Source organism: Paraburkholderia translucens (assembly GCF_020881035.1).
Lineage (GTDB): Bacteria > Pseudomonadota > Gammaproteobacteria > Burkholderiales > Burkholderiaceae > Paraburkholderia > Paraburkholderia translucens.
In genome coordinates, this window is sequence record NZ_JAJITC010000003.1 from 288,358 (window position 1) to 401,325 (window position 112,968).

Here is a 112,968-nt window from a genome sequence, read left to right on the forward strand (position 1 = left end):
AGTTCGAGGCGCGCGAAGCGAGCTATTGGCGCGTTTCGCAGGCACGTGGTTAGTACCGGATGACCACCGCCCGTAGAAGATGGCGGATAAGGCATGGATCGCACGGACTGCACCGTGGCTGCCGCGAATGTTTCAGCGGCTTTAAAGGATGCCTTCGATGCCGGTGCAACGACTTCTTGCTGCAATGCCGCATGCATGATCGGCAGCCGGAGCGAGCGCAAGCAGCGGCAGCATCGCATGCACACTACGCTCGGGCAGATGAAACGCTTCGAAGACGATCTGGCTGCAGCCGATGGCGGCATCGTATGACGTTGCAATCGTGACATCGCGCGCACGGCATCGCGCCATCGCAGAGACGAAACGCCGTCGCCGCAACAAGTGGCGCGTGACACGTATCGACATCGTGGGAATCGACGAAACGTAACACCCACGAAACAACCTCGTCGTCGTCCTGAAGCTGCCTGGTCAGATCAATCGTGTCGCATGCATGCGGCGCGCCGCCGGGCAACTCGTTCGGACGCCACGGACCGACGGCCTGGACAATGCCTCAGCGCGCCAGCGCAGCTAGCGGCGACAGCGTCTTTTCATAAGCGCTTTCGAGTACGTCGAAGCAGTCCGCGCACGTATCGCGACGGCCGCACGAGATCGCGCGAGTGAGCCGGAACTGCATCACCATCGACTCCGACGCGATACTTTGCGCGGCGGCCGGTATCGTCGGCGGGATATCGAAGCCCTGCGCGAACAGCCACAGCAGATACTTCGACAGAAACTCGAAGTTCGCCCCGAGCTGCCGCATCAGATTGAACGAATACAGATGGAAGTACGCCTCGTCGCGATCGAACAGTGCGTCGAGGTGCGCGGGAAACGCGGCGCGCCATTGCGAAATTGGATTGACCAACGGACGCCGCTGAAGATGCGCGCAGAGCAGTTCCGCCGACGCATCCGCGAGCGCGTTGCCTTCGAGCGCGGGCCGCGCCTGCTTGGCGAACTGGACGTGGGGAAACAGCAGATCGGCCTGCGCGGCGAAATGCGGCAACTTGCGAAACACGCCGTCGTAGTCTTCGCCGTCGAGCCGGTGGTAGCCCGTGTCGTGGAAGTAGCCGATACGGCGCGCGGCGGCATCGACGAAGTCGATGCCGATGGTGGTCTTGCGATGCTGGCTGCGGTACGAGTTCGCGCGCGTATCGGGCAGATAGTAGCGGTCCGCTTCGACGAGCACGGTGTGTCCGCGCAGCGTCTGCGCGAGCACGTGTGCTTCGAGCGAGTCGTAGATCGCGAGCTCCTGCACCTCGGTGCCATACAGACGGTCGAGATCGTCGAGTGGAAACCTGAGGAACGTGAACTGATCGCCTTCGAAATCCTGCGTGACGGTAAACGCCAGCGCCGCGCAGGGATCGAGTCCGAAGCTATGCAGCAACTCGATCCACAGATCGACATGACAGTTGGTCTCCTGCCACACGCGTTCTCCCTGATGCAGCGCATGCGGCAAGTGCTCACGCCATTGCGTGCCGGAAGGCCCTGAGCTCCGCCACGGATTCATGCGCGCGCCTCGGCGGTGGCTTGATCCAGCAGCGGGGCGCTCACGCCGCCGCCTGGGTCTGCTGCAACTCCGTTATCGCGGCGGCCATCGAGTCGATGCTCGAGAACAGGTGCCGCGTCAGCATACGGTCGGGAATTTCCACTTTGAACTCATCTTCGATCGCCAGCATCAGATGCACGGTCGCGAGCGATGAGAGTCCGGCAGCATAGAGGTCGGCGTCGTCGGTAAGGCTATCCACAGGGACATCGATGCGTGCGGACTCGGAAAGGATGCGTCTCAATGCGGTCTTCATGCAATGCTTCCCCTTGGCTCAAAGGTCTGCCGCTGAGTGCCAACGTCGAACGGGTGTCCGCACGTCATTTTTGTGTCCACGGTCGAGGCGGTGCGGTGACCGTGGCGCGCATGCGGTGGCTGCGCCTGGTTGACTCGTATTTAAGAATTGTCAATCCGGAGCGTCAGTGCGATGGCGCACGGAATCACATCTTCCGCGCACGTACCGTGTCATCCATGTCGAGGGACCGTCATGGATCGAGATGCCATCGCGTACGGCAAGCCTCGCCGGTTCCGCCGGGAATCCTGTCCACCGGGGGCGTGATGAATTGGAGAACGCTGGAATTCGATCAGTTATCAGCACGTGAGTTGTATGTCGTGCTGCGGGCGCGCAGCGCGGTATTCGTCGTCGAGCAGTCGCATGTGTGCCTCGACGCGGACGGTCGCGACGAACGGGCGTTGCATGTGTTCGCGGTCGAGGACATGGCGCGGCCGATGCCGGTGCTCGCCTATGCGCGGGTGCAACCCGGGGATTCCGAGGATCCGGAAGTCACGATCGACAAGGTGCTGACGAGCCCGCTGCGGCGCGGCGACGGTACCGCCGAAATGCTAATTGAACGTGTGCTCGATGCGGTTGCCGAGCGCTGGCCGGGCCGCGCCACGCGGGTGAGCGCACCGCTTGGCTTGCGCGGCTTCTACGAGCAGTTCGGTTTCCGCAAGACGCAGGGGCCGTACCTCGAGCACGGGGTGCCGTTCATTGGTCTCACGCGGCAAGTGCGCGGCGCTCAGGTGCGCTTCGGTCAGCGGCGCCGCGAGCGCGACGGCGCATCGTTCGTCAATACGTTCGAACTGTTGTAACCCGTTTGTGGGCGCCGGCACGCGGACGTCCCACCCCGTGCAGGTCAGACAATTTCATCTCGTAACGTGCGTAGTCGCACAAATGAAAGCCGGCAATGCAGGCACCCTCTGAAAAGCAAGCTCGGACCCCAGGCGAAACAGGCGGCGTTACAGGAACGAAACAATTCTTCAGAGGGATAACCCTGTCAGGAAGTGTCCCAACTGGCGCATCCGTTTCGAAGCTAGCAACGTATCGGAAAACGATCCTTTTCGCATAACAACGATACGTAGGGGCCTTTCAGTCAACAGGCTACGCGGGGACAACACCGCTTCGGGGATATGCCATGGAACACGCAAACAAGGATCGCTCGCTGGTGAGCAAGGTGATGGACGGGCTCGTCACCGGCATCGTCGAAGAAAAGTACGGCGCGATACTGCCGCCGCAGGACGTGCTGTCGAAGGAGTTCGACGTGAGCCGCACCGTCATGCGCGAGGCGCTGTCGATGCTGCTCGCGCGTGACATGCTCGACGTGCGGCCGAAGATCGGCACGCGCATCCGGCCGATGAGCGACTGGCGCATGATCGACGAGGACGTCGTCAACTGGCGTTTTCGCGCGAAGCCGGATCCGATGTTCCTGCGTGACATCATCGAGTTTCGCATCCTGATCGAACCGCGCGCGTCGGCGCAGGCGGCCGCGCGCGGCAGCGCCGCGGACGTCGCGGCGATTCGCGAGGCGTTCGAGGCGTTTCGCGTGGCCCGTCCGGGAGAGGCCGGCTATCGGGAAGCCGACGAACTATTCCATACGCGCATCCTGATCGCGAGCGGCAACCAGTTCTTCAAGCAGATGGCGGCGATCATTCGCGGCGCGCTGTCGACCGTCAATCCGATCGTGGACGACCGGGAAGGACTGTGGGAGGCCGCTGTTGCGTCGCATCAGCGGGTCATCGAGGCAATCGAGCGGCGCGATCCCAGGGAGGCCGAGATCGCGTCGTTCGCGATGATCGACCACAGCGTCGAAGAGGTCGCCGCCCGGTTTTCCGCGGAGCCGCCGGCGCGGGTGTAAGCGCGGGCGCGGCAGATCTGTCAGCGCCCGGCGGTGGGGCAGGCGGCGAAGGGCGGTTCGCGTTTGCCGCGTTCGCCGCATGCGTGTTCGGCATGCGCGACAATAGCGGCTGTTCCGAACCGCATGGACCTTTGCACACGATGACAGACACGACAGCGGCACCGTACGCAGCCAACGCTCACCCGACCCATCGGCACGACACCACTTCGACGCGCGAGATCCGCTGGGGGATCGTCGGAACCGGCCGCATTGCGCGCCGCTTCGCGCAAGGGCTCGCCTGCGTGCCGCAGGCACGGCTCGCCGCGCTGTGGTCGCGTCGTGCGCAACCGGCACGCGCGTTCGCCGGCGAGTTCGGCGGCAGCGTCTGCGAGAGCTTCGACGCGCTGCTCGGGAGCGGCATCGACGCGCTCTATATCGCGACGCTGCAGGACAGTCACGCCGATTATGCGATCGCCGCGATGCAAGCCGGCCTGCACGTGCTGTGCGAGAAGCCCGCATGCATCAACGGCCCGCAGCTCGAGCGCGTGCTCGCGGCCGCGCGCGCTTCGCAACGGCTCTTCATGGAAGCGATGAAGCCGCCGTTCTATCCGCTCTACAGAAAGTTGCGCGAGCACCTCGCGGTCGACCCGATCGGCGAAGTCGGCCTCGTGCGCGCGGGTTGCTCGGTGCCGGGCGTGCCCGCCGATCATCCGTCCCTGTCGTTCGAGCATGCGGGCGGCGCGCTGCTCGATATCGGCATCTACGAGATGTTTCTGGCGGTCGACTGGCTAGGCGCGCCGCGCGACGTGCAGACGTTCGGCCGGCTCGGCCCGACCGGCGTCGATACGTTCGCGAGTCTGAACAGCCAGCACGCGCGCGGCGGCATCGCGCAACTATTCTGCGGGCTGGACCTGCACGGCAAGGGCGATGCGCTGCTGATGGCCAAAGGCGGTCACGTGAGCCTGCACGAACCGTGGTGGAACCCGTCGCGCGCGACGATCCGCTACGCGGACGGCCGCGTCGTCGAACTCGACGAGCCGTTCGAAGGCGGTGGTTTGAACTACGAGACCGCGCACTTCTGCGAGCTGATTCGCGCGGGCCGGCTGGAGAGTCCGCTGATGCCGCACGACATGTCGCGGCAGATGATCGCGATGGCCGACGCGGCGCGCGCGGCGTTGGGGCTCCGGTTCGCTGGAGAGTGAGCGGCGGGTGTGAACGAAGAGGAGCGCGCGGCGCTCAGTGCCGCGTCGGCAGCGACAGACGCCGCTCGTACCAGCGCTGCGCCCATTCGAGCACCTGGCACAGCACCCAGTACACGGCGGCGGCCGCAAGGTAGAGCGGCAGCGGCTGATAAGTCGACGCGATGATTTCCTGCGCGCTGCGCAACAGCTCGGTCACGGTGATCACGGACACGAGCGAAGTGTCCTTGATCAGGCTGATCAGGCTGTTCGACAGACTCGGCACCGCGATGCGCAGCGCCTGTGGCGCGATCACGTAGCGCAGCGTCTGACGCCGCGACAGCCCGAGGCTGTACGAGGCGAGCCACTGGCCCTGGTGGATCCCCAGAATCGCGCCGCGCATGCTTTCCGACAGATAGGCAGCGACGTTCGCCGACAGCGCGATCACGCCGGCCGGCGTCGGCTCGAGCGAAATGCCGAAGCTCGGCAGACCGTAATAAATCACGAAGATCTGCACCAGCAGCGGCGTGCCGCGCATCACGCTCACATAGACGCGCGCGATCCAGTTCAGCGGACGGCTGTGGCTGATGCCCATCAGCGCAAGCACGGCGCCGCCGATCAGGCCGAAGATCATCGAAAGGATCGCGAACTTGATCGTCAGCAAGGCGCCTTGTACGAGCACCGGCAGCGATTGGAGCAGCAGGGAAGTGATGGACATGGGCGGTGTTCTTATTGACGCACAAAGCGCACATCATAAACTTCGGCGCGCGTTAAGGCGCGATTCGCGCGATGCGGCTTGGGGTATCCGTCACGCGGGGGCTGAAGCGTGGGTCGGCTGCATCCCGCAGAAACGCGAAGGGCGGCATCGCATCACGATGCCGCCCTTCGTTTGACTGCAGGCGTATTACTTGATCGGCTTGCTGACGTCGATGCCGAACCATTTCTCCGAGATCTTCGTGAAGGTCCCGTCCGCCTCGAGTTGGGTCATGGCGTCGTCGATCGCCTTCGCGAACTCCGGGTTGCCCTTTTTGAACGGAATGCCCGACGGGTTGCCCGGGCCGACGTTCGCGCCGGTGCGCAGCGGCAGCGGCGAGTTCTTCAGCAGGTAGGCGAGCATCAGACGGTCGTTCAACGCCGCGTCGAGCCGGCCGGCCGCCAGATCGCGTAGATACTCGGGCGCGCCCGGATAGGTCTTCACGTCGATACCGGGGACCGCCTTCGCCATGTCCATGTAGTTCGTGCCGAGACCGACGCCGAGCTTCTTGCCCTTGAGGTCTTCGAGCGAGTGGAACTGGCGCGTGTCGTCCTTGCGCTGGATCAGCTGCGCGGCCGAGTACGTGTACGCCGGCGAGAAGTCGAGCGTCTGCTTGCGTGCGTCGGTGATGCCGACCTGGTTGACGATCACGTCGAACTTGCCCGCCTGCAGACCGGCGATGATGCCGCTCCACTCGGTCGTGACGAACTCCGGCTTCACGCCGAGCTTGGCTGCGACGGCCTTGGCGATGTCGACGTCGTACCCGACCAGCTCGCCCGACGGCGCTTTCGAGTTGAACGGCGGGAAGGTGCCCTCGAGACCGATGCGCAGCGTGCCGCGCTGCTTGACCTGATCGAGCAGGTCTGCCGCGTGCGCGGTGACGGCGGCCAGCGACGCGCCGAGCAGCGCGGTGGCAAGAAGCTTCTTGAGCAGGCCTGATTTCATCGTGTTCCTTTATACGTCCGGTGTTTTGACGGTCGAGAGCATAGCAAACGAGACTATTGCAACCTAAATACCGTCTGTTTATGTCTATATGCGCCGGTGGTGCGCATGCTCAGCGCAGCGCCTGCGCGCATTCGGCGACGAGCGCCGGACCGCGGTAAATGAAACCAGTATAAAGCTGCACCAGCGACGCGCCGGCCGCGAGCTTGGCGCGCGCATCGTCGCCCGAGAAGATCCCGCCGACGCCGATGATCGGCACCGCCTCGCCGACTTCGGCGCGCAGTTTGCGGATCACCGCGTTCGAGGCGTCGAACACCGGCTTGCCCGACAGGCCGCCGGCTTCGTCGCCGTGCGGCATGCCAGTGACGGCGGCGCGCGACAGCGTGGTGTTGGTTGCGATCACGCCTTCGAACTGGTGACGCAGCAAGGTGTCCGCGATGGATTTGATCTGCTCGTCGTCGAGGTCCGGGGCGATCTTCAGCGCGAGCGGCACGAGCTTGCCGTGCATGTCGGCGAGGCGTTGCTGCTTGTCCTTCAGCGCGGCGAGCAGCGCGTCGAGTTCGTCGGCGCCTTGTAGCTGGCGCAGGTTCTTCGTATTCGGCGACGAGATGTTGACCGTGACGTAGCTCGCGAACGGGTACACGCGTTCGAGGCAGTAGAGATAGTCTTCGGCGGCGCGCTCGATCGGCGTGTCGGCATTCTTGCCGATGTTCAGGCCGAGGACGCCGCGATAGCGCGCGGCCTGGACGTTCTTCACGAACTGGTCGACGCCGGCGTTGTTGAAGCCCATCCGGTTGATCACCGCGTTTGCCTGCGGCAACCGGAACATGCGCGGGCGCGGATTGCCCGGCTGCGCGCGCGGCGTCACGGTGCCCACTTCGATGAAGCCGAAGCCGAGTGCCGCCAGACCGTCGATGCACGCGCCGTCCTTGTCGAGGCCCGCCGCGAGTCCGACCGGGTTGCGGAACGTCAGGCCCATCACGGTGCGCGGCGAATCCGGCACGCGCGCCGCGAGCGCGCCGGCGAGGCCGGTGCGGCCGGCGGCGCCGAGCATGCGCAAGGTCAGATGGTGAGCGTCTTCCGCGTCCATGCGAAAGAGTTGGGCGCGAATGAGCGGATAAAGGGAACTGAGCACGGGATGAAGCCGGACGGCCGGAAAATGGGAACCCGCTATTTTACCGGCTTTGGACCTTGATGAGGCTGCCAGGGTGTGGCTCGCGACAGCCACGCCTTGCCTACTTGCCTACGGCCTGAGCGGCCCGCGTCGCCCGTGCATCGCGAAATCGACCGGCGGCAGTTCGATGCTGGCCGGATCGAGCACGCGCCACGCCCCGTCGATCAGGCCTTCGAGCGGTCGGAAATTCGCCTTGTATGCCATCTTCGGGCTTTCGCGAATCCAGTAGCCGAGATACACGTAAGGCAGATTCAGGCTGCGTGCCTGTTCGATCTGCCAGTAAATGTTGTAGGTGCCGAAGCTCGCGTGCGGCAGGTCCGGCTCGAAGAACGTATACACGGACGACAAGCCGTCGCCGAGGATATCGATCATGCTGATCATGCGCAGCGCGCCCGGCGCGTCGGGGCGTCCCGGCGCCGGCTCGCGAAACTCGACGAGCCGCGAGTTGATCCGGCTTTGCAGCAGGAACTGCTCGTACTGGTCCCGGCTGTCGCGATCCATGCCGCCGCCTGCGTGGCGCGCCGACTGGTAGCGCATATACAGCACGTAATGCTCCTCGTCGTAGTGCAGCGGCGATACGGTCGCGATCAGGTCGCCGTGCTTTTTCCAGACACGCCGCTGGGTGCGGTTCGGCTGAAAACGCTCGACCGGCACGCGCACCGGCACGCACGCGCGGCAGCCGTCGCAATACGGGCGGTAGGTGAACACGCCCGAGCGACGGAAGCCCGCCTTGACGAGGTCCGTGTAGACGTCCGAATTGATCAGGTGACTGGGTGTGGCGACTTGCGAGCGCGCGATGCGGCCGTCCAGGTAACTGCAGGGATAGGGCGCCGTTGCATAAAATTGCAGCGCGGAAAGCGGGGAAAGAGGCAGCTCGTTGGGATGAGTCACGTTGGCAGCTCTCGAAGCGTCTCTGGTACTGCAAACCCGGCACGCCTGGCTATTGATGCCGCGATTCGACGGGCAGCGGACCCGGGTTCGGCCTGATTCTTCCTACGCCGCACGCGCGACGATCTCGAGCAGGGCGGTCTTGTCGAACCGCCACGGGATCACCGGTGCGCCGACGGACGCGCGAACATGCGCGACGAACGCTTTGCGCGCAATCTCGCGACCGCCGAGCGACGCCAGATGCGACGTGTTCTGCTGGCAGTCTATCATTTCTACTTCGTGACGTCGCAAGTGGCCGACCAGCGCGGCTAGCGCCATTTTCGAGCCATCGCTGACGTCGGTGTACATCGATTCGCCGAAGAACATCCGGCCGAGCGACACGCCGTACAAACCGGCTACGCGCCTTCCCTCGAACCAGGTTTCGATGCTGTGCGCATCGCCCATGCGGTGCAATGACGAATAAGCGTCGACGACATCGGCGGTGATCCATGTGCCGCGCTGACCGCGGCGCGGCGCCTGCGCGCACGCGCGCATCACGGCGGCAAAATCGTGATCGACGCGGATTTCCCACGCATCGTCTCGCAACATGCGCTTGAGCGTCTTGCGTAGCGACGGCGACAGCTTGAACTCGGCGGGGCGCAGGATCATGCGCGGATCGGGGCTCCACCACAACACCGGCTGGCCGTCCGAATACCACGGGAAAATGCCGCGCCGGTAAGCGTCGATGAGGCGCGACGGCAGCAGGTCGGCGCTTGCCGCGAGCAGACCCGGCGCGCCGCTCGCGGCGCCGAGCGCGCGCTCGACGGGCGGGAACGGATCGTCAGCGCCGAGCCAGGGAACCATGCGCGCCGCTCAACTTTCGCGCAGTGAGCGGAAGATGTCGCCCGTATGCAGGCCGAAGCTGCCGGCCGCGCGGTCGGCGAAAAAAAAGCGCAGCGTCTGGCCGACGGTCGGAAATGCGATCTCGTCCCACGGAATCTCATGCTCCTCGAAGAGCTTCACTTCCAAACTTTCCTCGCCGGCGGCGACGTCGAGATCGAGCAGCCGCGCCATGTAGAACAGATGCACCTGATGGACGTGCGGCACGTTCAGTAACGAAAAGAGGTTCTGCACTTCGACGCGCGCGCCGGCTTCCTCGAGCGTTTCGCGCGACGCGGCCTCGGCTGTCGTCTCTCCCATTTCCATGAAGCCGGCGGGCAGCGTCCAGTAACCGTAGCGCGGCTCGATCGCGCGACGGCACAGCAGCACCTTGTCGTCCCACACGGGAACGGTGCCGACCACGTTACGCGGATTCTGATAATGCACGGTGCCGCAACTGGCGCATACGAAGCGCTCGCGATTGTCGCCCGGCGGAATGCTCAGACTGACGCCGTGGCCGCAGACAGAACAGAATTTCATTGGAAAGGGGACGAGAAAGGGTGATAGGAGTTTATCACCGGGGCGGGGCATTACTGGGACGCTGGCAGAGGCTGCCGCGTCTGACATGGTTCTCGTCCGCGGGCGGTGCGGCGTTGGTGTGGCTGGCCGGGTGGCAGTCTGCGAGGCGACAAAAACAAAAAAGGGTTACACGGCGATGCGTTGTAACCCTTCAATGATTTCGGTTGGTTGCGGGGGTAGGATTTGAACCTACGACCTTCGGGTTATGAGCCCGACGAGCTGCCAGACTGCTCCACCCCGCGTCCGTCGAAGAAAAAATTATAGCCTAACCAGACAGCCAGCGCAATAGCCATGTAAGGATTGGCTTCATTGCGGTTCGCATGCCGTCGCGACGTCGGATACCGGGAAGACCGCGGAAAGCCGCGCATGGACGCTGCGCTAGAATTCAGATACTTCACACGGCTCGCCGGATCCTCATGACGGCGGCGCTTCCACTCTCCGACTCGCTCAGCACCCATGGATATCGCTCACGATCTGCAGGTCATCGCCATTCAGGAAAAGACTCTCGTGTTTCCCCGTTTCGATCCCGACCGCGCATGGCAGGTCGGCGCCTATCTGCATGAGGTCGCGAAAGCGCGCGGCATTGCTGCCGCGATCGATGTGCGCACGTTCGGCCAGCCGCTGTTCTTCAGCCTGCTCGACGGCGCGACGCCGGACAACGTGGACTGGGCGCGCCGCAAGGGCAACACCGTCGCGCACTTTCGCCGCAGCTCGTACGCGATTGGTCTGAAGATGCAACTCGCGGGCGCGACGCTCGCCGACAAACACGGTCTGCCGGCCACCGAGTACGCGTCGCACGGCGGTGCGTTCCCGCTGACGGTAGAAGGCGCGGGCGTGATCGGGTCGATCACGGTGTCCGGTTTGCCGCAGCGCGCCGATCATGAACTCGTAGTCGAAGCGCTGTGCGCGCATCTCGGTCACGACTACGGCAAGCTCGCACTCGCGAAGTCCTGACGCAATGCGCGTACTTCCTCCATATGCGCCGCGCGCCCAAGCCTTCGCGATTGCAGCACGGAACGTGGGTCGGCTTACTTGCAGCGCACGATCATCGAGCGGTTTTTCACGTTCGCCGACACGACGTTCGTGATGCTGCCGCCGGCGGTGCCGCCTTCGTCGTTATCCTTCGACACGATGTCGTAACCCGTCGCGCCGCAGGCCTTGCCCGCCTGCACGTAGCACGAAGCCCAGCTCGAGCCCGCGTCGGCACCGCTGCAGTTCACCGCGAAGCCGGTCTGGCCGTTCGGCAGATTGATCAGCGTGGTCGTGTTCGACGACGCGCAACCGCCCAGTCCCGTGGCGAGCAGCAGGGCGGCAGGCAATGCAGCCGACAGCGACGCGCGACGCACGAGGGCAAGCGCGGCGCTGGGCCGAAGGCGGTGGAATCGGCCGGCGCGCCGCGGTTGCGTCGTGAATTGCATCGTGTTGTGTCCTTTCATTCGAATAGAGGGAGTTGGCGGCCGACACCGGCGAGGGCACCGATGCGTACGTCGACGGCGCGCGCCGCGTATCAGGGCGCTTCGACCGTGATGCCCGCCGCACTGACGAGCCGCCGGGCTTCCGCGCCTTCTTCAGTGGCCGCGTCTTCCCAGATGCTGATCGCTTTCGGGATGTCGATGCCGTGACTTTCGGCGTACGCAAACCAGTGGTTCGCCGCATCCGGCTCGGGCAGCTCGCGATTCTGCAGAAAATATTTTCCCATATTGGGCTCGCTGGACTCGAAATGGCGTCCTAACTGGAACGGATTCGACGGCGCGGAGAATGCCGTCGAGGCTGTTCGACCGGTGCGCGCGGCAGAAGTGCGGTACGACAGCGGCGCGGTGCGCACGCTCGCGTGGCGAGCCGAACTTATCGCGCTGCGGCGCGCCTTATCGTTATGGCGCCGTCGTGACTGGCGCCTGCTTACCAACCAACCGCAAGAGGAGGACGAAGATGGCTGAACGGGTCAGTGGCCCCTATCGCGGCTATTACATCAGCGCTACCGCGCGCCTCGTGCCGGCAGGCAGCGCTTCGGGCACGCCGGACGCCACGGCCGACGACGCGCACACCCGTGCGGGTGGCACTTACGTCGGCTCGGTCAGTCTCGCCGAACTCGGCCCGGACGACCCGCACCGGATCGAAACGCTGCTGGAACTCGGCGACCGGCAACGGTTCGCCAGCGAAGAAGAGGCGCTCGCGTTCGTGGAACAGGCGGCGCGTGAGTATATCGACCGATTGCTGGATGGGCAGTGAGGCTCGCGGCGGGTCCTGTGCAGACGGATGACCGAAGCGCTCGGCTCGTCAAGGCGCCGCGCGATGCCCAGAATCCGGCGAGCGCGTGCGCTGGACCGTGATCTGGCGGCGCGGGTACCATAGCGGGACCCGCGAGGGTCGGCGGCGCGCCGTGAGCTTGCGCGCGTGCTGCCTTCGCGCCGCTACCTTCTACGAGGCGACCATGGAAATCCGCTTTCCCGCAGACGCGCCCGCTTATCGCGACTCCAACTTGACCGTGGTCTTTTCCGCGCTGGTGGACGGTGAGCCGGTGCCGTGCGCGATCTCGGTCGAAGCGCTCGAGGATCATTTCGGTGCGCATACCGAGAACCTCGAAGGCTGGCTGCGTGCGTTCGATGCGGGGCGGCCGCGCATCGAGGCCGTCGCGCGCGAGCATCTGCAGATCAGCAACGGCGCGCCGGTCCTGCTAAGGAGCGGCCACTTTCCGCCGGGGCAGATGGCGGGCTGACCGGATCAGCCGAGAGTTCATCGGTGCGAGCGGCGGGGCGCTCGTCCATCCGTTCGGTTTGTTTTCCGCCCACGCATCGTCGACGCATCACCGCGAACTCACGCGCTCCGACACCTCATCTCGGGCCGCTTCGAAGCACCGCCGGATCCCTTCACGATACGACGTCTTCCTCAGCGGCCCGATCAACGCTGCCAGCGCCGAATCATCGAGCACGAGCGGTTCAGTCATCAGATAGTTCATCTCGACTAGTTCGCGCATCAGCGGATTGAATAGCCCGAGCACGCGCAGCATGCCTTTGCCGGCCACCATCAGCTTCGGCTCGCGGCCCGCGAGCGCGTACGCCTCGCGCGCCACCTCGCGCGGCGTGATCGTGCCAGCGCCGGCGAGATGCCACCAGCGGCCGTAAGCGTCGGGCGTGCGCGTGAGTCGTTCGACCACTGGACCCACATCCGGCAGATAGATGAATTCGTGCGGCATATCGATGGGGCCCAGCACCTGCGCGCGCCTGGCCGCAGCGGCGCCAACGAAGATATCGTGCAGCAGGCTGCGTTCGACGCCCGGCCCGTAGAAATCGGGCAGTCGCAACACCAGCGTTTTGAAGCCGTTCTGGCCATGGGCGGCCAGAACGAGGTTTTCCTGCGCGAGCCGCATGCGGCCCTTGAACGTGTGAGGTTCGCGCGGATGATCTTCGTGGATGGGATTGCTGCCGCGCGCGCGGCCGTACGGATATACGGTGCCGATCAGAATGAAACGTTCGACGCCCGCCGCCATTACGCCGGCGAGCGTTTTCTCCATCAACGGCGGGTGCTGCGCGAACTGATCGTAGGGCACGCCGACGAGGTAGACGACGGTCTGCAGGCCGGCGGCCGCCGCGCGGATCGAGGTGGGGTCGTCGGGGTTCCAGATGACGATTTCCGCGTGAGGGTCATGACCGAAGGTCCGCTGCAGTGCCTCGCGTGAGCGGCCGACCACCCGATAGTCGCGGCCCGCCGCGCCAAGCGCCGCCCCGATGCTTTGACCGGCCGCGCCCGCGGCACCGAATAAACCGACCTTTCCCGTGGCTTGCATGACGACTCCCTGAAGTGGCGGCGCGACGTCGCCGCGTGGCCCTGTCGCTGCGGAAATTAATGGAAGAAAGTTACTGAACATCGTTCAGTGAACGCTGTTCAGTTTAATTTGACTTTTCAGTTTGTCAATCTGAAAATTGCGAATCATGGGAATCGCCGAACGAAAAAACCGTCAGAAGCAGGCGCTGCGCGAACGTATCCTCGATGCCGCGCGGCGCATCGTCGTGCGCGAGGGCTTTGCCGCGCTGTCGATGCGCAAGATCGCCGACGCGATCGAATATTCGCCCGCCACGCTGTATCTGCATTTCGCGAGCCGCGACGACATCGCGCGGGCCTTGTGCGCGGAGGGATACGCGCAGTTGCTCGCGACCTTCGTGCCGCTCATGCAAATCGCCGATCCCGCCGAACGGTTGAAGGCGCTTGGGCGCGCGTACGTCGCGTTCGGCGTCGAGCATCCGGAAACGTACCGGCTGATTTTCATGGAGGATCCGAGCTACACCGGCGCGGCGCTGGGCGGCGCAGTGGGCGTTGGCAAAGACGAGGGTAACGCGGGCGAGCCCAGCGCGAACACCCGGAGAGGTCATTCGACCACCGCCCCGGGCAACGCCGCCGGCGAGGCCAGCGAGGACCTCGGCGACGCCGCGCTGCAGATCATGATCGACGCGCTCGACGAATTGCGCACCGCGGGTCGTCTTCCGGCGCCGGTTGCATCGGTGGAGCCGGCCGTCCGGGCCGAGGCGTTGTGGGCGAGTCTGCACGGCATCGTCGCGCTGTATCTCACTTGCCCGGTGTTTCCGAGCGCGCCACTCGACACGCTCGTCGGCGTGACCCTCGACGCGTGGCTCGGGGCGCCGCAGACCGCGAGGGCGGGCGGATCGGCCAACGCCGCTGTTCGCGGCGAGAAACGGCCCAAGCGGCTCCCAGCTTCCTCCACGGACCCGCCCCCTCGGCCTCCCGCCAGGCGTAAAGCTGCGGGCCCGTGATAACGTTCAGTTCCCACTCATTCCGTGTCGCCGCGCCCGCCATGTCCACGTCCGCCTCGCCCGCCGTCAGCGACGAAATCGCGACCCACGTAGCCAACCGCATCGGCTTCATCGAACTGGAGCGGCCGAAAGCGCTGAATGCGCTGTCGACCGGCATGATCCGCGCGATCCACGCCGCGCTCGACCAGTGGCGGGAGGCCCCCGAGGTGCTGGCCGTCGTCGTGCGCAGCCAGCACCAGCGCGCATTCTGCGCGGGCGCCGACCTCCGCTTCCTGTACGAGACGGCGCAACGCGGCGACCAGCAGGCGCGCGACACCTTCTTCTGCGAGGAATACCGCCTCAATCACGCGATCTTCACGTACCCGAAGCCGTATATCGCCTTGATGAACGGCATCGTGATGGGCGGCGGCATGGGCATTTCGCAAGGCGCGCATCGCACCGGCGGCCTGCGCGTCGTCACGCAATCGACGCAGATGGCGATGCCCGAAACCCGCATCGGCCTGTTTCCCGACGTCGGGGCGAGCTGGTTTCTCGCGCGCACGCCCGGCGCGATCGGCCGTTACCTGGCCGTGACCGGCGAGACGATCGGCGCGGCCGACGCGCTATACGCGGGCCTTGCCGATGCCTATATCGACGGCGAGGCGTTGCCCGCGCTGATCGACACGTTGCGCCGCGAACCTTTCGAGAGCGGCCCGGATGTGGTTGCATGCATCGAGCGCGAGACGCTCGGGTATCAGGTCGTGCCTCGCCCCGAGGAAAGCGCGCTCGCGAAGGCGCGTACGCTGATCGACCGGCATTTCGCGTCAGCCGAGGTCGCGCGGATCCTCGCGTCGCTCGAACAGGAACGCGAGCGCGGCGGTGAGGCGGCGCAGTGGGCCGATCAGACGATCGCGGTGCTGCGCGAACGCTCGCCGCTGTCGATGGCGGTCTCGCTCGAAGTGGTCACGCGTGCCGAAGGGTCGATGGCCGACGTGCTACGCGTCGATCTCGATCTGGCGCGCTCGAGCTTTCTGCTCGGGGATATGGTGGAGGGGATTCGCGCGCGCATCATCGACAAGGACAACGCGCCGCACTGGCGCTTCGCGCGCATCGAGGACGTCAAGCCGGCCGATGTGGAGAAGATGTTCGAGAGCCCATGGCCGGCGAACGAGCATCCGTTGCGCGCGCTGCGCGGCTGAACGCGCCATTCACGATCCTGCCCGTGCGAATCCATGCACCGCGCGCACGCGGGCGCGCCGCGCTTATTCCTCGGCCTCGCTTGCCATGAACGCTCGCATGAATACGAGCGCGCCCCAGCCCCACATCGCATTCGCGGCGAAGCCGACCGCGAGACGCGGCAGCATGTTGCCGCTCGGCCAGATGCCGCGCAGCGGATCGACCACGAACACGCTCGCCGCCGTCAGCACGATGCCGCCGAACACGAACGCGGGGACCCACGGTGCGTGCCGGTGCGGCGCGACTCGCAGCAGCCAGGCCATCAGCACGGCCCAGCACGCGCTCCAGATTGCGTTAGCGATGAACTCAGGCAAGCCGAGCGGCAAAAACGGCGCAGTAGAAAAACCGTTGGGGTCGATCATGCCGGCGGCGTGCATGAGCGCCAGCGTCGATTCGTGAAAGAACAGGGAAGCCAGAAAACCGGCAACGAACGGCAGAATAATTTTTTGCATGCATTGCACCGGCAACGTACAGGTGATGCGAATGCAAGACCTGCACCGGGTGATGGGAAACGAGCGCCATTATATCGACAGGGGTGGGGCCGGCCCGGCGGCGCGTGTATAAAGCGCAACATCCGTATGCGGTAGCGCCGGGCTAATCACGAAAGCGGAAAACCTAAGCTCAAAAAAATCGTTCAAAAGCCGCGGACCGCTCCATAGACTCTTCCCTCATGCAGACGGCGCAGGCGTGGCCGTCATCCGTTGAATCGGGCGCGTTGCGCGCACGTTGGTGGTCTGAGTCCACCGTCCGTTTTGCAATCCTTCAACCCGTCGCAGCGCCTTGCCGGTTGCCGGCTCGATGCGCGCGGCCGGCGCTCGCGCGCACCGTATTCATTCCGTCAAGAACAGGCAGGAGCAACTACATGAATGTGTTCTGGTTCATCCCGACTCACGGCGATAGCCGCTATCTCGGTACGTCCCAAGGCGCACGCGCAGCCGATTACGACTACTTCCGTCAGATCGCCGTCGCCGCCGATACGCTCGGCTACGAGGGCGTGCTGCTGCCGACCGGCCGCTCGTGCGAGGACGCATGGGTCGTCGCGTCTAGCCTGATTCCCGCGACGCAGCGGCTCAAGTTCCTCGTTGCGATTCGACCGGGGCTGTCGTCGCCGGGGCTCGCCGCACGCATGGCGGCGACGTTCGACCGGCTCTCGAACGGTCGCCTGCTGATCAACGTCGTGACCGGTGGCGACGCTGCCGAACTGGCCGGCGACGGCGTGTTCGTCGATCACGACACGCGCTACGAAATCACCGACGAGTTTCTGCATATCTGGCGCAAGCTGCTCGCCGCGTCACACACCAACGAAGCGATCGATTTCGACGGCAGGCATCTGCAGTCGAAGGGCGGCAAGGCGCTGTATCCGCCGGTTCAGAACCCGCATCCGCCGCTGTGGTTCGGCGGCTCGTCAGCGGCTGCGCACGACATCGCGGCCGAGCACATCGACACCTATCTGACGTGGGGCGAGCCGCCCGAAGCGGTCGCGAAGAAGCTCGCCGACATCCGCGCGCGCGCCGCGGCGCGCGGCCGACAGATCCGCTTCGGCATCCGCTTGCACGTGATCGTGCGCGAGACCGAGGAAGAAGCGTGGGCCGCCGCCGACAAGCTCATCAGCAAGCTCGACGACGACACGGTCGCGCGTGCGCAAGCCTCGTTCGCGAAGATGGATTCAGAGGGGCAGCGCCGCATGGCCGCGCTGCACGGCGGCAAGCGCGGCGGGCGCGAGCAGCTCGAGGTGTATCCGAATCTGTGGGCGGGCGTCGGGCTCGTGCGCGGCGGCGCCGGCACCGCGCTGGTCGGCAGCCCGGAGCAGGTGGCCGCGCGCATGAAGGAATACGCGGCGCTCGGCATCGAGACGTTCATCCTGTCGGGCTATCCCCACCTCGAGGAATCGTATCGTTTCGCCGAGCTCGTGTTTCCGCTGCTGCCGCAACGACGCAGCAAGGTGGCCAACGGGCCGTTGTCAGGGCCGTTCGGCGAGATCGTCGGCACCAGCTATCTGCCGAAGGCGGCGAGCGCAAGCTGAGCGGGCGCGAAGCGTCTGTCGCGCGGCTTGCGTGACCGGCTCGCGACGATCGGCAGGCAAGGAGAAAAGCCAACATGAGTGACACGACTTTGAGCGCGACCGCGAGGGCGACCCCGCAGGCCGCGAGCGGCACGCGCGCCGCCGCGCTGCGCCGTTGGCGCGCGCATCTGCTGCCATGGCTCGCACCGCTTGCGATCCTGCTCGCGTGGGAATTCGCCGCGCGTAGCGGCGCGCTGTCGACACGCGTGCTGCCCGAGCCGCTCGCGGTCGTGAAGGCCGCCTGGTCGCTGATCCAGTCCGGCGAAATGTGGGCGGACGTGAAGGTCAGCACGTGGCGGGCGGTGTCGGGCTTCGCGATCGGCGGGGGCATCGGACTCGTGCTCGGACTCGCGACGGGTCTCTTCAAACCCGCGGAAATCGTACTCGATTCGACCGTGCAGATGATCCGCAACATCCCGGCGCTCGCGATGATTCCGCTCGTGATCCTGTGGTTCGGTATCGAGGAAGAAGCGAAGGTGTTCCTCGTCGCGCTCGGGGTGTTTTTCCCGGTCTATGTGAACACGTTCCACGGCATCCGTTCGGTCGATGCAAACCTGATCGAGATGGCGCGCAGCTATGGCGTCAAAGGTTTCGCGCTGTACCGCCACGTGATCCTGCCGGGCGCGCTGCCGTCGATTCTGGTGGGCGTGCGCTTCGCGTTCGGCCTGATGTGGGTCACGCTGATCGTCGCCGAAACCATCTCCGCGCAATCGGGCATCGGCTACATGACGATGAATGCGCGCGAATTCCTGCAAACCGATGTGGTGGTGGTCGGCATTCTGTTGTACGCGGCGCTCGGCAAACTCGCGGACATGCTCGCGAAGGGCCTGGAGCGCGTGTCGCTGCGCTGGCATCCGGCCTATCAGCGAGGAGCAAAAGCATGAGTGCAACGACGCTATCGACGACATTCGGCGGCATCGCGGGCAGCGATCTCGAGGCGGAGCTCGCGCAGGCGCGAGTCGCGGATCACGACGCGAATGAAGCGTTGGAGATCGAGCGGGAGGCGGCGGCTGCGGCGCCCCACGGACTGCAATTTACCGACGCGCTCGCGCGCAATGACGCGCGCCCGGCGAGCGACCCCGCGGTGCGATTGCGCGGCGTCGGCAAGCACTATGGCGACCGCGAGGTGCTGTCGGGCTTCGATCTGTCGATCGAGCGGGGCAGCTTCGTCGCGATCGTCGGCCGCAGCGGCTGCGGCAAGTCGACCTTGCTGCGGCTCATCGCGGGTCTCGAAGAAACCAGCTCGGGCGCGCTCGAAAAGCGCGCCGTCGACGGCGGTCCGCTCGATACCCGCATTATGTTTCAGGATGCGCGTCTATTGCCGTGGAAAACCGTGCTGCAGAACGTGATGCTCGGCATCAGCCGTGGCGCGCGCGACGATGCGCGCGCGGTGCTCGCCGAAGTCGGCCTGCTCGAACGCGCGAACGACTGGCCCGCGCAACTGTCGGGCGGCCAGCGGCAGCGCGTCGCGCTCGCGCGGGCGCTCGTGCATCGTCCGCAATTGCTGCTGCTCGACGAGCCGCTCGGCGCGCTCGATGCGTTGACGCGCATTGAAATGCACGCGCTGATCGAACGGCTGTGGCGCGAGCATCGCTTCACTGCGCTGCTGGTCACGCACGACGTGCACGAAGCGGTCGCGCTCGGCGACCGGATTCTGCTGATCGAGGAAGGGCGCATCGCACTCGATCAGCCGGTGGCGCTCGCGCGGCCGCGCGAGCGGGCGTCGGCGGGTTTCGCTGCGCTCGAAGACCACGTGCTGCAACGCGTGCTGAAAAGCGCGCCGAACGACGACACGCAGGCGCATCGCGCGTATGAGCCCTATGACCCGTACGGCTTGCCCGAACCCGGCCATCTCAGGCGGCCGACCGACGTGCGCTGGGCCGTCTGAGTTTTGAACCGAATCGATCCGTTCCGTTATCAACCGCTACTGTGGAGTTATCTGAAATGAGCATTTCCGCCATCAACGTGCGCAATCAGTTCAAAGGCAAGGTCAGGGAAATCATTCGCGGCTCGGTGGTATCCGAAGTCGATGTGGAGACGCCGTTCGGCATCGTCACGTCGGTGATCACGACGCGCTCGGTCGACGAACTCGAACTGAAAGTCGGCTCGGAGGTGGTCGCGCTCGTGAAATCGACCGAGGTGTCGATCGCGCGCCTCTGATCACGCCTTCCTGATGCGGGCGGCGTGCGCAGCGGCTACTTCGCGTTCGCGCCGCTTGCGGGCGGCTCGTGCGACATATGGTCGTTGGTCGGCTTGGCCGGCCGCTTGATCGGCATGTTGTCGGGATTGCCCGAGCCGGCGGCGCCAGATGCCGCCTCGGGCGGTTTGGCCATTGGCGTATGGCTGTCGGGCGGCGTGCCGGGCGCCGTCTGCGCGACGGCGCTTGCGCCGCTTACACCGATTGCGAGCAGCGCCGCCAGCGCGGTCGCGGTGGCCGTCAGCGTGACCCGTTTATCTCGCTTCATGTCGCTCTCCTTCGATGTCGCGTGCCGCCGGTCGGCGCGCGGCTGTGTGCACAATTCGCGGTAGCAGGCCGTGTTCCGGGGCCGCTGCTCGCGCGCCGAACTGTGTTTTTACCCGTGCTCTGATCGCTCACGCCTGCGCGAGACGCCAATTTGCAGCTTCGGTGCTTCATGCGGCGCGCCCATCGTCCACGTACGCCTGCATCCGCCGATGAAACTTGCTACGATGAATTGAGTATTCCGACGGAGACGGCCATGTCGAAGTCCCTGAGTCCTGAAGCGGTCGAAGCGTTGCGGCGTCTGAACGACGTCGGCGTCGGACAGACGGCGCCCCAAGTCGAGCAGTCCGTCGTGGCGGAGTTACTGGCATGTGACCTCGTTGCCGAAGCAGGCAGTGGTGAGGTCGAAATCAACTGCAAGGGCCGGCAATATCTTTCCGGCGATTGCGACTGATCCGCCGATCGACGGCCGGCCGCAGGGCCGGTCTGGAGAGCGGAGCGGCGCGTCGCGGGTGAGTCGTGATCCGGTCGTCCGGCATCGCGACGCCCGCGACGCGCGCGTGTACGCTTGCCCGCGATTGGCGATCCCACGGAGGCGAGCATGGAGCCGAAGGGCGTCGACATGGGCGACTACCAGGCGCGCTATGGCGACTATGACATCGAGGTGGCGGTCGAGCAGGTGCTGACCGGCGTCAAGGCGCATTTCCGGGTGCTGCGCGACGATTCGACGGTGGTCGACTGGCAGCTCGTGCACATCGACAGCTTATGGTCCACCGAGCATGCGGCCGCAGAGGCGGGATTTCGCGCAGCGCGCGAGTTGATCGATGCGGGACTGGCGAGCTAGAGGCCGGCAGGCGTGTCACGACGGACCGGCCGAGGCCGTCGCTAACGTAACGAGGCGCCGGCATCGATACTGCATGCGCGGCGCCTGGTTTGATCGCTGCCCTCGAGGACAGCGGATCTGACGGTGCGAGTGGTGGCTTAGTGGCCGAAGTACACCGATCGCGAGGTTGAAGCGGGTTCGCTGCGCGAGCCCGACTGCGTGGACACGCTATTCACGCCACCGTATGCATTCGATTGGGCGTTGGCGCGTTCAGCCGCGACGGTCTGCGCATTCTGGCCTTGTTGCGAAGCCGGCGCGCCGACCGCCGGACGATAGTACGGTGCGGGACCGTAGCCGCTTGCGAAAGCAGGAGCGGCGATCGCGGCAGAAGCGGCAACGAGCAGGGCGGCGATGAGCTTGGTCTTCATGGTAAGACTCCAATAACGTTGGGACTGCATTTCGGGAACCTGTTGCAGGAGCCAATGAGCAAGGTGTCTGCAACGTCGATGGAGGGCAGTGTATACCCCTACTATCAAAGATTTATGCCGATAATCTGAATTTACTATTCCCGGTCGGGAAATAATCCCTCAGACGTAAGCGTGGCGGGGCAGAGCGGCGATCGATCCCCGTCGGCAAAGCGGTTTTTGAAAATCGGGGAAGGCGGGAGGGAATAATGTGCGGGCAGAGACAGTCAGCCAACCAATAACGGCGTTGTGGTTGCTTAACCTGCGTTTGGCCGTGAGCGAGAAGGCGGAACGACGATCTCTACCTTGCCGGTCGCAACGTGGTAAACCAGACCCGAAACCGCAACTGCCCTAGCGCAGTTCGCTGACTGCCGCTCGACTGACGTCGCGACGCGCTGACCGCTGTCCGATTGCGGGCGCGACGCGAGCGGGAGTGGTGCAGTTCGCGCATGCGCGATCCCACACCGTGCGCAGGTCTCATGGCGCGCGCCAACGCAGAGCGCCTTCGTCAGCGTGAAGACAGCGACTTCTGCGCATCGAGCGATGCCGGGTCCCAGCCGCCGCCGAGCGCCTTGAACGTGGAGATCGCTGCACGCGCCGATCCGGTTTGCGCTTGCGCGCGCGCGTCGGCGGCCTCGAGCAGGGTCTCGTTGGCGTGCAATACGTCGATGAAACTCGCCGCGCCGCTGCGGTACGCCGTCATCGAGGAATCCTTGGCTCGGGACAGCGACGATTCCGCATGCGACAGCGTGGCCGCCTGTGCTTCTCGATTCACTAATGAGGAGAGCGAGTTTTCGACGTCCTCGGAGGCGCGGAGTACGGCTTGGCGATAGGCCGCGAGCGCTTGCGCGTCGGCGCCTTTCGCCTCGTCGACATCGGCGTTGATGCGCGCGAAGTCGAACAGGCGCCAGCGCAGCCCGACGAGTCCGGCCGCCTGGCTGGCGCCGCCCGAGAACAACGTACCAGCCGCGGCCGAAGTCGCGCTGCCGAGGAAGGCGTTCAGCGAGACCGTTGGATAGTACTCGGCGATCGCCGCGCCAATACGAGCATTGGCGGCGGCGAGGTGACGTTCCGCGGCGATCAGATCGGGGCGTCTTTGCAGCAGATCGGCCGGCGTGCCCATATCAGCGATCGACGGTGCAACTGGGATCGCGGTCGGCGCGCTCAACTCTGCCCGGTGCGTGCCGGCCGGCGTACCAAGCATCACGTCGAGGGAATTCGACGCGGCATCCAGCGCCGCGTCGAGGACGGGCACGGTGGCCTGAACCTGGTCGAGCGCGCCTTGCGCCTGCTGAACCTGATAGTCGGCGGCGGCGCCCTTCGAATACAGGAGTTTCACGTCTGCGAGCAGCGCTTGCTGCGTCTGCACCTGCCGGGTTGCGATATCGAGACGGGCCTGGAGCCCGCGGATCGTGACGTAGATATCCGCAGTCTGGGCCGCGACGGCGAGTCGGGTGGCGACCGCCGCCGCCTGCGTCGCCGCGTAATCGGCAAGCGCGGCTTCGCGCTGACGCCGCAAGCCGCCAAAAATGTCGATCTCCCAACTGGCTTCCAGATTGGTCTCGTACTCGGTGCCCCAGCGCTCGTAACCCGGTGTGGCATTGAGCAACTGCCCCAGCGGTGTGTTGACCGACTGATAGGCGCGCGCCGCCGAGGCGGAAACCGCCGCCGAGGGAAGCAGGGCCGCGTTGGCCGAGCCGAGGCGCGCGCGTGCCTGGGCGATTTGCGCGACGGCCTGGGCCAGGTCCAGGTTCTGGGCCAGCGCCAGAGAAACATAGTGCGTGAGCAGGGGGTCGTTGAAGCCTTCCCACCATGCGGACAGATTGGCCGCCGGAGCCTTTGCCGCGCTGGCGGACGGCGGCTGGGTCGCATAGCGCTGCGCGAGCGGCGCATCCGGGCGGTGGTAGTCGGGACCCACGGCACAGGCCGAAAGGGTGGCGACGCTAATCAGGAGAACCAGTGGAGGACGTAACGACATGATGATCTCGGGAGCGACGACAGGAAGGGTAATGTAGTGACCAATATACAATATGGTCACAAGTTGTCAACTCCCGGGTCAGGGACTAAGCTTGAGGCATGAACAAGCCCATCCCCTCCGCCTCCCCGTCCCGTGGCCCCTCGGACCACGAAGTTCGCGCCCAGATCGTCGAAGCCGCCACGGAATACTTCAGTCGCTACGGCTACGAAAAGACCACGGTCTCCGATCTCGCGAAGGAAATCGGGTTTTCGAAAGCCTATATCTACAAGTTTTTCGACTCGAAACAGGCGATCGGCGAAGTCATCTGCGCCAATCGCCTCGCCGCCATCATCGCGGCAGTCAGAGAAAACGTCCACGACGCGCACAGCGCGACGGAAAAATTTCGCCGTATGTTCAAGACCTTACTTGCCTCGGGAAGCCAGCTTTTCTTCCAGGATCGCAAGCTCTACGATATCGCCGCCGTGGCGGCCACCTCGCCTTGGCCTTCCGTCAAAGGCTATGAAGAACAGATCCGGCGACTCATCGTCGACATTCTGCGGCTCGGACGTGAAACCGGCGAATTCGAACGTAAGACGCCGCTGGACGAGGCGGTCAATGCGGTCTTTCTGGTGATGAAGCCTTACTTCAATCCCTTGCTGCTCCAGTACAACCTCGATTCCGCGGAAGAGGCCACGGTGCAGCTCGCGAGCCTGGTGCTCAGAAGCCTGGCTCCATGAATCTTGTTGTGACTATTGACTGAAACGGTCACTAGGATAAGAATGAGGTCTCCTGTTTTTTGCGAGGGGCGACCTCATGTTCCGGCACCATCATTTTGTCTACGCATTGAGCCTGGCTTCGCTCGCACTCGCGGCGTGCGGCGAGCGGCCCGCCGCTGATCCGCGTACCCAGGCGCCACTCGTGCGTACCAGCGTCGTGCACGGCGCGGCGGGCGCGAGCCGGTCGTTTTCGGGCGTCGTGGCAGCCCGCGTTCAGAGCGATCTCGGTTTCCGGGTTCAGGGCAAAGTCATCGAGCGTCTGGTCGACGCGGGCCAAACGGTCAAGCGCGGCCAACCCCTGATGCGCATCGATCCGGTCGACCTGGGACTGCAGGCCCGTTCGCAGCAGGAACTCGTGGATGCTGCGCAGGCGCGCGCGACGCAGACGGCCGCCGACGAGGCTCGGTATCGAGATCTCGTCGCGGCCGGCGCGGTGTCGGCATCGACGTATGAGCAGATCAGGGCTGCCGCCGATTCCGCCAGGGCACAGCTCGTCGCGGCGAAGGCGCAGGCGGTGCTCGCCAGCAACGCTTCCGGATACGCAGTGCTCGTGGCGGACGCTGACGGCGTGGTGGTCGAGACGCTCGCAGAGCCTGGCCAGGTGGTCGCGCCGGGGCAGATCGTCGTGCGGCTCGCGCATGCCGGACCCCGCGAGGCCGTCGTCCAGCTTCCCGAGACGCTGCGTCCGGCACCCGGCTCGATCGCCGAGGCGACGCTTTACGGCGCCGACACGAAGCCGGTTCCCGCCGCCTTGCGTCAGCTTTCCGATTCGGCCGACCGGCTTACGCGGACCTACGAGGCGAGGTACGTGCTCGAAGGCGCGCTGTCGAACGCGCCGCTCGGCGCGACCGTGACCATCGATCTCGCCGGCGATGCCGGCCAGGCACAGGCCGCGATGGAAGTGCCGATCGGCGCCGTGTTCGATCCGGGCACGGGTACCGGCGTCTGGACCGTCGATCCATCGCAGTCGCGGGCGACCTGGCACAAGGTTCGCGTCACCGCCTTGAGCGACGACAGTGCAACGGTGTCCGGCGATCTTCGCGACGGCGAGGAGGTCGTCGCGCTCGGCGCCCAGCTGATTCACGACGGAGAACGCGTGCGCGTCGCCCACGACGCGGTGGCGACTGCGTCGGTCTCACGGGAAGGAGCGGCGCAATGAGCGGCTTCAATTTATCGGCTCTTGCGGTGCGGGAGCGCTCCGTCACGCTGTTTCTGATCATTCTGATTTCGATCGCTGGCGTCGTCACCTTCTTGAAACTGGGGCGGGCCGAAGACCCGCCATTCACCGTCAAGTCGATGACGGTCATTACCGCGTGGCCCGGCGCCACCGCGCAGGAAATGCAGGATCAGGTGGCCGAGCCGCTCGAGAAGCGCATGCAGGAGTTGCGCTGGTACGACCGCACCGAGACCTATACGCGTCCGGGGCTGGCGTTCACCACGGTGACCTTGCTCGACAGCACGCCGCCTGCGGACGTGCCGGAGGAGTTCTACCAGGCGCGCAAAAAGCTCTCCGATGAAGCGAGCCGCCTGCCGCCCGGCGTGATCGGTCCGCTCGTCAATGACGAGTATTCCGATGTCACGTTCGCGCTGTTCGCACTCAAGGCGAAAGGCGAGCCGCAACGCTTGCTGGTGCGTGACGCCGAGGGACTGCGCCAGCGTCTCCTCCATGTGCCGGGCGTCAAGAAGGTGAACATCATCGGCGAGCAGGCGGAACGGATCTATGTCTCGTTTTCGCACGACCGGCTCGCGACGCTCGGCGTGACGCCGCAGGATATCTTCGCAGCCCTGAATAACCAGAACGTGCTGACACCCGCCGGTTCGATCGACACGGCGGGCGCGCAGGTTTTCATTCGCGTCGAAGGTGCGTTCGACAGACTGCAGACCATCCGCGATACGCCCATCGTTGTTCAAGGCCGAACGTTGAAGCTCTCGGACGTGGCCACCGTCGAGCGCGGTTACGAAGATCCGGCCACCTTCCAGATTCGCAACAAGGGCGAGCCTGCGCTGCTGCTCGGCGTCGTGATGCGGGACGGCTGGAATGGGCTCACCCTCGGGCAGGCGCTCGACACGGAAGTCGCATCGATCAATGCAGGGCTGCCGCTCGGGATGAGTCTCACGAAGGTGACCGATCAGGCCGTCAACATTCATTCGGCGATCGACGAGTTCATGGTCAAGTTCTTCGTTGCGCTGCTCGTGGTGATGGTCGTGAGCTTCGCGAGCATGGGGTGGCGCGTCGGCATCGTGGTGTCGGCTGCGGTGCCGCTGACACTCGCGGGCGTGTTCGTCGTCATGGCCGCGACGGGCAAGAGCTTCGACCGCATCACGCTGGGTTCGCTGATTCTCGCGCTGGGCCTGCTCGTCGACGACGCGATCATCGCCATCGAGATGATGGTCGTGAAAATGGAGGAGGGCTATAGCCGCGTTCAGGCGTCGGCGTATGCGTGGAGCCACACGGCGGCGCCGATGCTCTCGGGCACGCTGGTCACGGCCGTCGGCTTCATGCCGAATGGCTTTGCGCGCTCGACGGCGGGCGAATACACGAGCAACATGTTCTGGATCGTCGGCATCGCCTTGATTACTTCATGGATCGTTGCCGTTGTGTTCACGCCGTATCTCGGCGTCAAGCTGTTGCCCGACATTCCCGTGATCGTAGGCGGCCACGGCGCGATCTACAACACGCGGAACTACCAGCGTTTTCGCGAGTTTCTGGGACGCGTGATCCGACGAAAGTGGCTGGTCGCGGGAATCGTGGTGGCCTCGTTCGTGATCGCCGTGATGGGCATGGCGCTCGTGAAAAAGCAGTTCTTCCCGACCTCCGATCGCCCGGAAGTACTCGTGGAAGTGCAGATGCCCTACGGTACGTCGATCGAACAGACCTCCGCGGCAACGGAAAAGGTCGAGGCCTGGCTCGCGAAGCAGCCGGAAGCGAAGATCGTGACGTCGTACATCGGACAGGGGGCGCCGCGCTTCTATCTGGCGATGTCGCCGGAGTTGCCCGATTCGTCCTTCGCGAAGATGGTGATTCGCACGAGTGACGAGAAGCAGCGCGAGGCGCTCAAATTCCGTCTGCGCAAAGTTATTGCGGAAGGCCTGGTGCCAGGGGCTCAGGTTCGCGTCACCCAACTGGTGTTCGGCCCATACTCGCCTTACCCCGTTGCGTTCAGGGTCATGGGCCCGGACGCGCAGACCTTGCGCACCATTGCCGCGCAGGTGGAACGGACCATGAACGCGAACCCGATGATGCGCACGGTGAACGCCGACTGGGGGCCGCGCGTTGCCACCGTGCATTTCACGCTCGATCAAAATCGGCTCGGGGCATTCGGCTTGACGTCGAATTCCGTCGCGCAGCAACTGCAATTCCTGCTGACCGGCATTCCCGTCACGCACGTGCGCGAGGACATTCGTTCGGTGGAACTCGTCGCGAGATCGGCGGGCGAGATCCGGCTCGATCCGCAGCGTATCGACGGATTTACGCTGATCGGCGCGGCGGGTCAGCGCGTGCCGCTCTCGCAGATCGGCAAGGTCGATATCCGCATGGAAGATCCGATTCTTCGCCGCCGCGATCGGACGCCGACGATCACCGTGCGCGGAGATATTGCGGAGGGACTGCAGCCGCCCGATGTGTCGACGGCGACGCTGGCGCAACTTCAGCCGATTATCGCGAAGCTGCCCGATGGCTACCGGATCGAGGAAGCCGGGTCCATCGAGGAATCCAACAAGGCGACGAAGGCGCTCGCGCCGCTGTTCCCGATCATGATTGCGCTGACGCTGCTCATCATCATTTTTCAGACGCGCTCGATCGCCGCGACCATGATGGTGTTCGCGACCAGTCCGCTGGGTTTGATCGGCGTTGTGCCGACACTGCTGCTGTTCAACCAGCCCTTCGGGATCAACGCGCTGGTGGGGCTCATTGCACTCTCCGGCATCCTGATGCGCAATACGTTGATCCTGATCGGCCAGATCGAGCACAACGCGCGCGAAGGCATGGCGCCGTTCGACGCGGTGGTGGAGGCCACCATCCAGCGCTCGAGGCCGGTGATTCTGACCGCACTTGCCGCGATGCTTGCGTTCATTCCGCTGACCCATTCCGTGTTCTGGGGCACGTTGGCTTATACGCTGATCGGCGGGACATTCGCCGGAACGATTCTGACGCTGGTGTTTCTGCCGGCCATGTACTCGATCTGGTTCAGGATACGGCCCGAGGCAGGGGAACACCGCTCCGCGCTCGAACCCCGCGCCAGTGCGATTGCGTAGACAGGTCCGCACCCGGGCGATGATGGTTGCGCCCGGCGCCTGTCCAGGCCGGTCGACGACGAGGCGTTCGGGCGAAAAGCAAGTCGCCGTTGTGTCATGCGCAACGAGCCGCCGCGTTGCTGCCGCCGTGCGCACGCGAGGTTTGATGCCACGCCGGGACGTCAATGCCATCGAGAAATCAAACGTGGCTCGCGGGACATTGACTTCTACACATGTTGCTTAAAGGAGAATTGACGATGAGTACACGTGAGATTGTGTTGTGCCAGCCGGTGCGTACGGCGATTGGCGGCTTCAATGGCGCATTCAAGGATGTCCCTGCTACCGAGCTTGGCGCAGTCGTGGTGCGCGAAACATTGGCGCGCGCAACCCTCGATCCCGCGCTGCTCGGCTCCGTGGTGCTCGGCAATGTGATCCAGGCGGGTAACAAGATGAACCCGGCTCGCCAGGCGGAGCTTGGCGGCGGCGTGCCGGTGACGGTGCCGGCGCTGACGCTCAACCGCGTATGCGGCTCGGGTGCGCAGGCTATTGCCAGCGCGGCCCAGGAAGTGATGCTAGGCCTCACCGACGTCGCGCTCGCGGGCGGCATGGAGAACATGGACCGGGCGCCTTATCTGCTGGACGGCGGACGCTGGGGCTATCGCATGGGAAACGCCGAAATCCACGACAGCATGCTGCGCGATGGTCTCGTTGATGCGTTTTCCGCCCAGCATTCTGGCTGGCATACCGAAGACCTGGTGACGCAGGCCGCGCTCACGCGAGCCGAGCAGGATGACTGGGCGGTGCGTTCCCAGCAGCGCTTCGCCGCCGCGCAGGCGGCGGGGCGTTTCAAGGAGGAGATCGTGGCGGTCGAGGTGAAGGGCAAGAAGGGCGTGGAGCGCGTCGTCGCCGATGAGGCTCCGAGGCCGGACACGACGCTGGAAGGGCTTGCCAGGCTGCGCCCAGCGTTTCGCCCCGATGGCACCATCACGGCGGGCAATGCGCCAGGCCTGAACAGCGCGGCGAGCGCCATGCTGGTGGCCGAGCGCGGCTTCGCCGAAGCCCGCGGGCTCGCGCCCATGGTGAAGCTCGTGTCGTGGGGCGTGGCGGCGGTCGAGCCGGGCCTCTTCGGTCTCGGTCCTGTGCCAGCCGTTCAGCTTGCGTTGCAGCGGGCGGGCTTGTCGCTTGGCGATGTGGACCGCTTCGAGATCAATGAAGCGTTTGCGGCGGTGCCGCTCGCGGTGATGAAGGAACTGGGCATCCCCGAGGACATCGTGAACGTCGAGGGCGGCGCGATCGCGCACGGCCATCCGATCGGCGCGACCGGTGCGATTCTTACCACGCGCCTTGCGTGGTCGATGCAGCGCGATGGGCTGCGCCGCGGCGTCGTGACTCTTTGCATCGGCGGCGGCCAGGGAATCGCGCTGGTGCTCGAGAAAGTGTGAGGACGTCGCGCCGCCTGATACAACGCCGGCGCGCCTGGGGCGGTGACTCAGGCAGGCCGGCCGGAGTATGGCTGAACTTCCCGTGATAAGCGGCGTTAGACGTGGGGCAGCGCCGAGTCGACTGCTCATCCCGCCCCTGATCTGAGCAGGGACGGATCAGGAAATTGGGAAATCGATTCCGAAAACACAAAAAGCCGTTCCGAATGTCACATTCGGGAACGGCTTTTGGTGCGTAAGTGCTTGAGACTTAGAGAATTCCTTGGGGGGGACGCTTGCTGCTACGGCTACCTGCGGGATTGCGGGGCGTCGTTCCGAATTTGATCCATGCGTTAGCCTGCTGGGATTGTATGCTTTGAGGCGCGCGCGAAGATCCTAATCCGGTCCCCAGCGGTCAACGTGGCGGCGCGCGGGACGAAGCACGTCTCGGATGCCGGATTGGCTCCAACCGATTCCCTTTTCGCTCCCGGGACTGAGTCGCCTTGTAGGCGCCGTCGCGCATGCTGGAGCGCCCATCGTCGCGTACCACTGGCTCGGCTCACTGGCCCCCCAAGGACGTGCCGTGCATTGCCTTTAGGGAGGCAAGTCAGGCGCTCTGTGACTCGAACGGCGACTCGGCCAACTTAGACCCTCCAAATCTGCACCGCCCGCTCGGCGAATTCCTTAGATCGGTCGTCCACCTGCTTGAACTTGAATTGGCTGAGCCTCGAGAGATCGCGAGTCAGCCGGATATTGGACTTGGCGTACTCCTTGCGTTTGGCTAGGAACGGGTTGTTCGACGCCACCACGTTCAGTTCGTCGGCCAGCAAGGTCATATTGCCGATGCGGTGATATTGCCGCAGAACATCTGGCACTGCCCGCCAGCGATGCGGGACGCGTCGCCACCGATCTCGTCCGTGAGTACCGCGAACGCATGCATGACTATGCCGCGATGCGTGCGCTCGATGTCTGGTATGACAGAATCGACTTGCGCAAGTATCAAGATCGTTCGGGCGATCCTGCTGTCGTTGCCGCAATACGCAGGCGCGTTGCGGAGCGGATGGAGGTGGAGCGGCAAAAACAGGTGCCTGACCATCTCTATCCCAAGCTGGTCACCGAGGAAGGAGGTCGACCCCACATTAAGGAGGAGCCACCGTTGATTTTCCATCCGACTGAGGAGATCGCACCCGGCCTTGAGTCAGGATATGTGGAAGCCGTCACCCTATACCGCGAGAGCTTGGCCGAGCATGTTCGGGTACTGTTCGACAGGTTCCATCTCGTCGATCTGGCGTTGAAGGTGGTCGGCGTGGGGAGCGTAGGCACGATGTGCGCGGTGGGCCTCTTCCTTGCGGCAGACAATGACCCGCTGTTCCTGCAGGTAAAGGAGGCGCGGGCCTCCGTGCTGGAACCCTATGCAGGCAAGAGTCTGCATCCCAATCACGGCCAGCGGGTGATCGCCGGTCAGCGCCTCATGCAGAGTGCAAGTGATGTCTTCCTGGGATGGACCAGCGGAAAAAATGGCCGCCACTTCTACCTTCGGCAGCTTCGTGACATGAAGATATCTGCCCTCATCGAGGACTGGGACACGGGTATGCTGCGGCAATACGCGCGCATTTGCGCGCACGCACTCGCACGTGCCCATGCTCGTTCGGGCGATGCAGCAATGATCGATATGTTTCTCGTCAACCATCCAGCCAAGCAGCGCCGCTGTGCCGTATGCAGTGTCACCTACCAGTCGGCGAGGCTTCAGGTCCCGTTGGTGTTCAACACGATCGATCATTGTCCTGGTTGATTCGACCTCTTGGGACTGGTTCGCCGGCGTCGCTTCAACGTCAACAATGATCCCTGCCTGCAGGTCAATCAGGTAATTCGTCGAATAGGCAAAGAACGCGGGACCACCCGGCGCAGCCGTCCATCGTGCAGCAGGATCAGTCAGGGATATCTTCTTTGGCGGTGTCGAAGACATTGCTGGCTCTGACGTGTCCGCTTCCACCGGATTGGTTTGCGCCAGTGCCTCAAGATATTCCCGCACAGCCCGGCTCTGGCCGTTGGCACATCCCCAGTCGATAGGTTCTGTCCCCGGCACTCCGTTCGCACGACTCGCGTCGGCCTTGATGATGCTTGCGTCAATCGCGAATCCCTCAGATCTCGCAGATCAAGGAAGCGATCAATGCCTCTCAACAGGTGTGATTGCGGGACGTGATTGTCGAGGTTGAACGAGTAGAAGAGCTTGTCCTGTCCGCTTTCCAATCGACCCATCATGACGATTCACTCCCGTCGTTCGGTGTCTCCCAGGATACCCAACATTCCGCATCTATGGCGACTTTTTCAACAGAATCGGCCATCTGCGGCCATTCGCCCACGCATCAGCGCGGACATTCCGACGTCGGCTCCGCAACCGACAATTGACATTCGCGGAGCCGATAAAGCAGGTCGAATCATTGGCATCCGCTGTCGCTCTGCTCCGACGAGAACAAGGAGCCGTCGAGCTGGGGTCGGTCGTCGAGCAATAGGAACTGCAGGCACCGTGTAGAACTGGCGCCAGGAGTTCCGCCAACCTGTTGCGTGCGTTCTTGCTCGTATAGACACCAATTTCTAGGCCCCCTCCCCAAGCACGTGGAACAGTTCATCCTCCTGCGCGCAGTGCAAGCGCACAATCGCGTCGAGTCCATACAGCAGCCGCTGGAACTCCCGAATGCTGTCCGCATCCGGCCCGTCGATCGGTACATCCGCTGTCATCTGTCTGAGCAGACGGGCGATGCGAAATATCTCGTGGTGCATGCCACTCATCGCGGCCATCGGATCTTCGCCGCCAAGCAGGCGCGCAAGATCCGGATACACCTCCGTATCATCGCGTTGTTCGTGCGGAACAAGCTCTCGGGTCAGCGACTCGTTCACGTTGTCAAGCGCGCCCGCTATCGCCGTTCGCGGTAATCGCGGCAACTCGTCGGCCAGTTTCCGGATCTGTTCAGTCACGGGACCGAGCTCGACGTGACCGGCTTTCAGCCGGTCTGCATCGCCGCGCGCGAGAGTGCCGGTCGTCGCGGTCGAGCGTACCCTTAGCGCGCGGAGTGCATTCACGATGACTGCCACGTCGATGAGTTCCTGAAGCATCGCACCTAACAAGGGTGGCAAGTAGCCGAAGGCCGCCACCGCCATGGCCGCGAACGAAAGCGCCACGCCGGCCACCACGCTCTGGACCGCGATCCGTCGCGTGCGGCGAGCCACTCGTAATGCCTCTACGAGGCGGTCCAGCCGGTCTACGAGCAGTACGATGTCTGCCGCCTCCGATGACGCCGCGGCCCCGCGCGCGCCCATCGCGATCCCGACGTCGGCGGCGGCGAGTGCAGGGGCGTCGTTGATGCCATCGCCCACCATGATGACGGTGCCTTCCGCTCGAGCGGCGTGGATCGCGGCGAGCTTGTCTGCAGGCGTCTGTTCCGCGCGCACTTCGGTTACCCCGAGCGTCGCACCGATGGTCTCGGCCACGTCGCGTCTGTCGCCAGTGAGCATGACGAGCCGCCGGATACCTTCCTGTCGCAGCAACCTTAGCGCCCGTGGCGTCTCCAGACGGATCTGGTCGGCCATCTGGATGGCGCCCGCCATTACACCGTCGATGCCCACGAACACGGCCGAGGCGCCTTCGTTGGCAACGCGCTGGAGGAATGCCTTGCTCCATTGCGCTGGCGCCGCGACCGTCGAGACATAGGCAAACGAACCGATCGCGACGACGCGACCGTCGACCTCACCCGTCAGTCCCGCACCCGGCTGCTCGACAACGCGGGCAGGCACGGCAAGAGCGAGATTGCGTTCGCGTGCCGCAGTGGTCACCGCCTCGGAAATCACATGGCCCGAAGCTTGAGCAAGCGAGGCGGCGAACCGCAACACGCGGTCCGGCGTCGTGCCAGGATCACTTTCGACCGCCACCAGACGGGCATGGCCGCCAGTAAGCGTACCGGTTTTGTCGAAAAACATGATCTTCGCCTGCGCGAGCCGTTCCAGAGCGCCGCCGCCTTTAACGAGCACGCCACGTTTCGCGCAACGCGACATTCCGGAGACGATTGCCACGGGCACCGCCAGGATCAATGGGCATGGGGTGGCAACGACGAGCACTGCCAGCGCTCGTACGGCGTTGCCTGTGACAAGCCAGCTGCCGCCGGCAAGAAGCATGGCGACGGGTATGAAAAGCAGTGCATAGCGGTCGGCGAGACGCGCCGCGGGACTGCGCTCCTGCTGCGCGGACTGCACCATGCGGACGATCCCGGCAAACGTGCTATCGCGCGCTGCCGCCGCAGCCACCATCTCGAACGCCGCTCCCGCGTTGACTACGCCGCTGAGCACGGCCTCGCCGGGCGGGCGCGACTGGAGCACGGACTCGCCGGTGAGTGCCGATTCGTCCAACTGTGCGTGACTGGCGAGCGTGCCATCGACTGGTACGAACTCGCCGCTGCGGACCAGCAGGCAATCTCCCGGACGGACAGCGTCCAGTTCCACCCGGCACCACTCGCCTGCCTCGAAGCGATTGGCGTAGCGCGGCGCGTGAGCAAGGAGCGCCGTCATTTCGCGTCGTGCCCGTTCCTGCGCGTAGGTTTCCAGTGCGCGCCCACTCGCCAGCATTAGCGAGATCACCGCGGCGGTGAGATATTCGCCGAGTGCCAGCGCGAAACCAATGGCGAGCAGAGCGAGAACATCGATGCCTGCTTCGTGCCGCCGCAGCGCCTGGACGATGGAAACCGACAACGCCAGCACGACCGGCACTGCGCCGGCGGTCCACAACGCGTGTGCAATGGCGGTTCGGCCCAATGCGGCAAACATGAGCCCGGCTATCAGGCTCAGGGCCGTGATAAGCAGCAGGACGAAGTCGATAGAACGCAATAGGCGTCGCATGGCGAAAGCATTGAGTCCGAGTGAGGCACGAGGCGGATTGCAGTACGGCTTTTCGGAACGACTCAAACGGTGAGCCATGTCAGAGTGTATGAGCCGATCTTTAGCGCCTTTTGACTGACGTCAAACCAGTCGGACGGCGACGGCCCCGACCCGGATCTGGTCTCGTATGCAAACAGGCGTGCCTGTAATAAAACCATACAAAATCCGCGCAGATGGAACGGTTTCTTAAGCTTGCGGTAAGGCTTTTTGGGCAAGATACACGCGTTTCAGACTCTTCGAGGGGTGACAATGTCCGCCATCGAGCAACGCGGCGACGAGACCTATGGGCTCGTCGCGCGTCTTCTTCACTGGTCAATCGTTGTCCTGGTCGCAGCACAATTCGTTGTTGGCTGGACGATGCCCGACGTGCACCGCGACACGCAACCGGTCGGCCTCATTGCGTGGCACCTTGCGATCGGCACGGCACTGATTGCGGCCATGGCTGTACGGGTCGTCTGGCGGCTCACGCACCAGCCGCCTCCGGGCAACCTGCCGCCGCTGCTGGATACCATTTCGCGCTCCACGCACTTCCTGCTTTATGCCGCGCTGATCGCAGTTCCGGTGCTAGGCTGGGCCAATGCGTCGTCGCGGGGCTGGGCGGAGACGCTCTTCGGTGCGCTGCCATTGCCGGCGCTCGTGCCCACGGGGTCAACCGTGGGACATGCAATGGGAGACATTCATAGCGCGCTCGCTTGGGTGCTGCTGGTGCTGATCGGCATGCACGTCGGCGCAGCGCTGTTCCACCGCTTCGTGCGCAAGGATAAGGTGCTACAACGGATAACGTGGTGATCGGCCATCCGGCTATCGCGTTAGCGTGATTCCAGCGGCTCATTCCTACCGAGAGGAATGAGCCGCTTCGGCTTGCGGGCTCTTCCCGATCAACTTTATTGCGAATCCGCTAGAGACGTCGGGAAAGCAAGGCAAGGGTGACCATCGTCCACATGGGCCGGCGACCGCCGCTTGACCGCTTGCACGGCGCAGCGCCGCCCTCCCTGGCTTGACATGCATCAAGCGCGACGGCACTGCCAAACAGCAAAATGAAAAGCTGGAGGCCCAGCCGTTAAGAGGTTCGTCGTGGCGACACTGGCAATCCTGTTCGTCGTCGTGCTGCTGATCAATCTAATGCCGGCGTTTGCGCCGCCCACGTGGATGGCCATGTCGTGGGTCGGCTTCAATGTTCCGGAGGGCAACCCGGTTGTCTTCGCATTCGTCGCCGCCGGCGCGGCGACGTTCGGCCGGCTGATTCTGGCCACTTTTGCGCGGTCGCTCGTTCACGGACGGCTGATGCGCGAATCCGACCGGCAAAACATCGACGTGGTCAAAGCCTGGCTAGAGACGCACAAGATGACCCTCAGCGCGTTCTTCCTTTATGCATTGAGCCCGTTTCCTTCGAACTATCTCTTCATCGCGTATGGGCTTTCAGGGCTGCCGCTCAGAGTCATTGGAGCGGCATTCTTCGTCGGCCGTACGGTGAGCTACACGGTCTGGGCGCATCTTGGCCGGTTCGTATCCGCGCACATGGATCCAGAAGTGCAGTTTGAAGGTGGCTACCTCAGCGGCTACTTCGTCGTCACGCAACTGATCTTGCTCGGGCTCGTGTACATACTCATGAAACTCGACTGGAAGATGCTCCTCGAACAACGGAAGCTGGCGTGGCGGCGGTCGCTGAAGCGGCACAGCCGCGTAGATCACGGCCATACCACCGAGCGTTGAACCAAACGACGCGGCATGCGTAACGGAGCCCTGCAACGCCCGCCGCGTGGAAATTTCCATCGGAGGGAAGCATCACGTGAAAACTGAGGAACTCTTCGACGACACCGAGAACACGGAACATTCTCCTGCCGAGCGTGCTGCGGCGGCGTCACGCAGCACATGGGTGAGCGTGGCCGTTAATCTAGCCCTGACCTTCGGCCAGGTGCTTACGGGCATTCTTTCTGGCTCTCAGGGTCTTGTCGCGGACGGCATACACTCGCTCTCCGATCTCGTCTCTGACTTTGTGGTGCTTTTTGCCAGCCATCACAGCAGGAAAGACGCTGACGAAGAGCATCCATACGGTCATCAGCGGTTCGAAACCGCCGCGTCGCTGGCGCTTGGTTTCCTTCTTGGCGCGGTGGGCGTTGGTATGCTTTGGTCCGCGCAGCGCAAACTCGAAGATCCAGCATCCGTGCAGCGCGTTCACATCGTCGCGTTATGGGTGGCGATGGGGGCACTGATCGCGAAGGAGCTGCTGTTCCGTTACATGCTCGCGATTGCGAAGCGCGTGAAGTCGAGCATGCTCGTCGCCAACGCGTGGCATGCCAGGTCCGATGCTGCATCTTCGCTGGTGGTTGGCGTGGGTATCGTTGGCAATCTGGCAGGCTATCCCATACTCGATCCGGTAGCGGCGCTGATTGTCGGCATGTTGGTGCTCAAGATGGGATGGGAGTTCGGCTCAGAGGCTCTTCACGACCTGATGGACCGCTCGGCAGACGAGAGTGAGGTGGACGCCATCCGGCAGACGCTGCTCGGGACGTCCGGCGTCATCGGCGTTCACGACCTGCGCACGCGCAAGATGGGTGACATGATCGTGGCCGATGTTCACATCGAGGTCGACGCCACGATTTCCATCGAAGCGGGACACGATATCGCAGTCGCTGCGCGCCAGCGCGTCTTGACGCGCCATCGCGTGCTCAATGTCATGACCCATGTCGACCCGCGTAAGCGGGGCGGTGTGGATACGCCTCCAGGGCAAACCGGCGCGTGATCGATGCGCCCCGTTATTTACAGGTGGTGGTCGCAGGTCAGGCGGATGTTGGTCGCTTGGCGCTGTTTTTTCGCGTGATCGAAAGATCGAAGCGATAGCGGCCCCGCCACGGCATATCGAAATAGTTGCCGTAGGTCATGATGTCATTGAATTTCACTTCCTGCAGTGGCTTGACCTCTGTACGTGAGCGCGATTTTGGCGCCGGACTCGTCACCGTGGCAGTGATAGCCGCGTCGCTGATGCGCTCGCCGGTTGCCTTGTCGAACAGGGCGACGTGATAGCTCGAGAGTCCCGGCATCGATGCGGGCGCGACCGGCTCGCTTGCTTCAGGCGCTGGCTCCGCGGTTCAACCAGCGCATCACGTTCGCGTTGACCGGCGGAGAATACCTGTCGGATGTCACGGTTACGCTGAACCCGGAGCGAGGCGTCGAACTCCTGAAGGCGAGAACGCACGGTCCGTTCATCTACTTCCGGATGCCACCCGGACGCTACCGGATCGCAGCGCAGGCCGGTCATGTCATCGAACACCGATGGGTGAACGTGCCGGTGAAAGGTGGAATCGATACCCGGTTCTACTGGCCGGAACCGAATCGGCATGGTGTTGTAAGCAGCCTATAGCTCCAGCCTCGGACGGAATGCCGTGAGGAGATATTTCATGACGCATTGCTCTCGGATTACCGGAATTGTGGTGACTGCGGTCGCCGTGGTTGCGACGCCCGTTGTGCATGGCGAAGAACTGGCCCGCATCGCTACACATTCGCAGCGTTACGGCGCGCACATCGGAATCTCCGCCTACGATGATCCGCTCCTTAAGGGTGTGACGTGCTACGTTTCCGGTATGCACCGCGACGGCGATCTCGGTAGTGTTCAACCGGGCCGCACATCAGACGCCGTCGTTGCCTGCCAGCAGGTTGACAAGCTGAGTACGCCTATCCAGATCCCCGCAAAGGCGCAGGTATTCGATGAATCGGTAGACCCAGTCTTCAAGGCCGTTCACGTCATCCGGATTCTGGATGCGAAACGGCTGACAGTGCTGTATGTCAGCTATACGGAAAGCGAACTGGCCGGCAATCTCCCCGGCCATGTCGACGTGATCCGGCTACAGATGCGCGGAAAGCGGACCGGGCAATAGCGCCGCGTGAACGATATGCGAACCATTGCCCCAGGTCTTGCACCACTTGAACCCGCATTCGAATATCGGTTGCTTCCGTCTGGCTTCTTATGCAAGCGCCTCAAGACGCAATCCTTGTCACAGCACTGGAATCGGCCTCAGGTTCCTTTTGACTGACATCAATCCACGAAATCTCCACCCGTAAGCCGCCGAGCGCACGGGATCTGCCGACGTGGATCGCGGCGCCATGCGCGCCTGCGATGCGCCGCACGATCGACCATCCGAGCCCGCTGCCGCTTTGCCCGCTACCAGACCCACGGAAGAATCGCTCTCCCAGTCGTCGCAGGTCGTCTTCCGGGAGACCCGGTCCGCTATCTTCCACAGCCAGCGTAACGTGGCTATCGCGATGGCGAACCGACACCGAAATTCGAGCCCGAGTAGGGCTATAGCGGACGGCGTTGTCGACCAGATTGCGAATGAGCGACGCAAGTAGCACCTCGTTGCCTATGACGACGCAGTGTCCTGGCGCTTCGAACTCGAGTTGCTGCAACCGGCCGATCGACTGCGGGGCGATGTCGGCGACAACCTGCTTCGCTACCGCACCAAGGTCGATAGCAGCGCTGTCAGCGTTATCGTCCGTCGGCGTCCCGGCTTCGAGCCGCGACAGCAGCAAGAGCTGATCGACGAGATGCACCATACGGTCGCAGCCCTCAAGCACACCAGAGAGCGCGTGCCTGCGAAGCCCGGCATCGTCTTCCGCCATAGCCACCTGTGCCTGTGCTTTGATTGCGGCGATTGGCGTGCGCAGTTCATGCGCGGCATCTGCGGTGAACCGCCGCTCCGCGTCGAGCACGGCCCGAATGCGATCGAACAGACGGTTGAGCGCATCGAGCATCGGCTGCATTTCTTGCGGTGCGCGATTCATCTGGACCGCGTCCAGTGCACGCGGATCGCGCCGCGCCAGCAAGCGCCCCAGGTCCCGTAGCGGCGCCGCGCCTCGTCGGACGGCCCACCAGGTCACGAGCGCGAGCACCGGCAGCGCGCCGGCCATGGGCCAGAAGGCGCTGCGCATCACCGCCATCAGTATCGAAGTGCGCGAGTCAATCCGCTCCCCCACGTAGACTTCGACATCGTGCTGCGCGCTGGGAGTTGCAAATACCCGCCATGCCTTGCCATCTATCTCGACGGTCCAAAATCCCGATACCCGCCTCTCCTGGGGAGGCACCATGGGTTGCGCGGGCGCATTGGCTGAATGCATTCCGAGCCGCCCTTCGTGGAAAACCTGAAATACCACCTTCGGCGCGTAGGGATGCAGAATCGGAGCATCCAGGGTTTCGTCGTCGTCCGCCGCCTGGGCCTGCTGCATCACCAGCAGCGCCGCAGCCTGCGCGAGATGGCTGTCGAGTAGCTGATCGATTTCACGCCGCGCGTCCCGCCAGGTGAGTGCGCTCGCGATCAGCCACACGGTCGCTACCACTCCGGTCACGAGCACCAGCAAACGTCCCTGCAGCGAGCGCGGCGGCTTCATGGCTCGTCCGTAGTTTCGCGCAGCAGCACGTAGCCTACGCCGCGCACGGTCCGAATCAGGTCGCTGCCGAGCTTGCTTCTGAGGCGATGCACATGCACTTCGACCGCGTTGCTTTCCACTTCCTGGCCCCAGCTATACAGATGCTGCTCGATCTGTTCGCGCGAAAGAACGTGGCCCGCATTCAGCATCAACACATGCAGCAGATCGAACTCGCGCGCAGACAGCGTCACGGGGGCGCCATCGCGGTACACCATACGCGATGCCGGTTCCAGCACGACATCCTGAGCCTCAAGCCGCTCGCGCGGCCGGCCATGCGAGCGGCGCACCAGTGCGCGCAGCCGGGCGCCGAGTTCGTGGAGATCGATCGGTTTGACCACGTAGTCGTCGGCGCCGATGTCGAGCCCGCGGATGCGATCGGGCACAGCATCGCGGGCTGTGAGCACCAGAATGGGAAGCTCCACACCGGCGCGGCGCACGTTTAGCAGCACATCGATCCCGTCCATGCGCGGCAGGCCGAGATCGAGGACCGCGGCCGCGTAGGGATGGGCGCGCAGCTCGCGCTGCGCCGCCTCGCCGTCGCGAACCCAGTCGACCTGAAAGCCCTGCTGTCGCAAACCGGCACGCATGCCGTCGCCGAGCAGGGGGTCGTCTTCGACAAGCAGAATGCGCACGCGTGAAATGTCCTGTCGATTGGGATCAGTCGCCGTCGCCATCTCCGTCGGTCCGCAGATGTGCAGCGGAAGCCGCGGATGGATTGGGCGCCGACGCTTGCGGCGCCGCCTGCCATTGTGTCCACCACCAGGCGATTGCGGCTGCCATCACCAACGCAGCGAACCCCCAGCGCGCGGTTCGAATGCTCTCGTTGGCGCGGCCCGATTTGTATCCCGTTACCATCGCACCAATCAGGTTTTCGCGATGGAGCAGGCTGCTCGCCAGCACCGCTACGACGTGAATGACGATGAGCGCGAGCATGGCGTTTGCAAGGCCCCCATGCAGCTCGCCAAGCCATTCGCCACCGGTGCTGTTATAGGCGGCCCAGCCGGTCACGCCGACGGCCCAGGTCATGAGCAGCATGGCAATAATCGCGATGGCACCTGCCGGATTGTGGCCGACATGTCGCTCCGGACGCCCCTTGAGGAGGCTCGCCATGTAGCGGAGGACCGCTCTTGGCGAGCGCACGAAGGCGGAGAACCGGGCGTATCGAGTTCCCATCACTCCCCAGACGATGCGAAACGCTACGAGGCCGACCATCGTGTACCCCAGCGTCGCGTGCAGCAGGCGCCATCGCTCGCTTTCCGCCGTCAGCCATGCGCCGGCGAACGAGGCAACCATCAGCCAGTGGAATACGCGCACGGGCGCGTCCCATACCAGAATCCGGACCGTGCCGGGCGCGTGCGCGTCGTTGTCAGCGCGGGATACCCATGTATCGTTCATCGAAATTTCCTTGATCTGCCCGCGTATGACAGGCGGCGCAGTTCGATGCGCTCCTGATTGCCGGACGCCGCCACGTCGACGCAGGAACTTCGTCGTGCGCGCCCATGAACCACGTTGAGCGGGTAATGCGATCCTCGGGCGGCGCGTTCGTCGTCCGCCCCGCGTTTGCGGCATGGCCCGTAAGCCAGCTTTCGAGCTGCTTCACCGAGGCGGGGTCCAGAGACGCGTTAGTGCCGAAGTGGTGATCGAGATTGTTGAGGATGCGTCGCCACGAATCCGCGGGCAACATACCTGGCGGATAGGCCAGGTGGCAGGCGGCGCACTCCTGCTGGTATTTGGGCAGTGGCGTCACGGATCTTGCATGCTGCTCGTCCTCTGCGAAAGCAACGCCTGCAAGCACGGTCGCGGCAAGTGTCGTGAACGCGTATGCGATAACAGTAGCGAATCGGATTCCCATGTGTCAGTCACCCGCGAAGTCATCGATGTCGATCCCGCTCGTGCGTGCTATGGCTTGAGCGTCAATAGCCAACTCAAGATGTCGGCTTTCTCCGACGCCGTGCACTCGCGCCCAACCACATCCCCGCAATTGCGGCGGAACCACTTTTCCGTTTTTGCCGCATCCGTAAAGCGCTCCGGATTGAAGGCCGGTGCAAGCGGAGCAATCGTCTTGCCAGTGGCTGCATGCAGTCCGCTTCCGGTCGGCGCGGCGCCGTGGCACGTCGCACAGGCCCACTCACGGCCATGTCGCGTGGTGAAGAACTGTTGACCTCGCGAGGGAACAGGCGCAGTTCCCGACTGCGCGGCGTAGTCGTTCAGGATTTGCGCAGGAGATTCCGCGTACGCGGCTGAAACACCGGTGGCAGTGACAACGCCGAAGACGTACAGCAAGCGAAGCGCGCGCGGGCGCCCAGACTTGAGCATCGTGAATTCTCCCAGTGGATGCTCTACATGTTCGGGCGGCTTTCTTACCGGATTCTTAACGCCGCCATCGACCCCATTCTCAACAGTAGCGCTCTGCCTGGGTTGACCTGAATCAACCCTGTCGGATCAAGCGGTGGTTAGTACGCACGGGGCCAGAGAAAAGACCTGCTGACCGTGCAGCATCATGCGGGCGATGAATTGACGTAAGTCAATGGTTATAGCGGCAACATTCGTCAATTGAAGCAAGCCTTTCTCTGCGGCGCATGTGAACGCTCCGTGTGCATGAAGAAGGCGACGATGTACGTTGTTTAGCGTTTGAGACGAGTTCTCGTTTTGTCTGGCTGGCATTGCTCTGGACGGAACGGCTCTGGCCGAATCCCCCCGGTAGAACGTTGCGCTTCAGGTCGACCGCTGGAGATGGGGGCATGGACCGGGTCCGGGCATGACGGGCGGCGCGAGGTCAGTACGAGATCGGACACGTTTACCCTCTGTGATCGTTTCCATATTCGTCAGGCGCACTCGTACCAGCCCTTTGAGCGGTTGACGATGCGCACCACGAGCAGCATGACGGGCACTTCGATCAGCACGCCCACGACGGTCGCGAGCGCAGCCCCTGAATTGAAGCCGAACAGACCGATTGCGGTGGCGACAGCCAGTTCGAAGAAGTTCGACGCGCCAATCAGCGCCGACGGACAGGCAATGTTGTGCTTCTCGCCGACCGCGCGATTGAGCCCGTAGGCAAGCGCCGAATTGAACAACACCTGGATCAGGATCGGCACCGCGAGCAGCACGATAACGAGCGGCTGCTTCAGGATGGCTTCGCCCTGGAACGCGAAGAGCAGCACCAGCGTCGCCAGCAGCGCGGTGATGGACCATGGGCCGATCCTTGCCATGGCAGCATCGAATGCCGCCTGCCCCCGGACAAGGAGCACCTGGCGCAGGATCTGCGCGAGGATGACCGGAATCACGATGTAGAGCACGACGGACGTGAGAAGCGTCGCCCACGGCACCGTGATCGAGGAAATGCCAAGCAGCAGGCCGACGAGCGGCGCAAAGGCGACCACCATGATGCTGTCGTTCAGCGCGACCTGAGAGAGCGTGAACAGAGGATCACCGCCGGTCAGGCGGCTCCAGACGAACACCATCGCCGTACAGGGCGCCGCTGCGAGCAGGATCAGACCCGCGACGTAGCTGTCGAGTTGCTCTGCAGGCAGCATCGGCGCGAACAGGTGCTTGACGAAGAGCCATGCGAGCAGCGCCATTGAGAACGGTTTGACCAGCCAGTTCACGACGAGCGTTACGCCGATGCCCTTGACGTGCTGGCGCACCTCGTGCAGCGCGCCGAAGTCGACCTTGACGAGCATCGGGATGATCATCACCCAGATCAGCAAGCCGACCGGCAGGTTGACATGCGCATATTCCAGCCGGCCAATCGTCTGGAAGACACCAGGCAGCACCTGTCCAAGCAGGATGCCGGCGACAATGCACAGCGCGACCCAGACGGTCAGGTAGCGCTCAAAGAAGCTGATGGCCGGCTTCGCGGCCGGCTTCCCCGAAGCGGCAACATTGGGGGTGTTCATGAAGTGACTCGATCAAAAGGGTTCAGCTCTGAACGATGTCGTTTAGAGCCTGCTGCAGTTGGGCGTTGTCAAGTCTTTCGAGTGGGAGCGCAAGCAGTTGCAGCATGCGGTAGCCGATCGCTTCGCGCGTGAGTTCGAATGCTTGCCGCTTACCTTCATCACCACCGGGCGCGTTCGACGGATCGGCGTAGCCCCAGTGAACCTTGACAGGGCGGCCCGGCCAGAACGGACACGCCTCGGCCGCGGCGCTGTCGCAGACCGTGATGACGATGCGCATCTCGGGTGCGCCGTCCTGCGCGAATTCATCCCAGCTTTTGCTGCGATAGCCTTGCGTATCGATGCCGGCGTTCGTCAGCGCTTCGAGCGCGAACGGATTGATGCGACCGCTCGGCGCACTGCCTGCGCTGTACGCGCGGACGTCCTTGCCGAGCTTCTTCGCCCAATGGTTCAGCATGCCTTCGGAAAGCACACTGCGCGCGGAATTGTGCGTGCAGAGGATGAGTACGTTCGTGGTCATGGTGTTGTCTGTGGGCAGCGTGATCAGCAGCAGGCCGAACCGGCAGGTTTAACAGGGATGCCAACAGGTTTGCCGCTCGGAGCACAGCAGGACGTTGCCCCTGCCGACGACGATGTTTGCCTGCTCTCGCCATATACCGGCGCGCCGTCCAGCGTATGGAAGTGCTCCCAGGCAATCCCCTGCGGATCGAGAAGCCAGTGCTTGTCGCTGCGCGCATAGCAGCAGGTTGTCTCGCCCTGGTCGAGCAGTGCCATGTCCGCGGCCTCCGCCCGCGTTGCCAGTTCGGCAAGCTCTGCCGCGTCGTCCACCTGGAAGCCGAGGTGGTCGACGCCGGCATTTGTGCCGCGCGTTGAAATCGCAAAGTTCACGCGGGGATCGTCCAGCATCCATTTGGCGTAGTCCGCCTCGACGCGCGCCGGTTCTGCGGCGAACAGCTTCGAATAGAACGCGACACTGGCTGCGAGGTCGTCAACGTGGACGTGGATGTGAAACCGCTTCATGTTGGTTCTCCGTCAAGATTTGCATGAGTCCGCGCCAGGTTCAAGGCAAGGCTGCCCCTGACAGCAGTTTTCGGTCAGAAAGCCAAGCACCGCGCTCATATGGTGATAAGCGGCGCGATAGATCAGGCTGCGCCCGTCGCGCTCCTGCGTGACCAGCCCCGCGTTCATCAGCTCCTTCAGGTGAAAGGAGAGCGTCGCGTTGGGAACCTCGAGCTGTTCCGCCATGGCGCCCGGTGTCAAGCCGCTCGGGCCAGCGACCACCAGCATGCGGAACACACGCAGTCGCAGTTCGTGGGCAAGCGCCGCAAGCGCGCGGATAACGTCTTTATCTTCCATAGTTCCAATTTATTCGAAATGTTGAATGAAAGCAAGCCAGCGCTGCGGTTCACCGGGGACATACGCTCTCTGACGTCCATGCGCGCGGCCAAACCGCCGCGCTAGCTAGAAACAACGTGTGGCAACGCCGACGCAGTGAGATCAAAGGCGGCTATCGTTTTGAGAGCGGACGGCATCGCGACGATGGTCCAAGGACCGTCCGGCGGCACGGGCCAGGAAGCCCCTTTGCCGAAGTTGGGAGGATGATCTCGCTCCCCATAGCAGGTGACGAATTGGAATAACAGATTTCCGCCGTTCAGCCCGAGAGAAAGATGTCCAATCTCCTCGATTGATGTTGCCCGCAACCTTGATCTACGACTTTGCGCTGAAACCCCTTCGGCTCGATGAAGACATTCACGATCGGGCCGCCGCCAGGCGAAAGCGCGCGGAGTTCGTCCCGACCATGGGCTGCCTGGCCCTTTACGTTCGGTGATTTGCCCGTACGATTCGACCGCATCCAGCGCCGCATGCTGATTGGGCTATCGACGCGGATCGGACTTTCGGCTTATCCGCAAGGGCTGTCCAGCCGTGAAGGGCACTTACGGATGGGCAAGTTGCCATCGGAGGATGGGGTGGCTTGCGCCGGCTGGCATTGCCCACGTGCCGTTTGGACCGAAGTCGTATGACGCGAACGATGAAGCCATACTCATTTGTGCGGTGGTGAGCCCGTTGGAGGCCGGTAGTCCTGGTCCGGAGAGAACAGCCACCGGCGCGAGCGTCGTCTCTGTATTCCAGAAAACGTCAGTTGAGATCGGGACGGAGTTGAAGGCCACTATCCCCGCCGGCCTCTGCAGCACAGGTCCGACCGCGAACGACTCGCTGATAGTCCCCGAATTGCTCTGGACCAGGCCGGCGCTGCCGCAGCTGTTTCCTCCCGGGCAGGATCCGATGTACCGGACGCTACCGGTTGCGTACGATTGAGCGACTGAGCCTCCGTTAATACCGGCAAGGCCGCCACCGCCGCCGCTGTAAGGCCCGGCGGTGACGTTACCGCTGGCATAAGACTGCACGATACGGCCCATCGCAAGATTGTCGCCCACCAGTCCACCGACGGTGTATTGCGCGGCAACACTGACGCTGCTCGACGACCGCTGGATCAGGCCATAGTTGTATCCGACCAGACCACCGGAATACGTGACATAGTTGAAACCAGTCATCAAGTTAATCGACCCGGCGGTGCTGTCAAACAGTACCGTTCCATAATTGACGCCGGCCAGGACGCCATAGGAGGCGAACTGGATAAGAGAAGTACTCTCCGTCGTGCTTCCGGCAAGGTTCAGGTTACGAACAATTCCTGCTGAGCCGATAACCCCGAACATGCCATGCGCACCCATCACGGAACCGCGTTCTCCGTGGTCCCCGGGAACTGCCCCAAGGGTAAAATTGCGGATCGTGTGACCCGCGCCATCGAACTGGCCAGTGAACGGCAAGTTGATCGACCCGATCGGCGGCAATCGGGTCGCGCCGGCATCGATGTTGCGGCCCAGCGCATAGTTGCTGGCGAGGTCGCTGGCGACGTTCGTCAGGTCGACGAGGGAATTGACGAGTTTGTAGCTGGTGATCTGCGTCACCAATCCGCTGAATTCGGCTGCCGCCCATTCGGGGTTGGTCCGTTGCGTGCCGGCAAGGTATGAGCCGTTCATGTCGTACAAGGCGCTGACTGCGCCAGTGCTCGCCGACCAGTCCAGCGTGCCATGGTTGGTCACATTGCCGCCGTTGCCGATGCCTGATGCGTCGGCGCGCAAGATCAGATTGCCCGCACCATGGTTGGCGATAGTCGCATCCGTCGTCACGGAGACCTCGTGGTACGCGGCGAGCGTAAGCGAAGCCGGACCGGACCAGCGCAGGCTCGACGCGACGGCGAGGTCACCCGTTGCCTCGTTGGCTCCCGTCGTAGTCAGGTCGACCGACGTGCCGGCGTTAAGACTGCGCTGCAATGCATGCGCGGCAGCATCGTCTATCGTGAAAGCGGGTGTCGAGAGGTTCCATTGGCCTGCATCGACCATCGCGTCTTTGCCGAACGCCAGGTGCGCCGCTTGGGTATCGACGGTTCCGCCGCTGCCGTCTGCGTTGGTCGCGGCAATCTTGGCGGACTGCTTGATACGGCCGCTGTCGGCAACGAGCCAGACGTGCCCTTCGCGGCTCGCCGTGCCGGTTGCACGGATGCGCGTACCGCCGCCCGCGAGCGCATACACGTTGCCGTCGGCGGCCTGCAGGCTGATCTGCGCGGCGGTTATCCGTCCCCTGTTGACGACCGCACCCTGACTACCCGTCTGCACGAACACCTGCCGGCTGCTCGCCGAATTCTGCAACAGCACCTGCCCGCCTGCCGCCAGCTCCGCCGTGCCGTTGGGCGCGGACACGGCGCCCGCATTGATCACGGCGCTGCGCGCGATCAGGAACACATCGCCGCCGCTGGAACTGATCCTGCCCAGGTTGATCACGCTTGCATCCGCGTTGCCCGACAGCTTGAGCGCACCGCTGCCTTTTATGAAGGCGTCGTCGCAGATATCCAGGGTGGACGCGACGAAGCGGTCCCCCGTGCTGATTACGCCCGACGGCCCGACGACGATGCCCTGCGGATTGATCACATACAGGCTGCCCGTGGCACTGAGCCGGCCGAGGATCGCGGACGGCGAGCCCCCCGTCACCCGGTTCAGCGTCGCGCCCGAGCCGTTGTCGAACGTCACGCTATTGTTCCTGCCCACGGAGAAGCTGTTCCACTCGATCACACCGCGCGTCGAACCCGGTTGGGTGATCAAGAGCCCGTTGCCCTGGCCCGCTATCGCGCCCGCGCCGGCCACGTAAGTGCCCCCTTGTGGAAGGACGCCCGCTGTGAGCGGCACATGGGCAAAGGACATCCCGATGAGCGAAATTCCGACGGCGAGCCACAGGCCTCCGTTTGTTTGCCCACGATGGAGCGGGCGTCGCGCGGGCCGAGGTAGTTCTGGATCTGACATACATCCCCCTTTCCGCGGGAGGCGCGCAATGGTGCCGATGACCCCGCAGAGCCGACCGGAAACCCGTAAGTCCCAGCGTCTGAAGAATAGTCACGCGCCGAACCGTCTGGTTGACGTACGTCAAACGAATCAACGCCGAAGAAGAAGGCTGGAACTGACGACGCTAAGCGAGGGTGCCATCCAGGCCGCAAGATTCCGGGCGCGGTAGGGGTCTCCCGCCTTTGGCGCAAGCGCCTTCTTGCGCCAGAACAGCGCCGGAGGTGTGTGATGAAATGTCCCATTCGTGCGCGGCTTGTGCAGGCTGCCTGATTCCATCATTCTGGCGTTGCCTGTACAGCATGGCCGAAATTGCAAACCGATTGTCACGATCGCCGGCACTAGGGTAGGCCTCCGCAGATGTTCGCCCTCCTAAGCGGCCATTCCGAGCGCGCGGTGATGACTGATCGCTCCGGGTCGTAAGTACGCGTTCGCGGATGTGAGAGTCGCCGAGCCGGACCCGGCTCGGGCTAACGGCCGGTTAGCCGCGTGCAGCCGCCCGATGAGGGTCGGTAGCTGAGCGTCGGCTTTGGCCGATTATTCGACGACTGCATTTGACTTGCGAGCACTCTCAACTTAAGAGCGAAGCCAGCGACTGGGTGTTTCGCAGAACTGGCTGCTGGTACCAAAAACCGGCCGCGCTCTAGCCGACACGATCAATAGTTGCAGCTTCGCTCGATCGTTTTGCGGATCGTTTCGCCTCGTGCTCGCGGGATGCGATAGTTCTGCGCGGCCTGGATTGCGATGTCGACGCTGACAAGAGAGATGACAGGCAAGTGCTCAGTCATCAACTGATTGGCCTCACCGAAGTCGCGTTCGATGCCGAACCCGTGTAGCACCTCTACGAAGATGGGACCCTCGTCACAACCGGTTCGTCACCCTGAAGGAGGGCAGTGAGCCGGCTCGCTTCCGGAGTGACGATGCCTCTGAAGCAAGTCGATCCATATGCAGAAATCGACAGGTGTCATCAATCTTAGCCAGTTCTCATTTTCTCGTCGCCCTGCCAGTTGAGCTTGCCCAAATACTGAACAGCCTCTTTCTGACGCTGGAGTTGGTGAATCGTCCTTAAGCCCAGTTTCACTACTTCCCGCGTGGTTTTCAAGCCAGTTGCAGCAAGTGCGTCGGCCATGAGGCGATCATCGATTTCGATGTTGATACGCATGAGGAGGATCCCTATACCTTCTATACACATATACCCTCTGCGATCGGAGAATCAATCCGACCACCTTGGGCAGCCCGGTCATCCCGCACGCCGGTGACTTGTTGAGTCATTAGGCCTGAACCACACGATGACGGCGGGTCGTGCATGATCCCGGACGGCGCCGTATGTCTGATTACGCTCACGCGCCGGCCGTCTCGCTTGCCAACACAGTCCGGGCGGCGGCCGAAACGTCCAGTGGCCTGATCTCGGCAATATTGTCGCGGATCGCCCGGGTGGCGGCGCGGTTCACCGCTTCAGCGATGACGGCATCAGCATCTGCGATAGCGCGTCCGGCGAGCACGTCCATGCATCTGCCGATTGTGCCTTGTTTCAACACGTAGCGTCCCCTGGCGAACTTAAACAACGTCTCGGTGACGTAACGCTCGAGGTCTGCGCGCTCAGGGACGTCAAACCGGACTTTCTCGCTGAATCGTCCGCCGCGCACGGCTGCCGCATCGGGCCGGCCGTAGTGATTTGTTGCCGCGACAAAGATAACGTCCCGGACGCGTCCGCCAGCGCCATCGAGAGTGGTGAGGATCCTGTTTGTCAATGGTGCGACGTTCGAATACTGGCGGTCGGCGAGGATGTCATCCGCCTCGTCAATGAAAATGATTGCAGGCCGGATGTCACTGGCTTCACGCACGATCCGCTCCCATGAATCAGGCCGCGCGAGGATATCAGCGCCTGAGGTCTTGAGGAATGCGTATCCGGATGCCTTTGCGAGCGCCATCGCGGCCTGTGTCTTGCCCGTGCCCGGCGGCTCGTAAAAGAGCAGCCCCCTTGGCAGGCTTCCACCGATCTGCTCCAGCCGGTGAACCTCCCGCATCCGCGCAGTATGTTGCCAGACTCCGCCGGCATGATGATGTCCTCGATGGCCTTCACGTTCTCGGGCAATTTTCCGCGCCGACCCTGCAGCAGACGCATGGCCCGCATCGCGATGTCGAAGGTGACCATGCCACTGAACTGGCCATCCCGTTGCATCTCGTGCAACTGGCCTCCGAGCGCGGTTAACCGCGATGCGCTGAATCCCTCCCAGCGGCCGGCGAGTGCCTCGACAGTACTTTTGGCAACTGTTTGCGGCCCCAGCTTTCTGCAGATCGCATGGCCCATGAGACTGATTCGAGCAGGCAGATCGGGCGGGGGAATTTCGATCCTGAAGTCCAGGCGACCATCGCGAATGCCGGCAGTATCGAGCTGCTCGATGTAGTTCGTGGCTGCCACCAGGATGACACGTGATCCGCGCAGGTTAACGATTTCCGTGAGCATGGTGTTAACCACATCGCGATCCATCGAGTGCACCTGGGTGCTGCCATCCCGCGGCTTGAGGAACGAGTCGATTTCATCGATCAGGAGCACACAGGGGGCGGTTCGGTGTGCCGTCCTGAAGACTGCCCTGATTTTTTCCGGAGTGTCATTGACCCACTTCGAGGCGGTGTCGCCAAAGGCGATTGGCAGGAACGGCACCCCGAGCTCGCCAGCGAGGGCCTCGGCGAAGAGCGTCTTGCCATTGCCTGGTTCTCCGAAGAGAAGGATACCGTTGCGCTCGTCGCTGCCATCGTCACCCGCCAGGATGTCGTGCGCAGCACGCAGCAGTCGCCGTTTCGTGTCGGCCATTCCCACCACATGCCTGAACGTCCGCCGGGGCTGTCGGACGCAGCCGCTGAAGTCGTGCTCGGGTTGCGTCCGGGACGCTGGCGAGGGCGGCCGTGCGGTGGTCGCAGGCTGTTTCGGGAGACTTTTCCGCATCGCTGGATTGTGCGAGTCTTCCGGACTGGCAGGGGCTGCAGGAGCTGGCGGGACAACTGGCGTTGTGGGCGTCGTCGTAGCGACGGGAACTGGGCGCGGCACCGGGATCGGTCCGGAAGGTACGGTACGTTCAGTGACAACGGGTGTACCGCGCGCAATCTTCGCGTCGAGCGGTACCCAGACCCGAGCCCCATCGACGATGAGCTGATCCGATGCGCGGCGCGCGCGGTACAGGTTCTGGAAGACGGAGAAATTCATGTGTTCCTCGAAAGAAAAGTGTTGACGGTGAGCGACGCAGGCCGCGCGTGACTTCTGGTGACCAGTCTCTCGCGCGACACTGCCAATGCAAATCCGGGTCTTGCAGTCAGCTCATGTGGGTGTCCATACCGGGAGACCCCAGCGGGGGCGGAAAGAGCCGCGCATCCCGCGACGCCGGTGCCGCAGCGGGCGGACGGGCAGGCGACGCTCCATGCGCTTTCGTCCATGAATCTGTTTGACACGATCGCGTAGTTGCTTGCGGGCGTCGCGGCGCTTCCATGCGACAGGGCGTGCTAACTGGTCTTCGAGCCGACGGCGAAGAAGTTCGATCACCTGAAGCGGGACCTCAGTCGGGATGGCAAATACGGCGCGTCCACTACTGACGATGTCGACTTTGCGATCGTTTACTGCCGAGACGGAGACTATTTTCACGTTCAGTCCTCCTGTGTATCCGGCGAATGGCCGCGGTTCTTCGCGGCCATCAGGTTCATTTGCAGTGTTGCCTGATCCAGCGGGCGAAAAGAATCAACGGCTGGACGTAGTCAAGGAGGAGTCCGTAGCACTCGTCCACGAACACCTTCCATAGCGGGGAGCGGTCCATGTCTGCTTCTCCTTCGGAAAATGACGGACTGTCCGGGCTTACCCGCGACACCACAGAAAGTCAGCGAAGGAGCGATGCGGCGAGCGCAGCATCAGTAGGGACGCCAAGTCCGAAGGTCCATCCACCGGCAGATCTTCAGGGGCATTTGCGCAGGTGCTCGCGTAGTCAAAGGAAGTCGCGGGAGTGAGGACGACTGGAATGGTCATGGATTGATCGAGCGAAAACACGTTCATAAGTGACTCCGATGAGGTAAGGCGCCCGAAAGCGAGCATGTGGGCGATGCGCGCAAGGGCGCGACGGTTCCAGTGGGGAAGGCGAGGCCACAAGGATGGCAACTCGTTCCCCGCTCCGTTGTGTCGCTGCGAACTGCGTTGAGGCGACAGGACCAGCGTGTCACGGGTTTTAACGAATGCACGTCGACACGCAGGGCGGCGGATTCGCGGAGCAGTGTCAGGACGGCGACAAACGTCAGTGCTTTCAGCCGCAGGCAGGTGGATCGTTTGGCGGGAACGCGAGCATCGGATCCGGCGGTTCAGGAAGGAACAAGTGCTTCTACCGCTCGAAACCTGCTGACAGCGATACCACGTGTCGCCTAAAGCGGCCGCCGTTGAACCAACGGACCGCGCGTGTGGCGGCGCGATCGTCGGTAGCGCTGGTGCCGAGCTGTTCGCTTGCTCGCACGGCGTGATGATCATGTCTGCGTTCCATGAGAACGTCAGCCGCGCAACAATGGAAGGGCGTCAGTGGAAGGAGCGCGAGGAAGATGAGAACGTCGTCCTCGAGTTGGCCCGCTCGCCGGCGGAGAAATGCTAGTGGTGTGTCTATGGTCGCGCTGGACAGCGCCCGGCGAGTCGGACCTTTTGTCGTTTACTGCCATCACAGACGAGCCGCCGCCCGAGGTGGCCACTGCGGGGCATGACCGCTGGTTCGTGCCGATCAAAGCCGCGAGTGTAGAAGCGTAGCTGAATCCCAATCCGGCCAATGTAGCCGCGCTCCATGCGATTCTGGACGACAGGGAGCGGCCGTACTACGAACACCGACTCGCCGCATGTGGGCGAATGCGGCGAGGCCTCAGCCAGATGGTGAAAAAGAAGGGCGACCGTGGCCGGCCCTGAGACGCCGCAACTGACCAGAGTCCAGCGTTTCGGTGCCCACGACACGACTCGAACTCAGGGGCGAAGTTCAGCATAACGGCAATCTGCTGCGCGACAACCTGCCTAATTTCTTCGGGGGGAAATACCTTACATTTTCCTTGAGGCGGCAAATAGTTGAAGTAGTTGGAGCAGCCGCCGAGGACGTCTCCAACCATCAGAATACGTGTGCGGGATGCGTCTCGCCCGCGGGCGTCGCGCCATCGCTAGCGCGCATATAGCGGCCCCATGCCGTCCACTGGCTGTGGCGCCCTGCGAGACGTGTCCTCCTGATGTCCTGATCAGGGACATCGAAAGTGTCTTGCATGAAACGCGCCCGTGCGCAATATCCGGCGCGTTGTTCTTCTGAACTTGAGACTCCACGCCGCGGCTCGTCTAGCCGCTCGAAATCAACAGCGCGCTTACATGTCCATGCAGCGCCCGCCAGCAATCATGTCGTCGAGATCCGGGAACGGCGCGCTCCCATAATCATTGATACGAATGGCTGAGGCACCTTTGGTGCGCTGCTCCGCGGTCGGTATAGGCGCGATCCTCGGGAATCCGGGCCACAGAAACGGCAGGGCGGCCGATGCGAGCAGCTGGAAAACAGATGTGGGGGTATCGGAACGGGGGGGCGCATACTGTATATGCGAACAGTATATAAACTCTGGCTTATGAGGAAGCGGTGCAGATCGATTCCCAAAATGGGAATTTTGCGGAAATCCAAAACAAAAACGGCACTGTATTTTTACACAGTGCCGTTTTCTAAGCGATTGAATCGCTTGGGAATTCTTTGGGGTGGCTGATGGGACTCGAACCCACGACGACAGGAATCACAATCCTGGACTCTACCAACTGAGCTACAGCCACCACTAACGTCTGCTTGACTCGCTTTAAAAAACATGTCTCGCCAACGAAGAAACGAGATTATAGGGACTTGATTTGCGTTTGCCTAGTCCTTTATTCAAAAATATCGAGGGGCTCGCGCAGATGCTGTCTTGCTTCGTCAAAGATAGTCAGGTCGCGGGCCGCTAGCCGCTTGCTGTCCGACAGAACGCGACGCCAGCCGCGCGCACCCGCTTCGCCGCGATACAGGCCGAGCGCATGGCGCGTGATCGCGCCGAGATAGGTCCCACGAGCCATTTCAGTCGCGCAATACTCAATCAGTTTCGCTTCGACCTGCTCGCGCGTAAGCGGGGCCTGAGCCGACCCATAGAAGCGCGAGTCGACCTCGGCGAGGACGTAGGGGTTGTGATAGGCCTCGCGCCCGAGCATTACGCCGTCGAGGTGCTGAAGATGCGTGTCGACTTCGTCGAGCGTCTTGATGCCGCCGTTGATGATGATCTCCAGCTTCGGAAAGTCGCGCTTCAGCTGATACGCGTAGTCGTACTTGAGCGGCGGAATCTCGCGGTTTTCCTTCGGGCTCAAGCCCTTCAGGATCGCGTTGCGCGCATGAACGATAAAGACCTCGCAGCCGGCCTCCGCAACGGTGCCGACGAAATCCCGCACGAAGCCGTATTCCTCGACCGTATCGACGCCGATCCGGTGCTTGACCGTAACCGGCACCGAGACGACATCGCGCATCGCCTTCACGCAATCGGCGACGAGTTGCGGCTCGTTCATCAGGCACGCGCCGAATGCGCCGCGTTGCACGCGCTCGGACGGGCAGCCGCAATTCAGGTTGATTTCGTCGTAGCCCCATTGCTCCCCGAGCTTCGCCGAACGCGCGAGATCGTCGGGCTCGCTGCCGCCAAGTTGCAGCGCAACCGGCGCTTCGTCGGGCGTAAACGAGAGATGACGCGGAACATCGCCGTGCAGCAGCGCGCCGGTCGTCACCATTTCCGTATAAAGCCACGTACGGCGCGAAATCATTCGATGCAGCGAGCGGCAATGACGATCTGTCCAATCCATCATCGGCGCGACGGACACGCGGCGGGGACTGGGAGTGTGAGGTAACGACATGGGACGGCCAGACGGCTTGAATCAAAGGAGCAATTTTACCGCAAGGTCAGAAACCGCCGAGCGCGTGAAAGTCACGTCGTTTTGTGATGGATGCAGATACAGGTTCGTCGATCTTCAATGCCCGTGTCCGCCCATCCCGCCCCCGGTCCACGCACTCCCGCCGCCGTGCATGCCACCCCCGCCGCCGTGCCATCCACCATTGCCGCCGTGCCAGCCACTACCATGCCATCCGCCGCCATGCCATCCGCCGCCATGCCATCCACCACGTCCGTGCCAGTTCCCATGTCCGTAATAGCAGCAAGGACCGCCAAAACCGCCGTAGATACCAACCGAGCCATACACCGGTCCGTAGTAAGGTGGTCCATACGCATAAGGATAGTAGGGCTGCGCATACGGATAGCCGTATTCCGCGGGGGGCGCGGCGACGCATCCGGTAAAGCTAGCGGCCGCGGCCGCTAGCAACGTCATCGACGCAATGAGCCTGCTCACGGTTCTCTCCTGCACATACTCATCAGAAACACCGCACGCAATGGAGTTCAGCGGTATTTGTGTCCAGGCGTTACCGCCTGGGCGGGGCGCCGCGCGCTGGGGGGGCGCAACCACAGGAGCCCTTGCCGCGACGCTCAATCCTTCCACCAATCTTCCCGCACGCTACCGATCAGTGCTGGAGTAACACTTCGTTAACGATCTGAAACGCTCCTGAAGGGCACGGCTGCTATGTTCCTCGGACGATTCGTCGTCGAGTCCGCAGCGATGCGCGTGCCTGCGCGGCAATCCACGCTCCAGTTCGACGCAAACAACCCGTTCGCCTGCGAAGCCGCCGGCGGCCGACCGTCGCGCCAGCCTTTCTCCCGCCATCACCAGCGATCCACCGCCGTCAATGACGCCCGATTCCCTCCCGGACACCGCCGCGCCATGGCTCGCCGAAGGCGACGCCTGCATCGCGCGCGGCGACCTCGAAGCCGCACTGCGAGGTTTCGAATCCGCGTGCGCGCTAGAGCCCGTCGAAGCGATCCCTCACGAGCGCCGCGCCGCGACGCTTGCCGCGCTGCGCCGCTATGCCGAGGCGGAGGCCGGTTACCGCGAGGCGATTTCGCTCGATCCGCACAACGCCGATCTGCATCACGGACTCGGCTGGGCGCTCGAGCAGTTGGATCGGCTCGACGCAGCCGTCGACGCCTATCGCGAAGCGGTGCGTTTGAATCCGCGCGCCGCCCGTTCGAGCAACAACGCGGGCAACTGTCTGCAGGCGCTCGGCCGTTTCGACGAAGCGCACGAGGCATACCTGCGCGCGATCCACGTCGAGCCGCGCGTGCCGCTCTACTACCGCAACTTCGTGCAGACCGGGCGCCTCGCCGCCGACGATCCCGTCTTCGCGCAATTGGCGCAGCTTGCAGGGGACGCCGCGTCGTTCGACCGCGCCGACCAGGCCGAGTTGCACTTCGCGTATGGCACGGCGCTGTCCGGCGTGGGCCGCGACGATGCCTCGTTCCATCATCTGCTCAAAGGCAACGCGCTCTATCGCGAGGGCGTGCGCTACAACGAGGCGGAATCGCTCGGACTGTTCGGGCGCTTGCCCGAACTGTTCGGCGCGCACGCGCTGGCGGCGGCACGCGGTATCGGCGATCCTCCGGTGGCGCCGATTTTCATCGTCGGTATGCCGCGTTCCGGCTCGACCTTGATCGAGCAGATTCTCGCGAGCCATCCGCGCGTGTTCGGCGCGGGCGAACGCACCGAATTCGGCGAGGCGCTGGTCCAATGCATTCGCCGTGATGCGGGCGATCCGTTGCGGATCGATGTCGAGGCGTTGGAGAAGGCGGGCGCGGCGCAATGGAGCGCGCTCGGCGCGGACTATCTGCGACGCATGCAGGGCCCGCTCGCGCAATCCGGCGGTCAGGCTGCCCGCTTTACCGACAAGTATCCGTTCAACTTCATCAACGTCGGCTTCATTCATCTCGCGCTGCCGAACGCGCGCATCATCCACAGCCGTCGTTCGCCATTGCAGACCTGTCTGTCGATTTTCTCGCGCATTTTTCACGACGTTCCGTTCGGCTACGATCTCGGCGAACTGGGCCGTTATTACCGCGCATACGATGCGTTGATGGCGCACTGGCGGCGCGTGCTGCCCGCGGATGTCATGCTCGAGATCGACTACGAAGAACTGGTCGACGCTTTCGAAGCGACCGTGCGTCGCCTGCTCGCGCATTGCGGGCTCGAGTGGGACGAACGCTGCCTCGCGTTTCACGAGACGACGCGGCGTGTGAGCACCGCGAGTTCGGCGCAGGTGCGCCAGCCGCTGTATCGAACCTCGATGCGGCGCTGGCAGCCGCGTCGCGAATTGCTCGAACCGCTATGGGAAGGTCTTGGAGCGGAACTGGCGGCGGCCGACGCTCAACGGGCGAGAGCCGACGCGTGATGCAGCCAGGGATATACGCCAACAATGAACATCGCGTAGAGCGCGGCCATCGTCACGCCGGCGGCCGTGCCCCAGATGTCGCGCGAGGCCGCGCCCTGGCGAAAGTGCACAGGTAGTCCAACCACCACGTAACCGATCACGAAGAACAGGATGACCGCGCGCACCGGCGACAGATCGTGGCCGATGAATTCGACGAGTGCGGAAAGGGTGAATTGGGACATGGACAGACATGCGATCACGAAGGCGGGGGATCGCACGGCGCTGGAACGCAGCGGAACACGATTCAACGAACGACGACTGAACCGCTTCACTATCGACGTTTCACAGCGCGACGACCTATGCGGATTAAAGGCCACGCAAAGGCGATGCGCAAGACAAAACCTCGATAAATTTGCATTGGCATGCGTTGCTTGCAGCTCGCCTGCGCTGCGACTTTCAGCCGGCTTGATAAGGCTTCACGCGGCTTTCACGATGCCGGTCTCAACGCTGCTCGCGCTTCGACTTGCGCAGCGGTTCGAGCAGCGGCTTCAAGCCGTTGTGATCAATCTCGTGCATCAACGCGAGGAGACGGCCGATCTCACCGGGCGGAAAGCCCTGGCTCGCGAACCAGTTCAGATAATGGCCGGGCAGATCGGCAAGCAAGCGGCCTTGATATTTCCCGTAGGGCATCACGCGCGTGACCAGCAATTCGAGGTGTTCGTGATTCATGGGAGCGAAGTCGTGAAGAAGCGCGCATGCGGATCGCAATGCGACGCAGGAGCCCCGCATTCTAGCGTCGCTGCAGGTATTGCGGCGGCGTGGTAACGTCAGCGCTTTCCGTTCACCTCTTCAACAGGACAAGCTAGATGGAACACCGCAGACTCGGCGACTCGGACGTGCAGGTCAGCCTGATTGGTCTCGGCACGATGACGTGGGGCGAGCAGAACACCGAGCAGGAAGCGCATGCCCAGATCGACTACGCGCTCGATCACGGCGTGAACCTGATTGACACCGCCGAAATGTATCCGGTGCCGCCGCGCGCCGAAACGCAAGGCTCGACGGAGCGCTACATCGGCACGTGGCTCGCTCAGCACAAGAGCGCGCGCGAGAAAATCGTGCTCGCCACCAAGATCGCGGGCCCGGCGCGTCAGCCGCACAATCCGCGTCACATTCGCGGCGAGGGCAACCAGTTCGATCGCAAGAACCTGACCGAGGCGCTCAACGACAGCCTCAAGCGTCTGCAAACGGACTACGTCGATCTATATCAATTGCACTGGCCGGATCGCAGCACGATGACGTTCGGCCGTCCGTCGTATCCGTGGGTCGACGACCCGTACACGGTGCCGATCGAGGAAACGCTCACGGTGCTCGCCGAATTCGTGAAGGCTGGCAAGGTGCGCCATATCGGCGTGTCGAACGAGACGCCGTGGGGCGTCGCGCAATTTCTCCGCGCGGCCGAAAAGCTCGGCCTGCCGCGCATCGTCAGCATCCAGAATCCGTACAGCCTGTTGAACCGCACGTACGAAGCGGGGCTCTCCGAGTACGCGCATCGTGACAACATCGGTTTGCTCGCGTATTCGCCGCTCGCGTTCGGCTGGCTGTCGGGCAAGTACGAAGGCGGCGCGCGTCCGGCCGGCGCGCGCATCACGCTGTTCGAGCGCTTCCAGCGCTACAGCAAGCCGCAAGCAGTGCAAGCGACTACGCGTTACGTCGAACTCGCAAAGCAGCACGGCTTGTCGCCCGCGCAATTCGCGCTCGCGTTCGTCAATAGCCGGCCGTTCGTGACCAGCAACCTGATTGGCGCGACTTCGCTCGAGCAGTTGAAGGAGAACATCGACAGCGCGAGCGTGAAACTGTCGCCGGAAGTGCTCGCGGAAATCGACCAGCTGCACGAACTGCAGCCGAATCCGGCACCTTGATGGTCAGGTAATCGCGTCGTGCTTGCTGTGGTTGCCCCGGTTGGTCGCCGGGGCGGCCGTGGCAAGCAGATCGGCGCTTCAGGCCGGCCGCCCGAATCCTGCGCGCTCGAAGGCATCCTGCTCGAGCCGGACCTGATCTGCAACCACAGCGGTTCGATCCATCGCCATGCGCAGAAGTCCGGCGCGATCATGTTCACTGGGCTGCTGTCGGTTGCGCGACCGCTACGCCGAGGACGGCTTCGTCGCGATTCCATTGACCGATCCGCAGATGGGCCAGCGAAGTATCGAGGCGCGGAGGATGGGCGGGCGCGAGTTGCCGTCCTCGGATGCGGGCGTTTCGCGACCATCTGGTCACGCGGATCGTCTGTGTCGAGCCGGCTGAGGCGCTCGCGCGGCAAACGGACCAAGGTCGCGGCAAGCGCGCGCCGCGGCCCCCGCAAACCGATGCATGAAATGCGACACATCCCACGCACCAAACGGCAAATGTTCTCCCGGAATCCGATTCACGACCTAAACTGTGGTGGACGGTAACGACGGCCTTTTGAAAACGACTCTGATGGTGCGCTCAACGATCAGGAAAGCGGCGGAACAATGACAGTCGAACCGCGGACATGCCGCGCAGCCCTCGATGCTGCAACGCACACCAGCGTCGGCATGCGGACCCCAAAATAAACGCGGCGCGTCGTCCCGACGGCGTGTTGCCCACAACAATAGAGCGATAGGACCCACACATCCATGGCGCAACAGAAAACCAATCCAAAGCTCGAGCAGGCGCTTACGCGCGGCGATCTCGCGATCCGTCAGGCGAACTCGGCGAGAGCGACCGCGTTGTTGCGCGCGCTCGCCAAGATGATCGTCGATGCATCGGCGACCATCGGCGTGGAAGCCTTTACGCTGATTCATGACGGCGACCGGATCTACGATCCCGCCGACGGCCTGTGGCCGCAGGCGCTGCTGATCTCGCTCGACGGACCGGTGGAGGACGCCGATCCTGACGAATTGCGCACGGTGCGGCTGATCGCGGACGATCCGGGTACCGTGTTCCGGGTCGAATGGCAGCGCGCCGATGGCAAGATCGGGCGCCACGAGGGCGGGCCGTTCGCGACGGTCGCGTTCATCTCCGACGTCGACATTCCGTGGAACGACGACGAGAACTGACGCGGCGCGGTTCGGCGCGGGGGCATGCACGATGCGCCCGCGCGCTGGGGACTTACTTCATCATGCGGCGCCGCAGCAGGATCGCCGAGACGATGAAGCCACCGATGGCATAGGCGGCCAGCACGCTCACATGCAGCGCGGCGTGATCAATCGGCCGGCCGAGCATCGCCGGGCGCATCAGATCGACCGCATTGGCGAGCGGCAGCGCGGCGGTCACGGCCTGGGCGGCCGCGGGCAGTTGCGAGGTCGGAAAGAACACGCCGGAGAGCAGCAGCATCGGCGTGAGCACGAGCGTCTGATAGAACATGAAGAAGTCGTACGACGGTGCGAGCGCCGTCACGATCATCGCGAGGCTCGCGAACGCGAGACCGGCGAGCACGACGATCGGCAGCGCGAGCAGCATCGACGGAAAATTCGCATAGCCGAGCGCGCCTGCCACCAGCATGATCGCGACGCCGGACAACACGGATTTACTCGCGGCCCACATCACCTCGCCGAGCACGATATCGCCGAGCGTGAGCGGCGTATGCATGATCGCCTCCCACGTGCGCTGCACGTGCATGCGTGAAAAGCCCGAATACATCGACTCGAAGCTCGCCGACATCATCACGCTCGAGGCCACCGTGCCCGCCGCCAGAAACGAGATATACGACACGCCGTCGACGTGCCCGACCATCAGCCCGAGCCCGAGGCCAAGACCGAACAGATAGATCATCGGATCGGCGAGGTTGCCGAACATCGACGCGATCGCGAGCTTCTTCCAGACAAGATAGTTGCGGCGCCACACCGCGATCCAGTTCATGGCGTTGGCGGGGAAGGCACCGAACGGTTCCTGTGCCGATGGCGTGTGGTCGTGAGTTTCGTATGTGCGTGCGTCCATGAAGTGCCTCGCTGCCTGGTCAGTCCTGCATCTCGCGTCCGGTGAGCCGCAGAAATACATCCTCGAGATTCGCCGGCCGATGCAGATAGCGTAGATCGGCCCGCTGCTTGAGCCGCGCATGGATGGGCTGCGCGTCGTTCACGTAGCAGAACAGCGTCTCGCCGCTGATCTCGGTGCGCTCGGCGAGCGGCGCGAGTTCGTCGCGCAACGCAAGCGGATCGGGGCCGTAGATTTCGATCACGTCGCAGCCGATCTCGGACTCGATCAGCTCGCGTGGCGCACCTTCAGCGATCTTGCGTCCTTCCTCGATCACGCACAGCCGATGACAAAGCCGCTCGGCTTCTTCCATGAAGTGCGTGGTCAGCAGGATGGTTTTGCCGCGCGCGAGCAGCGAGCGCAGCCGCTCCCAGATGAGATGGCGCGCCTGCGGGTCGAGACCGGTGGTCGGCTCGTCCATGATCAGCACGTCGGGATCGTTGATCAGCGCGCGAGCGAGCGTGAGGCGCCGCTTCATGCCGCCCGACAGTTCGCTCACACGGGCGTGCGCCTTGTTCTCGAGGCGGGCGAATTCGAGCAGCCCCGGCACCGCTGCGCGACACTGTGCAGCGCTCAGGCCGAAGTAGCGGCCGAACACGAGCAGATTTTCACGCACCGAGAAATCGGGATCGAGGTTGTCGAACTGCGGCACCACCCCCACGCGCGAGCGCGCGATGCGCGCGCGGCCCGGGATCGGCTCGCCGCACAGGCGGATCGCGCCGGCGTCGGGCGCCGCGATGCCGAGCAGCATGCGCAACGTGGTGGTCTTGCCGGCGCCGTTGGGGCCGAGCAGCCCGAAGCATTCGCCGGCGTTCACATGAAACGACAATCCATCGACGACCGTTTTTTCGCCGTAGTTTTTCCTGACCTGATGGAATTCGATGGGGGCAGCGGGCATAGATCTAGCGAGACTCCGTAAGACGACACAAGGTAAGGGCAAGACCCACAACATACCTGCGCCACGCGCTTTGCGCACGTGCGGCCGCGAGCGTTGCGAAGCCGCTCATTCCAGAGTATCGGCCGTCGCTGCGAACGGGCGTACGGGAACGCGTTATGCATCAGGGGCCCGGTGCTGCCCGGTAGAGCCGGTTGCAGTCGGCGCGACCGGGCCGCCGCACGGCCCGTGGAGCGCCGACGCAACGTTCGGACACGACGTTTTGCGCCGCGGCATTCCTGCGCAAACGTTGTCGCCAGTCGCCCAACGGTTGTGCACGCTGGGTCAGCATGCACCGGCGATGGACTTAGCGTTTTCCATCCCTTGCAAGCCGGATTGCGGCGCACCATGATTGATTCAGATCGCGCCTTCGCGCGAAGGGGGAAAATGATGGCGAGCTACCAGAAAATCCTGTTGTGCTACGACGGCTCGCGCGAAGGCCGCAAAGCCCTGCGGTGCGGTGCCGATCTGGCTTTGGAGTTGAAGGCGGAAACGCATCTGCTGTCGGTCGTCGACATGCGTTCGAGCATCGCGCAAAGCGCGGGCCTGTTGACCGACGTCGCCTGCGGCAGCTTCGAAAAAACGGCCCGTGAGATCTTGCAGGAAGGGGTGAACTGGCTGACCGAGCGCGGCGTGAATGCCCAAGGGCATTTCGCGTTCGGTCATCCGATCGACGAGATCGCCAATCTTGCCAACGAGTTGCAGGTGGACCTCGTGGTGGTCGGTCATCGCTGCCGGACCGGTTTGTCGCGTTGGTGGATGGGGGCGGGTAACACGCCGCTGCTCGACCGCGTCTCGTGCAGCATCCTGGTGGCATGCTCGTCCGGCCAGGAGCAGCAGCAGGCGGCTGCGGCGTGAGCTTAGCCGCCCGGCATGCCCACCCCGCCAACATCACTCGTTCAGATTGATCGCCGCGAGCTTCCACGTAATCAGACCTTCGCGATGGAAGATGGCCGAGTAATTCGCGTTGCCTTCGCCGCGCCGGAACGTGATGACAAATTCATTGAGACTGCGATAGCCGGCCGTGCTCTGACGCGCGGGGGGCGGCGCGCTCGCCTGATTGGCGCCCGCGGCCGGCGCTTCGCCGCCTGCGGCTGGCGGCGGCGCGGCCGGTTGCTCGCCCGGCGTGCCGCGAGGCGGCATGCCGTTCAGGAGCGCCGCGACACCGTCGGGTGTCGCATAGGCATCGACGAGCGGGCCGATCAGCGTCACCCCGATCACCGCTCCGATCGTGGCCATCTTGTTGCCGGCGTCCGCCTCGAGCCGGCGTGTCAGCATATCGGCCACCTGCTGTTTGAGGCTGGCGCGTAGCGCGGGAAAGTCCACGTACTGATTGACCGTTTGCACGTCGCGCGCATCTGCTGCGCGTTTGAGATTGTTCACCGCGATGTACGGCGACGCATAAACAAACCCCAGCGCGGCAATCACGATCACCACGATCAGCGTGATCAGCAGCGGCCGGGTGGCGCTGCCTTGTGAGCGTTTCGGAACTGTCATCGAATGGGACTCCACGTCAGTGATGATCTAACGTCGACCACGGCGAGGTCGAAACGATCCCATAACACGCGAACATCTGAACATCCGAAATGCGCCTTGGATGCGTGCTCAGAATTCGCTCACGCTTCGAACGCCGCGCCGTGGACGTTGGCTTCTTCGGCTATGCAACGGTCGATCATACGGCATACGGCGTCGACCGTGCCGACCATGATCAAGCGCGATGGTCCATGATAGACCCGCACCGGCGCTCGACGCGCAGGCTCCGCCATGTTCAGCGCCGCATTCAGGGATACGCGTGCGAATGCCGGCAACGACGACGGCAGTCCTGACGCTTCGGCAGGCGCGTCGAACAGCGACGGCGTGCGCGCCGCGGACGCCTCGACCAACCCGCAAGGCGTGAGCTTGCGCAGATGGCGCAGACGACCGAACTGGCGAAAAGGCAGCAGGCGGGCAAGGCGTTCCATGAGTCTCTCCAGGCGATACGGCGTTGATGCGGGCGTAAATGCGGCTTGGGTTGAACAAACTGGCGCGAACGTTCCGGCGACAGCTAAAGATCAGAACTCGCTGGGGCGGATCAGCCCGACCGCGATTCCTTCGAGGGCGAAATCCGCGCTGCCGGTTTCCACGAAGATGTTGTCGTAGTCGGGATTTTCGGCGATCAGCTCGATGCCGTTCGGCCGGCGCTTCAGACGCTTGACCGTCACGTCGTCGCCAAGCCGCGCAATGATGATCTGGCCGTCCTTCGCTTCGCTCCGCTTTTGCACCGCGAGCAGGTCGCCGTCGAGAATGCCCGCGTCGCGCATGGACAGGCCGCGCACCTTCAGCAGGTAGTCGGGTTTGCTCGAGAACAGCGCCGGGTCGCACGCGTAGTGCTGCGAGATATGTTCCTGCGCGAGGATCGGGCTACCCGCCGCGACCCGGCCAATCAGCGGCAGCGACAACTGCATCAGGCCCGCGTGCGGCAGCGTGAACTGGTGCGGTGCATCCTCCTGCCCGGACAGCAGGCGGATGCCGCGCGACGCGCCGGCTGCGAGCTCGATCACGCCCTTGCGCGCCAGCGCGCGCAGGTGCTCTTCCGCGGAATTGGCCGAGCTGAAACCGAGTTCAGCGGCAATTTCCGCGCGGGTGGGCGGAAAACCGGTGCGTTCGATGGCGCGGCGGATCAGATCGAAAACCTGCTGCTGTCGTGCGGTGAGTTTTGTCATGGCCACTGTATGTATGAACAGGTGACTGTATTTTTATACAGTATTCGGCGTATTTCAAGCTTTACTTTAAGTTCGGCGCGAGGGGCGTGCTGCGGCGTCGCCCATCGGCGATATCGCGGCACTTTCGGCGCCTGAGCAGCCGGTACGTCTGTCGTTACCACTTTTGAGCATTAAAAAATGAATAAACATTATTTTTAATGATGAAAGCCCTTCGATAGACTGGCTCCCGGCTTGGCGCTCATGTGCACGTGACCGCGACGCAGAACAACACCAGACACTCATCAGCGGACCATCACGCGGAGAAAAACTGAGATGAACCATCGGCATACGGGGCTTGCGGCTCGAACCGGCAAACTGATCGCGGCGCTCGCCGTCGGCGCGGCGGGCGCGCTCGGCATGTTGGGCGCAAGCGGTGTCGCGCACGCCGACACCACGCTTCTGAACGTTTCCTACGATCCGACGCGCGAACTGTATCAGGACGTCAATCAGGCATTCGGCAAGCAATGGCAGGCGAAGACGGGCGAGACTGTCACCTTCAAACAGTCGCACGGCGGCTCGGGCGCGCAGGCGCGCTCGGTGCTCGACGGCCTGCAGGCCGACGTCGTGACGCTCGCGCTCGCCTATGACATCGACGCGATCGCGAACAAGGGCCTCATCGACAAGGACTGGCAGAAGCGTCTGCCGGACAACGCCTCGCCGTACACCTCGACGATCGTATTTCTCGTGCGCAAGGGCAACCCGAAGCACATCAAGGATTGGGACGATCTGGTGAAGCCGGGCGTGTCGATCGTGACTCCGAATCCAAAGACCTCGGGCGGCGCGCGCTGGAATTATCTGGCCGCCTGGGCCTACGCCGAGCATCAGCCGGGCGGCAACGACCAGAAGGCAAAGGAGTTCGTCGGCAAGCTGTACAAGAACGCCGGCGTGCTCGATTCGGGCGCGCGCGGCGCGACCACGAGCTTCGTGCAGCGCGGTATCGGCGACGTGCTGATCGCGTGGGAGAACGAGGCGTTCCTGTCGGTGAAGGAGTTTGGTCCGGACAAGTTCGAGATCGTCGTGCCCTCGGTGAGCATCCTCGCCGAGCCGCCGGTCGCGGTGGTCGACAAGGTCGTCGACAAACACGGCACGCGCAAGCTCGCCGAGGCGTATCTGAACTTCCTGTATAGCGAGGAAGGCCAGGAGATTGCGGCGCGCAATTTCTATCGTCCGCGTTCTAACAAGGTTCCGGCCGAGCTGACCGCGAAGTTCCCGAAGCTCAAGCTCTACACGATCGACGATTCGTTCGGCGGCTGGGCCAACGCACAGAAGACCCACTTCGCGGATGGCGGCGTGTTCGATTCGATCTATCAGCCGCAGTAAGAATCGCCGTCTGAAGTTCAGGCAGAGGAAAGAGGGCGCGCCCAATCGGCGCGCTTTCGGCCAACCGGACGCCGGTGGCCGGCAGTACCGCAGTACCACATCACGACAACACGGCAACACGGCAACACGAACAACCGCGCGAGCATCAACCATGAACGAGTATCCAGCATGACCACGTTGACCTTCCGCAAGCCGAGCGCATTGCCCGGTTTTGGCCTGACACTCGGCATCACGGTGGCTTATCTGAGCCTCGTGGTGCTGATTCCGTTGGCGGCGACCTTTCTGAAAACCGCGACGCTCGACTGGGACCAGTTCGTGCGGGCAGTCAGCTCGCCGCGCGTGCTCGCTTCATACCGGCTGACGTTTTTCTCGGCGCTCGGCGGCGCGCTGATCAACGCCGTGTTCGGCTTTCTCGTCGCGTGGGTGCTGGTGCGCTACACGTTTCCCTTCAAGCGCATCGTCGATGCGGTCGTCGATCTGCCGTTCGCGCTGCCCACCTCGGTCGCGGGCATTTCGCTCGCGGCCGTGTATGCAGGCAACGGCTGGATCGGCCAGTTCCTCGCGCCGCTCGGCATCAAGATCGCGTTCACGCCGGCCGGGGTGCTGGTCGCGCTGACGTTCATCGGCCTGCCTTTCGTCGTGCGCACGGTGCAGCCGGTGCTCGAGGAGTTCGAGCGTGAGCAGGAGGAGGCGGCCGCGTGCCTCGGCGCGTCGCGCTGGCTGACGTTTCGCCGCGTGGTGCTGCCGGCTGTGTTCCCGGCGCTCCTGACCGGCTTCGCGCTCGCCTTCGCGCGCGCACTCGGCGAATACGGCTCGGTGATCTTCATCGCGGGCAATGTGCCGATGAAGTCCGAGATCACGTCGCTCCTGATCATCACCAAGCTCGAGCAATACGACTATGCGGGTGCGACGGCGCTCGCGGTCGTGATGCTGGTCGTGTCGTTCCTGATGCTGCTGTTGATCAACACGTTGCAGTGGTATCTGCAGCGGCGCACGAGCCGCGGCAACACAGGGCCGGCGCCGGCGGCCACGAACGTCGCCGCCATCGGTGGAGGCGTGCAATGAGCCGCGTTCCGACGAATCCGGCGCGCGCCGTGCGTCGCCCCGATCCGGTCAGCGAGCCGCCCGTCGTGCGCTGGCTGCTGATCGGCCTCGCGCTGCTGTTTCTCGCGCTGTTTCTGGTCGTGCCGCTCGCCGCGGTGTTCTATCAGGCGCTGAACAAAGGGCTGCGCTTTTACTTCGAAGCGCTCGTCGATGCCGATGCGCTGTCGGCCATCAAACTGACGCTGCTCACCGCGGCGATCGCGGTGCCGCTGAATCTCGTGTTCGGCCTCGCGGCGTCGTGGTGTATCGCGAAGTTCGACTTCCGCGGCAAGGCGCTCCTGACCACGCTGATCGATTTGCCGTTCTCGGTGTCGCCGGTGATCTCCGGTCTGATCTACGTGCTGATGTTCGGCGCGCAGGGCTGGTTCGGCCCGTGGCTCCAGGATCACAACGTGCAGATCATTTTCGCGGTGCCGGGCATCGTGCTCGCGACAATCTTCGTCACGTTCCCGTTCGTCGCGCGCGAACTGATTCCGCTCATGCAGGCGCAGGGCAACGACGAGGAAGAAGCCGCGCGCGTGCTCGGCGCCTCGGGCTGGCAGACGTTCCGGCGCGTCACGCTGCCGAACGTCAAATGGGGTCTGCTGTACGGCGTGATTCTGTGCAATGCGCGCGCGATGGGCGAGTTCGGCGCGGTCTCGGTCGTGTCGGGCCATATTCGCGGGCAGACCGACACGATGCCGCTGCACGTCGAAATTCTCTACAACGAATACAACTTCTCGGCCGCGTTCGCCGTGGCGTCGCTGCTCGCGCTGCTCGCGCTCGTGACGCTTGGGCTGAAGCTGCTGGCCGAGCGTCATATGTCGGCGGACCTGTCGGCCGCGCGCGAGGTGCCCGCGTATGCGGGGCCGGTGCCATCCGCCGCCTCACAGGCCGGCAGTGCGCAGTCCGGTTCTCATTCGTTTTTCGTCAACGCCACGCCTGCGTCGCAGCGACATCCGCTCAAGCAAGGAGAGCTGTAAATGGGTATCACCGTTCGTAACCTGCAAAAGCGCTTCGGCGATTTCGTCGCGCTCGACGACGTGTCGCTCGACTTTCCGCCGGGCGAACTCGTCGCGCTGCTCGGGCCGTCGGGTTGCGGCAAGACGACGCTGCTGCGGGTGATCGCCGGCCTCGAATACGCGGACGGCGGCCAGGTCGAGCTGCAAGGCCAGGACGTCGCGGCGGTCGGCGCGCGTGAGCGCGAAGTGGGCTTCGTTTTCCAGCATTACGCGCTGTTCCGTCATATGACGGTTTTCGAAAACGTCGCGTTCGGGCTGCGCGTGAAGCCGCGCAAGGAGCGTCCGTCGGAAAGGACGATTCGCGAGAAGGTGCACGAACTGTTGAAGCTCGTGCAGCTCGACTGGCTCGCGCAGCGCTATCCGTCGGAGCTTTCGGGTGGTCAGCGGCAGCGCATCGCGCTCGCGCGCGCATTGGCTGTGGAGCCGAAGGTACTGCTGCTTGACGAGCCGTTCGGCGCGCTCGACGCGAAGGTGCGCAAGGAACTGCGCAGCTGGCTGCGTCGCCTGCATGACGATCTGCATATTTCGACGATCTTCGTCACGCACGACCAGGAGGAAGCGCTCGAAGTGGCCGACCGCATCGTCGTGCTCAATCGCGGGCATGTCGAGCAGACAGGCAGCCCGCAGGATGTGTACGACCACCCGCAGACGCCATTCGTCTACGAGTTCCTCGGCGCGGCGAACCGTCTGCGCGGCAACGTCGATGCGCGAGGCTTCGTCGTCGACGGCGCCGCGCTGCCGGTTGCGATCACGGCTGATTTCAGTGGTCCTGCGTGCGCTTATGTGAGGCCGCACGATTTGCAGCTTTATCCGCAGACGGCCGGACATCGCGAGGGCATCGTCGTCGACGTGCGGCGCGTGGTGACGCTCGGCGGCTCGGTGCGCGTCGAGCTCGCGGGCCGCGAGGGCAATCTGCTCGAAGCGGAACTCGATCGCGAAACGTGGCGCGATCTGCAACTAACAATAGGCGACGGCGTGACGGCAGTGCCGCGCGCGTTGCGCGTGTTTCCGGAGACAAATCGATGAATTTCCAGCAGTTGCGCTTCGTGCGCGAGGCCGTGCGTCAGAACATGAACCTGACCGAAGTGGCGAATGTGCTGTACACGTCGCAATCGGGCGTGTCCAAGCAGATCAAGGATCTCGAGGACGAGCTCGGCGTGGACATCTTCATTCGCCGCGGCAAGCGTCTGACGGGCCTCACCGAGCCGGGCAAGGCCGTGCATCAGCTGATCGAGCGGATGCTGCTCGATGCGGAGAATCTGCGCCGCGTTGCGCGTCAGTTCGCCGATCAGGACAGCGGCCACCTCGTCGTCGCGACCACCCATACGCAGGCCCGCTACGCGTTGCCGAAGGTGGTCCGGCAGTTCACGTCGGTGTTCCCCAAAGTGCACCTGGCGCTGCGCCAGGGCAGCCCGCAGCAGATCGCGCAAATGATCATCAACGGCGAGGCGGATATCGGCATCTCGACCGAAGCGCTCGACCGCTTCCCCGACATCGTCACGTTCCCGTGCTATTCGTGGCATCACGTGGTGGTGGTGCCGAAGGATCATCCGCTCGTCGGCCGCTCGAATTTGACGCTCGAGGAGATTGCCGAATTCCCAATCGTCACCTATGACCAGGACTTCACGGGCCGCTCGCATATCGATCAGGCGTTCGCCAAAGCGGGTGCGCTGCCCGACGTCGTGTTGACCGCGATCGACGCCGACGTGATCAAGACCTACGTCGAGCTCGGCATGGGTATCGGCGTGGTGGCGGCGATGGCCTACGACCCGAAGCGCGACACTGAGCTCGTCGCGCTCGACACGCAGCATCTCTTCGAGGCGAGCACGACTCGCGTCGGCTTGCGCAAGGGGGCGTTCCTGCGCGCGTACGCGTACCGGTTGATCGAAATGTTCGCGCCGCAACTGAACGAGGTCGATATCGCGGCGCAACTGCGTGAGGCGGCTTAAAGCCGCGAACAGCTGACGGTGGGGCTTGCACCCGCGGGGGGGGGGGGCGCACAAAAGAAAAAGAGTCTTGCCAGTCCCGGCAAGACTCTTTCCAAACGCCCGCTACACGAATGCTGAACTAACGGACCTCCCCTCTTTTACGTGAAATGGCTGTTAGAACTCGTAGCCAATCTGAGCACGTACGCCAGCGTCGCCAGTCGACGTAACCGATACCGCGGCGTTGACGAGCCACTTATTGTTGCGTGAACGGTACGTCGCGCCTACTGCTGCGGCGCTGCCGCCCTTATACGTCGCGCCACCCGCTGCGACGATCGTCTTGCCCGGACCCGACGGCGTCATGTTCGGCATTGCCATCGCTGCCGCGATACCCGCGTACGCATTTTTCGCAACGTTGTTAATCGCGTTATTCATCTCGCCGAAACGCTGATCGGTGTAGCTGTTGGCCTGCTGCACGCCCCGTGCGACCGAACTGTTCATCTGACCGACATTGACTGCATCCGTGTCTGCCGTACCCGCTGCAACGTTGGTGATCTGGCGTTCGTTGCCCGCCGAGCCCACCGACACCGAGTTGTCGCGATCCGTCACCGAACCTTGACCCAACGCCACCGAGTTCGCATTGCCAGCCTGCGAGCCCGTGCCGATCGCCGTCGAGTTGACGCCGGTCGCCGCCGCGTTGTTGCCCACTGCCACCGTGTTGTCCGCCGCTGCATTGGCGTTTGCCCCGACCACCGTGCTGGCTGCACCGGTACCCGGCGCCGCTGCATTGACTACTGGGTCCTTGCCGTTGTCCGACGACGTAGCATCCGGGACAGTGAGGTCCGGGCTGCCCGCCTGGATGTTCGACATTTGCGAACCTAGATCCTGCACCTGGCCGTTCAGATCCGTCACCTGGTCCTGCAAAGCCGACAGCTGACCGTAGTTCACCGCGTCGTACTGGCTCGTGCCATTTGCCACATTGGTCAGGATCACCGGACCTGCGTTCAAGCCAGCACCCAGCGTCACGGAACCGAAGTTCACCGAACCGTCGATGTGACGGTCATACTGCACCGCGCCCGACAGTTGCGTCCCGACATCGCCCACCTGGGTCTGCAGCTTCGTGATGTCCGTCGTGTTCTGCGTCACCCGGTCATCGAGGTTGGTGACGGCGTCGCCCACGGTATGCACCGTCGTACCGCCGACGCGGTAGCTCGGGGCCGAGATCGTGCCGTCCGCATTCACCGTCGCACCACCGCCCAGGCCCGCGGCCACGCTCGCCGAGTTCGCATACAGCTGGCTGCCGTTGATGGCCTCCTTGCTGCCCGCAGCAACCGCACCGTCGGCCACGCCGGCGAGCGTGCGCACGCCGTCGATACCGGTGAAGTCCACCGTCGAGCCGTCCAGGCCCCTGGCCACCGTGATGACCTTGCTGGTCGCATCCTGCTGCACCAGGCCGACGACGCCGCCGTCCAGTTGCTGCGTCAGGTTCGTGACCGAGCTTTCGACGCTGGTGACGCGGCCGTCGATGCTGGTGACGCGGTTGTCCACCGTGCTCACGCGGGTGTCCAGGCCGGTGATGTTCGTCGTGTTGGCCGTCACGTTCTGGTTGGTCGCGTACAGCTGCGAACCGTTCACCGCTTCGGTGCTGGTGTTGCTCAGCGCACCGGCGTTCACGCCGGCGAGCGTGCGCACGCCGTCGGTACCGGTGAAGTCCACCGTCGAGCCGTCCAGGCCCCTGGCCACCGTGATGACCTTGCTGGTCGTATCCTGCTGCACCAGGCCGACGCTGCCGCCGTCCAGTTGCTGCGTCAGGTTCGTGACCGAGCCTTCGACGCTGGTGACGCGGCCGTCGATGCTGGTGACGCGGCCGTCGATGCTCGTGACGCGGTTGTCCACCGTGCTCACGCGGCTGTCCAGGCCGGTGATGTTCGTCGTGTTGGCCGCGATGTCGGTCGTGTTGGCCGTCACGTTCTGGTTGGTCGCGTACAGCTGCGAACCGTTCACCGCTTCGGTGCTGGTGGCGCTCAGCGCACCGGCGTTCACGCCGGCGAGCGTGCGCACGCCGTCGATACCGGTGAAGTCCACCGTCGAGCCGTCCAGGCCCCTGGCCACCGTGATGACCTTGCTGGTCGCATCCTGCTGCACCAGGCCGACGACGCCGCCGTCCAGTTGCTGCGTCAGGTTCGTGACCGAGCTTTCGACGCTGGTGACGCGGCCGTCGATGCTGGTGACGCGGTTGTCCACCGTGCTCACGCGGCTGTCCAGGCCGGTGATGTTCGTCGTGTTGGCCGTCACGTTCTGGTTGGTCGCGTACAGCTGCGAGCCGTTCACCGCTTCGGTGCTGGTGGCGCTCAGCGCACCGGCGTTCACGCCGGCGAGCGTGCGCACGCCGTCGGTACCGGTGAAGTCCACCGTCGAGCCGTCCAGGCCCTTGGCCACCGTGATGACCTTGCTGGTCGTATCCTGCTGCACCAGGCCGACGCTGCCGCCGTCCAGTTGCTGCGTCAGGTTCGTGACCGAGTCTTCCACGGTGCTCACGCGGCTGTCCAGGCCGGTAATGTTGGTCGTGTTCCCAGTCACGCGACCGTCCAGGTTGTCGATCGCATCGCCCATGTTGTTGACCGTCGTGCCGCCCACCGTGTAGGCAGGCGCATTGATGGAACCGTCGGCATTGACCGCAGCACCGCCACCAAGCGCGGCGGTGACACCCTTGAGTTGCGACACAACAACCGCGTCCGAGTCCTGCGTGCCGGCCGCCACATTGATGATCTGACGCTGGAGCGTCGTGCTGCCAACCGACACCGCGTTGCCGCGGTCGGCGATCGACTTCGAACCCAGGGCCACCGAGTCATCCTCCGATGCAGACGCACCTGAACCCAGTGCGATCGAGCGGACCCCTGCCGATTGAGCGAGAAAACCAACTGCCGTGGAGGAGTCTCCCGCCGCAATAGCACGGGCACCGACCGCAGCAGAGTTGACCCCCGACGACTCAGCGGTTGAACCAAGTGCCGTAGACCAAGCTCCTGTCGCTTTGGTATTGTCACCAATTGCAGTCGAACCCTGGCCTGTCGCGCCGGCTCGATTACCGACCGCCGTGGCCTGTTTCGCAGCCACGGCTGCTCCGCCGGCAGCCACAGCCCCGCCATCGCTGGCACTTGCATCAACATCGGTGCCCGTAAGGCCCGCGGTGGCCTTGAAGAAGCGATTCGCGCCAGCCACTGCAGCCACGTCATTGGCGAGATTCGTCACGTTCTGGTTGGTCGCGTACAGCTGCGAGCCGTTCACCGCTTCGGTGCTGGTGGCGCTCAGCGCACCGGCCTTCACGCCGCTCAGCGTGCGCACGCCTTCGGTACCGCTGAAGTCCACCATCGTGCCGTCCAGACCACTGGCCACCGTGATGACCTTGCTGGTCGCATCCTGCTGCACCAGGCCGACGCTGCCGCCATCCAGTTGCTGCGTCAGGTTCGTGACCGAGCCTTCCACGTTGCTCACGCGGCCGTCGATGCTGGTGACGCGGTTGTCCACCGTGCTCACGCGGCTGTCCAGGCCGGTAATGTTGGTCGTGTTCCCAGTCACGCGACCGTCCAGGTTGTCGATCGCATCGCCCATGTTGTTGACCGTCGTGCCGCCCACCGTGTAGGCAGGCGCATTGATGGAACCGTCGGCATTGACCGCAGCACCGCCACCAAGCGCGGCGGTGACACCCTTGAGTTGCGACACAACAACCGCGTCCGAGTCCTGCGTGCCGGCCGCCACATTGATGATCTGACGCTGGAGCGTCGTGCTGCCAACCGACACCGCGTTGCCGCGGTCGGCGATCGACTTCGAACCCAAGGCCACCGAGTCATCCTCCGATGCAGACGCATTTTGACCCAGTGCGATTGAGCCGCGTCCTGCCGATTGAGCGTTGGAACCAACTGCCGCGGAGAAGTCCCCTGCCGATTTCGCAAGCGCACCAACCGCAGCAGAGTTGACCCCCGCCGACTCGGAGGTTGAACCAACCGCCGTGGACCAGTCACCTGTCGCCTTAGTCCGGTCACCAAGTGCAGCAGAGCCCTTGCCTTCCGCGTAGGACTGGTTGCCGAGCGCTGTGGACCTCAATCCTGCCGAGTACGCTTGGTAACCGACCGCCGTGGAGTAATCCCCTTCCGAGCGTGCCTCGTAACCTAAAGCGGCTGAGAGATCAGCTGACGCCGTCGAATTGGCGCCCAGCGCGATCGAGTTCTGCGCCGATGCAGAGGCGTTGTTACCGAGCGCGGTCGAATTCGCATCCAACGCCTTGGCGTTTACACCAATAGCCGTAGACCCGCTTTCGCTTGCCGTGGAACTGGCACCAATGGCAGTCGAACTGGCGCCAGATGCCGTGGAACTGGCGCCAACTGCCGTCGACTGGCCGCCGGTCGACTGGGCAGCATCTCCCAGCGCTGTACTATATCCGCCGTTCGCGATTGCGGCAGGTCCAACCGCAACGTTACCGTTCGTACCATCCTGTCCCGCGACTGTAGTGCCGCCGTTAGGGGCCGTCTGGGATGCGGCACCCGTTGCGACGTTCGTCACATCAGTACCAACGGCCATATTATTCGCGAATGCCGTTCCGGATGAGGCAAGACACGCGACACCGGCTACGACAGCCACCGCATTCGCGACTGCCGTCCCAATCGTCCGGGAAGATCTATTTGGCTTTCGGCGTGCAGCCGCCTGCTCGGACACAGCCACCCACGACCCACTTGCTTCATTCCAGACGCTGACATATGACTTGTTCATGACATCATTCCTTTTAAGATCTAAGAAACATAGGTATGCGAACTATTTGAAGATCAACGCTGACCGCTTTCGTTGTTCAATATCAGTCGCAAAAACAGGGACGATAAAGTTTCCGCAAGCTAACGACCGCAGTAAGAACCGGCGAGATTCTACTGGGTCAATCGGGAGCGGTGTGTTAATTCTCTTTAACTGTGTTCATTTTAATTTTTTGAGACGCAGCGAATATAGGTCGCGTCCGAATATGTTTTTCGAGGCGGAGCGAAAATAGGCCAAGTCCCAGTCCTCCCAGCGATTGTCTGGGCGCCGCGGCGCTGAAAAATCCGGATAGGATGACGAATAAAAAATGGCATCCTATGGGTTTCATCAGGCATCAAAGGTTCGGTGATATTCGTCGTCAATAGGTGTGCTGACGAGTGCAGCGAGGCGCCACATTGGATTCAAGTCCGCTCGCATGTTGCGCAGGCTCAAGCGAGGCGCGCCCGCGTCCGGTCGTCCACGCGTGGCGGCGCCTGGCGCATCGCTTACAATCGCCGCCATGAATACCTCGACCACCTCTCTCCCGATTCCGCCCGGTCATCGCGTCACGCCAACGCTGCCGCGCATCGCGGTGCTCGCGACCGGCGGCACGATCGCCGGTTCGGCTCCGGATGCCGCCAATACATCTGGCTATCAGGCGGGCGTCGTCGGCGTCGATCAGCTGCTCGCGGCGGTGCCGGCGTTGTCCACGGTCGCGCGGATCGCGCCCGAGCAGATCGCCAACGTCGACAGCAAGGACATGGCGATACCGCTATGGACCACGCTCGCGCAGCGCATCAACGCGCTGCTCGCGACGGACGATGTCGACGGCGTGGTCGTCACGCACGGCACCGACACGCTCGAAGAAACTGCTTATCTGCTGCATCTGACCGTCAAGTCGGACAAGCCGGTCGTGCTCACCGCGGCGATGCGCCCAGCGTCGGCGCTTTCCGCCGACGGTCCGCTGAATCTGCTGAATGCGGTGACGGTCGCCGCGCACGCGGCGGCGCGCGGGCAGGGCGTGCTGGTAGCGTTCAACAACCGGATTCATAGCGCGCGCGACGTCGTGAAAACGAGCACCTATGCAGTCGATGCATTCCAGTCGCCCGAGATCGGCGCGCTAGGCTGGGTGCAGGATGGCCGCGTCGAATTCCAGCGCGGCGTGGTGCGCGCGCATACGGTCGCAAGCGAGTTCGCGATCGATGCGGCGTGGCCGCAGGTGGAGATCGTCACGAGCTATGCGGGGGTATCGCGAATCGCTGTCGATGCGCTGGTCGCTGCGGGCGTAGCGGGCATCGTCGTGGCGGGTACGGGCAACGGCTCGATCCATCAGGCGTTGCAGCAGGCGCTGGCCGATGGCGTGTCGCGCGGGGTGGCGGTGGTGCGCGCGTCGCGCGTGGGTTCGGGACATGTGATGCGCAACGGCGCGGCCGCCGACGATGCGCTCGGATTCGTCAGCGCGGGTTCGCTGAATCCATATAAGGCGAGGGTGCTGTTGATGCTGGCGCTGGCCGCGGGCCATACGGCGCCGCCTGCGCTGCAGAAGGTGTTCGATACGTATTGATTGACGAATCCCGCAGCCGGACACCCAACGACGACGTCTGACCGACCAAGGCTTCCCCGTCGTCGCCGGGTGCCGCTGCGGACTTCACTGGCGGCTCTCAGCCCAGAGCGGCGCGATTTGCCCGTCGCGCCGCGGCGGCAACCGGGGTTGCCGTGCGGCCAACGGATGCCCCACCTGTACTCACCGTGACCTCGCCGATGCCGGAGCGGCAAGCGGCGCCGTCGACGGCGAGCTAAACCAAAGACAACGACTTCAGGCCGCCTTCGCTTCCTCGCTATCAGGTGTCTGCGCGATTTCATGATTCGCCATGATCTCGAGCGCGCGCACCATCGCCGAGTGATCCCACGCCTTGCCGCCATTCGCCGCGCACACGCTGAACAGCTGCTGCGCGCTCGCGGTATGCGGCAGCGCGATGCCGAGCTTGCGCGCGCCATCGAGCGCGAGGTTCAGGTCCTTCTGATGCAGCTCGATACGAAAGCCCGGGTTGAACGCGCGCTTCGTCATGCGCTCGCCATGCACTTCGAGAATCCGGGAGGACGCGAAGCCGCCCATCAACGCGCGGCGCACCCGTTCCGGATCGGCGCCCGAACGCGACGCGAACAGCAGCGCCTCGGCAACCGCTTCGATATTCAGCGCGACGATGATCTGGTTCGCGACCTTGCAGGTCTGACCCGCGCCGTTCGCGCCGATCAGCGAGACGTTCTTGCCCATCAGTTCGAACAGCGGCCTGGCCAGCGCAAAGGCTTTTTCCGGACCGCCGACCATGATCGTCAGCGACGCTTCGCGCGCGCCGATTTCGCCGCCCGACACAGGCGCATCTAGATAGTCGACTCCGAGCGCGTTGATCTTCTTCGCGAACGCTTGCGTGTCGAGCGGCGAGATCGAGCTCATGTCGATCACGAGCTTGCCTTTGGTGAGGCCAGCGGCGACACCGTCGTCGGCGAACAGCACGTTGGCGACGTCGGGCGTGTCCGGCACCATGATCATGACGATGTCGGCGGCCTGCGCGACGGCCGTCGAACTGGCGACCACGCTCGTTGTCTTCGCGATGTCGTCCGGCACCGGATACGCGCCGTTGACGAACAGGGAGTGGCCGCCCTTGATGAGGTTGCGCGCCATGTGCGCGCCCATGATGCCGAGTCCGATGAAGCCGATCTTTGCCATGTGTGTGTGTCTCCAGGGTTATAGGGGGCGTACGTCAAGGAGTTTCCGGGGGGCGTCGGGAGCCCTGAGGAACCTCACGCCGCCGCGTGCGCCGCGCCTCGCACCTGGCCGGCCACGCTTTGCACCCAGCCAAGGCCAGCCGCGGTCGTCGTGCGCGGCTTGTACTCGCAACCGACATAGCCGTCGTAGCCGAGCGAGTCGAGCAGCGCGAACAGATACGGATAGTTGATTTCGCCGGTGCCTGGTTCGTGGCGCCCCGGGTTATCCGCGAGCTGGATATGCGCGATCCGCGCGAGGTTCTTTTCGATGGTTGCCGCGAGTTCGCCTTCCATCCGCTGCATGTGATAGATGTCGTATTGCAGGAACAGATTGTCCGATCCGACTTCGTGAATCACGTCGAGTCCATCGCGTGACCGGTTCAGCGCGAAACCCGGAATGTCGTACGAGTTGCACGGTTCGACGAGCAGCCGGATGCCGGCCTTTTGCAGCTCGCCCGCGGCAAAACGCAGGTTGTCGACGATCGTTGCGCGGGCGGTGTCCGCGTCGACGTTCGCAGTTGGAATGCCGACGAGGCAGTTCAGTTGCGCGACCTTCAATGCGCTTGCATATTCGATCGCGCGTCCGACGCCTTCCTGAAACTCGGCTATCCGATCGGGCAAACACGCGATGCCGCGTTCGCCCGCTTCCCAGTTGCCCGCCGGCAGGTTGTGCAGCACCAGCTTCAGGCGGTTCTGTTGCAAGCGTTCGCTCAATTCGGCGATCGAATACGGATACGGGAACAGGAACTCCACGGCATGAAAGCCCGCGCTGGCCGCGGCCGCGAAACGGTGGAGGAACGGCACTTCGTTGAACAGCATCGTCAGGTTCGCTGCGAATTTCGGCATGGTGCGTGTGTCTCCTGGATCGGTCAGGGAAGGGCGCGTCTGTTGTCATGCATGCTGCCCATGTCGCGAATGCGCAGCGCTCAGTCGAGCAGGCTGATCGCCGTCGGCGCATCGGCGCGCTTTTCGGCAAGTTCCTCGAACTCGTTGATCGCGTCGATCTCGGCGCCCATCGACATATTCGTCATGCGTTCGAGAATCACTTCGACGATCACCGGCACGTTGAACTCGGTGAGCATCGACTGCGCTTTTTGTAGCGCCGGTTTCAGGTCCTCCGGCTTGAACACGCGAATCGCCTTGCAGCCAAGACCTTCGGCAACCGCTACGTGATCGACGCCATAGCCGTTCGTCTGCGGCGAATTGATGTTCTCGAATCCGAGTTGCACGCAGTAGTCCATCTCGAACGCGCGCTGCGCCTGGCGGATCAGGCCGAGATAGGCGTTGTTCACGACGACATGCACATAGGGCAGCTTGAACTGCGCGCCGGCCGCGAGCTCTTCGATCATGAACTGGAAATCGTAGTCTCCTGACAGCGCGACGATCGGCCGTTGCGGATCGGCCGCGCGCACGCCGAGCGCCGCCGGAATCGTCCAGCCCAGCGGGCCGGCCTGGCCGCAGTTGATCCAGTTGCGCGCCTTGTAGACGTGCAGGAATTGCGCGGCGGCGATCTGCGACAAACCGATCGTGCTCACGTAGCAGGTATCGCGGCCGAACACCTGGTTCATCTCTTCGTAGACGCGCTGCGGCTTCATCGGCACGTTGTCGAAGTGCGTCTTGCGCAACATCGTGCGCTTGCGTTGCTGGCAATCGGCGGCCCACGCGCTGCGATCCTTGAGCTTGCCCGCGGCCTTCCATTCGCTAGCCACTTCGACGAACAGTTCGAGCGCGGCCTTCGCATCGGACACGATGCCGAGATCCGGTCCGAACACGCGCCCGATCTGCGTCGGTTCGATGTCGACGTGCACGAACTTGCGGCCTTTCGTGTAGACGTCGATGCTGCCGGTGTGACGGTTCGCCCAGCGGTTGCCGATGCCGAGCACGAAGTCGGAGGCGAGCATCGTCGCGTTGCCGTAGCGGTGCGAGGTCTGCAGACCGACCATGCCCGCCATCAGCGGATGGTCGTCGGCAATCGCGCCCCACGACATCAGCGTCGGGATAACCGGCACGCCGAGCGTTTCGGCGAACTTCACGAGCAGGTCTTCGGCCGCGGCGTTCAGCACGCCGCCGCCCGATACGATCAGCGGCCTGTCGGCATCATTGAGCAGCGTGAGCGCTGCTTCGATCTGCTTGCGCGTCGCCTTCGGCTTGTAGACCGGCAGCGGCTCGTACGTGTCGATATCGAACTCGATTTCGGCGAGCTGCACGTCGATCGGCAGATCGACCAGCACGGGGCCCGGACGGCCCGAGCGCATCAGATGGAACGCCTGCTGGAACACGCGCGGCACGAGCGCCGGTTCGCGTACGGTCACGGCCCATTTGGTGACGGGCTTCGCGATCGATTCGATGTCGACGGCCTGGAAGTCTTCCTTGTACAGACGCGCGCGCGGCGCCTGGCCTGTGATAGCCAGAATGGGAATCGAGTCGGCCTGAGCGGAGTACAAACCGGTGATCATGTCGGTGCCGGCGGGGCCCGACGTACCGATGCACACGCCGATGTTGCCCGGCTGTGCGCGGGTGTAGCCCTCGGCCATGTGCGACGCACCCTCCACATGGCGCGCGAGCACGTGGCTGATGCCGCCGGCTTTGCGCATCGCCGAGTAGAACGGGTTGATTGCTGCGCCCGGCACGCCGAACGCAGTATCGATGCCTTCCTTTTCGAGCACCAGAACGGCGGCGTCGACGGCTCTCATTTTGGCCATGAATGTCTCCTCAATGTCGGGAACTACGTCGGTTGGAGGACACTGTAGGGCTGCACCAAAGGTTTGATAAGATCAGTCCGGGTCGCTTATTCCAAAACAAAAAGTATTGAATGGCGTGAAGTACCGCACGCGGCTGGCGGCAGTCCGGCCTGTGACCTGAGACCGGTGGGAGACGAGCATGGACCGCTTCAAGCAGATCGAAACCTTCGTGCGGGTCGCCGACGCGGGCAGTCTCGCGGCGGCGGCGCTGGAGGAGGGCGTGTCGCCGGTGATCCTCGGACGGCGCATCGACGCGCTCGAAAAACGCCTTGGCGTGAAGCTGATGTACCGCTCGACGCGGCGGCTCGTCGTCAGCGAGGACGGTGCCGCGTTTCTCGAACGCTGCCGGGTGCTCCTCAGCGAATGGGATCAGGCGGAAAACGAGCTGAGCGCGGGACGCCGCACGGTGAGCGGCCATCTGATCGTGTCGGCGCCGGCTGCGTTCGGCCGCAAACACGTCGCGCCGCTCGCGCCCGCATTTCTGCGTGACAAGCCCGGGTTACAGATGTCGTTCAATCTGACCGACCGGGTCGTCGATCTGGTGCGTGAGGGCTACGACCTGTCGATTCGCATCGGCGGCGCGGTCGATCCGAACTTCGTCGCGGTGAAGCTGGCGTCGAATCGGCGCGTCGTGTGCGGCACGCCCGACTATTTCCGCCGCCACGGGAAGCCGAAGACGCTCGAGGATCTGCCGGCCCACAACTGCCTCGCGTTCAATCTGCAAGGCGGGCAGAACCGCGGCTGGTACTTTCGCCGCAACGGCAAACTCGCGACGGTGCGGGTGGGCGGCTCGCTCGATTGCAACGACGGCGAACTGCTGCACCGCTGGGTCTCGGAAGGGCTCGGACTCGGCTGGCGCTCGACTTGGGAAATCCAGCAGCAGCTCGCGCGCGGCGAGCTTGAAACCGTGCTCGACGAATATGCGCTGCCCGATTACGACATCCTCGCGGTCTATCCGCAACAGCGCTACGTGCCGGCACGGGTGCGCTATTTCATCGACTATCTGAGGGATGTGTACGCGAGCGACGACTACTGGAACCGGGGGTCGTAGTAGCTGGGGGGCGGTTCGCAGTCGAGCGCGATCTTTTTGCGAATATCGGCGCGAGGCGGGAATAAACTGAGCCTATGGCCAGTTCCGCAATGAAAGACACGTCAGGAACGACACGACGCGGGGCGCGCGACAGCGACCCGCACGATGCAGCCGCCATGCCCTTGGAGGGGCCCACGTGGTCCAGATCGATTCAGACGCCGCCCGCGCGCGGGGCGAGCCCAACGCCGACGCCGATGCCGATGCAGCGAAAAGCCGCCGCTTCCAGCAGCTGGCGCTGCCGCATCTCGACGCCGCGTATAACCTCGCGCGCTGGCTGTGCGGCAACTCGAACGATGCCGAGGACGTCGTGCAGGAAGCGTTCATGCGCGCGTTCCGCTTCTTCGATACGTTTCGCGGCGACTCCGCGCGGCCGTGGCTGCTCGCGATCGTGCGCCGCACGTGGTACACGGAATGGCGGCGGCGCGCGCCGTCGCACGACATGCTCGAATTCGACGAAACGATGGACGACGCCACCCTCGACGGTTGGAGCGCCGGGGGGGACGATCCACAGACCCTGCTGATCCGCGACGAGGATGTCCGGCAGGTGCACGACGCATTGGCGCTTTTGCCGGTGGAGTATCGCGAGGTGCTGATTTTGCGTGAGCTCGAGGAAATGGGATACCGGGAGATCGCGGTGGTGGCCGATGTGCCGATCGGTACGGTGATGTCGCGACTCGCGCGCGGACGGCGCAAGCTGGCGGAGGTGCTGATGGCGCGGCAAGGCAGGGGAGAACCGGCAGGCGCGGGACGCGAAGGCGGACAGGGTGGCGGGCACGGCCCGACCCATGCGCCGCCGGATCGGGCCGTGCAGCCCGGGCGAGTTGCGCAGCCCGCGGCCTCCGCGCCCTCCGCCCGGCCGACACGAAGTTCCGGCGACTGCCCGGCCGCAACCTCGGCGGGTGGGCCCGCCAGCGCAACAGTCACACAGCTCCGGGCGTTTGCCGACGGCCGGCCCCTCAACATTCCCGGCGCTGCCGCCGACCCCGCTCAGGAGACGCCGGATGAACTGTAACGAAGCTCGGCCGCTCCTCGATGCGAATGCCGATCACGAACTGCCGGCGCCCGATGCGCGCCGGGTCCAGCAGCATATCGACAGCTGCGACGGCTGCCGGCGCGCGAGCGACAACCTGCGCGCGCTGAGCGGCGCGCTGCGCGCGGCACCGTATCATCGTGCGCCGCAGTCGTTGCGGGCGCGGATCGTGGCGGGCTTGCCTCGCGCGGTCGAAGAGGGAACTTCGGTGTCGGTCACGACGGGGGCGCCTGAAGATGCAGAGGAGGGGGCTGTCGGCAGCGCTAGCGCCGGGATGACGGACGTGGCGACGTACGAACCTCGGCCTCAGCGTCGCGGGGCGCGGCGGCCCGCGTGGCTAGACAGGTGGCTCAGAGGCTTCAGCGGTTCGGGCGGCTCGGGCGATTCACGCGGCCTGCAAACCGCCTTCGGCGGGCCGCTCGCCACGGGCGGCGCCAATCGCGCGGTCGCGCGCGGTAGTCTCGCGGCGCTCGTGATAGCGTTGTGCGCGGCCGCGGCGGTCCTCACGCTGACGCTGCGGCGGCCGGCCGAATTCATGCCATTTGCCGACGAACTCATCGAGAGCCACGTGCGCGCGCAGGTCTCCGGCCGCGACATTGACGTGATTTCGACCGACCGTCACACGGTCAAGCCGTGGTTTAACGGCCGGATCGACTATTCGCCGCCGGTCGAGGATCTCGCGGCGAGCGGCTTCGCGCTGCAAGGCGGCCGGCTCGATTACATCGCGCATCAGCGGGTTGCGGTGCTCGTGTACCGCTACGGCAAGCACGTGATCGACGTGTACGTGTTCCCGCAGTCCGCGAGCGGGGGCGCGGCCCGTGGCATCGAGGGCGCGGCGCCGGCATTGCTCGGTCACGACGGCTATTCGATCGCTCACTGGGACGCGGCGGGCATGACCTGGTGGGCGATTTCGGACGCCGCGCCCGATGCGTTGCGCGGCCTCGAAGCGGCGCTCAGAGCGCGTTTGCAAAGCGGAAGCCAGAGCACGGAAGCGGGATGAGTGGCAAAATCGGCCCGATTTCCGTGACTTGCCACACCTAAGCTCTTGAAAACACATCCGATTCCGGCGCTGGATCGACGCAATACCTTGCAATCCGTCCCCGTTCGGGTTATACTCTTTGGCTTCTCACTTGCCGCACCGGTTCCGACGCCCGGGCGGCTTCAATCCACAAGGAGTGTGTAATGCGTCATTACGAAATCGTCTTTATCGTGCATCCCGATCAGAGCGAGCAGGTGCCCGCCATGATCGAGCGTTACAAGAGCACGATCACGTCGCACGGTGGTCAGATTCACCGCGTCGAAGACTGGGGCCGTCGCCAACTGGCCTACATGATCGAGAAACTCGCGAAGGCTCACTACGTCTGCATGAACATCGAATGCGACCAGACCGCGCTCGAGGAGCTGGAACACGCGTTCAAGTTCAACGACGCCGTTCTGCGTCACCTCATCGTCAAGATGAAGAAGGCCGAAACCGGCCCGTCGCCGATGATGAAGGAAGTGCAGCGCGAAGAAGCCAAGAAATCGGCAGCCGCTCAGCCGACCGAAGCGCAGGCTTAAGACACACTATTTAAGCTACCAGACACGCAGCGTCGCTCCGCTCACGTACACGAAGGCATACACAGGTACATGAACCGGCTGCAACTGACGGCGAGCGTCGTGGAGCGCGAACCGGTGCGGTATACCCCCGCCGGCGTTCCGATTGCAAGCTGCACGTTGCACCACCGCACGGAAGTCGTCGAGGCGGGCATTGCCCGCCAGGTCGAGCTGACCATGCAGGCGGTCGCCGCGGGCGAAGCGAGCGGTAAGCTCGAGAACTGTCAGATGGGTGTCGAAACGCTCTTCACAGGTTTTCTGGCGAAAAAGCATCGTAACGCGCGAACTCTGGTATTTCACATCACAGCATTGCAGGACATTGGAAAGGACTAATCATGCCCCGCCCGACTGGTAAGAAATTCGACAAGCGTCGTCAGCAACAGAACCCGCTCTTCAAGCGCAAGAAGTTCTGCCGTTTCACGGCTGCTGGCGTCGAGTACATCGACTACAAAGACATCGAAACGCTGAAGGACTTCATCGGCGAGAACGGCAAGATCACGCCGGCACGTCTCACGGGTACGAAGGCGCATTATCAACGCCAGCTGGACACGGCTATCAAGCGCGCACGTTTCCTCGCGCTGATGCCGTACACCGACCAGCACAAGGCCTAACCCGACGACGCGATAAGGAGCATCCGAATGCAAATCATTCTTCTGGAAAAGGTCGTCAATCTGGGTAACCTGGGCGACATCGTGAAGGTCAAGGACGGTTACGCACGTAACTTCCTGATTCCGAACAAGAAAGCTCGCCGAGCAACGAAGGAAGCCCTGGCTGAATTCGAAGTGCGCCGTGCAGAACTGGAAAAGGTCGCGGCTGAAAAGCTGGCGGCCGCTCAAGCTCAAGGCGAAAAGCTGGCAGGCCAGTCGGTTCAGATCAATCAGAAGGCCGGCGTCGACGGCCGTCTGTTTGGCTCGGTGACGAACGCCGACATCGCCGAAGCACTGGGCAAGCAAGGCTTCGCAGTGGAAAAGTCGCAAGTGCGTCTGCCGGAAGGCCCGCTGAAGATGGTTGGCGATCACCCGGTTCAGGTTTCGCTGCACACCGACGTTCTCGTCGATGTGACGGTGGTCGTGATCGGCGAACACGTCTAAGCATCAGGCAGGATCAGCCAGCTTATTGCTGGTGAAGAGCAGGGGCCGGGTAACCGGCCCCTGCTTTTTTTATGCCCGACTATCTCCCGTCTATCTGCTCTTTTGCGTTTTTTCCGCTCGCAGCCGTCGCCGGATTGCCCGATAATTCCTCCCCATGAACGCACCGTCCAAAGATCCTCAACTCGAGTCGCTGAAAGTCCCGCCGCATTCGATCGAAGCCGAGCAATCGGTGCTGGGCGGCCTGCTGCTCGACAACGCGGCCTGGGACCGCATCGCCGACTTCCTCGCGCAGAGCGACTTCTACCGCTACGACCACCGCATCATCTTCGAGCACATCGGCAAGCTCATCGCGGCCACGCGTCCGGCCGACGTGGTGACGGTCTATGAAGCGCTAGGGACCTCGGGCAAGGCGGAAGAGGTCGGTGGACTCGCTTACCTGAACGCGCTTGCGCAGAACACACCAAGCGCGGCCAATATTCGCCGCTATGCGGAAATCGTGCGCGACCGCGCGGTGCTGCGCCGGCTCGTGTCGGTCGCCGATGAAATCTCCGCTGACGCGTTCAACCCGCAAGGCAAGGAAGTCCGGCAATTGCTGGACGAAGCCGAATCGAAGGTGTTTTCGATCGCCGAAGACGGCGCGCGCGGCACCCAGGGCTTTCTCGAGATCGGGCCGCTGCTGACCCAGGTGGTCGAGCGGATCGACACGCTCTATCACACCGCCAATCCGAGCGACGTGACCGGCACGCCGACCGGCTTCGTCGATCTGGATCGTATGACCTCGGGCATGCACGGCGGCGAGCTGATCATCGTCGCGGGCCGTCCGTCGATGGGTAAGACGGCGTTTTCGATGAACATCGGCGAATACGTCGCGGTCGAGTACGGACTCCCGGTTGCGGTGTTTTCGATGGAAATGCCGGGCACGCAGCTCACGATGCGTATGCTCGGCTCGGTCGGCCGGCTCGACCAGCATCGCATGCGCACCGGGCGGCTCACCGACGAGGATTGGCCGAAGCTCACACACGCGGTGCAGAAGATGAGCGAGGCACAGATCTTCATCGACGAAACCGGCGGTCTGAACCCGATGGAGCTGCGCTCGCGCGCGCGCCGGCTCTCACGCCAGTGCGGCAAGCTCGGGCTCATCATCATCGACTACCTGCAGCTGATGAGCGGTTCGTCGGCGGGAGAAAACCGTGCGACCGAAATCTCGGAAATTTCGCGTTCGCTCAAGGGCCTCGCGAAGGAGCTCGACGTACCGGTGATCGCGTTGTCGCAGCTGAACCGCGGTCTCGAGCAGCGGCCGAACAAGCGGCCGATCATGTCGGATCTGCGCGAATCGGGCGCGATCGAACAGGACGCCGACGTGATCCTGTTCATCTACCGCGATGAAGTGTACAACCCGGACAGTCCCGACAAGGGCACCGCGGAGATCATCATCGGCAAACAACGGAATGGTCCGATCGGCCCCGTTCGGCTCACGTTCCATGGTCAATACACGAAGTTTGACAACTTTGCCGGCGCGCAGAACTTCTACGGCGGCGAGTGACGCAAAAGGTCGCGGGCTGTTGTAACGGCGCTGTCACAAGTGCGGCGTTGGTTACACAACGGTACAATATGGCGGTTTTATGTCAGCCTTTATGTGACCCATTTTCAGGATCCCAATGTTCGGTCGATTCATGCCCACCGAGGGCAAGTTTTTTGAAATATTCAATTCGCACGCAACGTGCATCATCTCGGCGAGCCGCGAACTCGAGCTCCTGATCGACAATCTGCAGGACGCCGAAACCCACAAACAGAACGTGCAAAAGGCCGAGAAAGCGGCCGACAAGCTCACGCACGAAGCGATCGACCTGCTGCACAAGACCTTCATCACGCCGCTCGACCGCGACGAGATCCACAAGCTGATCACGACGATGGACGACATCCTCGACCTGATGGAGGACGTCGCCACCGCGATCTCGCTGTACGACGTGCAAGCGGTCACGTCGGAGGCGAGCCAGCTCGCGCATATCTGCACGGCGACCTGCGAACGTGTGCAGTTCGCGGTGAGCCTGCTGTCGGACTTGAAGCAGGCGAGCCAGATTCTGAAGGCTTGCGAGGACATCGACCGGCTCGAATCGGAAGCCGACCGCGTGCTGCGCGCGGCGATGTCGAAGCTGTTCCGCGAGGAAGACGACGTCAAGGTCCTGATCAAGCTGAAGGCGATCTACGAGCTGCTCGAAACGATCACGGACAAATGTGAGGATGTGGCGAACATCATCGAAGGCATCGTGCTGGAAAACGCATAATGCAATCGATACAACTCGCTATCTGGGTCGTCGCCGGCCTGGTCGCCATTGCGCTGGTGTTCGACTTCATGAACGGCTTTCACGACGCGGCCAATTCGATCGCCACGGTCGTGTCGACCGGGGTGCTGAAGCCGCAGCAGGCGGTGGCGTTCGCGGCGGCGTTCAACGTCATCGCGTACTTCGTGTTCCACCTGAAGGTGGCCGCCACCGTGGGCAAGGGCACGATCGACCCGGACATCGTCGATCACTACGTGATCTTCGGCGCGCTGGTCGGTGCGATCGTGTGGAACGTCATCACCTGGGTGTACGGCATTCCGTCCAGCTCGTCGCACGCGCTGATCGGCGGCCTCGTGGGCGCGGCGCTCGCGAAGTCGGGCTGGGGGGCGCTGAACTGGGACGGGCTGATGAAGACCGTGGCGTTCATTTTCATTTCGCCGCTGCTCGGCTTCGTGCTCGGCTCGTTTTTCATGCTGCTGGTGTCGTGGCTGTACTTCCGCACGCCGCCCAGCAAGGTCGACCGGCGCTTTCGCCGGATGCAGCTGATCTCCGCTGGCCTGTATAGCCTCGGTCATGGTGGCAACGATGCTCAGAAGACCATCGGCATCATCTGGATGCTGCTGATCGCAACGGGCTTTGCGTCGCTGAAAGCGGACGCGCCGCCGCTGTGGGTGATCGGCGGCTGTTATCTGTCGATGGGTCTCGGTACGCTGTTCGGCGGCTGGCGCATCGTGCGCACGATGGGGCAGAAAATCACCAAGCTCAAGCCAGTCGGCGGCTTCTGCGCGGAGGCAGGCGGGGCGATCACGCTATTTACCGCCTCAGCGCTCGGCATTCCCGTATCCACCACGCATACGATTACCGGCGCGATCGTCGGGGTCGGCGCGACGCAGAAGCTCAGCGCGGTGCGTTGGGGCGTCGCCGGCAACATCGTTTGGGCGTGGATTCTGACGATTCCGGCTTCCGCGATCCTGTCGGGCGGGGCCTGGTGGGTGGGGCACCACTTCCTGTAATCACCGTGCGATGCGGGCCTGCGCTGCCGGAGCTGGCTTACCGGCACGCGCGGGCTTCGGCTTCAAGCCGCCCGTTGCATCGCATCGTTTGCCTCGGCAGTTCAACTTACAGAGCGCGATTCCGTCGTCCTGACGGCCGTCGCGGTGCTCGACGCGTTCAGATCAGCGGCGCGTTCGCACCGTCCATCGGGATGATCGCGCCGGTCACATAGCTCGCTCGGCGACTCGCGAGGAACAGCGCCACGTCGGCGATTTCCTCCGGCCTGGCATAGCGGCCGAGCGGCATCCTGGCCTGGCCGCGTGCGAGGGCTTCGTCGTTACCGATGCCTTGCTGCGCCGCCTCCAGCCGGACCGCTTCCTCGACGCGCTCGGTCAGCGTCGGGCCCGGGTTGATCGCGTTGATGCGGATGCCGTAGCGCGCGTAGTAATGCGCGAGGCCGACGGTCGCGAGCATCAGCGCCGCATTGGCCGCGCCGCCCGCGATATGAATGTCGGTGGCGATTTTGCCGCCCATGCCGATGATATTGACGATCGTGCCCGGCTCGGCACCGCCGTCGGCCTTGGCGCGCTCGGCCATCCGGCGCAGCACTTCCTGCTGCGGATAGATGTAAGGGAAATACTTCGCTTCCATCGTCGCGCGGAATGCATCGGCATCCAGCGTTTCCGGGTCGTAGCGGCGCGCGGCACCGGCGCTGTTGATCAGCACGTCGATCGGACCCACCGCGGTGCTGACTTCTTCGACGATATCGGCGGCGCTGTGCGGCTCGTGCAGATCGGCGCGCGTGCGGTGCACGTGAAATCCTTCCTCCTTCAGCTGTTCGAAGGCGCGCGCCAGATTGGCGGGATCGCGCGACACGATCGCGACCTTCGCGCCTTCCTGGGCGAAGGCGCGCGCGCAGGCAAAGCCGATGCCTTTGCTGCCGCCGGTAATCAGCACCACTTTGCTTTTGAGCCCGAGTTCCATTGTCGTCACCCGCCGTCGAAAGAATATCGATGACGATAGCAGATCAGGGCCTCAGTAGTTGCCGTTCGCGAAACGGGCAATCGGGTCGTCGCCGCTTTGCGTGGGCGCGGGCATGCCGTGGGAAGCCGTCGATGCGCGCATGAGCCGTACGCCGCCGACGGTGTCGTCGATCTGTTGCGCCTGCCGGGCTTGGCGTTGCGCGACGGACGCGGGCGGCGGCGGTTCGAACGCATCGGCGGCGGCGTTGATTGCGTCGGGTGCAGCTGGCGGTAGGGCGCGAGCAGTAGTCGCCGGCTGCATCGATTGGATGGGGGAAGAAGCGCCGTTTTCATGCGTACTGCCTCGAGCCACCGGGACCACCGCGGGTGCCGCGGCGCCCGCCGGGCGCGCTTGCCACTGCGCAGTGCCGAGGCCCGGCGGCGGCTCGAACTGATCGGCTTGCGCGACAGGCGCATCGCCGCTTGCATCGGCCGCCGTGGTCGCGTCCGTGACCCGCTGGGCCGTTGCCGTCGGCGGCGCTCCCGCATAGGCCGACGTTGCCGGAACCGCCACGATGGTTCCCGTGCCCGCGGCGGTTGCCGCCACACCGCGCTCCGTCTGCGGGGCTGCTGCCTGATAGCTCGGCGTATCGAACGGCGCCGGCGTCGCGGTCGGTCCCGCCATCCGGCGGATGCCGTCGAAGCGCTTGGCCCAGTAGGGGTTGGTCAGATAGTCGAGCCGCACCGTGCCGCCCGTCGACGGCGCGTTGACGAAGCGCAGCTTACCGACATAGATGCCGACGTGCGAATGCGCGCGCCCCGTCGTATTGAAAAAGATCAGATCGCCGGGCGCGATTTCGTCGGGTTCGATCGATTCGCCGCGCCCGCTCATCTCGGCGGTCGTGCGCGGCAGGTTCACCGACGCGGCGCGCAGCACCACGTAGCGCACGAGTCCGCTGCAATCGAAACCGCTATCGGGCGTATTGCCGCCCCAGCGGTACGGAACACCGACGAGGCTCATCGCCTGAATCGAGATTTCCTCGCGGCCGATGCTGTGATCGACGAAGTGGGGGAAGCCGGGCGGGGGCGTGTGAGAGGCGCCATTCGCGGCCACGATGCCGCCCGAGCCACGCGACGTCTTTTGCGGCGCGCCGGCGCAGGCGGCGAGCAGCAGGACGGGCAGCAGCGAAATGGCGAGTCGGCGCATGAAGACGGCAGGGGCGGTAAGCGCCCATTTACTCACTGACGATGTCGCGATGTTAGTCGCCCCACAAGGCTGCCGCAAGAAATGTTGATAAATTACTTGAAGTTTGCGCGCTAAGTGTTGCCCGCGCGGAACGCCGGGGCAATAAAAAGCCGCGTCCGGAACGAACCGGACGCGGCTTGCGATGAAGAGCCGGAAAAATCCCAGCGAAAGCCTAGAGAATCTCCGACGCGTAGTCGGCGAGGCGCGAGCGCTCGCCGCGCGCGAGCGTCACGTGTCCGCTGTGCGCCCAGCCCTTGAAACGGTCGACCACGTAGGTCAGGCCCGAGCTGCCCTCAGTCAGATAAGGCGTATCGATCTGCGCGATGTTGCCGAGGCAGATGATCTTGGTGCCCGGACCCGCGCGTGTGACGAGCGTCTTCATCTGTTTCGGCGTCAGGTTTTGCGCCTCGTCGATGATCAGATACTTGTCGACGAACGTGCGGCCGCGCATGAAGTTCATGCTCTTGATCTTCAGGCGCGAGCGGATCAACTCCTGGGTCGCGGCGCGGCCCCATTCGCCGGCGGCGTCGTCGGTTTTCTGCAGGACTTCGAGGTTATCGTCGAATGCACCCATCCACGGCTGCATTTTTTCCTCTTCGGTGCCCGGCAGGAAGCCGATGTCTTCACCGACCGGCACCGTCGCGCGCGTCACGATGATCTCGTTGTAGCGTTTGTCGTCGAGCACCTGCGCAAGGCCCGCCGCGAGCGCGACCAGCGTCTTGCCGGTGCCGGCCTGGCCGAGCAGCGTGACGAAGTCGATTTCCGGGTTCATCAGCAGGTTCAGCGCGAAGTTCTGCTCGCGGTTGCGCGCCGTGATGCCCCACACGTTGTTCTTGTGGTGGCCGTAGTCGCGCAGCGTTTGCAGCAGCGCCGTCTTGCCGTTCAGCTCGCGCACCAGCGCATGAAACGCGGGTTCGCCGTTCTGCGGCTCCAGATAAACGAACTCGTTGACCAGCATCGATGCGCACAGCGGACCCGTCACGCGGTAGTACGTGGTGCCGGTCTTCGTGTCCTGCCAGCTTTCCATGCCCTTCGCGTGCCGGGTCCAGAAATCCTGCGGCAGCGCGCGAATGCCCGTGTACAGCAGATCGCTGTCCTCGAGCACCTGGTCGTTGAAGTAGTCTTCGGCGGGCAGACCGAGCGCATGCGCCTTGATGCGCATGTTGATGTCTTTCGACACCAGCACGACCTGGCGATCGGCGCGGTCGCGCTGCAACGCGCGCACGACGCCGAGGATCTGGTTGTCGGCCTTGCCTTCGGGCAGACCTTCAACGGGCTCGATCGCGGTCAGCCGGGTCTGGAAGTACAGCCGCCCGGACGCCTCACGGCTGCCCAGACGCGCGAGCGAAATGCCGTCGGCCATGTCGCCTGCGTTCGCGACGAGCGAGTCGAGCGTGCGGCTCACCTGACGCGCGTTACGCGCGACTTCCGACATCCCCTTCTTGTGGTTGTCGAGCTCTTCCAACGTCATCATCGGCAGATAGACGTCGTGCTCCTCGAAGCGGAACAGACAGCTCGGGTCGTGCATCAGCACGTTCGTGTCGAGCACGAACAGCTTCTGCACCTCGACGGGCGTCGCGCTCGTGCCGCGCTTCTTGCGCGTGGTGGCCACTGTCGCCGCGGCAGGTGCGGTGGCTGTTTCGGACGCCGGCTGCTTCGCGGCGGGCGCGCGCGCGACGGCCGGCTGCGCGTCATCCTCAGCGGCTTCGAGCTGTGGACGCGTGGCCGGCACCGGCTGCAACAGCGCAGCGGTCTGTTTGGTCCTGCGGCCGCGCGCCGGCGCGGGTTGCACGGCGGCAGGCGGCTCGACGGCGGGCACGGGCCGCAACGTGGTGGCGGCATTGGCGGCGTGCGCCATCGGTGTGGCGACATTGGCGCGGCCGTAATCGGCCGACTCTGCGGATTCCCCTTCACGCGCCTGTTTTTTCGCGGTGGAGCGCGCGGGCGTGACGGCTTTGGCCTTGTATTCGTCAGGCGACAAAAGATTGCCGAGCTTGCTGGGGGGAGTAGGCAAAGGCATGGTTTCCCTCGAAATGATCGGGTCACATATCGTGCGCCGCCCGTCGCATTCTGCCGATGCCCTCACGGAGCACCCAGTTTGCGCGAGGAGGCGCGCATTCGGTCTAGAGATGCCGGTTCGCCTGGTCTTCGATAGGCTCCTTGACGGAAGCGCGCGGCCCGATGAACGGACGGTCGCGCGCAATTAAAAAAGCCGCCGCCCGGGTATTCGGGGCAAGCGGCTCGACGATGATGTTCTCGTTGCGCCTCACGTTCCGAACGGCACCGGTGGATCCGGACGAGCGGCCGTCAGAGCTGGCGCAGCGGAGAGAAATGTGGGGTGGACTGGCACTCATTGCGGCCCAATATAACGCGCCTCAAAGCGCTTGTACAGCCTCCAGAATATCGTCGACGTGGCCCGGTACTTTCACGCCGCGCCACTCCTGGCGCAGCACGCCATCGGCGTCGATGAGGAACGTGGAGCGCTCGATTCCCCGTACCTCTTTGCCATACATTTTCTTCATTTTGATGACGGCGAACAGCGCGCAAAGCGCTTCTTCCGGATCCGAAATCAGCGGGAAGGGCAGTTCGAGCTTGGCCTTGAAGTTCTCATGCGAGCGCAGGCTGTCGCGCGACACGCCGATCACTTCAGCGCCGGCCTTCCTGAACTTCGGATACAGATCGCGGAACTGCAGCCCTTCGGTCGTGCATCCCGGCGTATTGTCCTTCGGATAAAAATACAGCACCACCTTCTTGCCCCGCAGCTTGGACAGCGTGATCTCGCCGCCCGTCGCGGCGGCGGTGAAGTCGGGGACGGGTTGGTCGACTGCAATGGACACGAGGTTCTCCGGTTGTTGGGGCCGGCGTCGCCAGGTGTCGCGACGTCGGCCGGAATGTCGTCGAGGTGGCTGTCGTGCGGGACACGGACGGAGCGCGGTGACTGACTGGTTTTCGCGCCATTGCCCGAGCGTCCGACCCAGTAGCAAGCGGCGTGCTTTCTGACGATGCCCGCGCCGCCGCCCTTCAGGGCTGGACGATCAGCTCGCCGGAACGCCCCGGAATTTCACCCCACGTAACAGGGTACGATGGCAGCGTGTCGCGGTCTAGCGTGGCGTAGTAATCGCCCATCGTCGCGAAAGTGTGGCCCTGCGCGCGCCAGCCTTCGAGCAGTTGTTCGAACACCGGCGCGAGCTTCTGTCCTTCGAGTTCCGCGTGCAGCGTGAACACCTGGTCATGCGGGTTTTTTTCCGTCTGCCGGAGCATCCACGCGGCGACATTGTGCGTGCCGACACCGTCGACGCCGAGCACTTCGTCGAGCGTGGGCAGCGTGGTCGGCATTTGCACGTGCCTGAGCGTTTTGCCGTTCACCACCGGCAGATACGGCGAGTGGCCGCGGCCGTCGGACGCATAGCGCATGCCCCACGCGTCGATCTGCTCGAAGGCGTGGCCGTTCATCTGCCAGCCCGCTGCGCCGTGCGTGATGGGCGGCGCGCCGAAGATTTCGATGAAGCGCGCGTGACTCTGCTGCATCTGCTCGACGGTCCACGCGCGATCTTTGGCGCGCACATTGTCCTGCCAGTACACGTGATCCCACGTGTGGATGCCGCACTCGAAGCCGGCTTCGTGGATCGCGCGCATCTCGGCTGCGGCCTTCGCGCCGATGTCCGGGCCGGGCAGCAGCACGCCGTACATCAGTTGCCTGACGCCGTAATGCTCGACCACCGACGTGCGCGACACCTTCTTCAGAAAGCCCGGCCGGAACACGCGGCGGATCGCCCAGCCGGTGTGGTCGGGGCCGAGGCTGAAGAGGAAGGTGGCGCGTGCCTTGAAGCGGTCGAAGATACGCGCGAGATTCGGCACGCCTTCGCGGGTGCCGCGCAGCGTGTCGACGTCGATCTTCAGGACGATACGAGCCAAGGCTCCGCCCTTATTGCTGTTCGACGAGTGCGCGGGCTTCCGCGACGTGGCCGCGATACGCTTCGAAAATCTTGCGCAGCGCTTCGTCGAAGGTCGACGTGGGTGCCCAGCCGAGTTCCTGCTTCGTGTTGTCGATCTTCGGCACGCGGTTCTGCACGTCCTGATAGCCGTTGCCGTAGTACGCGCCCGACGACGTTTCGACCAGTTGCACCTTCTTCGCCGATTCCGCGTATTCGGGGAATTCGGCCGCGAGCGCCAGCATCTTGTGCGCGAGTTCCCGCACCGAGAAGTTGTTGGTCGGGTTGCCGATGTTGTAGATCTTGCCGGTGGCGACGCCGTTCCTGTTCTCGATGATCTTCATCAGCGCGCTGATGCCGTCGTCGATGTCGGTGAACGCGCGCTTCTGCGCGCCGCCGTCGACGAGGCTGATGTTCTCGCCGCGCACGATATGGCCAAGGAACTGCGTGACTACGCGCGAGCTACCTTCCTTCGGCGTGTAGATCGAGTCGAGGCCCGGGCCGATCCAGTTGAACGGACGGAACAGCGTGAAGTTCAGGCCTTCCATGCCATAGCCCCAGATCACGCGGTCCATCAACTGCTTCGAGCACGCGTAGATCCAGCGCGGCTTGTTGATCGGGCCGTATGACAGTTGCGACTCTTCCGGATCGAACTGCTCGTCCGTGCACATGCCGTAGACCTCGGAGGTCGACGGAAACACGAGGTGCTTGCCGTACTTGACGGCCGAACGCACGATCGGCAGGTTCGCCTCGAAGTCGAGTTCGAACACGCGCAGCGGCTGCTTCACGTAGGTGGCGGGCGTGGCGATCGCAACGAGCGGCAGGATCACATCGCATTTGCGGATGTGATATTCGACCCACTCCTTGTTGATCGTGATGTCGCCTTCGAAAAAGTGCATCCGCTCATGATTGACGAGGTCACCGAGACGTTCGGTCTGCATGTCCATCCCGAACACTTCCCAGTCGGTCGTTTCGAGAATGCGTTTGGACAGGTGATGGCCGATGAAGCCATTCACACCCAGAATCAGGACTTTTTTCATGAATGAGATTGGATGAGCTGGGCGAATTCCGCCGGACTGACGGCAGTCTCGCCGCCGTCGTGCTGGTGCCGCAATTCGTGGATGGTGATGGTGCGGCCGTCGCCGCAAATCGCGAAAACGGCATTATCGCTTACGTGCAGGCCCGGGGGCAAATCCGAGCGGAGCGCGCCGGGCGCCGCGAGCCGCGCGCGCGCGACGATGAAGCGCCGGCCGTCAACATCCGTGAACGCGCCCGGATACGGCGGCGCGACCGCGCGGATCAGGTTGTAGACCTGCTGCGCGGGCTGGTTCCAGTCGATGCGGCCGTCTTCCGGCTTGCGCCCGCCGTAGTAGCTGCCGTGAGCGAGATCGTTCGGCAGATGCGGCGCCTCGCCTGCGAGCAGCGCCGGCAGCACGCGCCAGAGCGTCTGCTCGGCGGCGACGGTAACCTTGTCGAAGACCTGCGCGGCGGTGTCGTCGGGCAGGATCGGCACCGGGGTTTGCGCGATGATTGCCCCCGCGTCGGGCTTCGCGGCCATTTCGTGCAGCGTCGCGCCGGTTTCGCTCTCGCCGTTGAGCACCGCCCAGTTGGTCGGCACGCGGCCGCGATACTTCGGCAGCAGCGAACCGTGCATGTTGTAAGCGCCCCGTGCGGCAATCGCGAGCAGGTCGAGCGGCAACATGTGGCGGTAGTAGAACGAGAAGATGAAGTCCGGCCGCGCGGCGCTCACCGCGGCGCGCAGTTCCGGGCTCTTCGGATCGGCCGGCGTGACCACGGCGATACCATGCTCGGCCGCCACCGATGCGACGCTGCCGAACCAGATGTTCTCGCTCGGGTTGTCTTCGTGCGTGACGACGAGCGCCACGTCGACGCCGCGCGCGAGCAGCACCTGCAGGCAGCGCACCCCGACGTTGTGATACGCGAATACGACGGCGCGCGGCTTCATGGATTGCGGCCCTGATCGGCGACCGGCACCGGCTGCACACGAGGCGTGACGCTCTCACGCGGCGCTTCGGCGATGGCCGCGCTGTCCTGCTCTTCGAGAATGGTCTGCACGAGGTAACGCGGCCGCGCGCGCACCTGCTGATAGATCCGGCCGATGTACTCACCGAGCAGGCCGAGCGCGAAGATGATCACGCCGAGCAGGAAGAACGTGATGGCGAACAGCGTGAACACACCTTGCACTTCCGCGCCGATGATGAAGCGGCGAATCAGCAGCAGGACGAACAGCGCCGCGGACCCCAGCGACAGGATCACGCCGATGAACGACAGCCATTGCAGCGGCACGACCGAGAAGCCGGTGACGAGGTCGAAGTTCAGACGGATCAGCGAGTACAGCGAGTACTTCGATTCGCCGGCGAAGCGTTCTTCGTGCGCGACCTCGATTTCCACGGGGTTCTGCGCGAACGTGTACGCGAGCGCCGGAATGAACGTGTTGATTTCGCCGCAGCGGTTGATCGTATCGATGATGTGGCGGCTGTACGCGCGCAGCATGCAGCCCTGGTCGGTCATCTTGATGCGCGTGATGCGCTCGCGCAGCTGATTCATCGCGCGCGACGCCTTGCGGCGCCACAAGCTGTCCTGGCGCTGCCGACGGATCGTGCCGACGTAGTCGAAGCCGTCGCGCATCTTGGCGACGAGCTTGCCGATTTCCTCGGGCGGATTCTGCAGGTCGGCGTCGAGCGTGATCACGATGTCGCCGCGCGATTGCTCGAAGCCCGCGAGGATCGCCATGTGCTGGCCGTAGTTGCCGTTCAGCAGGATCACGCGCGTCGTGTCGGGGCGCAGCCGGAACTGCCCGGCGAGCAGCGCGGCGGATTTGTCACGGCTGCCGTCGTTGATGAAGATCACTTCATAACCGGTGCCGAGCGCGTCGAGCGCCGGATAAAGGCGCGCGAACAGCGCGGCCAGCCCGGCTTCCTCGTTGTACACCGGAATGATGATCGACACTTCCGGCGCGACGGCGCGATGTTGCGAATAAGTCATGTCCGCTTACTTTCCGTAGTGTTCGCAAATTTCGTTGACCGCACGGCACACCCGCTCGACGTCGCCTTCGTTCATCAGCGTGAAGAGCGGCAGCGTGACGGTGGAGGCGCCGAAGCGCTCCGCGTGCGGGAACATGCCTTCCTTGAAGCCGCGCGCGCGGTACAAGGAAAACAGGTGCAGCGCAGGGTAGTGCACGCCCGAGCCGATGCCGCGTTCTTTCAGCTCGCCCATGAAGCCGGCGCGATCGATCGACAGCTTTTCGAGCGGCAGCGTGATCTGGAACATGTGCCAGTTGCTGTTTTCGAAGTCGGCGAACGGCAGGCCGACGCCGAGCTTGACGGCCGCGCCGCCTTCGAACTGCGAGAAATACGCGCGTGCGAGCTTTTTGCGCTGCGCGATGAAGCGCGCGAGATGCGGCAGCTGGCCGAGGCCGACGCGCGCGGCGACGTCGGTCAGATTGTATTTGCCGCCGAGCACGTCGCAGTCCATGCCGTCGAAGCCGGTGCGCGTGATGCCCTGCAGGCGGTACTTCTGCGCGAGCACCGCTTCCTCTTCGTTGTTCAGCACGAGCGCGCCGCCTTCGATCGAGGTCAGGTTCTTGTTCGCGTGGAAGCTGAACGACACGATGTCGCCGAGCTTGCCGATGCGCTCGCCCCTCCAGGTGGAGCCGAACGCCTGCGCGGCGTCTTCGATCACGCGCAGCTTGTGCGCGCGGGCGATCGCGTACAGACGGTCCATGTCGACCGGCAGGCCGGACAGGAACACCGGCATCAATGCCTTGGTGCGCGGCGTGATCGCTTTTTCGAGCAGGTCGAGATCGATGTTGCGCGTGACCGGGTCGATGTCCGCGAACACCGGCGTCGCGCCCGTTTCGAGGATCACGTTGCTGGTCGCAACCCAGGTGGACGGCGTCGTGATGACTTCGTCGCCGGGACCGACGCCGGCGATGCGCAGGCCGATTTCGAGCGTCGCGGTGCCGGAATTGAAGGTGCGCACCGGACGGCCGCCGCAGAACTCGGAGAGCGCGGCTTCGAACTTCTGGTTCTGCGGGCCGGTGGTGATCCAGCCGGAACGCAGCACGTCGGCGACGCCCTGGATCGTTTCCTCATCGATCTCGGGTTTGACAAACGGCAAAAACGGGTCTTTTGACTGGCTCATGAATCCATCGCTCGATTGAAAGGGGTGCGGCCCGACGGGCGCGAAGTAAACCACAAACTACGCGCAAACCCAAGGCCGCGGCCGAAAAAACGCAACCGGTCAGGTTACCGCGGCTAACCTTACGTCAGGCTTAGGCGGCTCGTGCTCCGCCCGGGTTCCTGCGCGGTGCGGCGCCTAGCTGCGCGCGAGCACGACCACGCCGACGAGGATGATGCCGATGCCGACCAGCTTCTGCACCGACATCACTTCGCCGAACAGATACCACGCGGCGATCGCGTTGACGACGTAGCCGAGCGACAGCATCGGATAGGCGATCGACACATCCACGCGCGACAGACCGATGATCCACACCGCCACGCTGATCACGTAGCAGGCGAGCCCGCCGATGATCGGCGGCTGGGTTGCCAGCTTGAAGCCGATGGGCAGGATGTTCGCACGGGAGAATTCGAAGTGTCCAACGGCATTCGTGCCGGCTTTGAGCAACAGTTGCGCGCCGGCATTCAGCGTGACGCCGGCGAGGATACAGAAGAGGGAAATCGGGTTCATCGAACGGTATGGTTCTCGAAAGGGTTATGGCTTGGTCGCGGGCGTGGAGGCGTCGGCCGGAGCCGCATCGGCGAGCGGCTTCATGACCACCACGCGACGCGGGTCGCGCGCGATCACCTGCATCGGCACGCCTTGTTTCACCAGACGGTCGTAGGTCGGCGGCGGGATCAACGCGAGCGCATAGCGTTCGGTGTTCCAGCGCTCGATCCATGCGTCCATCGTCGGTACCCATTTTTGCGGCTCGACGGAGACGCCGAACGCAAGCTCGTCCGGGTGCGCGACCATGATCATCGTGTGGCCGATGTAGAACGGCAGCGTATGGTCGAGCACGCCGACCGAGTAGAACGGCGTGTCGGGCGGCAGTTTCGCGAGCTCGGCCTTGATCGCGGGCGCGAGAGGGGCGCCGGAGCTCACGCGCCCGAACACGTCGTGGCCGGTGCCCGCAATCGTGCCGAGCAGCAGCCAGCCCGCGCCGAACGCGGCGAGGCTGCCCAGACCGATCCGGGCATGGGGGCTCGAGCCGCCCTTGCCGTGGCGGTTCAGCCACAGCGCGAACAGCGTGAGCACGAGAGCGACGGCCAGCGCGGCGAGCACCCACCCCCGGAACGCGGCGTACAGCTCGGCCGGATTACGCTCGGAGCCGAAACGCGGCAGGAAAAGCGCCACGAACGCGGCGGCCACGAAAAACAGCGCATATCCCGCCAGATGCCGGCGCCACTGCTCGCGCGTGACGAGCGGCAGGTACAGGCCGATCAGCATCGCGATCGGCGGCGCGATCGGCAGCGTGTAGGACAGCAGTTTCGAGTGCGAGGCGCTGAAGAAGAGGAAGATGAAGACGATCCACGTAAGCATCAGCGTGACCGGCGCGAAGCCGTTCGGCTGGCGCGGCTGGCGCCACGCGTGGCGCATGCTTTGCACGGTCACCGACAGCCACGGCAGGAAGCCCAACAGCAACACCGGCACGAAGTAGTAGAACGCGCCGGGGCGATTCTGCTCGGGCGTCAGATAGCGCTTGAACTGCTGGACGATGAAGAAGAAGTTCAGGAATTCCGGGTTGCGTTGCTGCACGAGCACGAACCACGGGGTCACGATCGCGAAAAAGATGATCAGACCGCTCACCAGATGCAGGCGTTTCCAGAGCGCCCAGTCGCGCGCGATCAGCGTGTAGAGCACGAGCACCGCGCCCGGCAGGATCAGCCCGACGAGGCCCTTGGACAGGACGGCCAGCGCCATCGACGCCCAGCACACCCACATCCAGCCGCGCACGCACGGAGGCCGCAGGCTGGGGCGCTGCGCGAGCAGCAGCGAGCACAGCGTGAGCGCCATCCAGAACGACAGGCCCATGTCGAGCGTGTTGAAGTGGCCCATCAGGTTCCAGTACGGCGAGCAGGCGAGCACGAGCGCCGCGAACACCCCGGTTGCCGCATTGAATACGCGCGCGCCGGTGAAGCCGATCAGCAGCACGCCGGCGAAGCCCGTCAGCGCGGTGTAAAGGCGTGCCTGCCATTCGCCGATGCCGAACCATGCGAACGTCAGGGCATTCGCCCAGGTTTGCAGCGGCGGCTTCTCGAAATACTTGTAGGCGTTGTAGCGCGGCGTGATCCAGTCGCCGGTCAGGAACATTTCGCGCGCCATTTCAGCGTAGCGGCCTTCGTCGCTCGGCAGCAGATGGCGCCAGCCGAGCGGCACGAACCAGATCACGGCGAGAACCAGCACCAGCAACAGGATCGCGGTGCGATTGAGCGGTAGCCTCGAGGGCGTATCGTTCATGAATTTCAACCTTTTTTTATCGGCTGCGCGCGCACGGGCGCGGCGCTGGGTTCCGGCACGGCGGGGCGCCCGACGCGCTCAGGCTTCGATCAGCAACGCGGCCGCGACCTTGCGGCCCTCGGCCATCAGAATGTTGTAAGTACGGCAGGCGGCCTTGAAGTCCATCGTTTCGACGCCGATGCGTTTCGCGGTGAGCGCGGCGGTCAGGCGCGGATGCGGAAAGCGCAGCCGCTCGCCACTGCCGAACACGACCACTTCGGGCGCGGCGTCGACCAGCATCGCGAAATGCTCGGCGCTCAGCTGCTCGAACGACGAGACGGGCCAGGGAATGACCGGCGCGTCCGGCAGCACGAGAAGGCTGCCCGCGTGACGCACCAGATTGATTTCGACGTAGTCGGCGCCGTAGCCGGTGACGGTATTCAGCGCGCCGCTGGAATCCTGATGTAATTTCAAATTGGTTTTCCGAAGTCGTCGTGAGACGTCATGCGTGTTGCTGGCCTGGCGGCACGTCGCACAGGCCGTGCGGTCCGACGCGTGTGACACACGAGAAGGCCGAAAAGGCTTGCCGTTGCGGGTGGTGCATTGCGGAAGTCGGCCAAAATCCGCTAAATTATAACTTTTTAGCCGCCTTGCGGCGCCCCCCGCTCAAGTGCCGCCACAAGCCGCGCTGGGCGCATCGGCGTGGCCCATCAGCTACCTGTGTTGGCATCGCCCGCTTTTACTGCGATTTTTCCCGCGCCCGAGCCCGGAAAGCCGCGGCGGTTCGACAGTTCGACCCATTCGCGGCTGGCCGCCGTCGCCGGCGCCGCCGCATGCGAATTCCCCGTAGCGGTGAATCTGAGCGGCCCGGCGTCGTCAGCCGGGCTCCCGTTTGCCCAAGGTTTGCCCCAGCCATCAACCAGGATGAAGTGCCCGCCGTGAAACCGATTCTCAAATCCAACAAATTGTTGAATGTCTGCTACGACATTCGCGGGCCTGTCCTCGAACATGCGAAGCGGCTCGAAGAAGAGGGCCACCGCATCATCAAGCTGAACATCGGCAATCTGGCGCCGTTCGGCTTCGAGGCGCCGGACGAGATCATTCAGGACATGATCCTGAACCTGCCGGGCTCGTCAGGCTACTCCGATTCGAAGGGCGTGTTCGCCGCGCGCAAGGCGATCATGCATTACACGCAGCAAAAGGGCGTGCACGGCGTCGAACTCGACGACATCTACATCGGCAACGGCGCCTCCGAGCTGATCGTGATGGCGCTGCAGGGCCTCGTCAACGACGGCGACGAGGTGCTGCTGCCGGCGCCCGATTACCCGCTGTGGACCGCCGGCGTGAGCCTCGCGGGCGGCACGCCAGTGCACTACATCTGCGACGAATCGAATAGCTGGATGCCCGATCTCGACGACATCCGCGCGAAAATCACGCCGAACACGCGCGCGCTCGTGGTCATCAACCCCAACAACCCGACCGGCGCGCTGTATTCGGACGAACTGCTGCTTGGCCTGATCGAGATCGCGCGCCAGCACGGCCTCGTGATTTTCGCCGACGAGGTCTACGACAAGATCGTCTACGACGGCAAGACGCACACCTCGATGGCGTCGCTGTCCGAAGACGTGCTGACCGTCACGTTCAACAGCCTGTCGAAGAGCTACCGCTCGTGCGGCTATCGCGCCGGCTGGATGGCGATCTCGGGTCTGACCGGCGAGAACCGCCGGCTCGCGAAAGACTATCTGGAAGGGCTTGGCATCCTCGCGTCGATGCGGCTGTGCCCGAACGTGCCCGGCCAGTACGCGATCCAGACCGCGCTCGGCGGCTATCAGAGCATCAACGACCTGATCGTGCCGGGCGGCCGCCTCTACAAGCAGCGCGAGCTCGCCTATGAGATGCTGACGGCGATCCCCGGCGTGAGCTGCGTGAAGCCCGAAGCGGCCCTGTACATGTTCCCGCGCCTCGATCCGAAGGTGTATCCGATCCAGAACGACCAGCAGTTCATCCTCGACCTGCTGCTCGAAGAGCGCGTGCTGCTCGTGCAGGGCACCGGCTTCAACTGGAAGACGCCGGATCACTTCCGCGTCGTGTTCCTGCCGAACGTCGACGACCTCGCGGATTCGATCCACCGGATCGCGCGTTTCCTCGAAGGCTACCGCAAACGTCATACGGGCTGAGCCAGGCTCGCGTACGATGTGGCGCGCGAAGCTCGCACATGAGGCGCGCCACGCCCGACACCCTTTTCAAACCTCTACTAGAAACACACGCTGCATGGAACCGATCAAAGTTGGACTGCTGGGCTTCGGCACGGTAGGCAGCGGCACCTTCACGGTACTGCGCCGCAATCAGGAAGAAATCAAACGTCGCGCGGGTCGCGGCATCGAGATTGCGCGCATTGCCGTGCGCAACCCGGCCAAGGCCACCACGGCGCTGGGCGGCGAAGCGGGCAGCGTGGCGCTGACCGACGACTTCAACGCGGTCGTCGACGATCCGTCGATCGCGATCGTCGCGGAAATGATCGGCGGCACCGGCATCGCGCGCGACCTCGTGCTGCGCGCGATCAAAAACGGCAAGCACGTGGTCACGGCCAACAAGGCGCTGCTGGCGGTGCACGGCACGGAGATCTTCGAAGCGGCGCGCGCGAACGGCGTGATGGTCGCGTTCGAGGCGGCGGTGGCGGGCGGCATTCCGATCATCAAGGCGCTGCGCGAGGGCCTGACCGCGAACCGCATCCAGTACATCGCGGGCATCATCAACGGCACGACCAATTACATCCTGTCGGAGATGCGCGACCGCGGGCTCGATTTCGCGACTGCGCTGAAAGCCGCACAGGAGCTCGGCTACGCGGAAGCGGACCCGACCTTCGACATCGAGGGCGTCGACGCCGCGCACAAGGCGACGATCATGAGCGCGATCGCGTTCGGCGTGCCGGTGCAGTTCGACCGCGCGTACGTCGAGGGCATCAGCAAGCTCGCCGCGATCGACATCAAATACGCCGAGGAACTCGGCTACCGTATCAAGCTGCTCGGCATCACGCGCCGCACCGACCAGGGCATCGAGCTGCGCGTGCACCCGACGCTGATTCCCGAAAAGCGCCTGCTTGCCAATGTGGAAGGCGCGATGAATGCGGTCGTCGTGCATGGCGACGCGGTCGGTGCGACGCTGTATTACGGCAAGGGCGCGGGCGCGGAGCCGACGGCGTCCGCCGTGGTGGCCGATCTGGTCGACGTGACGCGCCTGCACACGGCCGACCCCGAACACCGCGTGCCGCATCTGGCGTTCCAGCCGGACAGCCTGTCGAACACGCCGATCCTGCCGATCGACGAAGTGACGAGCGGCTACTACCTGCGCCTGCGCGTCGCGGACGTGACCGGCGTGCTTGCCGATATCACGCGCATCCTCGCCGACAGCGGCATCTCGATCGATGCGCTGCTGCAGAAGGAATCGGAGCAGGTCGACTCCAACGGCAAGGGCGAAACCGACATCATCCTGATCACGCACGTCACGGTCGAAAAGCAGGTCAACGCCGCGATCAGGTCGATCGAGGCGCTGAAGACCGTCGTCTCGCAAGTCACGAAGCTGCGCATGGAAGCGCTGAACTAGGCCGAACTATGAACTACCTCTCCACGCGCGGCGCCGGAGCCGGCGAGCGCCATACCTTCTCCGACATCCTGCTCGGCGGTCTCGCGAAAGACGGCGGCCTGTACCTGCCGGCGGAATATCCGCGCGTCACGGCGGACGAACTCACGCGCTGGCGCGCGCTGCCGTACGCGGATCTCGCGTTCGAGATCCTGTCTAAGTTCTGCGACGACATCCCCGCGGACGACCTCCGCGCGCTGACGCGCAAAACCTACACGGCCGCGACCTACTGCAACGTGCGCGACGACGAAAGCGCCGCGCAGATCACGCCGCTGAAGACGCTCGGCGTCGAAGACGGCGCGCCGCTCGCGCTGCTGGAGCTGTCGAACGGGCCGACGCTCGCGTTCAAGGACATGGCGATGCAACTGATCGGCAACCTGTTCGAGTACGCGCTCGCCAAGCACGGTGAAACGCTGAACATTCTCGGCGCGACGTCGGGCGACACCGGCAGCGCCGCTGAATACGCGATGCGCGGCAAGCAGGGCATCCGCGTATTCATGCTGTCGCCGCACAAAAAGATGAGCGCGTTCCAGACCGCGCAGATGTACAGCCTGCAAGATCCGAACATCTTCAATCTCGCGGTGCAAGGCGTGTTCGACGACGCGCAGGACATCGTGAAGGCGGTGTCGAACGATCACGCGTTCAAGGCGAAGTACAAGATCGGCACGGTCAATTCGATCAACTGGGCGCGCGTCGTCGCGCAGGTCGTCTACTACTTCAAGGGCTACTTTGCCGCGACGAAGTCGAACGACGAGCGTGTGTCGTTCACGGTGCCGTCGGGCAACTTCGGCAACGTGTGCGCGGGACATATCGCGCGCATGATGGGGCTGCCGATCGAGAAGCTCGTCGTCGCGACCAACGAAAACGACGTGCTCGACGAGTTCTTCCGCACCGGCATCTACCGCGTGCGCAAGGCGGCCGAGACATATCACACCAGCAGCCCGAGCATGGACATCTCGAAGGCATCGAACTTCGAGCGCTTCGTGTACGACCTGCTCGGCCGCGATCCGGCGCGCGTGCTGCAACTGTTCCGCGACGTCGAGGAAAAGGGCGGTTTCGACCTCGCGGCAAGCGGCGACTTCGCGCGTGTGAGGGAGTTCGGTTTCGTGTCGGGCAGCAGCAGTCACGACACCCGCGTCGAGACGATCCGCGACGTGTTCCAGCGTTACGACACGATGATCGACACCCACACGGCCGACGGTGTGAAGGTCGCGCGCGAGCATCTGCAGCCGGGCGTTCCGATGATCGTTCTGGAGACCGCGCAGCCGATCAAGTTCGGCGAGACGATCCGCGAGGCGCTGCTGCGCGAACCGGAGCGGCCGGCGGCGTTCTCGGGGCTCGAGTCGCTGCCCCAGCGCTTCGAGGTCGTACCCGCGGATGCGCAGCGGGTGAAGGATTTCATCGTCGCGAATACCGGCGAATAAGGGCGGCCCGGCCGCGTGAGCCGCTCGACGGCCCACGCGGCATCGCGTGCTGCGGCATCGTTTCACGTTGATCGGCGCCCGTACCCGCGGCGCGAAAATCGCTGGCCGCACCCCTGCGGCCAGGCATCAAGAAACACAAAATGCTCCCCCTCACGCCCAGCCGCCCAGGCTGACGGCATCGGCCGCTACAATAGTCCTTTAACCTGCGGCTTCGATACTTCCGATGTCCACCCCCACGCCCCGTGCTCCGATGCTCGCCACTGCCGATGCACTAGCGATCCTGCTCGACGCCGCGCGCCCGATCGACGGTATCGAAACGCTGCCGACGCTCGCCGCGCTCAATCGCGTGCTCGCCGCCGAGGTCACGTCGCCGCTCGACGTGCCGCCGATGAACACGAGCGCGATGGACGGCTATGCAGTCCGCATTGCCGACCTCTCGCACGGCAGCCGCCTGCCGGTCTCGCAACGCATTCCGGCCGGTCATGCGCCTCGCCCGCTCGCGCCCGGCAGCGCGGCGCGCATCTTCACCGGCGCGACGGTGCCCGCCGGCGCCGACGCGGTCGTGATGCAGGAGCAAACCGAGGCAGCCGGCGACGAAGTCACGATCGTGCATCGTCCGCAGGCCGGCGAGTGGATTACCGCGCAGGGCGCCGATATTCACGCGGGCTCGGTGATCCTGCCGGCTGGCACGCGGCTGACGCCGCAGGCGTTGGGACTTGCCGCGTCGGTCGGGTGTGCGCAACTCGAGGTGCGCCGGCGCGTCAAGGTCGCCGTGTTTTTCACCGGCGACGAACTGACGATGCCCGGCGAGCCGCTGAAACCCGGCGCGATCTACAACTCGAATCGCTTCACGCTGCGCGGACTGCTCGAGAAGCTCGGTTGCGAAGTCACCGACTACGGCATCGTCGCCGATCAACTCGACGCGACCCGCGCGACGTTGCGCGAAGCCGCCCAGGCACATGATCTGATCCTGACTTGCGGCGGCGTGTCGGTCGGCGAGGAGGATCACGTGAAGCCGGCGGTCGAGGCCGAAGGGCGCCTGTCGATGTGGCAGATCGCGATGAAGCCGGGCAAGCCGCTTGCGTTCGGCGCGGTGCGCCGCGGTGCGCGCGAAGATCAGGCGGCCGAAACGTTCTTCATTGGCCTGCCGGGCAATCCGGTGTCGAGTTTCGTGACGTTCCTGCTGTTCGTGCGGCCGTTCGTGCTGCGTCTGGCCGGGATGCAGGCGGTCGCGCCGCGCGCGCTGTCGCTGCGCGCGGACTTCACTCAGGGCAAGGCCGATCGCCGCAACGAGTTCCTGCGCGCGCGTGTCAACGCGGCGGGTGGGCTCGACCTGTTTGCGAACCAGAGCTCGGCCGTGTTGACTTCGACCGTCTGGAGCGACGGCCTGATCGACAATCCGCCGAACCACGCGATCAGCGCCGGCGAAACCGTGCGCTTCATTCCGTTTTCCGAACTGTTGAACTGAGGCCGGCTTTGCAGCGCAGACCGGCGGTATCCCGATGAAGATCGAACTCCGATACTTTGCGAGCGTGCGTGAAGCGCTCGGCAGGTCCGACGAAACCGTCGAGGTGCCCGACGGTATTGCGACTGTCGGCGACGTGCGTGCATGGCTGCGCATGCGCGGCGGCATCTGGGCCGAGACGCTCTCCGAAGGCCGCGCGCTGCGCATGGCCTGCAACCACGTGATGACCGACGCGGGCACCCGCATCACCGAAGGCTGCGAAGTCGCGTTCTTTCCGCCCGTCACCGGCGGCTGAGCCGCGCTTACGCACTTCACGCCAGCGATAGAAGCCAACAGGAGTCGCTCATGCCCGTTCGCGTCCAGACCGAAGACTTCGATCTCAATACCGAGGTGGCCGCGCTGCGCGCGCGCAATCCGCGGATTGGCGCGGTGGCGTGCTTCGTCGGCACCGTGCGCGACCTGAACGAGGGCAGCACGGTCGAGACGATGGAGCTCGAGCACTATCCCGGCATGACCGAGAAGTCGCTCGAGGCGATCGTCGAGCGTGCGCGTGCGCGCTGGCCCGGCATCGAGGTGCTGATCGTGCATCGCGTCGGCAAGCTGTATCCGCTCGATCAGATCGTGCTCGTCGCCACGACGGCCGCGCATCGTGGCGACGCGTTTGCGTCGTGCGAATTCGTGATGGACTACCTGAAGACCGAAGCGCCGTTCTGGAAGAAGGAAAAAACCGACGCGGGCGAGCGCTGGGTCGACGCTCGTGTGACCGACGATGCCGCGCTCGCGCGTTGGGGTATCGAGTCGGGAAACCGGAAGGCGGACTAGGCAATTAGCGGCGGGCAGCGGGGCGGCAACGGCTCACGCGGCGTCTGTGCGTCAGGCCGCTGGCGCCGGGCGAGGTTCACTCGTCCCGTGAGCGCCCGATGATCGGCACCGGAAACGGCTCCCCAGCCGGCCGCGAGGCGTGCTCGGCATCGTCGTCGTCGCGCGGCCGACGCTTCGGCGCGACCCGCTCGAGCAGCGCCTGCTGCTCCGGCGGAATCTTGTAATCCCACCCGAAACGGCTCAACTGCAGACTCTGGGCGATTCGCAGCGCCGGCTCCATGAAGCGGACCGCCGCGGCTGGCTGGTAGCGCGATTCGACCGTATCGAGGAACAGGTACAGCCAGCGGCTGAAATGCTGCGGCTCGATGCCCTCGAGCGGCTGATGCGCCTGCTGCACGTTACCGCGATATTGCTTCGCGCCGAGCACGAGGCTGCTCCAGAACGTGCACATCTTCGGCAGATGGTCGTCCCAGCGGCCTTCGAGCTTCGCGTCGAAGACCGGGCCGAGCAGCGGATCGGCGCGCACACGATCGTAAAAACCGTAGACGAGGTCGCGGATATTCGCGTCGGTGGGTTCGGCCGCGCGCTCGACCGGCGGCGCGGCGGGGAAAGACGGATTCATGCGGATTCCAGAAAAAATCGGTTGCCGGTGGTGGCGGGGCGGCGGCGGCTCCGGCGCTTCGGCGTGTGTCGCGGGATAAGCGGCCACGCCCGACGCGAGTGACCCCGGGGCCTCTTCGCTGGGCGCGCGCGAACGGAACGAGGCACCCAACCCCCCGTTTTGGGAGCCAACAAGCGATGCGTAAGAAGTTACTATTGCTATCCGAACCAGCCTGGCAAAGCAACCAGAACACCGACGCCGCCAGCCAGTCATGTTAGGGCGCGGCGCTGGTTCACGGCAACCCTGGCGTCGATGCGGTTATCGGCGGGTTCAAGGCACTTGCCGCCGGCCTTTCATGCCATACCAGAGCCTATGAGACTGACCGACTACACGGACTACGCGCTGCGCGTGCTGCTGTACCTCGCGGTGCGGGGCGACGGATTATCGACGATTCACGACATTTCGCAAGCCTACGGCATCTCGAAGAACCATCTTATGAAGGTCGTGCAGCAACTCGGCGAGCGTGGCTGGGTCGAAACCGTGCGCGGCCGCAATGGCGGTCTGCGGCTTGGCGCGCAATCGCTCGCGTTGACCGTCGGCGACGTGGTGCGTGCGACGGAAAGCGACTTTGCCCTGGTCGGCTGTCTGCCGGACCGGCAGGGTGTGCAGCGGCCTTGCGTGATCACATCGCAGTGCCGGCTGCGTGGTGCGTTGCAGGCGGCGAGCCTCGCTTTTCTCGCCGAGCTCGATCGCCACACGATAGGCGAGGTCGCGCAGCCGCAAGGTCCGCTGGCGTCATTGCTTGGGCTCGACGCCACGATTGCGGTGCCGCCGTTGCCGATTTCAGCGCCGTCGGGCGGCACGCGGGACGGCACTCCTGCGGCGCTCGGCCAGAAGGACTAGAAGATCCGTCCTGCTCCGAGGGTGAAAACGCGGCCAGCGCCGCACTGGGGAAGGATCGCGGCAGTTCTTGCGCGCAAATGTTAAATAGTTGCGACTGAGGCCAAAAAAGCGCTTGAAACCCCAATAGATCGCCTCATTTTGGTGGTAATCGAAATTGGAGGTCTCTTGATGAGAATCGACAAACTCACCACTAAATTCCAGGAAGCGCTGGCGGACGCCCAAAGTCTGGCGGTTGGCCACGACAACCAGTACATCGAACCGGTCCACCTGCTGGCGGCGCTCGTCGCGCAGCAGGACGGCTCCGCCCGCTCGTTGCTCTCGCGCGCTGGCGTGCATGTGCAACCGCTGCAAACCGCACTGAACGACGCGATCACGCGGCTGCCGCAGGTGCGGGGCACCGACGGCAACGTGCAGATCGGCCGCGACCTGACCGGTTTGCTGAACCAGGCCGACAAGGAAGCGCAGAAGCTCAACGACACGTTCATCGCGAGCGAGATGTTCCTGCTCGCGGTCGCTGATGACAAGGGCGACGCCGGCCGTCTCGCGCGCGAGCACGGGCTGTCGCGCAAGTCGCTCGAAACCGCGATTGCCGCAGTGCGCGGCGGCTCGCAGGTGCATAGTCAGGACGCCGAAAGCCAGCGCGAAGCGCTGAAGAAATACACGATCGATCTGACCGAGCGCGCCCGCGCCGGCAAGCTCGACCCCGTGATCGGCCGTGACGACGAAATCCGCCGCTCCATTCAGATCCTGCAGCGACGCACCAAGAACAATCCGGTGCTGATCGGCGAGCCGGGCGTGGGCAAGACCGCGATCGTCGAAGGACTCGCGCAACGCATCGTCAATGGCGAAGTGCCGGAGACGCTGAAGAACAAGCGCGTGCTGTCGCTCGACATGGCCGCGCTGCTCGCGGGCGCCAAATATCGCGGCGAGTTCGAGGAGCGCCTGAAGGCCGTGCTCAACGACATCGCCAAGGACGAAGGGCAGACCATCGTCTTCATCGACGAAATTCACACGATGGTCGGCGCCGGCAAGGCCGAAGGCGCGATGGATGCGGGCAACATGCTGAAGCCTGCGCTCTCGCGTGGCGAGCTGCACTGCGTCGGCGCGACCACGCTCGACGAATACCGCAAGTACATCGAGAAAGATGCTGCGCTCGAGCGCCGCTTCCAGAAGGTACTGGTGGACGAACCGTCGGTCGAGGCGACCATCGCGATTCTGCGCGGTTTGCAGGAGCGTTACGAGCTGCACCACGGCGTCGACATCACCGACCCGGCGATCGTCGCGGCGGCGGAGCTGTCGCATCGCTACATCACGGACCGCTTCCTGCCGGACAAGGCGATCGATCTGATCGACGAAGCCGCTTCGAAGATCAAGATGGAAATCGACTCGAAGCCGGAGGAGATGGACCGGCTCGACCGTCGTCTGATCCAGTTGAAGATCGAACGCGAAGCGGTGAAGAAGGAGAAGGACGAAGCGTCGCAGAAGCGCCTGCAACTGATCGAAGAGGAAATCGAGCGGCTCAACCGCGAATATTCCGACCTCGAGGAAATCTGGACCGCGGAAAAGGCGGCGGTGCAGGGTAGCGCTCAGTTGAAGGAAGAGATCGAGAAGACGCGCGCGGAAATCACGCGTCTGCAGCGCGAGGGCAAGCTCGAGAAGGTGGCCGAATTGCAGTACGGCAAGCTGCCGGGCCTCGAAGCGCAACTGAAGGAGGTCACGCGCGCCGAAGCCGAGGAGCAGAACAGCCCGAAGCGTCCGCGTCTCTTGCGCACGCAGGTCGGCGCGGAAGAAATCGCCGAGGTCGTGTCGCGTGCCACCGGTATTCCGGTGTCGCGGATGATGCAGGGCGAGCGCGAAAAGCTGCTGCAGATCGAGTCGAAGTTGCATGAGCGCGTGGTCGGGCAAGACGAGGCGATCAACGCGGTGGCCGATGCGATCCGGCGCTCGCGCGCGGGTCTGTCGGACCCGAA

General features: G+C 64.0%; 108 protein-coding genes, 2 tRNA genes and 4 pseudogenes (1 of these 114 only partly in view). 54 read left to right on the forward strand and 60 right to left on the reverse strand.

The window, feature by feature from the left end; genetic code table 11:
* The first annotated feature begins 93 nt into the window (after positions 1-93).
* Positions 94-309 (forward strand): hypothetical protein, encoded by a 216-nt coding sequence (locus tag LJ655_RS06830; protein WP_230560500.1) that lies wholly within the window; start codon positions 94-96, stop codon positions 307-309.
* A 238-nt stretch (positions 310-547) separates the two neighbouring features.
* Here the strand turns inward: LJ655_RS06830 and LJ655_RS06835 are convergent, their stop codons facing one another.
* Positions 548-1,540, reverse strand: coding sequence for a DUF1839 family protein (locus LJ655_RS06835; protein WP_230560501.1), 993 nt, complete (start codon positions 1,538-1,540; stop codon positions 548-550).
* Between the two features lie 40 nt (positions 1,541-1,580).
* On the reverse strand, positions 1,581-1,832 hold the full coding sequence (locus LJ655_RS06840; RefSeq protein WP_230560502.1) for an acyl carrier protein: 252 nt from the start codon (positions 1,830-1,832) through the stop codon (positions 1,581-1,583).
* 302 nt (positions 1,833-2,134) lie between these two features.
* Between LJ655_RS06840 and LJ655_RS06845 the strand changes: the two genes are divergently transcribed.
* The 3 genes from LJ655_RS06845 to LJ655_RS06855 all read left to right on the forward strand — a co-directional run bounded on the left by LJ655_RS06845 (position 2,135) and on the right by LJ655_RS06855 (position 4,892).
* Positions 2,135-2,668: a GNAT family N-acetyltransferase gene (locus LJ655_RS06845; RefSeq protein WP_230560503.1), complete on the forward strand. Its 534-nt coding sequence runs from the start codon at positions 2,135-2,137 to the stop codon at positions 2,666-2,668.
* Between the two features lie 323 nt (positions 2,669-2,991).
* A complete protein-coding gene (locus tag LJ655_RS06850) occupies positions 2,992-3,711 on the forward strand; it encodes a FadR/GntR family transcriptional regulator (protein ID WP_230560504.1) in 720 nt (239 codons plus the stop codon).
* A 140-nt stretch (positions 3,712-3,851) separates the two neighbouring features.
* Positions 3,852-4,892 carry a Gfo/Idh/MocA family protein gene (locus LJ655_RS06855; RefSeq protein WP_230560505.1) on the forward strand — a complete coding sequence of 347 codons (1,041 nt, stop codon included), beginning with the start codon at positions 3,852-3,854 and terminating at the stop codon, positions 4,890-4,892.
* 34 nt (positions 4,893-4,926) lie between these two features.
* Here the strand turns inward: LJ655_RS06855 and LJ655_RS06860 are convergent, their stop codons facing one another.
* From LJ655_RS06860 to LJ655_RS06890, 7 genes are all read right to left on the reverse strand, one after another.
* Complete coding sequence (locus LJ655_RS06860; protein WP_230560506.1) at positions 4,927-5,586, reverse strand: amino acid ABC transporter permease; 660 nt, start codon at positions 5,584-5,586, stop codon at positions 4,927-4,929.
* Between the two features lie 186 nt (positions 5,587-5,772).
* A complete protein-coding gene (locus LJ655_RS06865) occupies positions 5,773-6,567 on the reverse strand; it encodes a cystine ABC transporter substrate-binding protein (RefSeq protein ID WP_230560507.1) in 795 nt (264 codons plus the stop codon).
* Positions 6,568-6,676: 109 nt separating this feature from the next.
* The gene (locus LJ655_RS06870) at positions 6,677-7,699 is read right to left on the reverse strand and encodes a quinone-dependent dihydroorotate dehydrogenase (protein ID WP_329959682.1); all 1,023 of its coding nucleotides are present in this window, start codon (positions 7,697-7,699) and stop codon (positions 6,677-6,679) included.
* 108 nt (positions 7,700-7,807) lie between these two features.
* Entirely contained in the window at positions 7,808-8,629 is an 822-nt protein-coding gene (locus LJ655_RS06875) for an arginyltransferase (protein WP_230560508.1), read from the reverse strand.
* A 102-nt stretch (positions 8,630-8,731) separates the two neighbouring features.
* Positions 8,732-9,469 carry a leucyl/phenylalanyl-tRNA--protein transferase gene (aat, locus tag LJ655_RS06880; RefSeq protein ID WP_230560509.1) on the reverse strand — a complete coding sequence of 246 codons (738 nt, stop codon included), beginning with the start codon at positions 9,467-9,469 and terminating at the stop codon, positions 8,732-8,734.
* Between the two features lie 9 nt (positions 9,470-9,478).
* On the reverse strand, positions 9,479-10,024 hold the full coding sequence (locus LJ655_RS06885; RefSeq protein ID WP_230560510.1) for an NUDIX hydrolase: 546 nt from the start codon (positions 10,022-10,024) through the stop codon (positions 9,479-9,481).
* A gap of 204 nt (positions 10,025-10,228) precedes the next feature.
* Positions 10,229-10,305, reverse strand: a tRNA-Met gene (locus tag LJ655_RS06890).
* 214 nt (positions 10,306-10,519) lie between these two features.
* Here LJ655_RS06890 and LJ655_RS06895 point away from each other — a divergent pair.
* The gene (locus LJ655_RS06895; protein WP_230560511.1) at positions 10,520-11,017 is read left to right on the forward strand and encodes a heme-degrading domain-containing protein; all 498 of its coding nucleotides are present in this window, start codon (positions 10,520-10,522) and stop codon (positions 11,015-11,017) included.
* 74 nt (positions 11,018-11,091) lie between these two features.
* Here LJ655_RS06895 and LJ655_RS06900 read toward each other — a convergent pair whose 3' ends face one another.
* Positions 11,092-11,481: a hypothetical protein gene (locus tag LJ655_RS06900; RefSeq protein WP_230560512.1), complete on the reverse strand. Its 390-nt coding sequence runs from the start codon at positions 11,479-11,481 to the stop codon at positions 11,092-11,094.
* Between the two features lie 89 nt (positions 11,482-11,570).
* The gene (locus LJ655_RS06905) at positions 11,571-11,762 is read right to left on the reverse strand and encodes a hypothetical protein (RefSeq protein WP_230560513.1); all 192 of its coding nucleotides are present in this window, start codon (positions 11,760-11,762) and stop codon (positions 11,571-11,573) included.
* Positions 11,763-11,992: 230 nt separating this feature from the next.
* Between LJ655_RS06905 and LJ655_RS06910 the strand changes: the two genes are divergently transcribed.
* Positions 11,993-12,292, forward strand: coding sequence for a hypothetical protein (locus tag LJ655_RS06910; RefSeq protein ID WP_230560514.1), 300 nt, complete (start codon positions 11,993-11,995; stop codon positions 12,290-12,292).
* 202 nt (positions 12,293-12,494) lie between these two features.
* Positions 12,495-12,779: a DUF1488 family protein gene (locus LJ655_RS06915; protein WP_230560515.1), complete on the forward strand. Its 285-nt coding sequence runs from the start codon at positions 12,495-12,497 to the stop codon at positions 12,777-12,779.
* An 87-nt stretch (positions 12,780-12,866) separates the two neighbouring features.
* On the opposite strand, the gene LJ655_RS06920 is transcribed toward LJ655_RS06915, so the two are convergent.
* Complete coding sequence (locus LJ655_RS06920; RefSeq protein ID WP_230560516.1) at positions 12,867-13,847, reverse strand: NAD-dependent epimerase/dehydratase family protein; 981 nt, start codon at positions 13,845-13,847, stop codon at positions 12,867-12,869.
* Between the two features lie 145 nt (positions 13,848-13,992).
* On the opposite strand from LJ655_RS06920, the gene LJ655_RS06925 reads away from it, so the two are divergent.
* A complete protein-coding gene (locus LJ655_RS06925) occupies positions 13,993-14,829 on the forward strand; it encodes a TetR/AcrR family transcriptional regulator (protein ID WP_230560517.1) in 837 nt (278 codons plus the stop codon).
* A 41-nt stretch (positions 14,830-14,870) separates the two neighbouring features.
* The gene (locus tag LJ655_RS06930; protein WP_230560518.1) at positions 14,871-16,007 is read left to right on the forward strand and encodes an enoyl-CoA hydratase/isomerase family protein; all 1,137 of its coding nucleotides are present in this window, start codon (positions 14,871-14,873) and stop codon (positions 16,005-16,007) included.
* A gap of 63 nt (positions 16,008-16,070) precedes the next feature.
* Here LJ655_RS06930 and LJ655_RS06935 read toward each other — a convergent pair whose 3' ends face one another.
* Positions 16,071-16,496 (reverse strand): hypothetical protein, encoded by a 426-nt coding sequence (locus LJ655_RS06935; protein ID WP_230560519.1) that lies wholly within the window; start codon positions 16,494-16,496, stop codon positions 16,071-16,073.
* Positions 16,497-16,906: 410 nt separating this feature from the next.
* Between LJ655_RS06935 and ssuD the strand changes: the two genes are divergently transcribed.
* The 4 genes from ssuD (at position 16,907) to LJ655_RS06955 (ending at position 20,266) form a co-directional block, all read left to right on the forward strand.
* Positions 16,907-18,067 (forward strand): FMNH2-dependent alkanesulfonate monooxygenase, encoded by a 1,161-nt coding sequence (ssuD, locus tag LJ655_RS06940; RefSeq protein ID WP_230560520.1) that lies wholly within the window; start codon positions 16,907-16,909, stop codon positions 18,065-18,067.
* Between the two features lie 74 nt (positions 18,068-18,141).
* Positions 18,142-18,990, forward strand: coding sequence for an aliphatic sulfonate ABC transporter permease SsuC (gene ssuC, locus LJ655_RS06945; protein WP_230560521.1), 849 nt, complete (start codon positions 18,142-18,144; stop codon positions 18,988-18,990).
* Positions 18,987-19,994, forward strand: coding sequence for an ATP-binding cassette domain-containing protein (locus tag LJ655_RS06950; RefSeq protein WP_230560522.1), 1,008 nt, complete (start codon positions 18,987-18,989; stop codon positions 19,992-19,994). Before ssuC ends, LJ655_RS06950 begins: the two co-directional genes overlap by 4 nt.
* Before the next feature lie 56 nt (positions 19,995-20,050).
* Positions 20,051-20,266 (forward strand): TOBE domain-containing protein, encoded by a 216-nt coding sequence (locus LJ655_RS06955; protein ID WP_230560523.1) that lies wholly within the window; start codon positions 20,051-20,053, stop codon positions 20,264-20,266.
* Positions 20,267-20,301: 35 nt separating this feature from the next.
* Here LJ655_RS06955 and LJ655_RS06960 read toward each other — a convergent pair whose 3' ends face one another.
* A complete protein-coding gene (locus LJ655_RS06960; protein ID WP_230560524.1) occupies positions 20,302-20,571 on the reverse strand; it encodes a hypothetical protein in 270 nt (89 codons plus the stop codon).
* A gap of 252 nt (positions 20,572-20,823) precedes the next feature.
* Here LJ655_RS06960 and LJ655_RS06965 point away from each other — a divergent pair, with 252 nt between their 5' ends.
* Both LJ655_RS06965 and LJ655_RS06970 read left to right on the forward strand, forming a co-directional pair.
* Positions 20,824-21,021 carry a hypothetical protein gene (locus LJ655_RS06965; RefSeq protein ID WP_230560525.1) on the forward strand — a complete coding sequence of 66 codons (198 nt, stop codon included), beginning with the start codon at positions 20,824-20,826 and terminating at the stop codon, positions 21,019-21,021.
* Positions 21,022-21,168: 147 nt separating this feature from the next.
* Positions 21,169-21,411, forward strand: coding sequence for a DUF6566 family protein (locus tag LJ655_RS06970; protein WP_230560526.1), 243 nt, complete (start codon positions 21,169-21,171; stop codon positions 21,409-21,411).
* A gap of 137 nt (positions 21,412-21,548) precedes the next feature.
* Here LJ655_RS06970 and LJ655_RS06975 read toward each other — a convergent pair whose 3' ends face one another.
* Together LJ655_RS06975 and LJ655_RS06980 are read right to left on the reverse strand one after the other, a co-directional pair.
* On the reverse strand, positions 21,549-21,818 hold the full coding sequence (locus LJ655_RS06975; protein WP_230560527.1) for a hypothetical protein: 270 nt from the start codon (positions 21,816-21,818) through the stop codon (positions 21,549-21,551).
* A 544-nt stretch (positions 21,819-22,362) separates the two neighbouring features.
* Complete coding sequence (locus LJ655_RS06980) at positions 22,363-23,832, reverse strand: efflux transporter outer membrane subunit (protein WP_230560528.1); 1,470 nt, start codon at positions 23,830-23,832, stop codon at positions 22,363-22,365.
* Between the two features lie 98 nt (positions 23,833-23,930).
* On the opposite strand from LJ655_RS06980, the gene LJ655_RS06985 reads away from it, so the two are divergent.
* The 4 genes from LJ655_RS06985 to LJ655_RS07000 all read left to right on the forward strand — a co-directional run bounded on the left by LJ655_RS06985 (position 23,931) and on the right by LJ655_RS07000 (position 30,262).
* Positions 23,931-24,548, forward strand: coding sequence for a TetR/AcrR family transcriptional regulator (locus LJ655_RS06985; protein ID WP_230560529.1), 618 nt, complete (start codon positions 23,931-23,933; stop codon positions 24,546-24,548).
* 76 nt (positions 24,549-24,624) lie between these two features.
* Complete coding sequence (locus LJ655_RS06990; protein ID WP_230560530.1) at positions 24,625-25,746, forward strand: efflux RND transporter periplasmic adaptor subunit; 1,122 nt, start codon at positions 24,625-24,627, stop codon at positions 25,744-25,746.
* Positions 25,743-28,841, forward strand: a complete 3,099-nt coding sequence (locus tag LJ655_RS06995; protein WP_230560531.1) for an efflux RND transporter permease subunit — start codon at positions 25,743-25,745, stop codon at positions 28,839-28,841. Before LJ655_RS06990 ends, LJ655_RS06995 begins: the two co-directional genes overlap by 4 nt.
* Positions 28,842-29,077: 236 nt before the next feature.
* Complete coding sequence (locus LJ655_RS07000) at positions 29,078-30,262, forward strand: thiolase family protein (protein ID WP_230560532.1); 1,185 nt, start codon at positions 29,078-29,080, stop codon at positions 30,260-30,262.
* A 620-nt stretch (positions 30,263-30,882) separates the two neighbouring features.
* Here the strand turns inward: LJ655_RS07000 and LJ655_RS07005 are convergent.
* Entirely contained in the window at positions 30,883-31,113 is a 231-nt protein-coding gene (locus LJ655_RS07005) for an HNH endonuclease family protein (protein ID WP_425605778.1), read from the reverse strand.
* Between LJ655_RS07005 and LJ655_RS07010 the strand changes: the two are divergent.
* Positions 31,092-31,907, forward strand: a pseudogene (locus LJ655_RS07010) (DUF2252 family protein); the annotation flags it as partial. The gene LJ655_RS07005 and the pseudogene LJ655_RS07010 sit on opposite strands and share 22 nt — an antisense overlap.
* On the opposite strand, the pseudogene LJ655_RS07015 reads toward LJ655_RS07010, so the two are convergent.
* Both LJ655_RS07015 and LJ655_RS07020 read right to left on the reverse strand, forming a co-directional pair.
* Positions 31,905-32,500, reverse strand: a pseudogene (locus LJ655_RS07015) (transposase); the annotation flags it as partial. The pseudogenes LJ655_RS07010 and LJ655_RS07015 overlap by 3 nt on opposite strands.
* A 333-nt stretch (positions 32,501-32,833) precedes the next feature.
* Positions 32,834-35,125, reverse strand: coding sequence for a heavy metal translocating P-type ATPase (locus LJ655_RS07020; RefSeq protein WP_230560686.1), 2,292 nt, complete (start codon positions 35,123-35,125; stop codon positions 32,834-32,836).
* A 288-nt stretch (positions 35,126-35,413) separates the two neighbouring features.
* Here LJ655_RS07020 and LJ655_RS07025 point away from each other — a divergent pair, with 288 nt between their 5' ends.
* The 3 genes from LJ655_RS07025 to LJ655_RS07035 all read left to right on the forward strand — a co-directional run bounded on the left by LJ655_RS07025 (position 35,414) and on the right by LJ655_RS07035 (position 37,907).
* Positions 35,414-35,953 (forward strand): cytochrome b, encoded by a 540-nt coding sequence (locus tag LJ655_RS07025; RefSeq protein WP_230560533.1) that lies wholly within the window; start codon positions 35,414-35,416, stop codon positions 35,951-35,953.
* 285 nt (positions 35,954-36,238) lie between these two features.
* Positions 36,239-36,877 carry a hypothetical protein gene (locus LJ655_RS07030; RefSeq protein ID WP_230560534.1) on the forward strand — a complete coding sequence of 213 codons (639 nt, stop codon included), beginning with the start codon at positions 36,239-36,241 and terminating at the stop codon, positions 36,875-36,877.
* A gap of 76 nt (positions 36,878-36,953) precedes the next feature.
* Positions 36,954-37,907: a cation diffusion facilitator family transporter gene (locus tag LJ655_RS07035; protein ID WP_230560687.1), complete on the forward strand. Its 954-nt coding sequence runs from the start codon at positions 36,954-36,956 to the stop codon at positions 37,905-37,907.
* Positions 37,908-37,944: 37 nt separating this feature from the next.
* On the opposite strand, the gene LJ655_RS07040 is transcribed toward LJ655_RS07035, so the two are convergent.
* Complete coding sequence (locus tag LJ655_RS07040; protein WP_230560535.1) at positions 37,945-38,205, reverse strand: hypothetical protein; 261 nt, start codon at positions 38,203-38,205, stop codon at positions 37,945-37,947.
* Between the two features lie 23 nt (positions 38,206-38,228).
* Here LJ655_RS07040 and LJ655_RS07045 point away from each other — a divergent pair, with 23 nt between their 5' ends.
* Both LJ655_RS07045 and LJ655_RS07050 read left to right on the forward strand, forming a co-directional pair.
* Positions 38,229-38,525, forward strand: coding sequence for a hypothetical protein (locus LJ655_RS07045; RefSeq protein ID WP_230560536.1), 297 nt, complete (start codon positions 38,229-38,231; stop codon positions 38,523-38,525).
* A 37-nt stretch (positions 38,526-38,562) separates the two neighbouring features.
* Entirely contained in the window at positions 38,563-39,039 is a 477-nt protein-coding gene (locus LJ655_RS07050) for a CreA family protein (protein WP_230560537.1), read from the forward strand.
* Positions 39,040-39,139: 100 nt separating this feature from the next.
* Here LJ655_RS07050 and LJ655_RS07055 read toward each other — a convergent pair whose 3' ends face one another.
* The 13 genes and pseudogenes from LJ655_RS07055 to LJ655_RS30175 form a co-directional block, all read right to left on the reverse strand.
* Positions 39,140-40,546 carry an ATP-binding protein gene (locus LJ655_RS07055; protein WP_230560538.1) on the reverse strand — a complete coding sequence of 469 codons (1,407 nt, stop codon included), beginning with the start codon at positions 40,544-40,546 and terminating at the stop codon, positions 39,140-39,142.
* Positions 40,543-41,217 (reverse strand): response regulator, encoded by a 675-nt coding sequence (locus LJ655_RS07060; protein ID WP_230560539.1) that lies wholly within the window; start codon positions 41,215-41,217, stop codon positions 40,543-40,545. The genes LJ655_RS07055 and LJ655_RS07060 overlap by 4 nt, the downstream gene beginning before the upstream one ends.
* A 25-nt stretch (positions 41,218-41,242) precedes the next feature.
* Positions 41,243-41,980 carry a cytochrome b/b6 domain-containing protein gene (locus tag LJ655_RS07065; protein WP_230560540.1) on the reverse strand — a complete coding sequence of 246 codons (738 nt, stop codon included), beginning with the start codon at positions 41,978-41,980 and terminating at the stop codon, positions 41,243-41,245.
* Entirely contained in the window at positions 41,952-42,437 is a 486-nt protein-coding gene (locus tag LJ655_RS07070) for a diheme cytochrome c (RefSeq protein WP_230560541.1), read from the reverse strand. The genes LJ655_RS07065 and LJ655_RS07070 overlap by 29 nt, the downstream gene beginning before the upstream one ends.
* A gap of 47 nt (positions 42,438-42,484) precedes the next feature.
* A complete protein-coding gene (locus tag LJ655_RS07075; protein ID WP_230560542.1) occupies positions 42,485-42,901 on the reverse strand; it encodes a DUF1924 domain-containing protein in 417 nt (138 codons plus the stop codon).
* Positions 42,902-43,410: 509 nt separating this feature from the next.
* Positions 43,411-44,481, reverse strand: coding sequence for an ACR3 family arsenite efflux transporter (arsB, locus tag LJ655_RS07080; protein ID WP_230560543.1), 1,071 nt, complete (start codon positions 44,479-44,481; stop codon positions 43,411-43,413).
* Between the two features lie 22 nt (positions 44,482-44,503).
* Positions 44,504-44,998, reverse strand: coding sequence for an arsenate reductase ArsC (locus tag LJ655_RS07085; RefSeq protein ID WP_230560544.1), 495 nt, complete (start codon positions 44,996-44,998; stop codon positions 44,504-44,506).
* A 23-nt stretch (positions 44,999-45,021) separates the two neighbouring features.
* Positions 45,022-45,498, reverse strand: coding sequence for an ArsI/CadI family heavy metal resistance metalloenzyme (locus LJ655_RS07090; RefSeq protein WP_230560545.1), 477 nt, complete (start codon positions 45,496-45,498; stop codon positions 45,022-45,024).
* 12 nt (positions 45,499-45,510) lie between these two features.
* Positions 45,511-45,834 (reverse strand): ArsR/SmtB family transcription factor, encoded by a 324-nt coding sequence (locus tag LJ655_RS07095; RefSeq protein WP_230560546.1) that lies wholly within the window; start codon positions 45,832-45,834, stop codon positions 45,511-45,513.
* A gap of 578 nt (positions 45,835-46,412) precedes the next feature.
* Entirely contained in the window at positions 46,413-48,833 is a 2,421-nt protein-coding gene (locus LJ655_RS07100) for a two-partner secretion domain-containing protein (RefSeq protein ID WP_230560547.1), read from the reverse strand.
* 1,009 nt (positions 48,834-49,842) lie between these two features.
* Positions 49,843-50,031, reverse strand: coding sequence for a type II toxin-antitoxin system VapB family antitoxin (locus LJ655_RS07105; RefSeq protein WP_230560548.1), 189 nt, complete (start codon positions 50,029-50,031; stop codon positions 49,843-49,845).
* A gap of 178 nt (positions 50,032-50,209) precedes the next feature.
* Entirely contained in the window at positions 50,210-50,896 is a 687-nt protein-coding gene (locus tag LJ655_RS07110; protein WP_329959684.1) for an ATP-binding protein, read from the reverse strand.
* A gap of 326 nt (positions 50,897-51,222) precedes the next feature.
* Positions 51,223-52,074, reverse strand: a pseudogene (locus LJ655_RS30175) (AAA family ATPase); the annotation flags it as partial.
* Between the two features lie 1,264 nt (positions 52,075-53,338).
* Here LJ655_RS30175 and LJ655_RS07120 point away from each other — a divergent pair.
* A pseudogene (locus LJ655_RS07120) lies at positions 53,339-53,724 on the forward strand (SOS response-associated peptidase family protein); the annotation flags it as partial.
* A gap of 875 nt (positions 53,725-54,599) precedes the next feature.
* Here the strand turns inward: LJ655_RS07120 and LJ655_RS07125 are convergent.
* The 3 genes from LJ655_RS07125 to LJ655_RS07135 form a co-directional block, all read right to left on the reverse strand.
* Positions 54,600-54,675: transfer RNA gene (locus tag LJ655_RS07125), tRNA-His, on the reverse strand.
* A gap of 90 nt (positions 54,676-54,765) precedes the next feature.
* A complete protein-coding gene (gene dusA, locus LJ655_RS07130) occupies positions 54,766-55,767 on the reverse strand; it encodes a tRNA dihydrouridine(20/20a) synthase DusA (protein WP_268991345.1) in 1,002 nt (333 codons plus the stop codon).
* A gap of 114 nt (positions 55,768-55,881) precedes the next feature.
* The gene (locus LJ655_RS07135; RefSeq protein ID WP_230560550.1) at positions 55,882-56,256 is read right to left on the reverse strand and encodes a hypothetical protein; all 375 of its coding nucleotides are present in this window, start codon (positions 56,254-56,256) and stop codon (positions 55,882-55,884) included.
* Between the two features lie 391 nt (positions 56,257-56,647).
* On the opposite strand from LJ655_RS07135, the gene LJ655_RS07140 reads away from it, so the two are divergent.
* On the forward strand, positions 56,648-58,183 hold the full coding sequence (locus LJ655_RS07140) for a tetratricopeptide repeat-containing sulfotransferase family protein (RefSeq protein ID WP_230560551.1): 1,536 nt from the start codon (positions 56,648-56,650) through the stop codon (positions 58,181-58,183).
* On the opposite strand, the gene LJ655_RS07145 is transcribed toward LJ655_RS07140, so the two are convergent.
* Complete coding sequence (locus tag LJ655_RS07145) at positions 58,159-58,404, reverse strand: hypothetical protein (RefSeq protein WP_230560552.1); 246 nt, start codon at positions 58,402-58,404, stop codon at positions 58,159-58,161. The two genes, LJ655_RS07140 and LJ655_RS07145, sit on opposite strands and share 25 nt — an antisense overlap.
* Before the next feature lie 259 nt (positions 58,405-58,663).
* Positions 58,664-58,891, reverse strand: coding sequence for a DUF3820 family protein (locus LJ655_RS07150; protein WP_230560553.1), 228 nt, complete (start codon positions 58,889-58,891; stop codon positions 58,664-58,666).
* Between the two features lie 137 nt (positions 58,892-59,028).
* Between LJ655_RS07150 and LJ655_RS07155 the strand changes: the two genes are divergently transcribed.
* Both LJ655_RS07155 and LJ655_RS07160 read left to right on the forward strand, forming a co-directional pair.
* Positions 59,029-60,081, forward strand: a complete 1,053-nt coding sequence (locus LJ655_RS07155) for an NADP(H)-dependent aldo-keto reductase (RefSeq protein ID WP_230560554.1) — start codon at positions 59,029-59,031, stop codon at positions 60,079-60,081.
* Positions 60,082-60,816: 735 nt separating this feature from the next.
* Positions 60,817-61,239, forward strand: coding sequence for a hypothetical protein (locus tag LJ655_RS07160; protein ID WP_230560555.1), 423 nt, complete (start codon positions 60,817-60,819; stop codon positions 61,237-61,239).
* Positions 61,240-61,291: 52 nt separating this feature from the next.
* On the opposite strand, the gene LJ655_RS07165 is transcribed toward LJ655_RS07160, so the two are convergent.
* Both LJ655_RS07165 and nodI read right to left on the reverse strand, forming a co-directional pair.
* Positions 61,292-62,119: an ABC transporter permease gene (locus tag LJ655_RS07165; protein WP_230560556.1), complete on the reverse strand. Its 828-nt coding sequence runs from the start codon at positions 62,117-62,119 to the stop codon at positions 61,292-61,294.
* Between the two features lie 19 nt (positions 62,120-62,138).
* Positions 62,139-63,053, reverse strand: a complete 915-nt coding sequence (gene nodI / locus LJ655_RS07170; protein ID WP_230560557.1) for a nodulation factor ABC transporter ATP-binding protein NodI — start codon at positions 63,051-63,053, stop codon at positions 62,139-62,141.
* A 426-nt stretch (positions 63,054-63,479) separates the two neighbouring features.
* On the opposite strand from nodI, the gene LJ655_RS07175 reads away from it, so the two are divergent.
* Positions 63,480-63,947, forward strand: a complete 468-nt coding sequence (locus LJ655_RS07175; RefSeq protein WP_230560689.1) for a universal stress protein — start codon at positions 63,480-63,482, stop codon at positions 63,945-63,947.
* 33 nt (positions 63,948-63,980) lie between these two features.
* Here LJ655_RS07175 and LJ655_RS07180 read toward each other — a convergent pair whose 3' ends face one another.
* From LJ655_RS07180 to lexA, 3 genes are all read right to left on the reverse strand, one after another.
* On the reverse strand, positions 63,981-64,586 hold the full coding sequence (locus LJ655_RS07180) for a DUF2939 domain-containing protein (RefSeq protein ID WP_230560558.1): 606 nt from the start codon (positions 64,584-64,586) through the stop codon (positions 63,981-63,983).
* Between the two features lie 119 nt (positions 64,587-64,705).
* Positions 64,706-65,050 carry a hypothetical protein gene (locus tag LJ655_RS07185; protein ID WP_230560559.1) on the reverse strand — a complete coding sequence of 115 codons (345 nt, stop codon included), beginning with the start codon at positions 65,048-65,050 and terminating at the stop codon, positions 64,706-64,708.
* A gap of 90 nt (positions 65,051-65,140) precedes the next feature.
* The gene (gene lexA, locus LJ655_RS07190) at positions 65,141-65,791 is read right to left on the reverse strand and encodes a transcriptional repressor LexA (RefSeq protein ID WP_008922406.1); all 651 of its coding nucleotides are present in this window, start codon (positions 65,789-65,791) and stop codon (positions 65,141-65,143) included.
* A 312-nt stretch (positions 65,792-66,103) separates the two neighbouring features.
* Between lexA and LJ655_RS07195 the strand changes: the two genes are divergently transcribed.
* The 5 genes from LJ655_RS07195 (at position 66,104) to LJ655_RS07215 (ending at position 71,204) form a co-directional block, all read left to right on the forward strand.
* On the forward strand, positions 66,104-67,150 hold the full coding sequence (locus LJ655_RS07195; protein ID WP_230560560.1) for a sulfate ABC transporter substrate-binding protein: 1,047 nt from the start codon (positions 66,104-66,106) through the stop codon (positions 67,148-67,150).
* 168 nt (positions 67,151-67,318) lie between these two features.
* On the forward strand, positions 67,319-68,215 hold the full coding sequence (cysT, locus tag LJ655_RS07200; RefSeq protein ID WP_230560561.1) for a sulfate ABC transporter permease subunit CysT: 897 nt from the start codon (positions 67,319-67,321) through the stop codon (positions 68,213-68,215).
* Positions 68,212-69,216 carry a sulfate ABC transporter permease subunit CysW gene (gene cysW / locus LJ655_RS07205; RefSeq protein ID WP_230560562.1) on the forward strand — a complete coding sequence of 335 codons (1,005 nt, stop codon included), beginning with the start codon at positions 68,212-68,214 and terminating at the stop codon, positions 69,214-69,216. The genes cysT and cysW overlap by 4 nt, the downstream gene beginning before the upstream one ends.
* Positions 69,217-70,281: a sulfate/molybdate ABC transporter ATP-binding protein gene (locus tag LJ655_RS07210; RefSeq protein ID WP_230560563.1), complete on the forward strand. Its 1,065-nt coding sequence runs from the start codon at positions 69,217-69,219 to the stop codon at positions 70,279-70,281.
* The gene (locus LJ655_RS07215) at positions 70,278-71,204 is read left to right on the forward strand and encodes a CysB family HTH-type transcriptional regulator (RefSeq protein WP_230560564.1); all 927 of its coding nucleotides are present in this window, start codon (positions 70,278-70,280) and stop codon (positions 71,202-71,204) included. Before LJ655_RS07210 ends, LJ655_RS07215 begins: the two co-directional genes overlap by 4 nt.
* A gap of 153 nt (positions 71,205-71,357) precedes the next feature.
* On the opposite strand, the gene LJ655_RS07220 is transcribed toward LJ655_RS07215, so the two are convergent.
* Positions 71,358-75,944: a YadA-like family protein gene (locus LJ655_RS07220; protein WP_329959685.1), complete on the reverse strand. Its 4,587-nt coding sequence runs from the start codon at positions 75,942-75,944 to the stop codon at positions 71,358-71,360.
* A 535-nt stretch (positions 75,945-76,479) separates the two neighbouring features.
* Here LJ655_RS07220 and LJ655_RS07225 point away from each other — a divergent pair.
* Positions 76,480-77,523, forward strand: a complete 1,044-nt coding sequence (locus LJ655_RS07225) for an asparaginase (protein ID WP_230560566.1) — start codon at positions 76,480-76,482, stop codon at positions 77,521-77,523.
* Between the two features lie 252 nt (positions 77,524-77,775).
* Here LJ655_RS07225 and LJ655_RS07230 read toward each other — a convergent pair whose 3' ends face one another.
* The 3 genes from LJ655_RS07230 to gcl form a co-directional block, all read right to left on the reverse strand.
* Positions 77,776-78,687: a 2-hydroxy-3-oxopropionate reductase gene (locus LJ655_RS07230; protein WP_230560567.1), complete on the reverse strand. Its 912-nt coding sequence runs from the start codon at positions 78,685-78,687 to the stop codon at positions 77,776-77,778.
* Between the two features lie 74 nt (positions 78,688-78,761).
* The gene (gene hyi, locus LJ655_RS07235; protein WP_230560568.1) at positions 78,762-79,571 is read right to left on the reverse strand and encodes a hydroxypyruvate isomerase; all 810 of its coding nucleotides are present in this window, start codon (positions 79,569-79,571) and stop codon (positions 78,762-78,764) included.
* An 80-nt stretch (positions 79,572-79,651) separates the two neighbouring features.
* The gene (gcl, locus tag LJ655_RS07240; RefSeq protein WP_230560569.1) at positions 79,652-81,427 is read right to left on the reverse strand and encodes a glyoxylate carboligase; all 1,776 of its coding nucleotides are present in this window, start codon (positions 81,425-81,427) and stop codon (positions 79,652-79,654) included.
* Positions 81,428-81,605: 178 nt separating this feature from the next.
* On the opposite strand from gcl, the gene LJ655_RS07245 reads away from it, so the two are divergent.
* The 10 genes from LJ655_RS07245 (at position 81,606) to LJ655_RS07290 (ending at position 89,565) form a co-directional block, all read left to right on the forward strand.
* A complete protein-coding gene (locus LJ655_RS07245; protein WP_230560570.1) occupies positions 81,606-82,517 on the forward strand; it encodes a LysR family transcriptional regulator in 912 nt (303 codons plus the stop codon).
* A 175-nt stretch (positions 82,518-82,692) separates the two neighbouring features.
* The gene (locus tag LJ655_RS07250) at positions 82,693-83,568 is read left to right on the forward strand and encodes an RNA polymerase sigma factor (protein WP_230560571.1); all 876 of its coding nucleotides are present in this window, start codon (positions 82,693-82,695) and stop codon (positions 83,566-83,568) included.
* Positions 83,558-84,586: an anti-sigma factor family protein gene (locus LJ655_RS07255; RefSeq protein ID WP_230560572.1), complete on the forward strand. Its 1,029-nt coding sequence runs from the start codon at positions 83,558-83,560 to the stop codon at positions 84,584-84,586. Before LJ655_RS07250 ends, LJ655_RS07255 begins: the two co-directional genes overlap by 11 nt.
* 182 nt (positions 84,587-84,768) lie before the next feature.
* Complete coding sequence (gene rpsF, locus LJ655_RS07260; RefSeq protein WP_230560573.1) at positions 84,769-85,143, forward strand: 30S ribosomal protein S6; 375 nt, start codon at positions 84,769-84,771, stop codon at positions 85,141-85,143.
* Positions 85,144-85,212: 69 nt separating this feature from the next.
* Entirely contained in the window at positions 85,213-85,512 is a 300-nt protein-coding gene (gene priB, locus LJ655_RS07265) for a primosomal replication protein N (RefSeq protein WP_008922420.1), read from the forward strand.
* A 2-nt stretch (positions 85,513-85,514) separates the two neighbouring features.
* Positions 85,515-85,790: a 30S ribosomal protein S18 gene (rpsR, locus tag LJ655_RS07270; protein ID WP_008922421.1), complete on the forward strand. Its 276-nt coding sequence runs from the start codon at positions 85,515-85,517 to the stop codon at positions 85,788-85,790.
* Between the two features lie 27 nt (positions 85,791-85,817).
* The gene (rplI, locus tag LJ655_RS07275; protein ID WP_230560574.1) at positions 85,818-86,270 is read left to right on the forward strand and encodes a 50S ribosomal protein L9; all 453 of its coding nucleotides are present in this window, start codon (positions 85,818-85,820) and stop codon (positions 86,268-86,270) included.
* Between the two features lie 154 nt (positions 86,271-86,424).
* Positions 86,425-87,813, forward strand: coding sequence for a replicative DNA helicase (locus LJ655_RS07280; protein WP_176108683.1), 1,389 nt, complete (start codon positions 86,425-86,427; stop codon positions 87,811-87,813).
* A gap of 115 nt (positions 87,814-87,928) precedes the next feature.
* A complete protein-coding gene (locus LJ655_RS07285; protein ID WP_230560575.1) occupies positions 87,929-88,555 on the forward strand; it encodes a DUF47 domain-containing protein in 627 nt (208 codons plus the stop codon).
* Complete coding sequence (locus LJ655_RS07290) at positions 88,555-89,565, forward strand: inorganic phosphate transporter (protein WP_230560576.1); 1,011 nt, start codon at positions 88,555-88,557, stop codon at positions 89,563-89,565. The genes LJ655_RS07285 and LJ655_RS07290 overlap by 1 nt, the downstream gene beginning before the upstream one ends.
* A 157-nt stretch (positions 89,566-89,722) precedes the next feature.
* On the opposite strand, the gene LJ655_RS07295 is transcribed toward LJ655_RS07290, so the two are convergent.
* The 12 genes from LJ655_RS07295 to LJ655_RS07350 form a co-directional block, all read right to left on the reverse strand.
* Entirely contained in the window at positions 89,723-90,529 is an 807-nt protein-coding gene (locus tag LJ655_RS07295) for an SDR family NAD(P)-dependent oxidoreductase (RefSeq protein ID WP_230560577.1), read from the reverse strand.
* A gap of 51 nt (positions 90,530-90,580) precedes the next feature.
* On the reverse strand, positions 90,581-91,714 hold the full coding sequence (locus tag LJ655_RS07300; protein WP_230560578.1) for a C40 family peptidase: 1,134 nt from the start codon (positions 91,712-91,714) through the stop codon (positions 90,581-90,583).
* 211 nt (positions 91,715-91,925) lie between these two features.
* Positions 91,926-93,773 carry a PhoH family protein gene (locus LJ655_RS07305; RefSeq protein ID WP_230560579.1) on the reverse strand — a complete coding sequence of 616 codons (1,848 nt, stop codon included), beginning with the start codon at positions 93,771-93,773 and terminating at the stop codon, positions 91,926-91,928.
* Positions 93,774-94,128: 355 nt separating this feature from the next.
* Complete coding sequence (locus LJ655_RS07310) at positions 94,129-94,590, reverse strand: peroxiredoxin (protein WP_230560580.1); 462 nt, start codon at positions 94,588-94,590, stop codon at positions 94,129-94,131.
* Between the two features lie 184 nt (positions 94,591-94,774).
* Complete coding sequence (locus LJ655_RS07315; RefSeq protein ID WP_230560581.1) at positions 94,775-95,668, reverse strand: polysaccharide deacetylase family protein; 894 nt, start codon at positions 95,666-95,668, stop codon at positions 94,775-94,777.
* A 10-nt stretch (positions 95,669-95,678) separates the two neighbouring features.
* The gene (locus LJ655_RS07320; RefSeq protein ID WP_230560582.1) at positions 95,679-96,725 is read right to left on the reverse strand and encodes a bifunctional UDP-4-keto-pentose/UDP-xylose synthase; all 1,047 of its coding nucleotides are present in this window, start codon (positions 96,723-96,725) and stop codon (positions 95,679-95,681) included.
* Complete coding sequence (locus tag LJ655_RS07325) at positions 96,722-97,651, reverse strand: formyltransferase (RefSeq protein ID WP_230560583.1); 930 nt, start codon at positions 97,649-97,651, stop codon at positions 96,722-96,724. The genes LJ655_RS07320 and LJ655_RS07325 overlap by 4 nt, the downstream gene beginning before the upstream one ends.
* Positions 97,648-98,691 carry a glycosyltransferase gene (locus LJ655_RS07330; protein ID WP_230560584.1) on the reverse strand — a complete coding sequence of 348 codons (1,044 nt, stop codon included), beginning with the start codon at positions 98,689-98,691 and terminating at the stop codon, positions 97,648-97,650. The genes LJ655_RS07325 and LJ655_RS07330 overlap by 4 nt, the downstream gene beginning before the upstream one ends.
* Positions 98,692-98,697: 6 nt before the next feature.
* Positions 98,698-99,849, reverse strand: a complete 1,152-nt coding sequence (locus tag LJ655_RS07335) for a DegT/DnrJ/EryC1/StrS family aminotransferase (protein ID WP_230560585.1) — start codon at positions 99,847-99,849, stop codon at positions 98,698-98,700.
* Between the two features lie 174 nt (positions 99,850-100,023).
* Positions 100,024-100,395, reverse strand: a complete 372-nt coding sequence (locus tag LJ655_RS07340; protein ID WP_230560586.1) for an SMR family transporter — start codon at positions 100,393-100,395, stop codon at positions 100,024-100,026.
* Positions 100,396-100,419: 24 nt separating this feature from the next.
* Positions 100,420-102,165 (reverse strand): glycosyltransferase family 39 protein, encoded by a 1,746-nt coding sequence (locus LJ655_RS07345; RefSeq protein WP_230560587.1) that lies wholly within the window; start codon positions 102,163-102,165, stop codon positions 100,420-100,422.
* Positions 102,166-102,243: 78 nt separating this feature from the next.
* Positions 102,244-102,618, reverse strand: a complete 375-nt coding sequence (locus tag LJ655_RS07350) for an Mth938-like domain-containing protein (protein ID WP_230560588.1) — start codon at positions 102,616-102,618, stop codon at positions 102,244-102,246.
* A 455-nt stretch (positions 102,619-103,073) separates the two neighbouring features.
* Here LJ655_RS07350 and LJ655_RS07355 point away from each other — a divergent pair, with 455 nt between their 5' ends.
* The 6 genes from LJ655_RS07355 to LJ655_RS07380 all read left to right on the forward strand — a co-directional run bounded on the left by LJ655_RS07355 (position 103,074) and on the right by LJ655_RS07380 (position 109,494).
* On the forward strand, positions 103,074-104,321 hold the full coding sequence (locus tag LJ655_RS07355) for a pyridoxal phosphate-dependent aminotransferase (RefSeq protein ID WP_329959688.1): 1,248 nt from the start codon (positions 103,074-103,076) through the stop codon (positions 104,319-104,321).
* A gap of 94 nt (positions 104,322-104,415) precedes the next feature.
* A complete protein-coding gene (locus tag LJ655_RS07360) occupies positions 104,416-105,747 on the forward strand; it encodes a homoserine dehydrogenase (RefSeq protein ID WP_230560590.1) in 1,332 nt (443 codons plus the stop codon).
* 8 nt (positions 105,748-105,755) lie between these two features.
* Positions 105,756-107,207 carry a threonine synthase gene (gene thrC / locus LJ655_RS07365; RefSeq protein ID WP_230560591.1) on the forward strand — a complete coding sequence of 484 codons (1,452 nt, stop codon included), beginning with the start codon at positions 105,756-105,758 and terminating at the stop codon, positions 107,205-107,207.
* Between the two features lie 250 nt (positions 107,208-107,457).
* A complete protein-coding gene (locus LJ655_RS07370) occupies positions 107,458-108,675 on the forward strand; it encodes a molybdopterin molybdotransferase MoeA (protein ID WP_230560690.1) in 1,218 nt (405 codons plus the stop codon).
* A gap of 34 nt (positions 108,676-108,709) precedes the next feature.
* Complete coding sequence (gene moaD / locus LJ655_RS07375) at positions 108,710-108,967, forward strand: molybdopterin converting factor subunit 1 (protein WP_230560592.1); 258 nt, start codon at positions 108,710-108,712, stop codon at positions 108,965-108,967.
* 50 nt (positions 108,968-109,017) lie between these two features.
* Entirely contained in the window at positions 109,018-109,494 is a 477-nt protein-coding gene (locus tag LJ655_RS07380; protein WP_230560593.1) for a molybdenum cofactor biosynthesis protein MoaE, read from the forward strand.
* Positions 109,495-109,570: 76 nt separating this feature from the next.
* On the opposite strand, the gene LJ655_RS07385 is transcribed toward LJ655_RS07380, so the two are convergent.
* Positions 109,571-110,116 carry a group III truncated hemoglobin gene (locus LJ655_RS07385; RefSeq protein WP_230560594.1) on the reverse strand — a complete coding sequence of 182 codons (546 nt, stop codon included), beginning with the start codon at positions 110,114-110,116 and terminating at the stop codon, positions 109,571-109,573.
* A gap of 351 nt (positions 110,117-110,467) precedes the next feature.
* On the opposite strand from LJ655_RS07385, the gene LJ655_RS07390 reads away from it, so the two are divergent.
* Positions 110,468-110,998, forward strand: coding sequence for an Rrf2 family transcriptional regulator (locus tag LJ655_RS07390; protein WP_230560595.1), 531 nt, complete (start codon positions 110,468-110,470; stop codon positions 110,996-110,998).
* 168 nt (positions 110,999-111,166) lie between these two features.
* Positions 111,167-112,968 carry the 5' portion of an ATP-dependent chaperone ClpB gene (clpB, locus tag LJ655_RS07395; RefSeq protein WP_230560596.1) on the forward strand. Its footprint extends 796 nt past the window's final position, so only the first 1,802 of its 2,598 coding nucleotides appear in the window; the start codon lies at positions 111,167-111,169; its stop codon lies off the right edge, out of view.

Excerpts from the sequence above, each read along its gene's own strand:
- LJ655_RS07215 (WP_230560564.1), top strand. The coding sequence starts at position 70,278 with ATGAATTTCCAGCAGTTGCGCTTCGTGCGCGAGGCCGTGCGTCAGAAC.
- ssuC (WP_230560521.1), top strand. The coding sequence starts at position 18,142 with ATGAGTGACACGACTTTGAGCGCGACCGCGAGGGCGACCCCGCAGGCC.
- LJ655_RS07095 (WP_230560546.1), bottom strand. The coding sequence starts at position 45,834 with ATGGAAGATAAAGACGTTATCCGCGCGCTTGCGGCGCTTGCCCACGAA.
- LJ655_RS06995 (WP_230560531.1), top strand. The coding sequence starts at position 25,743 with ATGAGCGGCTTCAATTTATCGGCTCTTGCGGTGCGGGAGCGCTCCGTC.
- LJ655_RS07340 (WP_230560586.1), bottom strand. The coding sequence starts at position 100,395 with ATGAACCCGATTTCCCTCTTCTGTATCCTCGCCGGCGTCACGCTGAAT.
- LJ655_RS06850 (WP_230560504.1), top strand. The coding sequence starts at position 2,992 with ATGGAACACGCAAACAAGGATCGCTCGCTGGTGAGCAAGGTGATGGAC.
- LJ655_RS07110 (WP_329959684.1), bottom strand. The coding sequence starts at position 50,896 with ATGCGGGAGGTTCACCGGCTGGAGCAGATCGGTGGAAGCCTGCCAAGG.
- ssuD (WP_230560520.1), top strand. The coding sequence starts at position 16,907 with ATGAATGTGTTCTGGTTCATCCCGACTCACGGCGATAGCCGCTATCTC.
- LJ655_RS07050 (WP_230560537.1), top strand. The coding sequence starts at position 38,563 with ATGACGCATTGCTCTCGGATTACCGGAATTGTGGTGACTGCGGTCGCC.
- LJ655_RS06855 (WP_230560505.1), top strand. The coding sequence starts at position 3,852 with ATGACAGACACGACAGCGGCACCGTACGCAGCCAACGCTCACCCGACC.
- LJ655_RS06990 (WP_230560530.1), top strand. The coding sequence starts at position 24,625 with ATGTTCCGGCACCATCATTTTGTCTACGCATTGAGCCTGGCTTCGCTC.
- LJ655_RS07330 (WP_230560584.1), bottom strand. The coding sequence starts at position 98,691 with ATGACTTATTCGCAACATCGCGCCGTCGCGCCGGAAGTGTCGATCATC.
- LJ655_RS06935 (WP_230560519.1), bottom strand. The coding sequence starts at position 16,496 with ATGCAAAAAATTATTCTGCCGTTCGTTGCCGGTTTTCTGGCTTCCCTG.
- LJ655_RS07255 (WP_230560572.1), top strand. The coding sequence starts at position 83,558 with ATGAACTGTAACGAAGCTCGGCCGCTCCTCGATGCGAATGCCGATCAC.
- cysT (WP_230560561.1), top strand. The coding sequence starts at position 67,319 with ATGACCACGTTGACCTTCCGCAAGCCGAGCGCATTGCCCGGTTTTGGC.
- LJ655_RS07140 (WP_230560551.1), top strand. The coding sequence starts at position 56,648 with ATGACGCCCGATTCCCTCCCGGACACCGCCGCGCCATGGCTCGCCGAA.
- LJ655_RS07290 (WP_230560576.1), top strand. The coding sequence starts at position 88,555 with ATGCAATCGATACAACTCGCTATCTGGGTCGTCGCCGGCCTGGTCGCC.
- LJ655_RS07070 (WP_230560541.1), bottom strand. The coding sequence starts at position 42,437 with ATGGGAATCCGATTCGCTACTGTTATCGCATACGCGTTCACGACACTT.
- LJ655_RS06985 (WP_230560529.1), top strand. The coding sequence starts at position 23,931 with ATGAACAAGCCCATCCCCTCCGCCTCCCCGTCCCGTGGCCCCTCGGAC.
- lexA (WP_008922406.1), bottom strand. The coding sequence starts at position 65,791 with ATGACAAAACTCACCGCACGACAGCAGCAGGTTTTCGATCTGATCCGC.
- LJ655_RS07000 (WP_230560532.1), top strand. The coding sequence starts at position 29,078 with ATGAGTACACGTGAGATTGTGTTGTGCCAGCCGGTGCGTACGGCGATT.
- LJ655_RS06980 (WP_230560528.1), bottom strand. The coding sequence starts at position 23,832 with ATGTCGTTACGTCCTCCACTGGTTCTCCTGATTAGCGTCGCCACCCTT.
- LJ655_RS07055 (WP_230560538.1), bottom strand. The coding sequence starts at position 40,546 with ATGAAGCCGCCGCGCTCGCTGCAGGGACGTTTGCTGGTGCTCGTGACC.
- LJ655_RS07155 (WP_230560554.1), top strand. The coding sequence starts at position 59,029 with ATGGAACACCGCAGACTCGGCGACTCGGACGTGCAGGTCAGCCTGATT.
- LJ655_RS07075 (WP_230560542.1), bottom strand. The coding sequence starts at position 42,901 with ATGCTCAAGTCTGGGCGCCCGCGCGCGCTTCGCTTGCTGTACGTCTTC.
- LJ655_RS06925 (WP_230560517.1), top strand. The coding sequence starts at position 13,993 with ATGGGAATCGCCGAACGAAAAAACCGTCAGAAGCAGGCGCTGCGCGAA.
- LJ655_RS06915 (WP_230560515.1), top strand. The coding sequence starts at position 12,495 with ATGGAAATCCGCTTTCCCGCAGACGCGCCCGCTTATCGCGACTCCAAC.
- LJ655_RS07165 (WP_230560556.1), bottom strand. The coding sequence starts at position 62,119 with ATGGACGCACGCACATACGAAACTCACGACCACACGCCATCGGCACAG.
- rpsR (WP_008922421.1), top strand. The coding sequence starts at position 85,515 with ATGCCCCGCCCGACTGGTAAGAAATTCGACAAGCGTCGTCAGCAACAG.
- LJ655_RS07220 (WP_329959685.1), bottom strand. The coding sequence starts at position 75,944 with ATGAACAAGTCATATGTCAGCGTCTGGAATGAAGCAAGTGGGTCGTGG.
- LJ655_RS06845 (WP_230560503.1), top strand. The coding sequence starts at position 2,135 with ATGAATTGGAGAACGCTGGAATTCGATCAGTTATCAGCACGTGAGTTG.
- LJ655_RS07280 (WP_176108683.1), top strand. The coding sequence starts at position 86,425 with ATGAACGCACCGTCCAAAGATCCTCAACTCGAGTCGCTGAAAGTCCCG.
- LJ655_RS06865 (WP_230560507.1), bottom strand. The coding sequence starts at position 6,567 with ATGAAATCAGGCCTGCTCAAGAAGCTTCTTGCCACCGCGCTGCTCGGC.
- dusA (WP_268991345.1), bottom strand. The coding sequence starts at position 55,767 with ATGTCGTTACCTCACACTCCCAGTCCCCGCCGCGTGTCCGTCGCGCCG.
- priB (WP_008922420.1), top strand. The coding sequence starts at position 85,213 with ATGAACCGGCTGCAACTGACGGCGAGCGTCGTGGAGCGCGAACCGGTG.
- LJ655_RS07300 (WP_230560578.1), bottom strand. The coding sequence starts at position 91,714 with ATGCGCCGACTCGCCATTTCGCTGCTGCCCGTCCTGCTGCTCGCCGCC.
- LJ655_RS07360 (WP_230560590.1), top strand. The coding sequence starts at position 104,416 with ATGGAACCGATCAAAGTTGGACTGCTGGGCTTCGGCACGGTAGGCAGC.
- gcl (WP_230560569.1), bottom strand. The coding sequence starts at position 81,427 with ATGGCCAAAATGAGAGCCGTCGACGCCGCCGTTCTGGTGCTCGAAAAG.
- LJ655_RS06900 (WP_230560512.1), bottom strand. The coding sequence starts at position 11,481 with ATGCAATTCACGACGCAACCGCGGCGCGCCGGCCGATTCCACCGCCTT.
- LJ655_RS07335 (WP_230560585.1), bottom strand. The coding sequence starts at position 99,849 with ATGAGCCAGTCAAAAGACCCGTTTTTGCCGTTTGTCAAACCCGAGATC.
- LJ655_RS07025 (WP_230560533.1), top strand. The coding sequence starts at position 35,414 with ATGTCCGCCATCGAGCAACGCGGCGACGAGACCTATGGGCTCGTCGCG.
- LJ655_RS07145 (WP_230560552.1), bottom strand. The coding sequence starts at position 58,404 with ATGTCCCAATTCACCCTTTCCGCACTCGTCGAATTCATCGGCCACGAT.
- LJ655_RS07090 (WP_230560545.1), bottom strand. The coding sequence starts at position 45,498 with ATGAAGCGGTTTCACATCCACGTCCACGTTGACGACCTCGCAGCCAGT.
- LJ655_RS07345 (WP_230560587.1), bottom strand. The coding sequence starts at position 102,165 with ATGAACGATACGCCCTCGAGGCTACCGCTCAATCGCACCGCGATCCTG.
- LJ655_RS07380 (WP_230560593.1), top strand. The coding sequence starts at position 109,018 with ATGCCCGTTCGCGTCCAGACCGAAGACTTCGATCTCAATACCGAGGTG.
- LJ655_RS06835 (WP_230560501.1), bottom strand. The coding sequence starts at position 1,540 with ATGAATCCGTGGCGGAGCTCAGGGCCTTCCGGCACGCAATGGCGTGAG.
- LJ655_RS06910 (WP_230560514.1), top strand. The coding sequence starts at position 11,993 with ATGGCTGAACGGGTCAGTGGCCCCTATCGCGGCTATTACATCAGCGCT.
- LJ655_RS07295 (WP_230560577.1), bottom strand. The coding sequence starts at position 90,529 with ATGGAACTCGGGCTCAAAAGCAAAGTGGTGCTGATTACCGGCGGCAGC.
- LJ655_RS07065 (WP_230560540.1), bottom strand. The coding sequence starts at position 41,980 with ATGAACGATACATGGGTATCCCGCGCTGACAACGACGCGCACGCGCCC.
- LJ655_RS06860 (WP_230560506.1), bottom strand. The coding sequence starts at position 5,586 with ATGTCCATCACTTCCCTGCTGCTCCAATCGCTGCCGGTGCTCGTACAA.
- LJ655_RS07210 (WP_230560563.1), top strand. The coding sequence starts at position 69,217 with ATGGGTATCACCGTTCGTAACCTGCAAAAGCGCTTCGGCGATTTCGTC.
- LJ655_RS06885 (WP_230560510.1), bottom strand. The coding sequence starts at position 10,024 with ATGAAATTCTGTTCTGTCTGCGGCCACGGCGTCAGTCTGAGCATTCCG.
- LJ655_RS07185 (WP_230560559.1), bottom strand. The coding sequence starts at position 65,050 with ATGGAACGCCTTGCCCGCCTGCTGCCTTTTCGCCAGTTCGGTCGTCTG.
- LJ655_RS06905 (WP_230560513.1), bottom strand. The coding sequence starts at position 11,762 with ATGGGAAAATATTTTCTGCAGAATCGCGAGCTGCCCGAGCCGGATGCG.
- rpsF (WP_230560573.1), top strand. The coding sequence starts at position 84,769 with ATGCGTCATTACGAAATCGTCTTTATCGTGCATCCCGATCAGAGCGAG.
- arsB (WP_230560543.1), bottom strand. The coding sequence starts at position 44,481 with ATGAACACCCCCAATGTTGCCGCTTCGGGGAAGCCGGCCGCGAAGCCG.
- LJ655_RS06830 (WP_230560500.1), top strand. The coding sequence starts at position 94 with ATGGATCGCACGGACTGCACCGTGGCTGCCGCGAATGTTTCAGCGGCT.
- LJ655_RS07100 (WP_230560547.1), bottom strand. The coding sequence starts at position 48,833 with ATGTCAGATCCAGAACTACCTCGGCCCGCGCGACGCCCGCTCCATCGT.
- LJ655_RS06930 (WP_230560518.1), top strand. The coding sequence starts at position 14,871 with ATGTCCACGTCCGCCTCGCCCGCCGTCAGCGACGAAATCGCGACCCAC.
- LJ655_RS07150 (WP_230560553.1), bottom strand. The coding sequence starts at position 58,891 with ATGAATCACGAACACCTCGAATTGCTGGTCACGCGCGTGATGCCCTAC.
- LJ655_RS07225 (WP_230560566.1), top strand. The coding sequence starts at position 76,480 with ATGAATACCTCGACCACCTCTCTCCCGATTCCGCCCGGTCATCGCGTC.
- LJ655_RS07390 (WP_230560595.1), top strand. The coding sequence starts at position 110,468 with ATGAGACTGACCGACTACACGGACTACGCGCTGCGCGTGCTGCTGTAC.
- LJ655_RS07285 (WP_230560575.1), top strand. The coding sequence starts at position 87,929 with ATGTTCGGTCGATTCATGCCCACCGAGGGCAAGTTTTTTGAAATATTC.
- rplI (WP_230560574.1), top strand. The coding sequence starts at position 85,818 with ATGCAAATCATTCTTCTGGAAAAGGTCGTCAATCTGGGTAACCTGGGC.
- LJ655_RS06965 (WP_230560525.1), top strand. The coding sequence starts at position 20,824 with ATGTCGAAGTCCCTGAGTCCTGAAGCGGTCGAAGCGTTGCGGCGTCTG.
- LJ655_RS07020 (WP_230560686.1), bottom strand. The coding sequence starts at position 35,125 with ATGCGACGCCTATTGCGTTCTATCGACTTCGTCCTGCTGCTTATCACG.
- thrC (WP_230560591.1), top strand. The coding sequence starts at position 105,756 with ATGAACTACCTCTCCACGCGCGGCGCCGGAGCCGGCGAGCGCCATACC.
- LJ655_RS07040 (WP_230560535.1), bottom strand. The coding sequence starts at position 38,205 with ATGCCGGGACTCTCGAGCTATCACGTCGCCCTGTTCGACAAGGCAACC.
- LJ655_RS07085 (WP_230560544.1), bottom strand. The coding sequence starts at position 44,998 with ATGACCACGAACGTACTCATCCTCTGCACGCACAATTCCGCGCGCAGT.
- nodI (WP_230560557.1), bottom strand. The coding sequence starts at position 63,053 with ATGCCCGCTGCCCCCATCGAATTCCATCAGGTCAGGAAAAACTACGGC.
- LJ655_RS06960 (WP_230560524.1), bottom strand. The coding sequence starts at position 20,571 with ATGAAGCGAGATAAACGGGTCACGCTGACGGCCACCGCGACCGCGCTG.
- LJ655_RS07245 (WP_230560570.1), top strand. The coding sequence starts at position 81,606 with ATGGACCGCTTCAAGCAGATCGAAACCTTCGTGCGGGTCGCCGACGCG.
- LJ655_RS07305 (WP_230560579.1), bottom strand. The coding sequence starts at position 93,773 with ATGCCTTTGCCTACTCCCCCCAGCAAGCTCGGCAATCTTTTGTCGCCT.
- hyi (WP_230560568.1), bottom strand. The coding sequence starts at position 79,571 with ATGCCGAAATTCGCAGCGAACCTGACGATGCTGTTCAACGAAGTGCCG.
- aat (WP_230560509.1), bottom strand. The coding sequence starts at position 9,469 with ATGGTTCCCTGGCTCGGCGCTGACGATCCGTTCCCGCCCGTCGAGCGC.
- LJ655_RS07370 (WP_230560690.1), top strand. The coding sequence starts at position 107,458 with ATGCTCGCCACTGCCGATGCACTAGCGATCCTGCTCGACGCCGCGCGC.
- LJ655_RS07105 (WP_230560548.1), bottom strand. The coding sequence starts at position 50,031 with ATGCGTATCAACATCGAAATCGATGATCGCCTCATGGCCGACGCACTT.
- moaD (WP_230560592.1), top strand. The coding sequence starts at position 108,710 with ATGAAGATCGAACTCCGATACTTTGCGAGCGTGCGTGAAGCGCTCGGC.
- LJ655_RS07385 (WP_230560594.1), bottom strand. The coding sequence starts at position 110,116 with ATGAATCCGTCTTTCCCCGCCGCGCCGCCGGTCGAGCGCGCGGCCGAA.
- LJ655_RS07230 (WP_230560567.1), bottom strand. The coding sequence starts at position 78,687 with ATGGCAAAGATCGGCTTCATCGGACTCGGCATCATGGGCGCGCACATG.
- LJ655_RS07175 (WP_230560689.1), top strand. The coding sequence starts at position 63,480 with ATGGCGAGCTACCAGAAAATCCTGTTGTGCTACGACGGCTCGCGCGAA.
- LJ655_RS06955 (WP_230560523.1), top strand. The coding sequence starts at position 20,051 with ATGAGCATTTCCGCCATCAACGTGCGCAATCAGTTCAAAGGCAAGGTC.
- LJ655_RS06950 (WP_230560522.1), top strand. The coding sequence starts at position 18,987 with ATGAGTGCAACGACGCTATCGACGACATTCGGCGGCATCGCGGGCAGC.
- LJ655_RS07195 (WP_230560560.1), top strand. The coding sequence starts at position 66,104 with ATGAACCATCGGCATACGGGGCTTGCGGCTCGAACCGGCAAACTGATC.
- LJ655_RS07320 (WP_230560582.1), bottom strand. The coding sequence starts at position 96,725 with ATGAAAAAAGTCCTGATTCTGGGTGTGAATGGCTTCATCGGCCATCAC.
- cysW (WP_230560562.1), top strand. The coding sequence starts at position 68,212 with ATGAGCCGCGTTCCGACGAATCCGGCGCGCGCCGTGCGTCGCCCCGAT.
- LJ655_RS06970 (WP_230560526.1), top strand. The coding sequence starts at position 21,169 with ATGGAGCCGAAGGGCGTCGACATGGGCGACTACCAGGCGCGCTATGGC.
- LJ655_RS06895 (WP_230560511.1), top strand. The coding sequence starts at position 10,520 with ATGGATATCGCTCACGATCTGCAGGTCATCGCCATTCAGGAAAAGACT.
- LJ655_RS06975 (WP_230560527.1), bottom strand. The coding sequence starts at position 21,818 with ATGAAGACCAAGCTCATCGCCGCCCTGCTCGTTGCCGCTTCTGCCGCG.
- LJ655_RS07160 (WP_230560555.1), top strand. The coding sequence starts at position 60,817 with ATGGCGCAACAGAAAACCAATCCAAAGCTCGAGCAGGCGCTTACGCGC.
- LJ655_RS07325 (WP_230560583.1), bottom strand. The coding sequence starts at position 97,651 with ATGAAGCCGCGCGCCGTCGTATTCGCGTATCACAACGTCGGGGTGCGC.
- LJ655_RS06840 (WP_230560502.1), bottom strand. The coding sequence starts at position 1,832 with ATGAAGACCGCATTGAGACGCATCCTTTCCGAGTCCGCACGCATCGAT.
- LJ655_RS06920 (WP_230560516.1), bottom strand. The coding sequence starts at position 13,847 with ATGCAAGCCACGGGAAAGGTCGGTTTATTCGGTGCCGCGGGCGCGGCC.
- LJ655_RS07180 (WP_230560558.1), bottom strand. The coding sequence starts at position 64,586 with ATGACAGTTCCGAAACGCTCACAAGGCAGCGCCACCCGGCCGCTGCTG.